109 protein-coding genes, 3 tRNA genes and 1 pseudogene (2 of these 113 running past the window's edge) are annotated in these 115343 nt (G+C 64.9%); 76 read left to right on the forward strand and 37 right to left on the reverse strand.

Annotated elements, in window-relative coordinates:
* The 9 genes from CH275_RS02360 to CH275_RS02400 form a co-directional block, all read left to right on the forward strand.
* On the forward strand, positions 1-96 hold the 3' portion of the coding sequence (locus tag CH275_RS02360; protein ID WP_373453669.1) for an NAD(P)/FAD-dependent oxidoreductase. 1194 nt of this gene lie to the left of the window's left edge; the window shows 96 of its 1290 coding nt (coding positions 1195-1290); the start codon falls outside the window, past its left edge; the stop codon is at positions 94-96.
* Positions 87-866, forward strand: a complete 780-nt coding sequence (locus CH275_RS02365; RefSeq protein ID WP_094674820.1) for a DUF1365 domain-containing protein — start codon at positions 87-89, stop codon at positions 864-866. Before CH275_RS02360 ends, CH275_RS02365 begins: the two co-directional genes overlap by 10 nt.
* Complete coding sequence (locus tag CH275_RS02370) at positions 863-2176, forward strand: SAM-dependent methyltransferase (RefSeq protein WP_256990820.1); 1314 nt, start codon at positions 863-865, stop codon at positions 2174-2176. Before CH275_RS02365 ends, CH275_RS02370 begins: the two co-directional genes overlap by 4 nt.
* A complete protein-coding gene (locus tag CH275_RS02375; protein WP_094674822.1) occupies positions 2173-3498 on the forward strand; it encodes an SAM-dependent methyltransferase in 1326 nt (441 codons plus the stop codon). The genes CH275_RS02370 and CH275_RS02375 overlap by 4 nt, the downstream gene beginning before the upstream one ends.
* Complete coding sequence (locus CH275_RS02380) at positions 3486-4286, forward strand: DUF1295 domain-containing protein (RefSeq protein ID WP_094675312.1); 801 nt, start codon at positions 3486-3488, stop codon at positions 4284-4286. Before CH275_RS02375 ends, CH275_RS02380 begins: the two co-directional genes overlap by 13 nt.
* Before the next feature lie 84 nt (positions 4287-4370).
* Positions 4371-6011: a phosphoglucomutase (alpha-D-glucose-1,6-bisphosphate-dependent) gene (gene pgm / locus CH275_RS02385; protein ID WP_094674824.1), complete on the forward strand. Its 1641-nt coding sequence runs from the start codon at positions 4371-4373 to the stop codon at positions 6009-6011.
* A 65-nt stretch (positions 6012-6076) separates the two neighbouring features.
* Positions 6077-7264, forward strand: a complete 1188-nt coding sequence (locus tag CH275_RS02390) for an MFS transporter (RefSeq protein ID WP_094675314.1) — start codon at positions 6077-6079, stop codon at positions 7262-7264.
* Between the two features lie 25 nt (positions 7265-7289).
* Entirely contained in the window at positions 7290-8036 is a 747-nt protein-coding gene (locus tag CH275_RS02395; protein WP_179275930.1) for a DsbA family protein, read from the forward strand.
* A gap of 125 nt (positions 8037-8161) precedes the next feature.
* A tRNA-Ala gene (locus tag CH275_RS02400) sits at positions 8162-8234 on the forward strand.
* Between the two features lie 139 nt (positions 8235-8373).
* On the opposite strand, the gene CH275_RS02405 is transcribed toward CH275_RS02400, so the two are convergent.
* A complete protein-coding gene (locus tag CH275_RS02405; RefSeq protein ID WP_094675318.1) occupies positions 8374-8718 on the reverse strand; it encodes a histone-like nucleoid-structuring protein Lsr2 in 345 nt (114 codons plus the stop codon).
* A 549-nt stretch (positions 8719-9267) separates the two neighbouring features.
* Here CH275_RS02405 and CH275_RS02410 point away from each other — a divergent pair.
* Together CH275_RS02410 and CH275_RS02415 are read left to right on the forward strand one after the other, a co-directional pair.
* The gene (locus CH275_RS02410; protein WP_256990821.1) at positions 9268-10362 is read left to right on the forward strand and encodes an N-acetylmuramoyl-L-alanine amidase; all 1095 of its coding nucleotides are present in this window, start codon (positions 9268-9270) and stop codon (positions 10360-10362) included.
* 11 nt (positions 10363-10373) lie between these two features.
* Entirely contained in the window at positions 10374-11423 is a 1050-nt protein-coding gene (locus CH275_RS02415) for a CobW family GTP-binding protein (RefSeq protein ID WP_094674827.1), read from the forward strand.
* 5 nt (positions 11424-11428) lie between these two features.
* Here CH275_RS02415 and CH275_RS02420 read toward each other — a convergent pair whose 3' ends face one another.
* From CH275_RS02420 to CH275_RS02430, 3 genes are read right to left on the reverse strand one after another with little or no spacing between them, the layout of a single operon-like run.
* Positions 11429-11842, reverse strand: a complete 414-nt coding sequence (locus tag CH275_RS02420) for a molybdenum cofactor biosynthesis protein MoaE (protein WP_094674829.1) — start codon at positions 11840-11842, stop codon at positions 11429-11431.
* Positions 11835-12785: a bifunctional molybdenum cofactor biosynthesis protein MoaC/MoaB gene (gene moaCB, locus CH275_RS02425; RefSeq protein WP_373453670.1), complete on the reverse strand. Its 951-nt coding sequence runs from the start codon at positions 12783-12785 to the stop codon at positions 11835-11837. Before moaCB ends, CH275_RS02420 begins: the two co-directional genes overlap by 8 nt.
* Before the next feature lie 56 nt (positions 12786-12841).
* The gene (locus CH275_RS02430; RefSeq protein WP_094674833.1) at positions 12842-14032 is read right to left on the reverse strand and encodes a molybdopterin molybdotransferase MoeA; all 1191 of its coding nucleotides are present in this window, start codon (positions 14030-14032) and stop codon (positions 12842-12844) included.
* A 186-nt stretch (positions 14033-14218) separates the two neighbouring features.
* Between CH275_RS02430 and moaA the strand changes: the two genes are divergently transcribed.
* Complete coding sequence (moaA, locus tag CH275_RS02435) at positions 14219-15274, forward strand: GTP 3',8-cyclase MoaA (RefSeq protein WP_094675322.1); 1056 nt, start codon at positions 14219-14221, stop codon at positions 15272-15274.
* Positions 15267-15551: a MoaD/ThiS family protein gene (locus tag CH275_RS02440; RefSeq protein ID WP_094674835.1), complete on the forward strand. Its 285-nt coding sequence runs from the start codon at positions 15267-15269 to the stop codon at positions 15549-15551. Before moaA ends, CH275_RS02440 begins: the two co-directional genes overlap by 8 nt.
* A 28-nt stretch (positions 15552-15579) precedes the next feature.
* Here the strand turns inward: CH275_RS02440 and nadE are convergent, their stop codons facing one another.
* Entirely contained in the window at positions 15580-16425 is an 846-nt protein-coding gene (nadE, locus tag CH275_RS02445; protein WP_094674837.1) for an ammonia-dependent NAD(+) synthetase, read from the reverse strand.
* Between the two features lie 60 nt (positions 16426-16485).
* Between nadE and CH275_RS02450 the strand changes: the two genes are divergently transcribed.
* Entirely contained in the window at positions 16486-17274 is a 789-nt protein-coding gene (locus CH275_RS02450; RefSeq protein ID WP_373453671.1) for a fructosamine kinase family protein, read from the forward strand.
* Positions 17275-17284: 10 nt separating this feature from the next.
* Here CH275_RS02450 and CH275_RS02455 read toward each other — a convergent pair whose 3' ends face one another.
* On the reverse strand, positions 17285-17884 hold the full coding sequence (locus tag CH275_RS02455) for a TetR/AcrR family transcriptional regulator (RefSeq protein ID WP_094674841.1): 600 nt from the start codon (positions 17882-17884) through the stop codon (positions 17285-17287).
* Between the two features lie 103 nt (positions 17885-17987).
* Here CH275_RS02455 and CH275_RS02460 point away from each other — a divergent pair, with 103 nt between their 5' ends.
* The 7 genes from CH275_RS02460 (at position 17988) to nrdF (ending at position 24251) form a co-directional block, all read left to right on the forward strand.
* Positions 17988-18554, forward strand: coding sequence for an NAD(P)H-dependent oxidoreductase (locus tag CH275_RS02460; RefSeq protein WP_094675324.1), 567 nt, complete (start codon positions 17988-17990; stop codon positions 18552-18554).
* A gap of 43 nt (positions 18555-18597) precedes the next feature.
* A complete protein-coding gene (ykgO, locus tag CH275_RS02465; protein ID WP_037189801.1) occupies positions 18598-18720 on the forward strand; it encodes a type B 50S ribosomal protein L36 in 123 nt (40 codons plus the stop codon).
* Between the two features lie 410 nt (positions 18721-19130).
* Entirely contained in the window at positions 19131-19364 is a 234-nt protein-coding gene (locus CH275_RS02470; RefSeq protein ID WP_032403121.1) for a redoxin NrdH, read from the forward strand.
* A gap of 24 nt (positions 19365-19388) precedes the next feature.
* On the forward strand, positions 19389-19850 hold the full coding sequence (gene nrdI / locus CH275_RS02475; protein WP_094674843.1) for a class Ib ribonucleoside-diphosphate reductase assembly flavoprotein NrdI: 462 nt from the start codon (positions 19389-19391) through the stop codon (positions 19848-19850).
* Positions 19851-19885: 35 nt separating this feature from the next.
* Positions 19886-22051: a class 1b ribonucleoside-diphosphate reductase subunit alpha gene (gene nrdE, locus CH275_RS02480; protein ID WP_094674845.1), complete on the forward strand. Its 2166-nt coding sequence runs from the start codon at positions 19886-19888 to the stop codon at positions 22049-22051.
* A 91-nt stretch (positions 22052-22142) separates the two neighbouring features.
* Entirely contained in the window at positions 22143-23237 is a 1095-nt protein-coding gene (locus tag CH275_RS02485; protein ID WP_094674847.1) for a type IV toxin-antitoxin system AbiEi family antitoxin domain-containing protein, read from the forward strand.
* Positions 23238-23285: 48 nt separating this feature from the next.
* Entirely contained in the window at positions 23286-24251 is a 966-nt protein-coding gene (gene nrdF / locus CH275_RS02490; RefSeq protein ID WP_094674849.1) for a class 1b ribonucleoside-diphosphate reductase subunit beta, read from the forward strand.
* 25 nt (positions 24252-24276) lie between these two features.
* Here the strand turns inward: nrdF and CH275_RS02495 are convergent, their stop codons facing one another.
* From CH275_RS02495 to CH275_RS02510, 4 genes are all read right to left on the reverse strand, one after another.
* A complete protein-coding gene (locus CH275_RS02495) occupies positions 24277-24474 on the reverse strand; it encodes a hypothetical protein (protein ID WP_094674851.1) in 198 nt (65 codons plus the stop codon).
* 3 nt (positions 24475-24477) lie between these two features.
* Positions 24478-25395 (reverse strand): SPFH domain-containing protein, encoded by a 918-nt coding sequence (locus tag CH275_RS02500; RefSeq protein WP_179275931.1) that lies wholly within the window; start codon positions 25393-25395, stop codon positions 24478-24480.
* A gap of 95 nt (positions 25396-25490) precedes the next feature.
* A complete protein-coding gene (locus tag CH275_RS02505) occupies positions 25491-25964 on the reverse strand; it encodes an NUDIX hydrolase (RefSeq protein WP_094674853.1) in 474 nt (157 codons plus the stop codon).
* Positions 25965-25968: 4 nt separating this feature from the next.
* Positions 25969-27144 (reverse strand): iron-siderophore ABC transporter substrate-binding protein, encoded by a 1176-nt coding sequence (locus tag CH275_RS02510; protein ID WP_256990822.1) that lies wholly within the window; start codon positions 27142-27144, stop codon positions 25969-25971.
* Positions 27145-27356: 212 nt separating this feature from the next.
* Between CH275_RS02510 and ctaD the strand changes: the two genes are divergently transcribed.
* From ctaD to yczE, 4 genes are all read left to right on the forward strand, one after another.
* The gene (gene ctaD / locus CH275_RS02520) at positions 27357-29147 is read left to right on the forward strand and encodes an aa3-type cytochrome oxidase subunit I (RefSeq protein ID WP_094674857.1); all 1791 of its coding nucleotides are present in this window, start codon (positions 27357-27359) and stop codon (positions 29145-29147) included.
* Positions 29148-29288: 141 nt separating this feature from the next.
* Complete coding sequence (serB, locus tag CH275_RS02525) at positions 29289-30515, forward strand: phosphoserine phosphatase SerB (RefSeq protein WP_094674859.1); 1227 nt, start codon at positions 29289-29291, stop codon at positions 30513-30515.
* Positions 30512-31309, forward strand: coding sequence for a peptidyl-tRNA hydrolase (locus tag CH275_RS02530; RefSeq protein WP_094674861.1), 798 nt, complete (start codon positions 30512-30514; stop codon positions 31307-31309). The genes serB and CH275_RS02530 overlap by 4 nt, the downstream gene beginning before the upstream one ends.
* 60 nt (positions 31310-31369) lie before the next feature.
* On the forward strand, positions 31370-32089 hold the full coding sequence (gene yczE, locus CH275_RS29835) for a membrane protein YczE (protein ID WP_256990823.1): 720 nt from the start codon (positions 31370-31372) through the stop codon (positions 32087-32089).
* Here the strand turns inward: yczE and glgX are convergent.
* Positions 32038-34266, reverse strand: a pseudogene (gene glgX, locus CH275_RS02540) (glycogen debranching protein GlgX); the annotation flags it as partial. The gene yczE and the pseudogene glgX sit on opposite strands and share 52 nt — an antisense overlap.
* On the opposite strand from glgX, the gene CH275_RS02545 reads away from it, so the two are divergent.
* From CH275_RS02545 to CH275_RS02565, 5 genes are all read left to right on the forward strand, one after another.
* A complete protein-coding gene (locus CH275_RS02545) occupies positions 34160-35002 on the forward strand; it encodes an ABC transporter ATP-binding protein (RefSeq protein ID WP_094675332.1) in 843 nt (280 codons plus the stop codon). The pseudogene glgX and the gene CH275_RS02545 overlap by 107 nt on opposite strands.
* A gap of 50 nt (positions 35003-35052) precedes the next feature.
* Entirely contained in the window at positions 35053-35868 is an 816-nt protein-coding gene (locus CH275_RS02550; protein WP_094674864.1) for an NUDIX hydrolase, read from the forward strand.
* 26 nt (positions 35869-35894) lie between these two features.
* A complete protein-coding gene (locus tag CH275_RS02555; RefSeq protein ID WP_094674866.1) occupies positions 35895-36674 on the forward strand; it encodes an enoyl-CoA hydratase/isomerase family protein in 780 nt (259 codons plus the stop codon).
* A gap of 94 nt (positions 36675-36768) precedes the next feature.
* A complete protein-coding gene (locus tag CH275_RS02560) occupies positions 36769-37791 on the forward strand; it encodes a class I SAM-dependent methyltransferase (protein ID WP_094674868.1) in 1023 nt (340 codons plus the stop codon).
* Between the two features lie 40 nt (positions 37792-37831).
* Positions 37832-39004 (forward strand): THUMP-like domain-containing protein, encoded by a 1173-nt coding sequence (locus CH275_RS02565; protein WP_094674870.1) that lies wholly within the window; start codon positions 37832-37834, stop codon positions 39002-39004.
* On the opposite strand, the gene CH275_RS02570 is transcribed toward CH275_RS02565, so the two are convergent.
* The gene (locus tag CH275_RS02570; protein ID WP_094674872.1) at positions 38992-40314 is read right to left on the reverse strand and encodes an outer membrane protein assembly factor BamB family protein; all 1323 of its coding nucleotides are present in this window, start codon (positions 40312-40314) and stop codon (positions 38992-38994) included. The genes CH275_RS02565 and CH275_RS02570 overlap by 13 nt on opposite strands.
* A 148-nt stretch (positions 40315-40462) precedes the next feature.
* On the opposite strand from CH275_RS02570, the gene CH275_RS02575 reads away from it, so the two are divergent.
* On the forward strand, positions 40463-41224 hold the full coding sequence (locus CH275_RS02575; protein ID WP_094674874.1) for an acyltransferase: 762 nt from the start codon (positions 40463-40465) through the stop codon (positions 41222-41224).
* Positions 41225-41231: 7 nt separating this feature from the next.
* On the opposite strand, the gene CH275_RS02580 is transcribed toward CH275_RS02575, so the two are convergent.
* The 3 genes from CH275_RS02580 to CH275_RS02590 are packed head-to-tail and all read right to left on the reverse strand — an operon-like array spanning position 41232 to position 44820.
* Positions 41232-42479 (reverse strand): glycosyltransferase family 4 protein, encoded by a 1248-nt coding sequence (locus CH275_RS02580; RefSeq protein ID WP_094674876.1) that lies wholly within the window; start codon positions 42477-42479, stop codon positions 41232-41234.
* Positions 42476-44008 (reverse strand): 1,4-alpha-glucan branching protein domain-containing protein, encoded by a 1533-nt coding sequence (locus CH275_RS02585; RefSeq protein WP_094675334.1) that lies wholly within the window; start codon positions 44006-44008, stop codon positions 42476-42478. The genes CH275_RS02580 and CH275_RS02585 overlap by 4 nt, the downstream gene beginning before the upstream one ends.
* 23 nt (positions 44009-44031) lie before the next feature.
* Positions 44032-44820, reverse strand: a complete 789-nt coding sequence (locus CH275_RS02590; protein WP_256990824.1) for a class I SAM-dependent methyltransferase — start codon at positions 44818-44820, stop codon at positions 44032-44034.
* Positions 44821-45026: 206 nt separating this feature from the next.
* Between CH275_RS02590 and CH275_RS02595 the strand changes: the two genes are divergently transcribed.
* The 10 genes from CH275_RS02595 to ligA all read left to right on the forward strand — a co-directional run bounded on the left by CH275_RS02595 (position 45027) and on the right by ligA (position 55934).
* Complete coding sequence (locus CH275_RS02595; protein WP_094674880.1) at positions 45027-45827, forward strand: electron transfer flavoprotein subunit beta/FixA family protein; 801 nt, start codon at positions 45027-45029, stop codon at positions 45825-45827.
* A 42-nt stretch (positions 45828-45869) separates the two neighbouring features.
* Positions 45870-46826 (forward strand): electron transfer flavoprotein subunit alpha/FixB family protein, encoded by a 957-nt coding sequence (locus CH275_RS02600; protein ID WP_094674882.1) that lies wholly within the window; start codon positions 45870-45872, stop codon positions 46824-46826.
* 147 nt (positions 46827-46973) lie between these two features.
* Positions 46974-47792: a GNAT family N-acetyltransferase gene (locus CH275_RS02605; RefSeq protein WP_094674884.1), complete on the forward strand. Its 819-nt coding sequence runs from the start codon at positions 46974-46976 to the stop codon at positions 47790-47792.
* Positions 47789-48715, forward strand: coding sequence for a lysophospholipid acyltransferase family protein (locus CH275_RS02610; protein ID WP_256990825.1), 927 nt, complete (start codon positions 47789-47791; stop codon positions 48713-48715). The genes CH275_RS02605 and CH275_RS02610 overlap by 4 nt, the downstream gene beginning before the upstream one ends.
* Before the next feature lie 82 nt (positions 48716-48797).
* Positions 48798-50036: a cysteine desulfurase family protein gene (locus tag CH275_RS02615; protein WP_094674886.1), complete on the forward strand. Its 1239-nt coding sequence runs from the start codon at positions 48798-48800 to the stop codon at positions 50034-50036.
* Positions 50036-51124, forward strand: coding sequence for a tRNA 2-thiouridine(34) synthase MnmA (mnmA, locus tag CH275_RS02620; protein ID WP_094674888.1), 1089 nt, complete (start codon positions 50036-50038; stop codon positions 51122-51124). Before CH275_RS02615 ends, mnmA begins: the two co-directional genes overlap by 1 nt.
* Complete coding sequence (locus CH275_RS02625) at positions 51121-52140, forward strand: methionine synthase (RefSeq protein WP_094674890.1); 1020 nt, start codon at positions 51121-51123, stop codon at positions 52138-52140. The genes mnmA and CH275_RS02625 overlap by 4 nt, the downstream gene beginning before the upstream one ends.
* A gap of 202 nt (positions 52141-52342) precedes the next feature.
* A complete protein-coding gene (locus CH275_RS02630; protein ID WP_218828743.1) occupies positions 52343-53461 on the forward strand; it encodes a GGDEF domain-containing protein in 1119 nt (372 codons plus the stop codon).
* A gap of 66 nt (positions 53462-53527) precedes the next feature.
* The gene (locus CH275_RS02635) at positions 53528-53710 is read left to right on the forward strand and encodes a hypothetical protein (protein ID WP_094675338.1); all 183 of its coding nucleotides are present in this window, start codon (positions 53528-53530) and stop codon (positions 53708-53710) included.
* Positions 53711-53765: 55 nt separating this feature from the next.
* Positions 53766-55934, forward strand: a complete 2169-nt coding sequence (gene ligA, locus CH275_RS02640) for an NAD-dependent DNA ligase LigA (protein ID WP_179275932.1) — start codon at positions 53766-53768, stop codon at positions 55932-55934.
* A 135-nt stretch (positions 55935-56069) separates the two neighbouring features.
* On the opposite strand, the gene CH275_RS02650 is transcribed toward ligA, so the two are convergent.
* The gene (locus tag CH275_RS02650) at positions 56070-56720 is read right to left on the reverse strand and encodes an amino acid-binding protein (protein ID WP_094675342.1); all 651 of its coding nucleotides are present in this window, start codon (positions 56718-56720) and stop codon (positions 56070-56072) included.
* A gap of 307 nt (positions 56721-57027) precedes the next feature.
* Between CH275_RS02650 and gatC the strand changes: the two genes are divergently transcribed.
* Genes gatC through CH275_RS02670 form a run of 3 tightly spaced genes read left to right on the forward strand, consistent with a single transcriptional unit; the run spans position 57028 to position 59885 of the window.
* The gene (gene gatC / locus CH275_RS02660) at positions 57028-57327 is read left to right on the forward strand and encodes an Asp-tRNA(Asn)/Glu-tRNA(Gln) amidotransferase subunit GatC (protein ID WP_094674896.1); all 300 of its coding nucleotides are present in this window, start codon (positions 57028-57030) and stop codon (positions 57325-57327) included.
* A complete protein-coding gene (gene gatA / locus CH275_RS02665) occupies positions 57324-58796 on the forward strand; it encodes an Asp-tRNA(Asn)/Glu-tRNA(Gln) amidotransferase subunit GatA (RefSeq protein ID WP_094674898.1) in 1473 nt (490 codons plus the stop codon). The genes gatC and gatA overlap by 4 nt, the downstream gene beginning before the upstream one ends.
* Before the next feature lie 6 nt (positions 58797-58802).
* Complete coding sequence (locus tag CH275_RS02670) at positions 58803-59885, forward strand: alpha/beta hydrolase (protein ID WP_256990826.1); 1083 nt, start codon at positions 58803-58805, stop codon at positions 59883-59885.
* 15 nt (positions 59886-59900) lie between these two features.
* Here CH275_RS02670 and CH275_RS02675 read toward each other — a convergent pair whose 3' ends face one another.
* Together CH275_RS02675 and CH275_RS02680 are read right to left on the reverse strand one after the other, a co-directional pair.
* Complete coding sequence (locus CH275_RS02675) at positions 59901-61316, reverse strand: alpha/beta-hydrolase family protein (RefSeq protein ID WP_094674900.1); 1416 nt, start codon at positions 61314-61316, stop codon at positions 59901-59903.
* On the reverse strand, positions 61313-61957 hold the full coding sequence (locus CH275_RS02680; RefSeq protein ID WP_094674902.1) for a hypothetical protein: 645 nt from the start codon (positions 61955-61957) through the stop codon (positions 61313-61315). Before CH275_RS02680 ends, CH275_RS02675 begins: the two co-directional genes overlap by 4 nt.
* A gap of 216 nt (positions 61958-62173) precedes the next feature.
* Between CH275_RS02680 and CH275_RS02685 the strand changes: the two genes are divergently transcribed.
* The 3 genes from CH275_RS02685 to CH275_RS02695 all read left to right on the forward strand — a co-directional run bounded on the left by CH275_RS02685 (position 62174) and on the right by CH275_RS02695 (position 65166).
* A complete protein-coding gene (locus tag CH275_RS02685; protein WP_094675346.1) occupies positions 62174-63361 on the forward strand; it encodes a sensor histidine kinase in 1188 nt (395 codons plus the stop codon).
* Positions 63362-63371: 10 nt separating this feature from the next.
* Positions 63372-64034: a response regulator gene (locus CH275_RS02690; protein WP_094674904.1), complete on the forward strand. Its 663-nt coding sequence runs from the start codon at positions 63372-63374 to the stop codon at positions 64032-64034.
* 100 nt (positions 64035-64134) lie between these two features.
* A complete protein-coding gene (locus tag CH275_RS02695; protein ID WP_032397750.1) occupies positions 64135-65166 on the forward strand; it encodes an ATP-dependent 6-phosphofructokinase in 1032 nt (343 codons plus the stop codon).
* Between the two features lie 19 nt (positions 65167-65185).
* Here the strand turns inward: CH275_RS02695 and CH275_RS02700 are convergent, their stop codons facing one another.
* Complete coding sequence (locus tag CH275_RS02700) at positions 65186-65650, reverse strand: acyl-CoA thioesterase (protein WP_179275961.1); 465 nt, start codon at positions 65648-65650, stop codon at positions 65186-65188.
* 128 nt (positions 65651-65778) lie between these two features.
* On the opposite strand from CH275_RS02700, the gene gatB reads away from it, so the two are divergent.
* The gene (gatB, locus tag CH275_RS02705; protein WP_094674908.1) at positions 65779-67290 is read left to right on the forward strand and encodes an Asp-tRNA(Asn)/Glu-tRNA(Gln) amidotransferase subunit GatB; all 1512 of its coding nucleotides are present in this window, start codon (positions 65779-65781) and stop codon (positions 67288-67290) included.
* A 57-nt stretch (positions 67291-67347) separates the two neighbouring features.
* Here the strand turns inward: gatB and CH275_RS02710 are convergent, their stop codons facing one another.
* Positions 67348-68493: a PQQ-dependent sugar dehydrogenase gene (locus tag CH275_RS02710; RefSeq protein WP_094674910.1), complete on the reverse strand. Its 1146-nt coding sequence runs from the start codon at positions 68491-68493 to the stop codon at positions 67348-67350.
* A gap of 93 nt (positions 68494-68586) precedes the next feature.
* Between CH275_RS02710 and CH275_RS02715 the strand changes: the two genes are divergently transcribed.
* Positions 68587-69561, forward strand: a complete 975-nt coding sequence (locus CH275_RS02715; RefSeq protein ID WP_094674912.1) for a DoxX family protein — start codon at positions 68587-68589, stop codon at positions 69559-69561.
* A 121-nt stretch (positions 69562-69682) separates the two neighbouring features.
* Here CH275_RS02715 and ilvD read toward each other — a convergent pair whose 3' ends face one another.
* Positions 69683-71524, reverse strand: a complete 1842-nt coding sequence (gene ilvD / locus CH275_RS02720; protein ID WP_094674914.1) for a dihydroxy-acid dehydratase — start codon at positions 71522-71524, stop codon at positions 69683-69685.
* Between the two features lie 59 nt (positions 71525-71583).
* Entirely contained in the window at positions 71584-72009 is a 426-nt protein-coding gene (locus CH275_RS02725) for a PH domain-containing protein (protein WP_094674916.1), read from the reverse strand.
* 365 nt (positions 72010-72374) lie between these two features.
* Here CH275_RS02725 and CH275_RS02730 point away from each other — a divergent pair, with 365 nt between their 5' ends.
* The 5 genes from CH275_RS02730 (at position 72375) to CH275_RS02750 (ending at position 78740) form a co-directional block, all read left to right on the forward strand.
* Complete coding sequence (locus tag CH275_RS02730) at positions 72375-74333, forward strand: acetolactate synthase large subunit (RefSeq protein ID WP_094674918.1); 1959 nt, start codon at positions 72375-72377, stop codon at positions 74331-74333.
* On the forward strand, positions 74330-74833 hold the full coding sequence (gene ilvN / locus CH275_RS02735; protein ID WP_008717436.1) for an acetolactate synthase small subunit: 504 nt from the start codon (positions 74330-74332) through the stop codon (positions 74831-74833). The genes CH275_RS02730 and ilvN overlap by 4 nt, the downstream gene beginning before the upstream one ends.
* A 62-nt stretch (positions 74834-74895) precedes the next feature.
* Positions 74896-75897, forward strand: coding sequence for a ketol-acid reductoisomerase (gene ilvC / locus CH275_RS02740; RefSeq protein ID WP_170944858.1), 1002 nt, complete (start codon positions 74896-74898; stop codon positions 75895-75897).
* A gap of 185 nt (positions 75898-76082) precedes the next feature.
* Positions 76083-77678 (forward strand): phosphoglycerate dehydrogenase, encoded by a 1596-nt coding sequence (gene serA / locus CH275_RS02745; protein ID WP_094674920.1) that lies wholly within the window; start codon positions 76083-76085, stop codon positions 77676-77678.
* A 51-nt stretch (positions 77679-77729) separates the two neighbouring features.
* Positions 77730-78740 (forward strand): 3-isopropylmalate dehydrogenase, encoded by a 1011-nt coding sequence (locus CH275_RS02750; protein ID WP_094674922.1) that lies wholly within the window; start codon positions 77730-77732, stop codon positions 78738-78740.
* 80 nt (positions 78741-78820) lie between these two features.
* Here CH275_RS02750 and CH275_RS02755 read toward each other — a convergent pair whose 3' ends face one another.
* A complete protein-coding gene (locus CH275_RS02755; protein WP_094674924.1) occupies positions 78821-80044 on the reverse strand; it encodes an MFS transporter in 1224 nt (407 codons plus the stop codon).
* 133 nt (positions 80045-80177) lie between these two features.
* Between CH275_RS02755 and CH275_RS02760 the strand changes: the two genes are divergently transcribed.
* From CH275_RS02760 to CH275_RS02770, 3 genes are read left to right on the forward strand one after another with little or no spacing between them, the layout of a single operon-like run.
* Positions 80178-80951: a fumarylacetoacetate hydrolase family protein gene (locus CH275_RS02760; RefSeq protein ID WP_094674926.1), complete on the forward strand. Its 774-nt coding sequence runs from the start codon at positions 80178-80180 to the stop codon at positions 80949-80951.
* 7 nt (positions 80952-80958) lie between these two features.
* A complete protein-coding gene (gene gltX / locus CH275_RS02765; RefSeq protein WP_094674928.1) occupies positions 80959-82434 on the forward strand; it encodes a glutamate--tRNA ligase in 1476 nt (491 codons plus the stop codon).
* Between the two features lie 46 nt (positions 82435-82480).
* Positions 82481-83491: a YihY/virulence factor BrkB family protein gene (locus tag CH275_RS02770; RefSeq protein ID WP_179275934.1), complete on the forward strand. Its 1011-nt coding sequence runs from the start codon at positions 82481-82483 to the stop codon at positions 83489-83491.
* Here the strand turns inward: CH275_RS02770 and CH275_RS02775 are convergent.
* Complete coding sequence (locus tag CH275_RS02775; protein WP_094674930.1) at positions 83443-85014, reverse strand: bifunctional 3'-5' exonuclease/DNA polymerase; 1572 nt, start codon at positions 85012-85014, stop codon at positions 83443-83445. The genes CH275_RS02770 and CH275_RS02775 overlap by 49 nt on opposite strands.
* A gap of 244 nt (positions 85015-85258) precedes the next feature.
* Here CH275_RS02775 and CH275_RS02780 point away from each other — a divergent pair.
* Positions 85259-85330 (forward strand) — tRNA-Gln (locus CH275_RS02780).
* A gap of 89 nt (positions 85331-85419) precedes the next feature.
* Positions 85420-85492 (forward strand) — tRNA-Glu (locus tag CH275_RS02785).
* A gap of 60 nt (positions 85493-85552) precedes the next feature.
* Here CH275_RS02785 and CH275_RS29345 read toward each other — a convergent pair.
* A complete protein-coding gene (locus tag CH275_RS29345) occupies positions 85553-85720 on the reverse strand; it encodes a DUF5302 domain-containing protein (protein WP_179275935.1) in 168 nt (55 codons plus the stop codon).
* Positions 85721-85836: 116 nt separating this feature from the next.
* Positions 85837-86565 carry an IclR family transcriptional regulator gene (locus CH275_RS02790; protein WP_094674932.1) on the reverse strand — a complete coding sequence of 243 codons (729 nt, stop codon included), beginning with the start codon at positions 86563-86565 and terminating at the stop codon, positions 85837-85839.
* 146 nt (positions 86566-86711) lie between these two features.
* Here CH275_RS02790 and leuC point away from each other — a divergent pair, with 146 nt between their 5' ends.
* The 3 genes from leuC to CH275_RS02805 all read left to right on the forward strand — a co-directional run bounded on the left by leuC (position 86712) and on the right by CH275_RS02805 (position 89638).
* Complete coding sequence (leuC, locus tag CH275_RS02795) at positions 86712-88136, forward strand: 3-isopropylmalate dehydratase large subunit (protein ID WP_094675350.1); 1425 nt, start codon at positions 86712-86714, stop codon at positions 88134-88136.
* Between the two features lie 45 nt (positions 88137-88181).
* Positions 88182-88799 carry a 3-isopropylmalate dehydratase small subunit gene (gene leuD, locus CH275_RS02800; RefSeq protein ID WP_094674934.1) on the forward strand — a complete coding sequence of 206 codons (618 nt, stop codon included), beginning with the start codon at positions 88182-88184 and terminating at the stop codon, positions 88797-88799.
* 149 nt (positions 88800-88948) lie between these two features.
* Positions 88949-89638 (forward strand): HU family DNA-binding protein, encoded by a 690-nt coding sequence (locus tag CH275_RS02805; protein WP_037189723.1) that lies wholly within the window; start codon positions 88949-88951, stop codon positions 89636-89638.
* A gap of 91 nt (positions 89639-89729) precedes the next feature.
* Here CH275_RS02805 and CH275_RS02810 read toward each other — a convergent pair whose 3' ends face one another.
* From CH275_RS02810 to cofC, 3 genes are all read right to left on the reverse strand, one after another.
* Positions 89730-90665, reverse strand: a complete 936-nt coding sequence (locus CH275_RS02810) for an NUDIX hydrolase (RefSeq protein WP_094674936.1) — start codon at positions 90663-90665, stop codon at positions 89730-89732.
* Positions 90665-92785, reverse strand: coding sequence for an RNA degradosome polyphosphate kinase (locus CH275_RS02815; protein WP_256990846.1), 2121 nt, complete (start codon positions 92783-92785; stop codon positions 90665-90667). Before CH275_RS02815 ends, CH275_RS02810 begins: the two co-directional genes overlap by 1 nt.
* A 193-nt stretch (positions 92786-92978) precedes the next feature.
* Positions 92979-93755 (reverse strand): 2-phospho-L-lactate guanylyltransferase, encoded by a 777-nt coding sequence (gene cofC, locus CH275_RS02820; RefSeq protein WP_094675354.1) that lies wholly within the window; start codon positions 93753-93755, stop codon positions 92979-92981.
* A gap of 120 nt (positions 93756-93875) precedes the next feature.
* Here cofC and CH275_RS02825 point away from each other — a divergent pair, with 120 nt between their 5' ends.
* Complete coding sequence (locus CH275_RS02825; RefSeq protein WP_094674938.1) at positions 93876-94874, forward strand: NAD(P)H-dependent glycerol-3-phosphate dehydrogenase; 999 nt, start codon at positions 93876-93878, stop codon at positions 94872-94874.
* A 73-nt stretch (positions 94875-94947) separates the two neighbouring features.
* A complete protein-coding gene (locus tag CH275_RS02830; RefSeq protein ID WP_094674940.1) occupies positions 94948-96054 on the forward strand; it encodes a D-alanine--D-alanine ligase family protein in 1107 nt (368 codons plus the stop codon).
* Positions 96055-96072: 18 nt separating this feature from the next.
* Here the strand turns inward: CH275_RS02830 and CH275_RS02835 are convergent, their stop codons facing one another.
* Positions 96073-96690 carry a DUF3515 domain-containing protein gene (locus tag CH275_RS02835; protein ID WP_094674942.1) on the reverse strand — a complete coding sequence of 206 codons (618 nt, stop codon included), beginning with the start codon at positions 96688-96690 and terminating at the stop codon, positions 96073-96075.
* 3 nt (positions 96691-96693) lie between these two features.
* The gene (locus CH275_RS02840) at positions 96694-96942 is read right to left on the reverse strand and encodes an Lrp/AsnC ligand binding domain-containing protein (protein WP_094674944.1); all 249 of its coding nucleotides are present in this window, start codon (positions 96940-96942) and stop codon (positions 96694-96696) included.
* A 245-nt stretch (positions 96943-97187) separates the two neighbouring features.
* Between CH275_RS02840 and CH275_RS02845 the strand changes: the two genes are divergently transcribed.
* From CH275_RS02845 to CH275_RS02855, 3 genes are read left to right on the forward strand one after another with little or no spacing between them, the layout of a single operon-like run.
* Positions 97188-98123: a thiamine-phosphate kinase gene (locus CH275_RS02845; protein WP_306436933.1), complete on the forward strand. Its 936-nt coding sequence runs from the start codon at positions 97188-97190 to the stop codon at positions 98121-98123.
* Positions 98124-98161: 38 nt separating this feature from the next.
* A complete protein-coding gene (locus CH275_RS02850; protein ID WP_045195621.1) occupies positions 98162-98686 on the forward strand; it encodes a gamma carbonic anhydrase family protein in 525 nt (174 codons plus the stop codon).
* The gene (locus CH275_RS02855) at positions 98683-99375 is read left to right on the forward strand and encodes a uracil-DNA glycosylase (RefSeq protein ID WP_094674948.1); all 693 of its coding nucleotides are present in this window, start codon (positions 98683-98685) and stop codon (positions 99373-99375) included. Before CH275_RS02850 ends, CH275_RS02855 begins: the two co-directional genes overlap by 4 nt.
* A 5-nt stretch (positions 99376-99380) precedes the next feature.
* Here the strand turns inward: CH275_RS02855 and CH275_RS02860 are convergent, their stop codons facing one another.
* From CH275_RS02860 to rpmB, 6 genes are all read right to left on the reverse strand, one after another.
* Positions 99381-100175: an enoyl-CoA hydratase/isomerase family protein gene (locus CH275_RS02860; RefSeq protein WP_179275936.1), complete on the reverse strand. Its 795-nt coding sequence runs from the start codon at positions 100173-100175 to the stop codon at positions 99381-99383.
* A gap of 83 nt (positions 100176-100258) precedes the next feature.
* Complete coding sequence (locus CH275_RS02865) at positions 100259-101605, reverse strand: sensor histidine kinase (RefSeq protein WP_256990827.1); 1347 nt, start codon at positions 101603-101605, stop codon at positions 100259-100261.
* 47 nt (positions 101606-101652) lie between these two features.
* The gene (locus tag CH275_RS02870) at positions 101653-102354 is read right to left on the reverse strand and encodes a response regulator transcription factor (protein WP_094610562.1); all 702 of its coding nucleotides are present in this window, start codon (positions 102352-102354) and stop codon (positions 101653-101655) included.
* A 52-nt stretch (positions 102355-102406) separates the two neighbouring features.
* On the reverse strand, positions 102407-103051 hold the full coding sequence (locus tag CH275_RS02875) for a phosphatase PAP2 family protein (protein WP_094674952.1): 645 nt from the start codon (positions 103049-103051) through the stop codon (positions 102407-102409).
* Positions 103048-103620: a M15 family metallopeptidase gene (locus CH275_RS02880; protein ID WP_094674954.1), complete on the reverse strand. Its 573-nt coding sequence runs from the start codon at positions 103618-103620 to the stop codon at positions 103048-103050. Before CH275_RS02880 ends, CH275_RS02875 begins: the two co-directional genes overlap by 4 nt.
* A 194-nt stretch (positions 103621-103814) precedes the next feature.
* Positions 103815-104006: a 50S ribosomal protein L28 gene (gene rpmB / locus CH275_RS02885; RefSeq protein WP_008717389.1), complete on the reverse strand. Its 192-nt coding sequence runs from the start codon at positions 104004-104006 to the stop codon at positions 103815-103817.
* Positions 104007-104281: 275 nt separating this feature from the next.
* Here rpmB and CH275_RS02890 point away from each other — a divergent pair, with 275 nt between their 5' ends.
* The 9 genes from CH275_RS02890 to rnc form a co-directional block, all read left to right on the forward strand.
* Positions 104282-105961, forward strand: a complete 1680-nt coding sequence (locus tag CH275_RS02890) for a DAK2 domain-containing protein (protein WP_094674956.1) — start codon at positions 104282-104284, stop codon at positions 105959-105961.
* A gap of 12 nt (positions 105962-105973) precedes the next feature.
* Positions 105974-108250 (forward strand): ATP-dependent DNA helicase RecG, encoded by a 2277-nt coding sequence (recG, locus tag CH275_RS02895; protein ID WP_094674958.1) that lies wholly within the window; start codon positions 105974-105976, stop codon positions 108248-108250.
* A gap of 145 nt (positions 108251-108395) precedes the next feature.
* Positions 108396-111812, forward strand: a complete 3417-nt coding sequence (locus CH275_RS02900; protein ID WP_094674960.1) for a pyruvate carboxylase — start codon at positions 108396-108398, stop codon at positions 111810-111812.
* Complete coding sequence (gene rsmD / locus CH275_RS02905) at positions 111809-112363, forward strand: 16S rRNA (guanine(966)-N(2))-methyltransferase RsmD (RefSeq protein ID WP_094674962.1); 555 nt, start codon at positions 111809-111811, stop codon at positions 112361-112363. The genes CH275_RS02900 and rsmD overlap by 4 nt, the downstream gene beginning before the upstream one ends.
* 37 nt (positions 112364-112400) lie before the next feature.
* Positions 112401-112889, forward strand: a complete 489-nt coding sequence (coaD, locus tag CH275_RS02910) for a pantetheine-phosphate adenylyltransferase (protein ID WP_094674964.1) — start codon at positions 112401-112403, stop codon at positions 112887-112889.
* A 119-nt stretch (positions 112890-113008) separates the two neighbouring features.
* Complete coding sequence (locus tag CH275_RS02915) at positions 113009-113800, forward strand: DivIVA domain-containing protein (protein ID WP_094674966.1); 792 nt, start codon at positions 113009-113011, stop codon at positions 113798-113800.
* 91 nt (positions 113801-113891) lie between these two features.
* On the forward strand, positions 113892-114500 hold the full coding sequence (locus CH275_RS02920) for a YceD family protein (RefSeq protein ID WP_179275937.1): 609 nt from the start codon (positions 113892-113894) through the stop codon (positions 114498-114500).
* Complete coding sequence (rpmF, locus tag CH275_RS02925; RefSeq protein WP_032397784.1) at positions 114501-114683, forward strand: 50S ribosomal protein L32; 183 nt, start codon at positions 114501-114503, stop codon at positions 114681-114683.
* A 26-nt stretch (positions 114684-114709) separates the two neighbouring features.
* Positions 114710-115343, forward strand: the 5' portion of a protein-coding gene (rnc, locus tag CH275_RS02930; RefSeq protein ID WP_094674968.1) for a ribonuclease III. 149 nt of this gene lie beyond the right edge of the window; the window shows 634 of its 783 coding nt (coding positions 1-634); it begins with the start codon at positions 114710-114712; its stop codon lies off the right edge, out of view.

A 115343-nucleotide genomic window follows, 5' to 3' on the forward strand; every position in this document is an offset into this window, starting at 1 on the left:
GCGTTCGCCGGGGCGTACCACGGCTGGGGTTTCCACGAGGACGGTGCGTTGTCCGGAGCGCGTGCTGCACAACGGGTGGGGGCCACGTGGCTCTGACGTCCGTTCTGCCGACCACCCGCGCGCACGGAGCGACGCTGTATCTGACTCGCATCCAACACGTGCGACGTGCACCGATTCGAAACACGTTCTCGTACAAGAGTTACAGCTGGTTCGTCGACCTGGACGCACTCCCCGAACTGCCGCGGATACTGCGGCCGCTGGCCTCGTTCGACCCCCGCGATCACCTCGGCGACCCCGACGCCACCATTCGTCAGAACGTCGACGCGTTCCTCGCGGAGAACGATATCGATCTGAACGGCGGACGGATCACCATGCTGGCCAGTGCGCGGGTGTTCGGGCACACGTTCAACCCGCTGAGCGTGTACTGGTGTCACGACCACGACGGAGGCCTCCGTTGCGTGGTGGCGGAGGTGCACAACACCTACGGCGAGCGATACCGGTATCTGCTGCACACCGATGGGCGCGGCGCGGTACGGACATCCAAGAGGTTCTACGTCTCGCCGTTCAACGACGTCGACGGCGAGTACACCATGCAGCTGCCCGAGCCGGACGCCGCACTCCGGCTGTCGATCGTCCTCGAGCGTGCCGGTCAGCCCCCGTTCGTGGCGACCGTCGACGGCCGTCGTCGAGAGGTGACGACGCGGTCGATTCTTCGCACCGCACTCGAGGTTCCGATCGCGCCGCTACGAGTGGTGGTACAGATCCGATGGCAAGGCATTCGGCTCTGGGCGAGAGGTCTGAAGATCGTGCAGAAACCGGCCCCTCCGGGGCCACGAACATCCCAGAAGCAAGGGGCCAACAGATGACTACTGTGTCGAAATCCAATTCTGTGTCGAACCCGTACGGTGGTTCCACCGGCGGCCCGCGCCCGCTGGTCGATCCGCAGGTCTGGCCCCAGATCGCCCATGTCCCCGGTGGTATGAAGGTTGCGGCCGCCGCACCCGTCGCCGACTTTCTCTTTCGTCGTGCGGTTGCGCGGTTGCAGGTTCGGGTCGCGATGCCGGGTGGCGAGCTGATCGGGGCCGGTTCGGCGGATGCACCGTTGATGACCGTCTATCGGCCACACGACTTCGCCGCACGGGTCGGCGACAGCGGACTCATCGGATTCGGTGAGGCGTACATGGCCGGAGACTGGGATGCCGAGGACCTCACTGCCGTGCTCGAGGTCTTCGCCCGGCGAATGGCGTCGCTGATTCCCAAGTCCCTGCAGCGGCTCCGAGGGCTCTATATCCCCAAACCACCACGGAGCGAACGTAATACGACGAAGAACACGCGATCGAACATCTCGCGCCACTACGACCTGTCCAACGACCTCTTCGAGCTCTTTCTCGACGAGACGATGACCTACTCGAGTGCGTTGTTCGCCGGATCGGGAAGCGGCAACGACAGTGAGGAGCTCGCGGACGCTCAGCGCCGCAAGATCGACCGGCTACTCGACCGCGCGAACGTCGGCGAGGGAACCAGGGTGCTCGAGATCGGTACCGGATGGGGCGAACTGGCCATCCGTGCGGCCGCTCGTGGTGCGACGGTGCGGTCGGTCACGTTGTCGACCGAACAGCAGGAACTGGCGCGCAAGCGCTGCGCCGCAGCCGGTTACGGAGATCGGATCCAGATCGATCTGCTCGACTACCGTCTGGTCGACGGGGAGTACGACGCGATCGTGTCGGTCGAGATGATCGAGGCAGTCGGGCATCAGTACTGGGGAACGTACTTCGAGACGATCGACTCACTGCTCGCGCCGGGTGGGCGCGTTGCCCTCCAGGCCATCACGATGCCGCACGACCGCATGCTCGCTACCCGGAACACGTACACGTGGGTGCACAAGTACATCTTTCCCGGCGGATTCCTGCCGTCGGTGCGGGCCATCGAGGAGGTGACCGAGCAGCACACCTCGCTTCGCGTTCGGGAAAGACTGTCCATGGGCGATCACTACGCGCGAACCCTCGCTCTGTGGGACAGGCGTTTCGGTGAATATCGCAGCGAGGCATCCGAGCTCGGGTTCGACGAGGTGTTCGCACGGATGTGGCATTTCTACCTCTGCTACTCGGAGGCCGGATTCCGATCCGGATACCTCGATGTTCAGCAGATCGTGCTCGACCGAAGGGACAACCGATGACCGCCTCGACACTTTCCGCGGACCGGACCGATCGCAATGTCGGTGTCGCACATCGGATTGCCGAGTTGATAGAACCCATGGTGGGTGGTCAGCTGCCCGTTCGGCTGCAGGCATGGGATGGATCCGTTGCAGGAGACGCGTCGGCACCGCGAGTACTGTTACGGAGTCCGAGCGCACTCCGTCGATTGCTCTGGAGCCCAGGTGAACTCGGCGCTGCGCAGGCGTACGTCACCGGGGAGTTGGACGTCGACGGCGACCTTGCTGCGGCTCTCGATCACGTCTGGGGTGTGGTTCGTGAGCGTCGACTCTCCGCGATCCGACCGGGGCCGGCATCGCTGCTGAAGCTGGCGAAACTGGCAAAGGATCTCGGGGTGTTGGGCCGTCCACTGCCGCCGCCCGTGTCGCAGGCCACGGTGAAGGGTCGGCTGCACTCGGTGCTCCGTGACCGCGCCGCGATCAGTCACCACTACGACCTGTCCAACGACTTCTACGAGTTGGTACTCGATTCACACATGGCGTACTCGTCGGCATATTGGACCTCCGATTCGCCGGACTACACCCTCGACGATGCCCAGCGCGACAAACTCGACCTCGTGTGTCGAAAGATCGGGCTCGACAAGCGCGCAGGGCAACGCTTTCTCGACGTCGGCTGCGGTTGGGGGTCGCTGAGCCTGCATGCGGCCCAGGAGTACGGAGCGCAGGTCGTCGGAGTGACCATCTCGCGTGAGCAGAAAGCATTCATCGACAAGCGAATCGCCGATCGTGGACTGCAGGACCGCGTCGAGATCCGAATTCAGGACTATCGAGAGATTCCGGACGGGCCCTTCGACGCGGTGGCGTCGATCGAGATGGGTGAGCATGTGGGGGAGGCCAATTACCCGACCTACACCGCCGCACTGCACGCCAACGTGAAGCCCGGTGGACGCGTGCTGATTCAGCAGATGTCCCGGAGGGAAGGCGACAACCCCGGCGGCGGAGCGTTCATCGAATCGTTCATCGCGCCGGACATGTTCATGCGTCCGGTCGGGCGAACCGTCGCGATGATCGAGGAGGCCGGACTCGAGGTTCGCGACCTCCACGGCCTTCGGGAGCATTACGTGCGAACCGTCGACGTCTGGACCGAGCGTTTCGAGGCGCGCTTCGACGACGTGGTGGCGATGGTCGGGGAAGAGGTCGCGCGCGTGTGGCGGCTGTACCTGATCGGTGGCGGAATGGCTTTCCGGGACAACAGGATGGGCGTCGACCAGATCCTGGCGGTCAGGTCCGAGAATGGACCGTCCGACATGGAACCGGTTCGACCGGTGTGGGTGTGCCCGCGGTGAACTGGTCCGAGTTCCTGACCGTATCGCTGGCGAGCCTCGGCGGTACCGCTGTCCTGATGATCGTCACGGCCCTCATCGGTGCGCGAATCGGACGGCACAATGTCGTGGACGTGACGTGGGGCGGCGGCTTCGTTCTGATCGCGCTGATCTCGGCTGCGACCGGAACAGGTGAACTGTGGCGTCGATTGCTTCTGCTCGTCCTCATCGGCGTCTGGGGACTTCGTCTGGCCCTGCACGTTTTTCAGCGCTCAAGCGGGCACGGCGAGGATCCGCGTTACACCGAATTGCTCTCGAAGGCGACCGGAAACAAGACCTGGTACGCCCTCCGTAAGATCTATCTGACGCAGGCGCTTGCATTGTGGTTCGTGTCCCTCCCGGTGCAGGTGTCCGCAGTCGCACACGAATCGTTTCTGCCGGTCGTCGTACTCGGCGTACTGGTCTGGCTGCTCGGATGGACGTTCGAGGCGGTGGGCGATGCGCAGCTGAAAGCCTTCAAGGCCGACGCGTCGAACAAGGGCAAGATCATGGATCGTGGTCTCTGGTCCTGGACACGGCACCCCAACTACTTCGGGGACTCGGCGGTGTGGTGGGGGTTGTTCCTCGTGTGCGCCTCAGCGTGGCCCGGGGTGTTCACGCTTCTGTCGCCCATCGCGATGACGTATTTCCTGGTGTTCGCCACCGGAGCGAGGTTGCTCGAGCGCAGCATGGAAAAGCGTCCGGGGTATCGCGAATATCAGCATCGGACCAGCTATTTCCTCCCACGGCCGCCGAAAGCACCCAGCAAGTAGCTCGCGAGTGGGGCGGCGGCGTTAGGGTTGTCGAGGAGTTCGATCCATCGATCGAGTTCGGTTCTACCGACGAGGAGGCGCATCGTGGCGCACGAGAGAGCTGGAACCACTGCACTGCCGGAAGATCTGGTGGATCTTTCGCAACTCGTGACCGCGTACTACTCGCGGGTCCCCGATGTGTCCGACCCGAATCAGCAGGTGGTCTTCGGCACGTCCGGACATCGAGGGTCGAGCCTGGATTCGGCATTCAACGAGGCCCACATCGTGGCTACGACGCAGGCGATCGTGGAGTACCGCGCTACGCAAGGCATCACCGGGCCCCTGTTCATCGGCCGGGACACCCACGCGTTGTCGGAGCCGGCCTGGACGACGGCTCTGGAAGTGTTGGCCGCCAACGACGTCGACGTACTGGTCGATTCGGGGGACCGGTACACGCCCACACCCGCCGTCAGTCATGCCATCCTTCGCTTCAACGAATCCGGTCCGGCGGCGAAGGCCGACGGCATCGTGGTGACTCCGTCGCACAATCCCCCCCGGGACGGCGGCTTCAAGTACAACCCTCCGCACGGCGGGCCGGCCGACAGCGATGCCACCTCGGTCATCGCCGCTCGCGCGAACGAGCTTCTGCGCGAGGGTATCTCGGGAATCAAGCGCGTGACTCTGGCGCAGGCGTTCGCGGGGAGCGTCTCCCGCTACGACTTCCTCGGAACCTATGTGGACGACCTCCCGAACGTGCTCGATCTCGATGCGATCCGTGCTGCCGGAGTTCGCATCGGTGCAGATCCGCTCGGCGGCGCGAGTGTCGACTACTGGGACGCGATCGCCGAACGGCACAACCTGGATCTGACCGTCGTCAATCCATTGGTGGACGGCACGTTCCGCTTCATGACGTTGGACACGGACGGCAAGATCAGGATGGATTGTTCGTCGCCGAACGCGATGGCCTCGCTCATTGCTGCTCGCGATCGATTCGACATCTCGACGGGCAACGACGCCGACTCCGACCGGCACGGCGTCGTGACTCCCGACGGTGGCCTGATGAATCCCAATCACTATCTCGCCGTCGCCATCGACTACTTGTTCACTCACCGGCCGGGATGGTCACCGACGGCTGCGGTGGGCAAGACGTTGGTGAGCTCGTCGATGATCGACCGGGTCGTCGCAGACCTCGGCCGTCGTCTGCTCGAGGTCCCGGTCGGTTTCAAGTGGTTCGTTCCGGGCCTACTGGGCGGTGAGCTCGGCTTCGGCGGTGAGGAGAGCGCTGGGGCGTCGTTCCTCCGACACGACGGCCGCGTCTGGACCACCGACAAGGACGGCATCGTTCTCGCGCTGCTGGCGTCGGAGATCACCGCCGTCACCGGATCGACGCCGTCTCAGCGTTACGCCGAGTTCACCGCAAAGTTCGGCGATCCCTCGTACGCTCGCGTCGACGCACCTGCCACGCGCGAGCAGAAGGCCGTTCTCGCCAAGCTCTCGCCCGACCAGATCACCGCCACCGAGTTGGCAGGCGAACCGATCACCGCAACGCTGACCGAGGCTCCGGGCAACGGAGCTGCGCTCGGTGGCTTGAAAGTAGCGACGGAGAGCGCCTGGTTCGCTGCTCGCCCCTCCGGAACCGAGGACGTCTACAAGATCTACGCGGAGTCGTTCCAGGGTGCGGAACATCTCGCCGAGGTCCAAGCCGCAGCACGTGACCTGGTGTCCTCCGCACTCGAGAGCTCGTGACCGACTCGCCCACACCCGATCGGTCGGATTCTTCCGACGCCGAGGACAAGACTCCGGAGCCGGCCCTGCAGCCTGGTGGCAAGCTTCCACCCGAGATCTGGGTACTGGTGTCGGCAGCGTTCGTCATTGCGCTCGGTTTCGGCATCGTTGCGCCTGCCCTTCCTCAGTTCGCCCGTGAATTCGGGGTGGGTGTGGCCGCGGCGTCCGCCGTGATCAGTGCCTTTGCTCTGATGCGATTGCTGTTCGCACCGGTCAGTGGATCTCTGGTCCAGCGGCTCGGTGAACGGCCGGTCTACCTGATCGGGCTTCTGATCGTCGCGGTGTCGACCGGTGCATGTGCGCTCGCACAGACGTATTGGCAGCTGCTGGTCTTCCGTGGGCTCGGCGGAATCGGATCCACGATGTTCTCGGTGTCGGCTCTCGGACTGCTGATCCGAATCAGTCCGCCGACCAGTAGAGGTCGCATCTCGGGGCTGTACGCAACCGCCTTCCTGTTGGGAACCATCGGCGGTCCGCTCGTCGGCGGCGAGCTGGTCGGCTTCGGTCTGCGGGTGCCGTTCGTGATCTACGCCGTGGCGCTCGTGATCGCCGCTGCCGTCGTCTACTTCACCCTCGGCAATTCCGATCTGGTGAAGCCGGAGAAGGGCTCGGCACCGCCGACGATGTCACTGCTCTCCGCACTACGAATTCCGTCCTATCGGGCTGCCTTGGCGTCGAACTTCGCCAACGGCTGGGCAGTGTTCGGCGTTCGGGTGGCGTTGGTTCCGTTGTTCGTCGTCGAGGCGATGCAGCGATCCGAGGTATTCGTCGGGGTCGCTCTGACTGTGTTCGCCGTGGGAAATGCGGTGGTTCTCACCAGTGCGGGCCGACTGTCCGATGTACGCGGACGAAAGCCGTTCATGGTGAGTGGGTTGGCAGTGTGCGGCCTCGGAACCGTCGTCATGGGGTACGTCCACGATCCGGTCCTGTTCCTCGCGGTGTCGTTGATCGCCGGAATCGGATCAGGGCTGATGAGTCCTGCGCAGCAGGCATCGGTGGCCGATGTGATCGGATCGAAGGCGCGCGGAGGGCCCGTGCTGGCTGCATTCCAGATGACCTCCGACGTCGGCGCGGTGATCGGCCCGATCGTGGCGGGGTTGATCGTGCAGCAGGTTTCGTTCGGCCCCGCGTTCGCCGTGACGGGCGCACTGCTTCTGGTGGCGGGCCTGTGGTGGGCACGAGTTCCGGACACCCTCGCGCGAGAGCGCACCTGACGGAGACGTCCGTAGTATTCGCTCTGTGAGCCAGAAGAAGATATCGAGTACGAAACACACGCCCCAGGCCACGTCGAATACCGTGACCTATGTGTTGGGCGGCATCGCATTCGTTGTGGTGGTGATCGTCATCGCGGTCGCGATCATGTGGCAGAGCGGAAGTGACGCTCCACGCAACGACGGCTACGGCACCGTGAAGAATCCCGAGGTCGAATTGTCCTTGCCCGGCGACGGCGTGGTTGCGCTGGCGCGTCCGGGAGCGCAGCGTGTCATCGATGTCTACGAGGATCCGATGTGCCCGTTCTGCGGTGAACTCGAAGTAAAGCACGGGCAGGAGTTGGCACAGAAGATCGACGATGGCGTGGTCGCGGTGAAATACCACCTGGTCAATTTTCTCGATGCACAGTCGGCTTCGGGCGACTATTCGACGCGTGCGGTCGCGGCATCGCATTGTGTGGCCGCAACGGAGAACGCTCGGGTCTACTCCGCATTTCATGCCGGACTGTTCGACCCGGACTTTCGCCCCGAAGAGGGTGGGGACTCCGACCGAACCGATGCCGAACTGGCAGACCTTGCGCGTTCCGACGGAGCGAGCGAACTGGCTGTGGAGTGCATTGTCACTGGCTCGCAACGTGACGCCGCGGTCGCGGACGCGAACACCGGACGGGACGCCCTGGCGGCATCGGGTGCTCGTGGGACGCCGGGGGTGTTGGTGGACGGGCAGGTGGTCGACGCTCTCGGTGACTCGGAGTGGCTGGCGAACATCAACTGACGTCCGGGCACGGTGCGGCCGGTCGTCGGTTCGTCGGAACCGGCCGCACCAGGTGATTTGTTGCTGCTGCGACCGATGGTGTAACTTCGTTCGAGCAACCGCATGAGCGGGAGCACGCAGTACTCGGGGCTATGGCGCAGCTGGTAGCGCACCACACTGGCAGTGTGGGGGTCAGGGGTTCGAGTCCCCTTAGCTCCACCGAAGTAGTTCAGCTCCACCGATGTATACAGCTTCACCGAAGTAGTTCGTATCACCGCAGAAGTTTCCATTCGACAGAAAAAGCGCCGCTCGCGAGCGGCGCTTTTTCTGTTTCTCGGGATCGATCGTCTGTCGACGGTCAGTGAGCCGCGTCGAAGGCTTGCTCGACCTCGGCGGGGATTCTGCCGCGCGCCGAGATATTGTGGCCGTTCGCCTTCGCCCATTCTCTGATGGCTTTGGTTTGATTGGCGTCACGCTTGGCACCTGCTGCGGGGGTGCCCGACTTCTTCGTTCGTTTTCCACCGACCTTGGTGGAGTGGTCGATGTAATAATCGAGCTTGCGGTGAAATTCCTTGGCGTTCTTGTCGCTGAGGTCGATTTCGTAGCTGACTCCGTTGACCGAATAGGTTATGTGTTCGCCACCGGATTCGATCGGTTTTTCGTCGATGTCGTCGACTAGTTGCACATAGACTTTTCTGGCCATGCTGAAGCTCTCCAATGGTGCAGGGGATGATGCGGGGATGTCCAGATCGAACGGAAACGACTATACGGCTGAACAATGTGCATATCCACGCGGGCCGAGGAATTGTTACTGAATTCCCAGAACTGTCGCGAAATCGGATCGTAGTTGACCGAAACGGCACCTTGGGTGCGAGAAAATTGTCCCGGTGGGGACGTTCGTCCTTATGCAAACAAAGACGAACCGACCGGTTCGATGAGGCATATCCATCATCGGGTCGGTTCGTGGTCGAACCGAGCGGGGCAGCGCCGATTCGAGCCCGCCCACCGGCTGTGCGCCGGCAACGAATCGATTACGGAACGCGCTCATTTCACTAACGAAAGACAATCCGAGACGCGAGAACACGGACGTCTGATTCACTTGAGACGCAAGTGTCTGCTGTTACGTCTGGTGCCCCTGTTGTCGGTCACTCGCCTGAAATCAGCGGCATCCCAGGGGCCGAGAGGGGAGTAGCGCCACCAGTTTCACCGGTGCGCCCACGACGATATGAAATTTGCACGAACGACCAGGTCGATGGCAACGGCACTGATGTGCGCCGGGATTCTCGGTGCGGGAGTGCTCGCGTCGGCACCCGCTACCGCCGCCCCGGCCACCACCACGCCGTCCACTCCAACACCGTCCATCGGCACCGAGCTGTCGGGTAAGACTGTGTTTCTCGACCCGGGCCACCAGGGCACCGGACATTCGGAGGATCTGCAGCGCCAGGTCGACGACGGGCGCGGCGGCACGAAAGACTGCCAGACCACCGGAATGACCACCGTCGACGGCGTGCCCGAGCACACCATCAACTGGAAAGTCAGCGAACTCGTTCGGTCCAGCCTCGAGAGCCTGGGCGCAACGGTGAAGACCAGTCGAGCGGACGACACCGGGTGGGGTGGATGCGTCGACGACAGGGCGCGTGCAGCGAGCGAGTCCGGAGCTGACGTCGCGGTGAGTATCCATGCTGACTCCACGAGCACGTCGTCCGATGCCGCCAAGCACGGATTTCATCTGATCGTGCCCACATTGCCGATTCCGGACGCAGCGGCCGACGCAGCCCAGTCCGAAGGTGGGCGTTCGGCTTCGAAGCTGATGCGGGACTCGTACGTTCGGGCCGGCTTCGACCCGGCGAACTACGCGGGCGTGGACGAGGGAATTCAGGAGCGCTCGGACGTGGCGGGTCCGGCACTGACCACAGTGCCCCTCGTATTCGTCGAAATGGGCAACGGATCGAACCCCGACGACGCGGCCCTTCTCGAGAGCTCCGATGGTCAGTTGAAGCACGCGATCGCCATATCGACCGGGATCATCGACTATCTGCTCGGTGCAGAGGCGTCGTCCACGACGGCGACCGGCCCGGCCGCGGCGGATGCCACCGCCCCGACGACGACTGCTGCCGCCCCTGCGGCGAAGGCGACCGACACCGCTGCGCCCAGCGCGTCCTCGACCGTGGGAACGGGGACGGCTGTCGCGGGTCGAAGCGCACTGTCTCGATTGATCGACAGCGTCACTCCGTACATCGAGACGTTCGGCGTGGACGGCCTGAAGGGGCTCGCGACGCCGGACAACGTCGCCGGTGTGTCCAACTTCGCGCAAGGCCTGCTGAAGCAGATTCTGGCTGCCCGGTAGTCTCGGACGCCGTGGCGCGTCGAAGAATTCCGGTGGTGATCGTTGCCGGCTTTCTCGGCGCGGGTAAGACGACCCTGCTCAATCACCTGTTGCGCAACGATGCCGGTGTGCGAATCGGAGTCGTGGTCAACGATTTCGGAGCAATCAACATCGATGCGATGCTCGTGGCGGGGCAGGTCGATTCGATGGTCTCACTCGGCAACGGGTGTATCTGTTGCGCCGTCGACATCAGCGATATGGACGCGATGTTCGACGCCCTCGCGCACCGCCGTTCGGCCATCGACGTGATCGTGGTGGAGGCCAGTGGCTTGGCCGAGCCGCGCAACCTGATTCGAATGGTCCGCGGCAGCGAGAACGAGTTCATCGTCTACGGCGGGCTCGTAGGGGTCGTCGACGCCGTGGAGTTTCCGCACACTCGCGCAGAGCATCCCGAGATCGACCATCATCTGCAGCTGGCCGATCTGGTCGTGTTGAACAAGTGCGACGAGGTTTCGGAGTCCGATCTCTCCGCGGTCGAGTCCACCGTGCACTCCGTGGTGGGCGAGGTTCCGGTGGTCCCGGTCGCCTTCGGGCGGGTCGATCCATTGCTGCTCTTCGACCGTCGCGAGGACTCGTCGGTCCAGTCGGCGGTGGCCGTGCAGTTGTCGTTGGACGATCTGCTTCGGGACGACCACCACGACCACGACCACGACCACGATCACCACCTGCACGCGCGGTACTCGCACACCGAGTTCGTCACCACGGACCCGATCGATCCACGACGGATGATCGAATTCCTGGAGAATCCCTCCGGCAACCTCTACCGCATCAAGGGTTTCGTCTACTTCGCGATCCCTGGCCACAGGCAGAAGTTCATCGTGCACACGGTCGGCCGACACATTCGATTCGATGTCGCTTCGTGGGCTCGAGGTGAGACAGAACAGACGTCGCTGGTGCTGATCGGTACCGAGCTCGACGCATCGATTGTCGAGAGACGACTGCGCGCCTGTGTGCGGACACCGGCCGAGCACGGCGATGCTTCGTCGATGCTCCCGGTGCAGCGCTACCTCGATACCGGGTAGATCTTCTACAGCCCGACCCATTCGGTGCGTCCGCCCTCGAATCCCTGCCGCTTCCAGATCGGGACCTCCGCCTTGATGCGTTCGACCAGTCGGGCGCAGGCTTCGAACGCTTCGGCGCGATGAGCCGAGCCGACCGCTGCCACGAGTGCCAGGTCGCCCACACGCAGGTCGCCCACGCGGTGTACCGCGGCCACAGCCAAGCCGGTGTCTGTGGAAACTTCTGAGCAGCATCGATTCAGGAAGCGCTCGGCGTCGGGGTGGGCTCGATATTCGAGGGTTTCCACGGCGTGGCCTCCATCGTGGTCGCGGACGATTCCGCTGAACAGCACAACCGCTCCGTGTCGCGAATCCTGCACCGCTGCTTCCACTTCGGCGGTACTCAACGGTTCACTCGAAATTCGTGCGACGAGCTCACTCATCGTGGGCGCCTCCTCCGGCGATCTGGGCGAGAACGTGGTCGAGCAACGGATCGAGGACTGCCAGGCCGTCCTTGACGCCGCCCGGTGAACCGGGCAGATTGACGACCAGGGTGCGCCCGATCAAGCCCGACACACCGCGACTGAGCACTGCGTGTGGTGTTGCGGACGTTCCCCGGGTTCTGATTGCATCGGCAATGCCCGGCATGTCGATGTCGATGAGCGCTGCGGTGGCCTCGGGAGTCGCGTCGGTAGGCGAGACACCGGTTCCGCCGGTGCTGATGATCAACGACGGTTCGCCGCGCAGAGCGTCCTGCAGTCCGGCCGCGATGTCGGAATCGGCGTACACCAGCGGACCGCGCGCGGTGAAGCCTCGATCGGTCAACCAGGCTGCGATGGTGGGACCGGTGGTGTCGGGCCGAGTTCCGCGCGCGCCACCGGTGGAGGCCACCAGGACCACTGCGGATCGGGTGGTCTCGAATACCGGTGAAGTCTCTGCGTCGGGCGAGCTCTCTGCGTCGTCTCGCTGCCAATGCCCGTGCTTACCGCCGTCCTTGGTGATCAGCCGGACCCCGTTCATGGTGGCACCGGGATCGACGGCCTTGACCATGTCGTGCAGCGTCAGTCCGGCAACGGCGACGGCAGTCAGCGCTTCCATCTCCACGCCGGTGCGTCCGGTGGTGCGCGCGGTTGCCTCGACCGTGATGGACGAGTCGGTGAATCCGAACGAGATCTTCACCGACGAGAGGGCGAGCTGATGGCACAGCGGAATCAGCTCCGACGTCCGCTTCGCCGCCGAGATGCCCGCGATGCGCGCAGTCGCGAGAACATCGGCCTTGGGCATGTCGTCGGCACGCACGAGCGCGATGACCTCGGCCGTCGTGACGAACTCACCGGCGGCGACGGCCGTGCGCGAGGTCTCCTTCTTGTGGGCCACGTCGACCATGCGAGCGCGGCCCTGATCGTCGAGATGCGACAGGTGCGTATGCGGGGCGTCGGTGGTCACAGCGGCAATACCTCCACGGGGGATCCTGCAGCGAGTTCTGTTGTCTCGGAATCGATGTCGATCAGCACGTCGGCCCATGCCAGTGCCGCGACCAGGTGCGAGCCGGGACCGGCCACGAGCTCGACCATCCCGTCGTCACGCAATCTGCCACGCAGGAGTTGTCTCCTGCCGGGCGGAGACACGATCGGTTCGTGCAATGCAGAGGTCGTCGAGAGCACCGGAGGCAGACCCGCTGCTCGCCGAACGATGTTGCGCGCGAACATGATGTACGAGACGACCGTACTGACGGGATTGCCGGGAAAGCTGAGCACGGGAACACCGTCGAACATGGTGATGCCCTGCGGCCCGCCCGGCTGCATACGAACCGATCCGAAGGTGCCGCCGAGCGGCCGGAGCACGTCCTTGACCACCTCGAAGTCGCCCATCGACACTCCGCCGGAGGTGATGATCAGCTCCGCCGATTTCGCTGCCGCATCGAGAATTTCGCGAAACCTGCTCGGTTCGTCCGAGCTGCGCGAGACCGAAACGACCTCGGCACCGCTGGCGCGTAGGTGTGCGGCGAGGGTGATCCCGTTCGAATCGTAGATCTGGCCGGGCGTCAGAATCGAGCCGGCGTCGACCAGCTCGGCACCTGTCGTCACGACAGCAACGCGAGGGCGCGAGCGTACCTCGACCTCGGCGAAACCTACGGCCGCGAGAACCGAGATGTGCCGGGGCTCGAGTGCTCGACCGGCCTCGACCAGCACCGTTCCGACGCGTACGTCGCTTCCCTGTTCGCGAACGAATTCGCCTGCCGCACGGCCTCGTTCGATCGTGACCGAACCGGCGGACGGTATCGTGGTGTCCTCGACGGGGATGATGGCGTCGGCCCCGTCTGGAATGGGTGCGCCGGTCATGATCTTCGCCGCGCTCCCCGACGCCAGGACTGCCGATGCCGTCGGGCCGGCGGCGATGATCGTCGAGACAGGAAGTGTCACCGGGGTCGTGTCCACGGAACGGGAATCGACCGCGTAGCCGTCCATCTGTGAGTTGCGGAAGAGCGGTAGATCGACCGGCGACCGTACGTCCTCGAACGAGACGCGTCCCAGGGCGTCGGCCAGAGGGATTCGCTGCGCGGCTCTGGTTCCCAGCGTTTCGAGAAGAGTCTCGATCGCGGCGGCGTGCTCCTCGACGGATACGGCGCTCACTGCGCTGGTCCGATGATTCCGCACGAGTGCTCAGCCGTCATGGGTGCCAATCCTAAGCACGCCGACAACGCCGTCGAGTGTGGGCTGCGGCATACTGGGTAGACACGTCCATGACAGGCGTGATCGAGGTCGACGAAGGCGAGGTACGAGGTGACGGTGGACAGTGTCACCTCGCTGGGCATTCCGGTGTTCGGCGGTGCGGCAACCGGCGATCGGTCACTGCAGGCGAATTCGGTAGAGGATCGGCCGGACGTACCGCATCTGATCGACCGCTTCGGCCGCGTCGCGCGGGACCTGCGTATCTCCATCACCGAGAAGTGCTCGCTCCGGTGCACCTACTGCATGCCGGAGGAGGGCCTTCCGGCCATTCCTGCGGCGAACCTGCTCACGCCGGCCGAAATCGCTCGCGTTGTCTCGGTGTCGGTGCGTCTGCTGGGTATCCGCGACGTCCGGTTCACCGGTGGCGAGCCCCTCATGCGCCGCGACCTCGACGAGATCCTGCGACTGTGCTCCGATGCTGCGGCAGGTGTGCCGCTGTCGATGACGACCAATGCAGTCGGCCTGGAGCATCGAGCGGCGGCGCTGGCGGATGCCGGGTTGACCAGGGTCAACGTCTCCTTGGACTCGGTCGACCGCGAAGATTTCGCGCGGTTGACCCGACGTGACCGGTTGCCTTCGGTGCTGGCAGGGATCCGCGCGGCGAAGCGAGCGGGCATCGGTCCGGTGAAGATCAATGCAGTTCTGATGCGCGACACGCTGTCCGGTGCGGTCGATCTGCTGCGCTGGTGTCTCGACGAGGGGGTTGCTCTCCGGTTCATCGAGCAGATGCCGCTCGACGCCGATCACGAGTGGGCTCGCGCCAACATGATCGACGCCCAGACCCTGCTCGACGAGCTGTCCACCGAGTTCGACCTGCGTGAGGTGGGGCGCGCCGATCCGTCGGCACCGGCCGAGGAATGGAGCGTCGACGGAACCGATGCCACCGTCGGCATCATCGCGTCGGTGACACGATCGTTCTGCGGGGATTGCGACCGGACGCGGGTGACCGCGGAAGGAACCATTCGGTCATGCTTGTTCAGCGACGACGAGACCGATCTTCGCGCGGCGCTGCGCGGCGGTGCCACCGACGACGAATTGGCAGCCGTGTGGCGCGGGGCGATGTGGAACAAGTGGGCTGGGCACGGCATCGATGCCGACGGCTTCGTACCTCCCGCCCGCAGCATGGGAGCCATCGGTGGTTGATGCGCAGACCGGCGTCGACGTCGGCCCGTCGACCGAGGTCGAGGTGCGGTACTTCGCTGCCGCCGTCGACGCGTCGGGGTGCGACTCGGAGTACGTCACCATGCCGATCGGAGCCACTCTTGCCGACCTTCGAGAGGTGATTCGTTCGCGGCACGGTGCGCCGATGGACCCCGTTCTTCGGGTGTCGGCCTATCTGGTCGGAGACGATCTCACCCGCGATCTCGACCGTCCGATCGGCAGCCGGGTCGACGTGCTACCGCCGTTCGCCGGCGGCTGATCACCGGACGCGCGTCAGTGGACTCGCGTCAGCGGGCGCTCTTCCACCAGTCGTCGAACGGCGTCACCGGCACCGCACGCTTGTGGCGGGTCGCGAGAAACATCTTCTCCAGCTTCTCGGCAACGTCATCGGCGACCTCCTTGCCCTCGAGGTAGTCGTCGATCTGCTCGTACGTCACCCCGAGTGCCTCCTCGTCCGGCAGGGCCGGGCGATCGTCCTCGAGATCCGCGGTGGGGACCTTTCGCCATGTGCTCTCGGGTGCACCGAGTTCGCGTAGCAATGCTGCTCCCTGACGCTTGCTCAGCCCGGTGAGCGGCGTCAGGTCGACACCACCGTCGCCGAATTTGGTGAAGAAGCCGGTGATGGCCTCGGCGGCGTGGTCGGTGCCGACGACGACGTAGCCGAGTTCTCCGGCGATGGCGTACTGCGCGACCATGCGCTGGCGCGCCTTGATGTTGCCCCGCACGAAATCGCGAACCTCGCCCGTACCCAGTGCTTCTGCTGTGGCGGTCGCGGCGGCGTCGGCAGCCTCCTTGATATTGACGGTCACCGTCCGATCGGGATCGATGAACCGCAGCGAGATCGACGCGTCGTCCTCGTCGGCCTGCACGCCGTACGGGAGTCGAACGGCAACGAACTCGGCCTCGTGGCCATCGGCCCGTAGCTCCGTCGCGGCTTGCTGGGCGAGTTTGCCGGTGAGCGTACTGTCCTGTCCGCCACTGATACCGAGAACGAAGCCCGTGGCCGGGGTCGATGCCAGATAGTCCTTGAGGAAGTCCACCCTTCGGCGAATCTCCGTGACCGGATCGATGGTCGACTGCACTGCCAGCTCGCGCGTGATTCCGGTGCGCAGTTCCGAGTTGATGAGTCCCATCACGTCATCCTAATGACGCGCGCGGATGTGCGGCTCGCGCACGTGCCGTGCGTAGTGTCGGTGTTCGTGAGCGGATCCACCGATACCTTCCTCAAACGAAACCCCCAGGCGCATCCCGACTTCTTCGCGGCCGAGGCGGCCGGCCTCCACTGGCTGGGCGAGGCGGGCGCTCCGGTTGTCCGAGTGCTCGGGCACGGACCGACGCACATCGAGCTCGAACGACTGGTCGCCGCGCGTCCGACGGTGCCCGCGGCGAGAGGATTCGGGCGCGTACTGGCCGACATGCACACGGCGGGAGCTCATGGATTCGGTTCTCCGCCGGTGGGTCCGGACGGCGCTGCTTTCTCGGGGCAGTTGTTCATCGGGGCCAGGCCCATGAGCAGTGCAGTACACCGGACGTGGGGTTCGTTCTATGCGGCCGAACGAGTGTTGCCGTTCCTCCGGATTGCCGTGGACGCAGGCACCGTGACACCAGGGGAGGCCGCGACAGTCGAATCGGCGTGCCGACGCATCGCGAACGGTGACTTCGACGATGCGGAGCCGCCCAGCCGAATTCACGGAGATCTCTGGAACGGGAACGTGTTCTGGACCGACGCGGGCGTGGTGATGATCGACCCGGCCGCCCACGGCGGGCACCGTGAGACCGATCTGGCGATGTTGGCGCTCTTCGGATGCCCCCATGTGGAGGCGGTCGTGGACGAGTACGAGACCGTGCGGCCGCTTCGAGCCGGATGGCGAGAACGCATTCCACTGCATCGACTCCACCCACTCGCCGTCCATGCGGCCGGACACGGTCGCTCGTACGGTAGGGCGTTGCACGCTGCCGCCGTGGCAGTCGAGAGCCTCTGATGCCGGAGAGCTAGCGGGCGCGAGTTGCCCTGCGTACCAGGTCTTCCCAGCCGTCGGCCAGTCGGTCCATCGGTATGCCGAGATCGCGGTACTGGTGCAGCACCAAGGTGGCCTCCAGTGGCGTGAGGAGCCAGTGCGTCAGCAGTGGGAGATCTCCGTCCACCTCGGCGGCCCGGAGCAACGACAGGACGTGAGTGAAGTTGACCATGTGAGCCGGGGCGGAGTAGCGAGCGTCTGCCGACGTTTCCGCAGCGCGTAACACCTCGCCCTGGACGTTGACGAACTCGAGGCGCGCACGGCCGAAGGCGACGAGACGGTCGATGGGGTCTGCCCCTGGGCCGAGCGGCGGGTCGCCGAACATGAACGAGTGCTGCAACTTCTGCTCGGTATGGTCGAGGAGTGCGCGCATCAGCCCGGCTCGATTGCCGAAACGGCGGAACACGGTGCCTTTGCCGACTCCGGCCTTGGTCGCCACTGCGTCCATTGTGATGGCGTCGGCCCCGATGGTCGCCACCAGATCCGTGGCGGCGTCGAGTAGCAGCCGACGGTTGCGTGCTGCGTCGCACCGCTCGGAGTCCTCGCCCGCAATGGGCAGCATCGGGCCGTTCACGCATTCAGCCTACCCTGCCGGGAACATAAGTGGACCATGGTCCGTTTGAATGGTATGAATTGACGTGGCGATCACGTCACCCGAACTTTCGAAGGAAGATCTCATGTCAGACGCTCACGTACTCGTTCTCGTCGGAAGCCTGCGCGCCGAATCGGTGAACAAGCAGATTGCCGAGACTGCTGTCACCGTGGCACCCGCCGGTGCCGAGATCGTGGTCTACGACGGACTCGGAGATGTCCCCTTCTACAACGAGGATATCGACGTCGAGGGTTCCGTTCCCGCCGCCGCGCTCGCGCTGCGGGCTGCAGCCGAGAAGGCGTCGGCCCTGCTGTTGGTCACGCCCGAATACAACGGCACGATTCCTGCCGTGCTGAAGAACGCCATCGACTGGCTCTCGCGGCCCTACGGTGCGGGTGCCTTGGTGGGCAAGCCGGTCGTCGTGATCAGCGCATCGCCCAGTGGTAACGGTGCCAAATGGGCGCACGAGGACACGAGCAAGGCCGTGCGCATCGCAGGCGGAACCGTCCTCGAGGACGTCCAGCTCTCCATCGGCGGCACCATCGACAAGTTCGGTTCGGCCCACCCGCGTGAGAACGCCGAGGTGTCCGGAGAGATCGGTCACGTGGTGGCCGAGTTGGTCAAGGCCTCCAACGAGCTCGTGAACGCCTGACCCTGTAGTGGTATCGAAAATCATTTTCATGTAGCATGTGCTCATGAAGGTGAGAAACTCTCTGAAATCGCTCAAGAACAAGCCCGGCGCGCAGGTGGTTCGGCGTCGCGGCACAGTGTTCGTGATCAACAAGAAGGAACCGCGATTCAAGGCGCGCCAGCGCTGACTCTCGGTGGATCGGCGACGCGGGGCCCTCGGAACGATCCGGGGGCCCCGCGTCGTGCGTTCGGTCGCTTCGTCGTTGGCGCACGTCACCGAGCTCGCGTCCGGCCGTTGTGATGGAGAACATGCCTTCGGTGTGACGTGCGACACGCCGAACGGACTCGTTCTTCGACTGTCGGCAAGGCCGTGACCAGCGAATACCAAGCATGTTGTTCGCAACATCTCGTGTTGTAGGCATATGTCGGACACTAGGTGTAGTGTTTGTCCGACCGAGAGACCACAACTCGAAGGGCCCGCGAAAGCGGGTCCGAGCAGGTCGAAGTCGCCCTGAGCGGGAGATGTTCTCGGTGCCATACGCAGAGCACATCGGTCGCCATCGGTGCACCCGATGGCGACAACGGAAAGAGGGACACCATGAGCATCACCGTTTACACCAAGCCCGCCTGCGTTCAGTGCAATGCCACCTACCGTGCCCTCGACAAAGCGGGTATCGAGTACTCGGTCGTCGACATCTCGCAGGATCCCGAAGCGCGTGACTACGTCATGGCCCTCGGTTACCTGCAGGCTCCGGTCGTCGTTGCCGGTGACGATCACTGGTCCGGCTTTCGCCCGGATCGCATCAAGACCCTCGCTGCGAACGCTGCTTGAACAGAACGAGAAAGTGAGTGAGCGGTGAGTTCGCAACCGCAGTCTTCCCACTCATTGGTGTATTTCTCCAGCGCATCCGAGAACACGCATCGCTTCGTCTCGAAGCTGGACATTCCTGCAACCCGTATTCCGCTTCGTGATCCGGACGGCACGTTTCGGGTCGAGTCCCCGTACGTTCTCATCGTCCCGACGTACGGGGGAGGGGTCACGTACTCCGGCCGCGACACCAACTACGTCCCCAAGCGCGTGATCAAGTTTCTCAACGACGAACACAATCGGTCGTTGATACGAGCAGTCATCGCTGCCGGAAACACCAACTTCGGTGATTCGTTCTGCTTTGCCGGCGACGTCATTTCGCAGAAATGCGCCGTTCCGTATCTGTACCGCTTCGAATTGATGGGCACCCCCGAGGACGTAGTGCGCGTCCGCGAGGGCCTCGATGACTTCTGGGAACGTGAAGTCCGACGCGCCGCCCACACGCACTAGAGCACCACACACCACATACCAGTAGGAGCATCGCCGTGGCACCGACCATCACCGACGCAGCACCCGCGACCGCGACCGTTCGCGGCGACGGAGACATGGATTACCACGCGCTCAACGCGATGCTCAATCTCTACGGTCCCAACGGCGAGATCCAGTTCGAGAAGGACCGCGAGGCTGCGAATCAGTACTTTCTGCAGCACGTCAACCAGAACACCGTGTTCTTCCACGATCTCGACGAGAAGCTGGACTACCTCGTCGAGGAGAACTACTACGAGCCCGAGGTTCTGGACCAGTACTCGCGCGAGTTCGTCAAGTTTCTGATCAACCACGCGTACTCGAAGAAGTTCCGTTTCCCCACGTTCCTCGGTGCGTTCAAGTACTACACCTCGTACACGCTGAAGACGTTCGACGGCAAGCGTTACCTCGAGCGCTTCGAGGACCGGGTGTGCATGGTTGCGCTCACGCTCGCGGCCGGAGACGAAGCCCTGGCCACCGATCTGGTCGACGAAATCATCGCCGGTCGTTTCCAGCCCGCGACGCCCACGTTCCTCAACTCCGGCAAGAAGCAGCGCGGCGAGCCCGTGTCCTGCTTCCTGCTGCGTATCGAAGACAACATGGAGTCGATCGGCCGCTCCATCAACTCCGCCCTGCAGCTGTCGAAGCGCGGCGGCGGAGTTGCGTTGCTGCTGAGCAACATTCGCGAGGCCGGCGCGCCCATCAAGCGCATCGAGAACCAGTCTTCCGGCGTCATCCCGATCATGAAGCTGCTCGAGGACTCGTTCTCGTACGCCAACCAGCTCGGGGCACGCCAGGGCGCGGGCGCGGTGTACCTGCACGCACACCATCCCGACGTCTACAAGTTCCTCGACACCAAGCGTGAGAACGCGGACGAGAAGATTCGCATCAAGACGCTCTCGCTCGGAATCGTCATCCCGGACATCACGTTCGAGTTGGCGAAGAAGAACGAGGACATGTACCTGTTCTCGCCGTACGACGTCGAGCGCATCTACGGCGTGCCGTTCGCCGACATCAACGTGTCGGAGAAGTACTACGAGATGGTCGACGACAAGCGGATCCGCAAGACCAAGATCAAGTCTCGCGAGTTCTTCCAGACTCTTGCCGAGCTGCAGTTCGAGTCCGGCTACCCGTACATCATGTACGAGGACACCGTCAATCGCGCGAACCCGGTGAAGGGCAAGATCACCCACTCGAACCTGTGCTCGGAGATCCTGCAGGTTTCGACGCCGTCCACGTTCAACGACGACCTCTCGTACAGCCATGTCGGCAAGGACATTTCGTGCAACCTGGGTTCGCTGAACATCGCCAAGACGATGGACTCACCCGACTTCGGTAAGACCATCGCCGTGGCGATCCGCGGTCTGACTGCGGTCTCCGATCAGACGCACATCTTCTCGGTTCCGTCGATCGAACAGGGCAACAACGATTCTCACGCCATCGGCCTCGGTCAGATGAATCTGCACGGGTACCTCGCGCGCGAGCGGATTCACTACGGCTCGACCGAGGGAATCGACTTCACGAACATCTACTTCTACACGGTGCTGTTCCACGCCATCCAGGCGTCGAACCAGCTGGCCAAGGCGCGCGGTCAGTACTTCAAGGGTTTCCCCGACTCCAAGTACGCGTCGGGCGAATTCTTCGACAAGTACACCGATCAGGTCTGGGAGCCGGCCACGCCCAAGGTCGCGAAGTTGTTCGCCGACTCCGGCGTATCCATTCCGACCCAGGCGGATTGGACGACGCTGAAGGCGTCGGTGCAGGAGTACGGAATCTACAACCAGAACCTGCAGGCCGTTCCGCCGACGGGCTCCATCTCGTACATCAACAACTCCACCTCGTCGATTCACCCGGTGGCGTCGAAGATCGAGATCCGCAAGGAAGGCAAGATCGGCCGCGTCTACTACCCGGCACCGTACCTCGACAACGACAACCTGGACTTCTACCAGGACGCGTACGAGATCGGGTACGAGAAGATCATCGACACCTACGCTGCCGCAACGCAACACGTCGATCAGGGCCTGTCGTTGACCCTGTTCTTCAAAGACACCGCCACCACTCGCGACATCAACCGCGCGCAGATCTACGCATGGCGCAAGGGCATCAAGACGCTGTACTACATCCGTCTGCGCCAGATGGCACTCGAAGGCACCGAGGTCGAGGGTTGCGTGTCCTGCATGCTCTAGGGCTTCGCCCTCGTGCGCGTTTTGCGTAGCTGGAGCTACGCAAAACGCGCACGAGGAGAAGTGTCGTACCTGCTGGGCATGATGACCGGCCATGGAACATGGTCGGGGGGACGGTCGAGAACTACAGGTTCTGATCGACACGCAGTGGGGGCTGTTCACGCAGTCGCAGGTCACGGAGTTGGGATACAGCCGAAATCGCGTTCGCGCACTGGTGGACAGTGGAGCGTGGATCGCCGTTCTCAGAGGCGTCTACTCGATCTTCACCGGGCCGTTGACGCGGCAGCGGACCCTGATGGCAGCGCTTCTCTACGGAGGTGGACACGCAATGCTGAGCCACCGATCCGCTGCCGAGGAGTGGGCTTTCTGCGAGCCGGACCCCGCCGCGGCAGTCCACGTCACCGTGCCGTACGGCAAGTCCGCGTGCAATCAACGGCCGACCGTACGCTCGGGCCCCACGGTCGGGACGAGACTGGTGGCGGGAATCGGATCGTCGCTGCATCCCGGAGTGGTGGTGCATCGTTCTCGCGCCCACCGGCACATCGGAGTACCGGGGGACATGCCGCGGACGACGTTGGTGGACACCGCACTCGATCTCGCGGTGTCGGAGCCTACGCCCGAGCAGGCTTTTCACAGCTTGGTCTCCTCGGTGACCCAGCGACGAATTCGACTCACCGACGTTCGGGAGCAGATCGCCGTCCGACGGCCGTACCGATATCTCTCGACGCTGACAGAAGCCATCGACCTGCTCGCAACCGGAGTTCAATCGGTCCTCGAACTCGAATACGCGACGAACGTCGAAGCAGCTCACGGGCTTCCGACCACGGAGCGGCAGAGCGCAGTACAGGTCGATGGGCGGACACTGTACGAGGACGTCGTATATCGGGTCGGATCTCGCACGGTGACTGTGCGCCTCGACGGCCGCCGGTTCCATTCGATGCGCGAGGTCGCATTTCGGGATCGGCGACGTGACAACGCGGCAGAACTCGCTGGGCGAGCACGGCTGGTCTTCGGATACGAGGAAGTGAGCAGTGACCCCTGCGGTGTGGCGAGAGACGTCGCTCTGGTGCTCCAGCGGGAGGGCTGGGATGGCGAACCAACGTCGTGCGCGTTGTGCGTAGCTGCAGCTACGCACAACACGCACGACACAGATCTTGTGTTAGCAATTGATGTCCGACACAACAGGTAGTGTTCAAGCAGGCCAACATTCGGCAGATTTCCTCGGTAGATAGGACACATGGTGAAGCTCATCGATCGCGTCTCCGCAATCAACTGGAATCGGGTCCAGGACGACAAGGACTCTGAGGTCTGGGAGCGCCTCACCAGCAACTTCTGGCTGCCCGAGAAGGTGCCGGTATCCAACGACATCCCGTCGTGGGCAACTCTGACCGCCGTCGAGAAGCAGTTGACGATGCGCGTGTTCACCGGGCTGACGCTGCTCGACACCATTCAGGGCACCGTCGGTGCCGTCAGTCTCATTCCCGACGCGATCACTCCCCATGAGGAAGCGGTGTACACCAACATCGCGTTCATGGAGTCCGTGCACGCGAAGAGCTACAGCTCCATCTTCTCCACCCTCAGCTCCACCCGTGACATCGACGATGCATTCCGCTGGTCCGAGGAGAACGCCAACCTCCAGCGCAAAGCCGAGATCGTCCTGAACTTCTACCACGGTGACGATCCGCTCAAGCGCAAGGTCGCGTCGACGCTGCTCGAGTCGTTCCTGTTCTACTCGGGCTTCTACCTGCCGATGTACTGGTCCTCGCGGGCCAAGCTCACCAACACCGCAGACCTGATCCGACTGATCATCCGCGACGAGGCCGTGCACGGCTACTACATCGGCTACAAGTACCAGAAGGGTCTGGAGAAGGTCAGCGAGGCACAGCGCGAGGAGCTCAAGAACTACACGTTCGAGTTGCTGTTCGAGTTGTACGACAACGAGGTCGAGTACACCCAGGACCTCTACGACGAGATCGGCCTGACCGAGGACGTCAAGAAGTTCCTGCGCTACAACGCCAACAAAGCACTGAACAATCTCGGTTACGAGGGGCTGTTCCCCAAGGACGAGACGGACGTCAACCCGGCGATCCTGTCGGCGCTCTCACCCAACGCCGACGAGAACCACGACTTCTTCTCCGGTTCGGGTTCCTCGTACGTCATCGGCAAGGCAGTCAACACCGAAGACGAGGACTGGGACTTCTGACGCCCGTTCGCGCCACGCGGGACGCTCACGAACTCGGTGGGCGTCCCGGCGCGCGAATGTCCTCCGCCTCCTTGGGCATTCGCCCTTTGTCGCTCAGTGCACGGCGTAACAAGAATTCGATCTGCGCGTTGGTGCTGCGCAGTTCGTCGGAGGCCCAGCGGGCGAGAGCGTCGTGCACCGCTGGGTCCAATCGCAGCAGAATCTTCTTACGTTCGACTGCCATGGCTCACTGGTACAGCGATCCGGTGTTGACCACGGGTTGCGTGTCGCGGTCGCTGCACAGCACCACCAGCAGATTCGACACCATCGTGGCCTTGCGCTCCTCGTCGAGTTCGACGACGTGCTTCTCCTCGAGCTTCCCCAAGGCCATCTCCACCATTCCGACGGCACCTTCGACGATCTGCTGACGCGCCGCGATCACCGCTCCCGCCTGCTGGCGCCGCAGCATGGCCTGTGCGATCTCCGGTGCATAGGCCAGACGATTGATTCGAGTTTCGATCACCTCGACACCGGCCGACCGCACCCGCGCGTGCACTTCCTCGGACATGGCGGCCGTGATCTCGTCGGCGTTCTCCCGCAACGACATTCGGCCTTCGGCGTCGTACGGGTAGCTGCCGGCGATGTGTCGTACGGCGGATTCGGTCTGGACGGCGACGAACTCCTCGTAGTCGTCGACCTGAAACGACGCCAAGGCGGTATCGGCAACCTGCCAGACGACGATGGCGGAAATCTCGATCGGATTACCGTCGGCGTCGTTGACCTTCGATTGGCCGGTCTCGTGGTTGCGGATTCGCGTCGAGATGGCCCGGCGATACGTCAACGGATTGGTCCAGCGCAGCCCCGGTGTTCGCAGGGTGCCGCTGTACGAACTGCCGAGCAGTTGAAGGACGCGAGCCTGATTGGGTTGCACCAGCGTCAGTCCCACGAGTGCAGGCAGTGAGAGCACGAACAGGACGACACCGGCGACGATGAGTCCGACGACCGTGAACACGAGTCCGAGCACGAACGCGGCGATACCGCCGAGGAACAGCGCGAGGCCGATGGCGAGCATCGACCAGCCGGGCAGATCCCACCCGGGACGTTCGGCGATGTTGGTGGTGGGCGTGCCCGTCGGCTTCTCGGCGACGGTTGCGGGTGCGGACATGAGAACCTCCCTCTCGATGTTGATACTAAAGTGATATCACATTTCCGGCAGCCTTGGAGATGTTCCGAAGAGATGCCTACTCGACGTAGGCGGGGTCAGCGTCGGAACCAGGCCGACGGTTCGTCGGCAATGGCCTTCTCGATTCGCAATCGTGAAGTGGCCGTGAGGTTTTGCGGGAGTGAGTCGAGTGCGAACCACGCGACGTCGAGATTCTCGTCGTCGGCGGCGTGAGGAGTGCCCCCGACGTACCGAGCGAGGAACGTGATGTCGAGATACTGTGCGACGTCGCCGTTGGGGTACGTGATCGGCTCCGTCACGTCGACGCTCGTCAGACGCACGATCGAGGCGTCGACACCGGTTTCCTCGCCGATCTCGCGCAGGGCGGCCGGGGCCGGTTCTTCGCCGGGTTCGAGAATTCCGGAGACCACGGCCCAGGTGTTGTTGTCCGCTCGCAGGGTCAGCAGCACACGCCGGTCGTCGTCGAGTACGACGGCGCTGACGCCGGACAGCCACAGCGGCGACGTGCCGACGACACTGCGCAGGGCGCGGACGAACTCGGGAATCGGCATCGCGTCAGGACACGTAGGCGTTCAGTGAAGCGGACAGATCGGCCAGTACGGCCCGCGCCGCGACAACTCCACTGCCCGACCAGACCGTGTCGTTCACCGCGAACACTCGCCCGTCGGTGACCGAACCGAGAGCGTGCCACGCGTCGCTGTCCATCACCTCGCGGCCGAACGTCTCGCCGTCGGGACCGGCGAATCGCACGTAGACGATGTCTCCTTCCACCGGAGCGAGGTTGTCCGGCTCTACCGAGAAATCGGCGTCGCGCTGGCTCTGGGGCCGGCCGACACCGACTTCGCTCAGTACTTGGCCGGCAAACGAATCGGGTCCGTCCACCTCGATGGAGTCGGCGTCGAATCGGAGGACCGACGCCTGCGTCTGGGCAGCGTCGATCTCGCGACCCACCCGTTCGGCATCCGCGGAGAACGACGCCAGTGCGTCGAATCCCGACTGCCCTCGACCCAAGGCTGCCGTGGACTGCAGAAAGGTGTCCTTCCAGCCCTGCCCGGTCGTGGTGAACACAGTCGGTGCGATGGCGGTCAGAGAGTCGTAGGCGTCGGGTCCGAGGGAGTCGGCACCCAGGATCAGATCGGGGTCGAGAGCGGAAATTGCATCCATGTCCGGAGCGCCGACCGGACCCACCGACGGAACGGACGCCAAGCCGGTACCCAGGTACAGCGGTTGGTCCCCGTCGCCACGGAAATCGGGGTCGAGCGTCGCCGCTCCGACAACGCGTTCCCAGATTCCGACCGCGCAGCTGGCGTCGAGGCCTGCGGCATCGAGCACGACGATGCGTTGAGGGTCGGCCGGGATGGCACTGATTCCCTCGGCGTGCCCCACGGGGCGGGTGTCGCCTTCGACGCCGGTCCGGTCGAGCGGGGCGAGCGCTGGACACAGTCCCACGGTGTCCCGGTTGTTACCGACGACCCCCGCTCCGGCGATGTTCGTCGTGCTGCGAACGATCGTCGACGCATCGTCCTGCGCCTCGGAGTCGGAACAACCGACCAGCGTCACGGCTGCGGCAAGGCACGCAGCGGCGAGAGTGCCGATCCTGCGCTGTGCACACGAACGGGGGAGTCGTGAGTGGAGTGGCAACGCGGGACTTCCTTCGACGGGTCGGGTGGTCTCACACAGTATCGGAACGACGTCGTCGTGGAACACCCGAACGAAGGCCGTCGAGGCCATGGAATCGACGGTGCTCACAGCGTGGCCCGATACGGCGGAAAGTCCCACAGCGCAGGCAGATCACTCGATCCGGGCAGTGCTCGATCAGCCCAATACGACACACGGTAGGACCGGTTCGGCAAGCGTCGGTCCGACGGTCTACGATTCGAGGAGCGCACGACTAGATGACGTCGCCCTGTAGTTCGGGGTCGGACGCGCAATCAGGAGGATCTGTGACTGCCCTAGCGCCTAGGCCCGCACCCGCGGTGGATGCTGCTCGGCCGTTCCCGCCGAGGATGGGACCGAAGGGTTCGTTTCTGCACAAAGCGGTGACGACGACCGATCCCAAGGTGTTGGGGATCATGTACATCGCGACGTCGTTCGCGTTCTTCCTGGTCGGTGGACTGATGGCGCTGTTGATGCGCGCCGAGTTGGCCGTGCCGGGAATGCAGTTCCTGTCCAACGAGCAGTACAACCAGCTGTTCACCATGCACGGCACCATCATGCTGCTGCTGTACGCAACGCCGATCGTGTTCGGCTTCGCGAACTACATCCTCCCGCTGCAGATCGGCGCTCCCGACGTCGCGTTCCCTCGCTTGAACGCGTTCTCGTACTGGCTCTACCTCTTCGGCGCCTTGATCACCACGGCAGGCTTCATCACTCCCGGTGGTGCGGCCGACTTCGGTTGGACCGCGTACACCCCACTCACCTCGGCTCTGCATTCGCCTGGTGTCGGTGCAGACCTGTGGATCATGGGTCTGGCGATCGCCGGTCTTGGCACCATCCTCGGTGGCGTCAACATGATCACCACGGTCATCTGCCTGCGCGCCCCCGGTATGACGATGTTCCGGATGCCGATCTTCACCTGGAACATTCTGGTGACGTCGATCCTGATCCTGCTTGCCTTCCCGCTGCTGACGGCGGCACTGCTCGGCCTGGCGGCCGACCGTCACCTCGGCGCGCACCTGTTCGATCCGGCGACCGGTGGAGTGCTGCTGTGGCAGCACCTGTTCTGGTTCTTCGGCCACCCCGAGGTGTACATCATCGCGTTGCCGTTCTTCGGAATCGTCTCCGAGGTGTTCCCGGTCTTCTCGCGTAAGCCGATCTTCGGCTACTCGGGTCTGATCTACGCCACGATTGCAATCGCTGCTCTGTCGATCGCAGTGTGGGCGCACCACATGTACGCCACCGGTGCGGTTCTGCTGCCGTTCTTCTCGTTCATGACGTTCCTCATCGCGGTGCCGACGGGTGTGAAGATCTTCAACTGGGTCGGCACGATGTGGCGTGGTCAGGTGACGCTGGAAACGCCGATGTTGTTCTCCATCGGATTCTTGATCACGTTCGTCTTCGGCGGATTGACAGGCGTCCTGCTGGCGTCGCCGCCGATCGACTTCCAGGTCACCGACACCTACTTCGTCGTCGCCCACTTCCACTACGTGGTGTTCGGCACGGTTGTGTTCGCGACGTACGCGGGCATCTACTTCTGGTTCCCGAAGATGACGGGCCGGATGATGGACGAGGCGCTCGGCAAGTGGCACTTCTGGCTGACCTTCCTCGGATTCCACGCCACGTTCCTCGTTCAGCACTGGCTGGGCAACGAAGGCATGCCGCGTCGTTACGCCGACTACCTGCCCTCCGACGGCTTCACGGAACTCAACATCATCTCCACGATCGGCGCGTTCATCCTCGGTGCCTCGACGCTGCCGTTCGTATGGAACGTCTTCAAGTCCTACCGGTACGGCGAGGTCGTCACGGTCGACGATCCGTGGGGCTACGGCAACTCGCTGGAGTGGGCCACGTCCTGCCCGCCGCCGCGACACAACTTCACCGAACTGCCTCGGATTCGCTCCGAGCGTCCGGCGTTCGAGTTGCACTACCCGCACATGGTCGAGCGGATGCGTGCAGAAGCGCACGTCGGGCCCGGTGCGCACGGCGGTAAGACCACCGCCGTCCTCGAACAGGCCCGACGGGCTCCGATCGCCACCAGCGATCACGAAGGATCCGGAGACCCGGACCCCAAGTAGTCCACAGCACAGCGAGAGCCCCTCCCGGCTAACGGGTGGGGCTCTTCGCTTGCGACAATCACGTGGCACGTTCGGGCTCGCCGTCCACTGCGTGTACCACGAAGACCTGTCCGGCCACTGGCCGCGCGAAAGGGAGATCCGGTGAGTACGAGCGAGACCGCAGTGCTGGTGACGGTGACGGGACCCGATAAGCCGGGCGTCACGTCGGTGCTGTTCGCAGCGCTGTCACGGCACAACGTCAGCCTGCTCGACGTCGAGCAGGTGGTCATCCGGGGCCGATTGACACTGGGTGTTCTGCTCTCCTGCCCTCGCGACCCCGAAGCGCTCCAGGAGGAGCTCGAGGACGCCATGGCCACCGTCGGCGTCCACGTCGACGTCGAGATCGGCACTGCACGCAACGGTGGCCAGAGCCTGGCCACCCATGTCGTCGTCATCCTGGGTCGCCCGGTGACCGCTCGGGCCTTCAGCACCATCTCGCGTGAACTCGCTCGTCAGGGTGCCAACATCGATTCCATTCGCGGGATTGCGGACTACCCCGTGACCGGCCTCGAACTGCAGGTGACCGCAACGGACACCTCGTCGGACGCCGACCTACAACTGCGCACCGGGCTCGCGGCCATCGCAGCCGGAATCGGCGTCGACATCGCTGTGCAACGGGGTGGAATTGCGCGGCGCTCCAAGCGACTGATCGTGTTCGACGTCGACTCCACACTCGTCCAGGGCGAGGTCATCGAGATGCTGGCTGCCCGCGCCGGACGCGAGGACGAAGTACGCGCAGTCACCGAAGCTGCCATGCGCGGCGAGATCGACTTCGCGGAGTCGCTCGAGCAGCGAGTCGCGGTGCTTGCCGGCCTCGACGAATCCGTCATCGACGAGGTGGGCGAGAGCCTGGAGTTGACGGCGGGGGCACGGACGACCATCCGTACCCTGCGACGTCTCGGGTTCGCTTGCGGCGTCGTGTCCGGAGGTTTTCGACAGGTCATCGATGGTCTCGCTCACGAACTCGAGCTCGACTACGTCAAGGCGAACACCTTGGAGATCGTCGACGGCAAGCTCACGGGTCGAGTGATCGGCGAGGTGATCGATCGCGCTGCCAAAGCGACCGCGCTCCGCGAATTCGCAGCCCAGTCGGGAGTGCCGATGGAGCAGACTGTCGCCGTTGGTGACGGAGCGAACGACATCGACATGCTGACTGCCGCAGGGCTCGGGGTCGCCTTCAACGCCAAGCCCGCGTTGCGCGAGATCGCCGACACGGCCATCTCACATCCGTACCTGGATGCAGTTCTGTTCATTCTCGGCGTGACCCGCAACGAGATCGAAGCCGCGGACGCAGTCGACGGGGGAGTCCGCCGCGTCCCGATCCCATGACCGGTGATTCCGTGACCGGTGATTCACCGGATGACGTAGCCACCGAGACGGCGGCCGAAGAACTGTCACCGGACAACACGTTCGCGGCTCGCCACGCCGTGCTAGCCCGCGGGTACGGGGGAGCCGAGGACCCAGCCGATCCGGCGGACGTGCTGGCGATGCCGCTGGTTCTGCACATCCCGAAAGCCGAGCCTCCGTTGCGAAGCGAATTGCTCGAGGCGGCCGCGCGAGCGACAGTGGCGCTCTGCCTCGACCCACGGGTGGGAACAGGTGCCCCCTGGCACGATGGATTCGTCGACTGGGCGTCGGCCCGGATTCGCAAGGTGGCCCGACGGGCGCGAGGCACGCAATGGACTGCGGCACAGGATGTTCCGGGCGTCACAGTCGATGTCGGGGGAGCATCGGCACGAGCCTTGGTGCCCGGTCGCGTCGGGGATCTCGATCCGCGGATCAAGCGCCTGCAGATCGGTGGCACCGACGTTCCGTCCGACGAAGCGCCCGCACCACTGGCAGGCCCGGTGCTGTGGGTCGACGCCTCGTTGTCCATGACGGTGGGCAAGGCCGCCGCGCAGGTCGGGCACGCGTCGATGTTGCTTGCCGGAGCGATGAGCGTGCAGGAGTGCCGGGAGTGGGGGTCGAGCGGATATCGTTGTTCGGTTCGCCCGGCCGACCCGGCGCAGTGGGCACGTGCGCTGGACGAGGTGCGCGGCGGACGCGCCGTCGCAGTGCGGGACGCAGGCTTCACCGAAGTGGCGCCCGGTTCGACGACGGTGATCGCGGTTCTCGGAACCTGAGGTCCACTGTCGTATAAGTGGCTATGCAGAACGTATCCAGTCTTCCCGGAGACTGGAAGCATGTTCTCCTCATCGCTTCGTGCAGTCTCCGGTCGTCGTCTTCCTTCTCGGCTGGTTGCCCTCTACGTGGGGCTGTGGCTGTACGGGGCCTCGATGTCGTTGATGATCGCAGGCGGACTCGGTGTCAACCCCTGGGATGTGTTCCACCAGGGCATCGAAAGCCATGTCTCCCTCAGCTTCGGAACCATCACCGCGATCACCGGAGTTGCGGTGCTGCTGATGTGGATTCCACTGCGGCAACGTCCGGGTCTGGGGACCGTGAGCAACGTGGTGGTGATCGCAGTTGCCGTGGATGCGACGTCGGCACTGTTGCCGCATCTCGACGGACTGCTCATTCGGTCGCTGGCCATGGTGTCGGGGATCGTGGTGAACGCGTTCGCCACGGCCCTGTACATCGGTGCCGGAATGGGCCCGGGCCCACGTGACGGTTTGATGACCGGCCTGGTGGCCAGAACCGGGTGGTCGATCCGGCTCACGCGTACCGGCATCGAACTGACCGTGGTGCTCACCGGTTGGTTGCTCGGCGGGACTCTCGGGGTGGGTACGGTGCTCTATGCGCTCGGGGTCGGCCCGCTCGTGCAGCTGTTCATGACTCACCTGCCTGCGCTGCGGAACACCAGCACCGTGGGGCCGGTCACCGAGATCATCGAACCTGCTTCCAGCGCAACGGTGTTCGACGGTACTCCGTCCGCACGGGAGGAATCGAGTACCGGGACGTAACGCGACGACGACCAACTCGGGCAGGCCAGCGCGATCTCTGCCGGTCCTCCCGAGTGCAGGATCAGTAGCGAACTGGCGTCGTCGACCTGGCCGCCGTCGGACGCATAGGAGCGGACGTCCGAACCGTCGACCCAGGCCGCGATCGTGCGTACCGAATCGTCGTTCCACCGGTCGGTGTCGAATTCCGTTCCGGCAGAATCGAACCACACCAGATCGGGTCGGCCGTTCGGAGTGGCACGGCCGGTGAAGAACTCCTGCTGTCGTAGCGTCGGGGCGCTTGCTCGGACGCGAAGCAAGCGAGCGACGAAGCGAATCATGTTCTGATCGGCACCGGCCCAGTCGATGGCCCAGGCGTCTGCGGCCGGAGTATCGAAGGGAACGCAGTACGCGTTGTTGTTGCCGGCCTGGGTATGGCCCAGTTCGTCGCCGGCCAGCAGCATCGGCGTGCCGGTCGAGAGAGTCAGGGTGGCCAACAATGCCCGAACGTGGCGTCCACGAGCATCGAGAACCCCCGAATCCTCGGTCGGTCCCTCGATCCCGTGATTGACCGACGAGTTGTTGTCGGTTCCGTCCCTGTTCTCTTCGCCGTTGGCCTCGTTGTGCTTGTTCTCGTAGGACACCAGATCGCGGGCGGTGAACCCGTCGTGCGCGGTGACGAAATTGATCGACGCCCAGGGCAGACGGCCGCCACCGGCGAACAGGTCCTCCGAACCGGCCAAGCGCGAGGCGAGTTCCCGGACGCCGTGGTGCCCTGCCCAGAAATTTCGTACCGTGTCGCGGTAACGATCGTTCCACTCCGACCACGCCACTCCGAAGTTTCCGACCTGGTAGCCCGCACCGGTGGCGTCCCACGGCTCGGCGATCAGCTTGACCTGTGACAGAAGAGGATCCACCGCTATTGCGGTCAGTAGCGGTGCGCGAGAATCGAATCGCCAACCACCGGGCCTGCCGAGCGTGCTCGCGAGGTCGAACCGGAACCCGTCGACGCCCATCTCGTCGACCCAGTAGCGCAGGCTGTCGCACACCATGCGCACGACCGCGGGCGACGCCGAGTCGAGAGTGTTGCCGCAACCGGTCAGGTCGACGTCCGATCCGCGGCCGTCGAGGAGGTAGTAGCCGGGAGCATCGAGCCCGCGCCAACTGATCGACGGACCGTCGACCGCCGACTCGCACGTGTGGTTGTAGACGACGTCGAGGATCACCTCGATCCCCGCACCGTGCAACGCGTCGACCATGGTCCGGAATTCGTCGACCTCGTCGCCGGGAACCGCAGCGAAGCGCGGATCCGGCGCGAAGTAGGCCCCGGTCGAGTAACCCCAGTGGTTCCGCATTCCGCGGGCACGTACACCGGGCTCGGTGAATGTGGTGTGCACGGGCAGCAACTCGATCGACGTGACCCCGATGCGAGCGAGATGTTCTAGCACCGCGGGTTGGGCGAGTCCCAGGTAGGTGCCGCGAAGATGGGAGGGTACGTCCGGATGACGGGCAGTGAACGACCCCACGTGCAACTCGTAGAGGACGGTTCGGTCCCACGGCACGGACGGGCGCGCCGGCCGACCGGTGCTAGCGAGAGGTGCGCGAACCACGCCGAGGGGCACGTGCCCGAGCGAATCGCGAGAACTCGGTGCTCCGAACGGATCGTCCTCGTACGCCAACAACGCCGACGGATCTCCGAATTCTCCGCTGACCTGACGGGCGGAGGGATCGAGCAGAATCTTCGCACCGTTGAATCGACGCCCCGCGTGCGGATCCCACCGGCCGTGTGCTCGGAAGCCGTATCGGTCACCGGGTCGAACGCCCGGAACGAAGCCGTGTCGAACTCCGAACGTACCGGTGGTCAGTTCTACTCGCCGCTCGCCGCCGTCCGGATCGATCAGGCACACCTCGACGCCCTCGGCCTCGGGCGCGTGGACTGCAAATTGCGTGCCAGTCGACTGCGCGGTGGCACCGAGGGGGAACGGCGATCCGGGTGGATTGGAGCCAGCTTCCCGGTCCTCTGATCGATGGGGACCGGCGGGCAGATCGTGATTTGGCGACACGCGTGCACATCCTGCCGTGAATGCAGGGTCGATGTGCGGGAAGATAGGCGTCGTGTCTGAACCGGATCCCGACCTGCTCGTAGATTTCACCGATGTCGTCGTCCGCCGTGGTGGTGTGACCTTGGTGGGGCCCGTCACCTGGAAGGTGGAACTGGACGAACGGTGGGTCGTCCTCGGGCCGAACGGTGCCGGAAAGACGTCGTTGTTGCGTATCGCGGCGGCCGAGATCCATCCGACATCGGGTGTCGCCCACATTCTCGGCGAGGTCATGGGCAAAGCCGACGTCTCCGAACTCCGACCCCGAATCGGGTTGTCGTCGTCCTCGCTGGCCCACCGCATTCCGGCCGACGAGCTGGTGTCCGACCTGGTGGTCTCCGCCGGGTACTCCGTACTGGGACGCTGGCGCGAGAAGTACGACGCAGTCGACACCGAACGCGCGGTGGAGATGCTGGAGAGTCTCGGTGCCGAGCATCTAGCCACTCGCACCTACGGCACCCTCTCGGAAGGCGAACGCAAGCGGGTCCTCATCGCGCGCGCGTTGATGACCGACCCCGAACTGCTGCTGCTCGACGAGCCTGCGGCGGGTCTCGACCTCGGCGGTCGCGAGGAACTGGTGGCACGTCTGGCCGACATCGCTGCCGACCCGGATTCCCCTGCCACCGTGTTGATCACCCACCACGTGGAGGAAATCCCCCCGGGGTTCAGTCACGCGTTGCTGCTCAAGGAAGGCGGTGTGGTGGCACAGGGGCTGTTGGACGATGTCATCACCGCGGAGAACCTCACCGAGGCGTTCAGCCAGTCGATCGCGCTCGACCGGGTCGACGGCCGCTTCTTCGCCCGCCGCACTCGGGCTGCCGGTGCGCACCGACGCTAGCGCTGGACCACCCCGATCTCGCTGATCTGCTCAGCGGTACGTTGCCATTCATGAGCTCGAACAGTGCTGCCGATCACGTGCCTGTGCGTGATGCCTCGACAGTCATCCTGATCCGTGACGGTCGATCACGTCCCGAGATCGAAGTGTTTCTCCTGGAACGTGTCGGCGGAATGGCGTTCGCGGGCGGCATGACGGTGTTCCCCGGAGGCGGCGTCGATCCCTCCGACGCAGCGGCCGACGTGGGTTGGGCAGGCCCACCGCCTTCGTGGTGGGCCGAACGCCTCGGAACCGACGAGGGCAGAGCGCAGGCCCTGGTCTGTGCCGCGGCGCGCGAGACGTTCGAGGAGTGCGGGGTACTGCTGGCCGGGTCGGCTCCGGATTCCATCGTTGCCGACACTGCCCCGTTCGCTGCGGAGCGAGGTCGACTCGAGCGACGCGAACTCTCGTTCGCCGAATTTCTCACCGCACACGACCTGGTGCTGCGCTCGGACCTGCTTCGGCCGTGGTCGCACTGGATCACGCCGGTGGGCGAAGCGCGACGGTACGACACTCGGTTCTTCGTCGCAGTTCTTCCGGAAGGCCAGAAGGCGGACGGGGAAACCAGCGAAGCAGCATCGGTAAGTTGGCGTTCGACCGGTGCTGCAATGGCGGATTGGCGACAGGGAAACACAATCCTGCTCCCACCGACCTGGAGCCAGTTGGACGCACTGTCTCGGTTCGAGACCGTCGCCGACGTCGTCGACCACGAACGTGACATCACCCCGATCCTGCCGATTCTCACCCGTGAGGACGGCGCGGTCCGGGTGATCTTCGACGGGGACGACGCGTACTACGCCGGAGCGCAACATCCCTGGGCCGATCGCTGAACTGTCGCCGGGTAGCCTTTCGGCCCATGGCTGAGTTCGTGAATCTCGAAGTATCCGACGGTATCGGCACCATCCGCCTGGATCGTCCGCCGATGAATGCGCTCGATCGTCAGATGCAGGAAGAAATTCGCTCGGCGGCTCGGGAAGCGACCGTGAACACCGACGTCAAGGCGGTCGTCGTCTATGGCGGCGAGAAGGTGTTCGCAGCCGGTGCGGACATCAAGGAGATGGTGGCGCTGTCGGCGGCGGAAATGGCGGAGATCGCCGGCGACCTGCAGTCCGCTCTGGGCTCGCTGAGCACCATCCCCAAGCCGGTAGTCGCCGCCGTGACCGGATACGCGCTCGGCGGTGGACTCGAGGTCGCTCTCGGCGCCGATCGTCGAATAGCCGGAGACAACGCCAAGTTCGGTGTCCCCGAAGTGCTCCTCGGTGTCATTCCCGGCGGCGGCGGCACTCAACGACTGGCGCGGCTGATCGGCCCGAGTCGAGCAAAGGACATGGTCTTCACCGGCCGCTTCGTCGGTGCGGAGGAAGCTCTGCGGATCGGTCTGGTGGACGAGGTGGTGGCCCCCGACGAGGTGTACAACGCGGCGCGGGCGTGGGCCATGCAATTCACCAAGGGCGCATCGAGGGCGCTCGCCGCCGCAAAGGCGTCGATCGATCAGGGACTCGACGTCGATCTCACCAACGGCCTTCGAATCGAGGCTCAGCAGTTCGCAGCCCTGTTCGCCACCGACGATCGGACGATCGGGATGAAGTCCTTCGTGGCCGACGGCCCGGGCAAGGCGACCTTCACCGGCCGGTGACGACAGTGCCTGCCGTCGACGGAGTTGTTTCACAGCTACCGGATAGTAGGCTCGCCTGATGACTGCAAGCCCCCACGACGGTGTGAATCGATCGATGTCGAGTGTGACGTCCCTGGCCTCGGGCGAGGCCGACGAGCGTGAGGCCGATCCGGCCCCGAACCCGCATGCCACTGCCGAACAGGTCGAAGCCGCACGGTCGGACACCAAGCTGGCGCAGGTGCTCTATCACGACTGGGAAGCCGAGACCTACGACGACAAGTGGTCGATCTCCTACGACGAGCGCTGCATCGACTACGCCCGTGGCAGATTCGATCAGGCCGTCTCCGGTGACGCCTCGGCGCAATCCGCTCTGCCGTACGGTCGCGCCCTCGAATTGGGCTGCGGAACCGGTTTCTTCCTCCTCAACCTGATGCAGGCGGGCATCGCCGACAAGGGCTCGGTCACCGACCTGTCACCCGGAATGGTGAAAGTCGCGCTGCGCAATGCCGAGCATCTCGGTCTCGACGTGGACGGCCGCGTTGCCGATGCAGAGACCATTCCCTACGACGACAACACCTTCGACCTGGTCGTCGGCCATGCCGTGCTCCACCACATCCCGGACGTCGAACAGTCGCTGCGTGAGGTGCTGCGCGTGCTCAAGCCCGGCGGGCGATTCGTCTTCGCGGGCGAACCCACTACCGTCGGCAACTTCTACGCTCGCTGGCTCGGGCGCATCACCTGGGAAACGACCACTCGCGTGACCAAATTGCCGTTCCTGGCGAGCTGGCGCAAGCCGCAGGAAGAACTCGACGAGTCCTCGCGAGCCGCTGCGCTCGAGGCCGTGGTCGACCTGCATACGTTCGATCCCACCGACCTCGAGAACATCGCTCTGTCGGCCGGTGCCGAGCACGTTCAGGCGAACACCGAGGAGTTCGCTGCCGCTCTGCTCGGGTGGCCGGTGCGGACGTTCGAGGCCGCAGTTCCCGCGGGGAAGCTGGGCTGGAACTGGGCCAAATTCGCTTTCGGTGGCTGGAAGACTCTGAGTTGGGTGGACGAGAACGTGCTGCAGCACGTGGTGCCGCGCGGGCTGTTCTACAACGTGATGATCACCGGCACCAAGCCCGCTTCTCGCGGTTGACCGCGTCGGGCTGCCACAGTCTCTGCGTTCGAGTCCGGTAATGGGCTACGAGTTCACCGGCACCGACCTCGACTTCCTGCGAAGCGAGGTCGGTGCGGAAGCTCTCGCTGCGGTCGATCGGCTCGAGCTCGGTGCTCGAACATCGGTGCGCGACATCACGTCGGTGCGCGCTCGCTTCCCTGACCGTGCGAGCGCGTTGATCGAAACCGTCACGGTCCGCCGTAAGGCACGAGTCAAGTTGCTCGACTCCGATCACTGGCTGGTGACCGACGACGCCGTCCAACAGGCAACTCCGACGCTTGTCGCACGCAGGCGCGCTGCTCGACTGGCCGGGCGTCGAGTGCACGATGTGACGTGCTCCATCGGCAGCGAACTGGCTGTGCTGGTGGAATCGGCCGACGTGGTGGTGGGCAGCGATCTCGACCCGATCCGGCTTCGGATGGCCGCGCACAACGTCCCGAGTGCCACTGTGCTGCGGGCCGACGCACTGACCCCGACGACGCGTGGAACCGTCGTGGTCGCCGATCCCGGTAGGCGAGCGGGTGGTCGGCGACGCCACGATCCGGCGGCGTTGCAACCCCCGCTGCCCGACCTGTTCGACGCCTATCGCGGCCGAGATCTGGTGGTCAAGTGCGCTCCCGGTCTCGATTTCGACGCTGTCGACTGGCCCGGCGAGATCGAGGTCGTCTCGCTCGACGGGGGAGTGCGGGAGGCGTGCCTGTGGCCGGAAGGGTTGAGCGAGAGCGGAGTTCGTCGTCGCGCTGCAGTTCTTCGGTCGGACGGTACCGCCCTGGAATTCACCGACGCCGAATCCGACGACATTCCGGTTCGGCCGCCGGGGAACTACATCATCGACCCCGACGGAGCCGTGGTCAGGGCCGGTCTGGTTCGGCATTACGGTGCCAGATTCGGTCTGTGGCAACTCGATCCGAGGATCGCGTACCTGACCGGTGACGCGGTACCGCCCGGGGTTCGCGGCTTTCGCATCCTGGAGCAGTCGAAGTTCTCGGAGAAAGTGCTTCGGCAACAACTGAATCGGCTGGACTGCGGTTCGGCCGAGATTCTCGTACGTGGGGTGGACGTGGACCCCGCGATACTGCGCCCCAAGCTGAAACTTCGCGGAACCGTACCGCTGTCGGTGGTGATCACCCGTATCGATCGGTCCGCGGTGGCCTTCGTGTGCGCGCCCGGCGCGATCGATCAGTCGGTGTAGGTGAAGATCTCACCCAGATAGCTCGCCGTGACGACCTGTCCGTCCGGGCCGATGGACGTGCCGACCGTGGTACCGACGACGTCGGGAACGGGTTGCGAGTCGACTGTGTCGCCAGTGGTGGCATCGAATGTGAGCAGCGCGAGCCCGTCGCCGTCGCGGATGACGGTGTGGCCACGGCCGTCTGCGGATTGTGCTGCTGTTCCTGCTTGTTCGATGTCGTCGCGCACCCATACCCGCTCGGCGGAATCGCCGTTGTCGCGTAGTCCGATCAGGGTGCCGTCGCCGCCCGCCGGCACGATCGTGCCGTCTGCGGCGATCGACGGGGCGGCCCCGACACCGAGCCCGGTACCCTCGGTCCACCTCGTCCGACCGTCCGCGGTGTCGAATGCGCTCAACCGGCCGTCGACGTCGGCCAGGTACACCGTCGAACCGTCCTCGGAGAGCACCGGCGACGACGCGACTCCTGCAGGCAAGAGGTCCGAGGACCACCGTTCGACGAGCCCGGGTGACCCGTCCCGGGTGTATTGCAGGGAAACGAGTTGCGGTGCAATCGAACCCGGACGCCACAGGGTCAAGTAGATCGTTCCGGTCGCGGTGTCGACCGCAGGAGCCGCCGGTACGGCGCATTCGGATCCACCCGAACTGCATTGAGCGAGTCCGGTGTCGACCGGGCGAAAATCGGAGTTCGGATCGGTGAGGAAGTTCGGCGTCGGTACGAGATCGAGAATCGGTACTCGAAGCTGACCGTTCTGCGAGTCCAGAACGCTGACCTGGCCCATTTGGGTGATCGAGAGCACGCTGCCGTCGCCGAGGAACTGGGCGGATTTGGGTACGCCGTACACCGTTGTGCGCCAGCGCAACTGACCGTGATCGTTGTACGAGTTCATGCCGCCGTCGTCGCCGATGTACACGTTGATCGCCGAATCGACCGTGGGAGTGGCTGTGACGACGGACGGCCCGACGCGATTGCACCAGCGCTTGCGGGCGGACTCGATCTCGAAAGAGAAGAGGTTGCATCCGGATTCGGTGGCGGCGGTGACGAACATCTGACCGGTCGAGCCGATGGAGACCGGAGAGGTCACGGTGCCGCCGGTCGGCCGAGTCCAGTCCAACGTCAGGGGATCGTTCACCGACACCGTGGTCGAGCCGGAGTTGTGGGCATTTCCGTGTGCGGCGGGCCACGAGTCGGGCGAGAGTGGTTCGATGGCCGTCGTATCGGCGCTGCAGCCGCTCAGGATCACCAGCAGGGCCGCCGAAGCGACCGCAGTGACCTTCCTGCCGGTCCTGCCGTTGGCCCTGACGCCCTGCATCGATCACTCCCATGAGTTCTTCCGTGCCCGACGTGGTGCCGGGGCGTCCTGTTCGTCCTGTGCCGACGAGCAACACTCGACAGGCAACCCTAGCCCGCCGACGGGTGCAGGCAGAGAGCGGGCGAACGAGAAACTAGGGTGAACGACCATGACGAGTATGTGGAACGCGCCGCTGCGGACACGCTGGCGCGGTTCGAGACGGCGCGACACCGAGCAGGCGCGGTTTCTCACGCGCGCGTCCCTCGACTGGGTGCTCGCGAACAAGGCGTACACGCCGTGGTACCTGGTGCGGTACTACCGATTGGCGAAGTTCAAGCTGGCGAATCCGCACGTGATCCTGAAGGGCATGGTGTTCCTCGGGAAGAACGTCGAGATCCACTCCACTCCGGAACTCTCACGCCTCGAGATCGGCCGCTGGGTCCACATCGGTGACGGCAATGCCATTCGCTGCCACGAGGGTTCGCTCCGGATCGGCGACAAAGTGGTGTTCGGCAAGGACAACGTCGTCAACACTTACCTCGATATCGAGATCGGCGCGTCGACCCTGGTGGCCGACTGGTGCTACATCTGCGATTTCGATCACCGGATGGACGATGTGAACATGCCGATCAAGGATCAGGGAATCGTCAAGGGGCCGGTGAGAATAGGGCCGGACACATGGATCGCGGCCAAGGTGACGATCCTGCGCGAAACCCGAATCGGGCAGGGCTGCGTGCTCGGTGCCCATGCCGTGGTCAAGGGCGACATCCCGGACTACAGCATTGCCGTCGGAGCCCCGGCCAAGGTTGTCCGCAATCGCAAGGACGCCTGGGAGGCCGGCACCGCCGAACGTGCGAAATACATTGCAGCGCTGGAGGACATAGCGCGCAAGAAGGCCCTCGGTCAGGCCGAGGCGGCGCGGGAGACCTGACCCCGGGTCACGTGCGACCGGGGAGAGCGCGCTCGACGATGTGCGGGCGCGCCAATGGATGCCGAACCTTACGCTTGGCCTCCCGATAGACCTCCGCCGTCGACTCGGCGACGTGCTTCCAGTCGAAATCCACGGTGAGGCGTTCGCGCGCCGCCACGGCCCGCTCCTGCGCGGCGTCGGCGTTGTCGAGAACCTTGCGAACGGCCGCGGCCAGCCCGCCGACGTCGGCAGGGGCGAAGGACAGGCCGGTCACCCCGTCGACGATCGCCTCACCGAGACCACCCGCGGTCGACGCGACCAGCGGGGTTCCTGCCGCCGCGGCCTCGAGGGCGATGATGCCGAACGGTTCGTACCGACTGGGTAGGACGATGGCGTCGGCACCGTGCAGCCACCCGAGCAGTTCGGTGTGGTCCAGATTGCCGAGGAACGACACCGCTCGGGCGACGCGGTGGGTGCGCGCCAGCCCTGCCAACCAGGCGAACTGTGTTCCCTCACCGGCGATGTGCAAGGTGGTGCCCGGATGGCTCCGCCGAATGCGCGGGAGGGCGGCGATGGCGTCCTGGATTCCCTTCTCGTACTCGAGCCGGCCGACGTAGAGCAACCGGGCGGGCTCCGATCGCGGCTCGCGTCGCCGGAAGTTCCAGGCGGAGCCGTCGATTCCGTTTCGGATGACCTTCACCGCCGACTCCGACACCCCGAAGAGTGCGGCGACCTCGTCCCTCATGGACGACGAGCACGTGATGACCGCGTCGGAATCGTTGGCGAGCCACCACTCTATGGAGTGCACCTGACGGTTCACGGGGCCGGAGATCCAGCCGCTGTGCCGTCCGGCCTCGGTGGCGTGGATGGTCGAGACCAGCGGTACGTCGTAGAACTCGGCCAGGGCGATGGCGGGGTGCGCGACCAGCCAATCGTGGGCGTGGACGACGTCGGGCTGCCAGCCCTCGCCGAGCCCCGGCTTACCGAGGGCGACGCCGGCACGGACCATCGCGTGGCCCATCGCGAGGGTCCACGCGAGCATGTCTTCCCCGAACACGAAGTGAGCCGGGTCCTCCGCGACGGCGACGACGAGAACGCCGTCCTCGATGTGATGCGAGGTCGGGTGCGTGGCGGCGTCGGTGCCGGTGGGTCGACGCGACAGTACGACGACTTCGTGCCCGCAACGGACCAGTTCGGTCGCCAGGTGATGAACATGCCGACCGAGTCCGCCGACCACCACGGGTGGGTATTCCCACGACACCATCAGAATTCTCATCGACGCCCCCCTGCAGTTTCCGGCTCGCTGCCACCGCGCGCACCGGGTAGGCGTCGCGCGTCCAACGCAGGGAACAGTCCGTCGGCGCGGTTCCACTGCTGTGCCAAGTCGGTCGCCCGTGTGGTCGAACCGCCTGCGGCCGCAGCAGCGATCTCGCGCAGAGCGTGCGCATGGACGTGCGCTCGTTCCCGCGCATAACCGGCGGCGGAGTCCTTGCTGACCATGAATGCCCAGTCGCTGGCCACTGCCATCAGTGTCTCACGCAGTATCTGATCGTTGACCCGATTGCGAAGTTCGGGGCCGCCGCCCCGGCGCTGCGAACTCCGGGCCGCATCGACGGCGTCGAGCGCAGTCTTTGCCACCTCGGAGTTCAGAGTGACCAGGTCGGCGACGTCGTCTCCTGCCCATACGCGCCAGTCCTTCCCCGATCCCCATGACGAATCCGGTAGCTCGAGCGGTGCACCGACGAACCCCTGCTCTCGTGCGTCGTTCAGTGTGCCGACCGTGACACCGGCGGCCGGGAGTGCGCGCATGAGCTTGTCGAGCCACTGCGGGCCCTCGTGCCACCAGTGTCCGAAGAGCTCGGTGTCGAATGCGGCCACGACCAGGGCATCACGTCCGATTCGCTCGGATTCCGAGATCAGGCGTCGACGGATCACGTCAACGAAGTCTGCGACGTGGCGGTCCACCGTCGCGGCGGCCCGCTCGGGGTCGTAGGGCGCCTTGTCGTGCGAGGCGACCGTGCGGCCGGTGACGCGCGCAGGCTTGAGGCCGGTGTCGTGATCGTAGGTGTGGAAGTCCCGGTATGAACCGTGACCGGGATAGCCCGATTTCGGTGACCAGACGCGGTAGCTGACCGGCAGGTCGCGTCCGAACGCGACGACGTCGGAGTCCCACACCGGCCTGCCGAGGGAGGTATCGCCGCGCATTGCCGGCCCGTCGACCATGAAGTGCGAGACCCCGGCCGCGGCGTATTCGGTTTCCATCCCGGGTGTGAACCCGCACTCGGGTGCCCAGATGCCCCGAGGCGTGGTACCCCAGCGGCTGTGGGCGTCGAGCAGGCCCTCGCGGAGCGAGAACTCACGGAGTCGGGGATCGAGCAGCGGCTGGAACGGGTGTGCCAGCGGGCCGCCGAGCAGTTCGACGGTCCCGGCATCGACGAGTGGTCGAAGTACCGCGGAGCCGCCGTGTCGCCACCGGGTCTCGAATCGATCGAGCGCGGCGGCGGAACCTCGGTGCTCGCGAACGGACAGATCCCGGTCGGTCGCCTCGTGGGCCCGCAGCTGCCAGTTTCCGAGCCAGTGGTGCATCCCGGACAGGCAGTGCGGATCGTCGAGCTGGGCGGCCAGGACCGGGGTGATCCCCAGCGACAGCACGCTGGTGTGGCCATCGTCGGCCAGTCGCTCCAGAGCCGCGGTCAGCGGCAGATAGCAGTCCGCCCAGGACTGGTACAGCCATTCCTCGCCGACGGGCCAGCGCCCGTGATTGGCCAGCCACGGCAGGTGAGAGTGCAGCACGAGGGAGAACATGCCCGGCACGGTGGCACCGGATGTCACCCGATCACCGCGCTCGAGCTCTTGCGAGCGATGGCGACCAGGTCGAGGCTGCCGTCGATGTCGTCGGCGGTGATGTCGAAGTCGTCGACCGAGATGGCCGCGACGTCCTCGGTGAGTGCGGCCGGCCAGGGTTCACCGGCCAGGGCTCGTTCGATCTGGGCGTCGATGAACGAACCGCCGTGCTTGGCATCGAGGGCGGCCAGCGTGCGTCCGTGCCGGACCCCGGTGAGTTCGTCGACCTCGAGCCGAGCGTCCACGAGGAGCTCGGTGAGTTCGGCCGCGTCGAGTTCGCGGGTGTGGAAGGGATTGAGCGGGGTGTCGCGCCCGGGGGAGAACGTGATGCGGTTGGGCGTGCTGATCAACAGAATGCCCCCGGGTGCGAGCACTCGGTGCACTTCGGCGAGGAACGCACCTTGATCCCAGAGGTGCTCGATCACCTGGAAATTGACGACGACGTCGATCGAGGAATCGGCGACGGGAAGACGGTCGAGATTCCCGCGCAACATCGTCACCCTCGGGTAGCGGGCATGCACGTGTGCGGCGGCCGACGCGTCGTAGTCGAGACCGAGAACGTTGGTCGCGACATCGGCAATCATGTTGGCTCCGTAGCCTTCTCCCGATCCTGCCTCGAGTACGGTGCGGTCGCGGCACTGCTCGACGAGAGCCCGGTAGACCACCTCGTGTCGGCGGAACCAGTAGTTCTCCTCGGCGATGCCCGGCACCGTGCGCTCGCCGGTGAGGGGGAGTGGTTCCGGTGTCGGTGCCTGAGCCGATGAATCGTTCACCGACGAAAGGTTAGTGGAGGCGCGGGGGAGGAAAGCCAACGTGGTCTCCGTAACAGTCGGGGTGCAGATGTATGGTCGGACGGACGAGGAAGTAAGTTACCCATGAGTAACTACGGTGAGGTAACCTCGTCCCAGGCCGTAGAACTGTACGAACCGTTAGAACACTCACGATCAGCAGAACATGACCAGGAGGTCGACGCAGACCCATGACGAACATCGTTGTTTTGATCAAGCAGGTTCCAGACACGTGGTCCGAGCGCAAGCTCACCGACGGTGACTACACCCTCGATCGCGAGGCTGCCGACGCCGTCCTCGACGAGATCAACGAGCGGGCCGTCGAAGAAGCACTGCTCATCAAGGAAGCCCAGGGGGGCGAGGTCAAGGTTCTGTCCGCAGGCCCCGACCGCGCCACCGATGCCATCCGCAAGGCCTTGTCGATGGGTGCAGACAGTGCCGTGCACCTCAACGATCCGAGCTTGCACGGCTCCGACGCGATCCAGACCGGATACGCCCTCGCTGCCGCGTTGGGCAACGTCGCATTCGAGAACGAGGAGCCGGCCGACCTCATCATCGCCGGCAACGAGGCCACCGACGGACGTACCGGTGCAGTTCCCGCGATCATCGCCGAGTACTTGCAGATTCCGGCCCTGACGCAGTTGCGCAAGCTCACCGTCGCCGACGGCAAGGTCAGCGGCGAGCGGGAGACCGACGAGGGCATCTTCGGTCTCGAGGCCACGCTTCCCGCCATCGTGAGTGTCACCGAGAAGATCAACGAGCCGCGCTTCCCTTCGTTCAAGGGCATCATGGCCGCCAAGAAGAAGACGGTGCAGACCATCACGTTGGCCGACATCGGTGTCGAGGACGGCATCGTCGGAGTCGACAATGCGGGCACGACCGTCACCTCGTCCACCCCCAAGCCTCCGAAGACTGCAGGCGAGCGGCTCACCGACGAGGGCGACGGCGGCGACAAGATCGCCACCTACCTCGTCGGCCAGAAGATCATCTGATCCCGCCCCACCGAGCAATCGAAGACAAACGAGGAGCAAGTCATGGCAGAAGTACTCGTGCTCGTGGAGCACGTCGAGGGAACACTGAAGAAGGTCAGCTCCGAGCTGATCACCGCCGCTCGCGCACTGGGTGAGCCGTCCGCGGTCGTCACCGGCCCGGTCGGCACGGCCGACAAGGTTGCCGACGCACTCACGGAGGCCGGCGCCGAGAAGATCTACGTCGCCGAGTCCGACGACATCGACGGTTTTCTCGTCACCCCGAAGGTCGACGTACTGTCCGCGCTCGCGGAGTCGGTCTCGCCTGCGGCGATCATCACCGCAGCCACGATCGAGGGCAAGGAAGTGGCGGGAAGGCTCGCCGCACGTCTGGGCTCGGGCTACCACAACGACGTCGTCTCGCTGAACGGTGACGGCAGTGCCGTCTACTCGATCTTCGGCGGCGCGTTCACCGTCGAGGCGAAGGCCAACGGCGACGTACCGGTCATCTCGGTGCGCCCCGGTGCAGTCGAGGCCGAGCCGAAGGCCGGAGCGGGCACGCGCGAAACCGTCGACGTACCGGCACAGGAAGACGGCACCGTCAAGGTCACCTCGCGTGACCCGATCGTGGGCGGCGACCGTCCGGAGCTCACCGAGGCGACTGTCGTCGTCTCCGGCGGACGTGGCGTCGGCAGCGCCGACAAGTTCTCGGTCGTCGAGGATCTCGCCGATTCGCTCGGTGCCGCAGTCGGTGCCTCGCGCGCTGCAGTCGACTCCGGTTACTACCCGGGCCAGTTCCAGGTGGGCCAGACGGGTAAGACCGTCTCCCCGCAGCTGTACGTCGCCCTCGGCATTTCCGGAGCCATCCAGCACCGCGCCGGAATGCAGACCTCGAAGACCATCGTCGCAGTGAACAAAGACGAAGAGGCTCCCATCTTCGAGATCGCCGACTACGGCATCGTCGGTGACCTCTTCAACGTCGCACCGCAGCTGACCGAGGCAGTCAAGAAGCACAAGGGATAGCAAGTATCGCTGTTCTCCGAACAGGCCCTCACCGCATGTGCGGTGAGGGCCTGTTGCGTCGAGCTGCGCAACCTTGTTCACGCAAACTCTTCCGACACGTTTCCCCGACGATGCCCGGTGGTCTTCCCCGGTCGTTAGACACACCTCATGACCACTTCCGTCATGAGCTCGACTGCATCGATCGTCCCGGCCACCGACCGCTACTCGCTGGTGTTGTCCACCGACCCGGAGCACCGACTCGCCGCGCAGCGTCTGCGCTACGAGGTGTTCGCTTCCGAGCCGGGATTTTCCATTCCCACCGACACCGACGGCCTCGACGCCGATCGGTTCGACGAATTCTGTGATCACCTGCTCGTTCGTGACCGATGGACCGACACGTTCGTCGGCTGCTACCGCATGTTGCCGCCACAGGCCGCCGTATCGGCCGGTGGGTACTACACGGCAACCGAGTTCGATATCTCCGCGCTCGATCCCTTCGGCATGAATATCGTCGAAATGGGAAGGGCTGCAGTTCATCCCGATCATCGATCCGGGTCCGTGCTCGGACTGATGTGGGCCGGAATCCTGCACTACCTCGATGTGACCGGATACGAGTGGGTGATGGGCTGCGTGTCGGTGCCCATGCAGTCCGCACCCGGGGAGCCCGTCGGGGCCAACGTTCGCAGTGTTCGAGACCGCCTGTTGGACAAGCACGCCACGCCGCTCGACCGTCGGGTCCGGCCGTACGCTCCGGTCGTCGTCGACGGCGTGGATCTGACCGACATCGCACCCGCGAAGCGAACGTCGATGCCGCCGTTGATGAACGGCTACCTTCGGCTCGGTGCCTCCATCTGCGGTGAGCCGGCGCACGACCCCGAATTCGGTGTCGCCGATTTCGTCGCGCTGCTCGGGCTGCACGAGGCCAACACGCGGTACCTCGATCGGTTGCGTTCGGCCGCAACGACCTTCGAGTCGGGTGTCCGGTGACGCAACCGATCGTGCACACTCATGCATGGATGCCGTCGTCGCCGTGCAGTGACGGTTGTCTGCCGAAGAACCCGCCGACGGTGGGACGGATCGTTCTCATTCTGCGTATCGTGCTGGCACTGACTGCGTTCGGTGTGCTGCCTGTGCTGGTCGTACTCGGCGTGCCCTTTCCGAGGGTTCGCCGTTCGCTGACGCGGATCGGTGCTCGCACACTGCTGTTCGCCATGGGAATCGACTTGACCGTCCTCGACGCCCGCTCCGAACGGGAGCGCTCCCGAACAGCCGCAGGTGCTCTGCACGTCGCCGGTCACATCTCCTGGACCGACGTCGTGGTGCTCACCGCGGTACAGCCGTCGACCTTCGTCGCACGTGCCGATCTGATCGACTGGCCGGTGCTCGGTCGTCTCGCGCGGGCCATGAAGGTACTTCCGATCGATCGAGCTCGACTGCATCAGCTCCCCGCCGTCGTCGATCAGGTGGCCGATCGTGTCCGTGCCGGCGGATCGGTCGTCGTCTTCCCCGAGGCCACCACCTGGTGTGGTCGCGCGTACGGATCGCTTCGGCCTGCGCTGCTTCAGGCTGCGATCGATTCGGAGACCTGGGTACAGCCGATTCGGCTGCGCTACCTCGACCGGACCGGCGAGCAGACCACCGCCACGTGCTTCGTCGGGGACGAAACGATCGGCACATCCATCGGCCGGATCTTCCGCCTGCGAGGACTGCGTGCCGAGGTGGAGTACACGGCCCCGGAGGCACCCGGTGGCGATCGACGTGACCTCGCTCGACGATGCGAGGTGGCAATTCGACGCGACGGAGTGGAGTTTGCGGAACGACCCGGGAAGGACGTCTACGACCCCACCGTGCACGAGGTGATGGCCGAGGCCGAACGCAGCCCGATGCCGCCGACGGTTGCGGCGGCCTGACCGACCGTCGGCCCATGTGAGTGCGGACCCACCTCGCGCAGGTAGGTCCGCACTCACGGCACCGGGTATCGTCTAGCCTGTTATGCCTTCTGTGCGCAGTACGACTGCTTCCGCCCCGCCGCGGCCACCGGTGTACCTCGATCACGCAGCGACGACTCCGATGTTGCCGAGCGCCATCGAGGCGATGACCTCTGTATTCGCCACTGTCGGAAACGCGTCGTCGCTGCACACCTCCGGTCGATCGGCTCGTCGCCGCGTGGAGGAGTCCCGCGAGTCGATCGCCGCCGATCTCGGCGCACGCCCGTCCGAAGTGATCTTCACCTCCGGGGGCACCGAAAGCGACAACCTCGCCGTCAAGGGCATCTTCGCAGCTCGTCGTGACTCCGATGCCGCGCTGACCAGGATCATCGCGAGCTCGGTGGAGCATCACGCGGTGCTCGACGCAGTGGAGTGGCTCGTTGCGCACGACGGTGCGAGTGTCACGTGGCTCCCGGTCGATGCCGACGGTCGAGTGGCACCGGACGTACTACGCGCCGAACTTGCCCTGCACGCGGACGAGACCGCCTTGGTCACGATCATGTGGGCCAACAACGAAATCGGCACCATCATGCCGATCGCCGAGCTGGCCGCCGTCGCCGCCGAGTACGGCGTCCCGATGCACAGCGACGCGATCCAGGCCGTGCCCCATCTGCCCGTGAGTTTCTCGGACAGTGGTCTGTCCGCGCTGAGTGTCGCCGCGCACAAGTTCGGTGGCCCTCAGGGCGTCGGAGCGTTGTTGCTCGGTCGTCAGGTTCCGTGTGTTCCGCTGTTCCACGGTGGTGGACACGAGCGAGACGTGCGATCGGGCACGCCGGACACCGCGGGTGTCGTCGCGATGGCGGCGGCGCTGCGGTCGACCGTCCAGAACGGGTCTCGGCACCGCGCCGAGCTGAGCGCACTGCGCGATCGATTGATCGGCGGAATCCGCGACGCCGTTCCCGACGCCATCCTCAACGGCCCCGAGGGCGACGACCGGCTGGCCGGAAACGTGCACTTCACCTTTCCCGGGTGCGAGGGCGATTCGTTGTTGATGCTGCTCGACGCGGCGGGCATAGAATGTTCGACAGGCTCCGCGTGTACTGCGGGCGTGGCGAGCGCCAGCCATGTTCTGATCGCACTCGGTAGCGATCCCGGCGTCGCCCGTGGATCGCTGCGATTCTCGCTGGGAGCCGGCTCGTCCGACGCGGACGTCACCACTGTGCTTGCGGCTCTGCCGCAGGTCGTCGAACGTGCTCGCGCCGCCGGCCTGGCAGGCGTCGGAGCTCGAGGAGGAAATCGCTGATGCGTGTTCTGGCTGCAATGAGTGGGGGAGTCGACTCGGCAGTGGCCGCGGCCCGTGCCGTGGACGAGGGCCACGACGTCGTCGGGGTGCACTTGGCGCTGTCCACCGCTCCCGGTGCGCTGCGCACCGGTTCGCGGGGCTGCTGCTCCAAAGAGGACGCCGGCGACGCTCGCCGAGCTGCCGATGTGCTCGGAATTCCCTTCTATGTCTGGGATTTCGCCGATCGCTTCAAAGAAGACGTCATCGACGACTTCGTAGCGTCCTATGCAGCGGGCGAGACTCCCAACCCCTGCCTGCGATGCAACGAGAAGATCAAGTTCTCCGCTCTGGCAGACCGAGCCCTCGCACTGGGCTTCGATGCCGTGGCCACCGGCCACTACGCCCAGTTGCACGACGGCGTACTGCGCCGGGCAGTGGACGCGGACAAGGACCAGTCCTACGTGTTGGCCGTGCTGAACCAGGGCCAACTCTCGCGTGCGATGTTCCCGATCGGGGATACTCCGAAGTCCGAGATCCGTGAGGAAGCTGCCGAGCGCGGGCTCGCCGTCGCGGACAAGCCGGACAGCCACGACATCTGCTTCATCCCCTCGGGAGACACTCGTGCCTTCCTCGGCGCACACATCGGCGTCCGCCCGGGCAAGGTCGTCGACTCCGACACCGGAGCCGAACTGGCCGACCACGACGGTGTGCACGGTTTCACCATCGGGCAACGCAAGGGACTCGGTGTCGAGGGGCCCGCCGCAGACGGCCGCCCCCGCTACGTCACCTCGATCGAGCCCGACAGTGGCACCGTGATGGTCGGTTCTGCTCAGAAGCTCGACGTCTGGGCAATCAGCGGAGACCGTGCGGTGTGGACCGAAGGCACCGCACCGACCGGTCCCATCGAGTGCATCGTCCAGGTTCGCGCGCACGGCGGACTGACCGAAGCAGTCGCCGAGGCGGTGGGCGAGGGGATGGAGATCCAACTGCGGTCTCCACTCACCGGTGTCGCGAAGGGTCAGGCAGCGGTGTTGTACCGCAAGGACATTCACGGAGACATCGTCATCGGTAGCTCGACCATCTCGGGCACTCGATCCGAGCGCGAGTGACCCAGAGCAATTTCGCAGGCCTCGCCACCGGTATCGGTTCGTGGCCGGGCACCGACGTCCGTGAGGCTGCCGCGATCGTCCTCGGCGAGTTCGAGGAGCTTCCGCACATCGTCGAGCTTCCGGACCGCGGCCTCGGTGCGGACATGGTCGGGCGCACCGGAGCGATCATGGTCGACGTCGAACTCGACATACGCACCTCCGGATATCGAGTGGTGCCACGTCCGATGCTCGCCGGTCGTCGGGCACGCGATTTTCTCACCGAGGACCTCGACGTACTGGAGGAACTGTGGGAGGTCTCGGGACAACGCGGCAGCGGGCGCACCGTCAAAGTTCAGGCCGCGGGGCCGTTCACGATGGCAGCGCAGGTCGAACTGCGGCATGGGCATCGCGCTCTGACCGATCGCGGGGCCCTGCGCCATTTCACCGAAGCCCTGGGGGAAGGCCTGCGTCTGCACTGCGCTGAACTGACGCGTCGGCTGGGGGTCGACGTCGTGGTTCAGCTCGACGAACCCAGTCTCGCAGCCGTTCTGGCCGGCAGCCTGTCCGGAATCACCGGACTCGACACGGTGCGGGCAGTTCCCGAGCCGGAGGCACTCGAACTGCTCGACTCGCTCATCGAGACGGTCGCCCTCCCGGTTGCTGTGCATTGCTGCGACACCGACGTTCCCTTCGATCTGCTTCGCCGCTCGCGGGCCGTCGCGGTTGCCGTGGACGCGACGGGGCTGCGCCGCACCGACTTCGACGGAATCGGTGAGTTGCTGCAGATGGGAAAGACTCTGATGCTCGGCTTGATTCCGTCGGAAACCCCCGTGCGGCCGCCCCATTGGCGGGAGCTCGCGGAGCCGGGCGTCACCTTGATCGACCGCCTCGGTTTCGATCGTTCGGTGTTGGCGTCACAGGTTTCGGTGACGCCCAGTTGCGGTCTGGCCGGCAGCACTGCGGAGTGGGCCCGTCGCGCAACAGGACTCGCCCGCGACGTGGCCTCGGCCTTCGCCGACTCACCCGATTCGTTGTGAGATCGCACAGTCGCCTCGAGTGAAAAGCCTCGGGCCCCGCACTGCCGGAACCCAGGGCGGTAGGGACGTCGAACAGGTGTGACACTATTCACATGGCCGTCGGGGGTCTATCGAATCGGTGGGAGTTCGGAAAATGGCATCAGGCGGTCGCGACTTCGACGAGGTTGCCTCCCTCCGACGTTCCGGTAGACACCGTCGAGGTGTGTTGGCCAAACTCGCTGCCGCAACCTCCGACTGGTATCGGGCTCCGCACGACTTCGAGTGGATCCTGAACCACAGATCTACCCGCCCGCTGACCGGAATCATTCGTGCCGTATTCGGTACGGCGACGATGATGTACGCGCTGACGTCGATTCTGATGCTCTTCAGCGACCTGGGTCCTCAGGGAACGATTGCGATCGGCTGGGTCGGCCTGGTGCTCGTAGTTCAGGTAGCCGTCGCTGCTCGGTGTGTGTTGGGACCGATCCCGGGGAAGAAGTGGTTCATCGGCTTTCTCGCCTTCGGCGACATCCTCACGACCTCGGTGTTGATTCTGTACGACCCGATCGCCTCGCTCATCGGAACAGTGTTGTTCGCGATCACTGGTGCACTGTGCACGTATTTTCTGAGTCCACGCTTGCTGGTGGCGCACTTGGTGTGGACCGCCACGTTCATCGTCGGTTTCGGCATCCGCACGTTCGTGACGGTGATGAACGACGATGTGGACTACATCGACGGGCCCGCTGTCGCGACCGCCACGGTGGTTCTGCTCCTGGCGACGGTGGGCGTGCCCGTGTTCGCTCAGGTGGCGTGGACGACATTGTCCAACGACGCCAAGCGGTCGGTACTGGACCCGTTGACCGGGGTATACAACCGGCGCGGCATAGACAGCGAACTGCTGGACCTGTGGCAGCACGCCCACCATCGGGATATGTCGATGGCGTTCATGGTCGTCGACATCGACAAGTTCAAGTCCGTGAACGACAGGTTCGGGCACAGTCGCGGAGACGATGTGATCGTCAGGGTCGCCGATCGACTTCGGCGATTGGTCCGTCACCGGGGCGGCGTGCTCGCCCGAACCGGTGGTGAGGAATTCCTCGTCGCCCTGGTCGGCGACGCGCGGGGGATGGTCGATCTCGGATTCGACGTGGTTCGGGTGCTCTGCGACAGTCGAGACGACATCCCCGTCACCGTCAGTGTGGGGATGGCCCTGCTGCGCGAGGACTCGGCTCTGTGGGACGTGGGAACCTCGGTGGTGGGCAGGGCCGCGCGTACGGCGGACGCGGCGATGTACCGGTCCAAGCAGTCCGGCGGCAACAGTCTGGTCATCGACGAGATCTGAGCCGCTCCCGCATCGACAACTCCGTGCACCGATGTGATCGGATCGGAACTCTGCGATGATCGAGCGATGTATCGGCTATCGGATGCCCAGCGACGTGGATTGCCCGCCGGAGTGCTGCTGTCGGTGATGGCCTCGGTGCTCGGCGGCATCTACTCCGATTCGTTCCTCACCGGTTTCGCGCTGACCGCCGGCATCTGTGCGGTCGCGCTGGTGGCCGCAACGCTGTTGCTGGGACTGATGGGTCGCTAGTCGCGCGGTGTCGGCCGATGCGTCGCTGTCGGTGGGGTCGGATAATCTTCGAGACGTGCCTGAGCCGACCGAACCACCCGCAGGAGCCGACGACACCGCAGGGACCGTCGGGACCGAACTCGACGCCGCGTCGTCGGCCGATCGCGAGCGTTGGCAGACGTTGGCCGAGGAAGTGCGCGGTCACCAGTTTCGCTACTACGTGCGCGATGCCCCGATCGTGTCCGACGGCGAATTCGATGCTCTGTTGCGGGAGCTCAACGATCTGGAAGATGCGCACCCGGATCTGCGTACCGCGGACTCACCGACCCAGTTGGTCGGTGGCGGCTTCGCGACGGAATTCACCGCGGTGGACCATCTTGAACGAATGCTCAGCTTGGACAACGTGTTCGATCACGACGAGCTTCGGGCATGGGCCAAACGAGTCGAGGCCGAGGCGGGGCCGGATCTGCACTATCTGTGTGAGGTCAAGATCGACGGCGTCGCGTTGAACCTGGTGTACGAGAACGGCACCCTCGTGCGCGGAGCCACCCGCGGCGACGGCCGGACCGGTGAGGACGTGACGCTCAACGCTCGCACGATCGACGACATCCCGGACACCCTCACGGGTAGTGCCGAGTACCCCGTACCGGAGGTGCTGGAAGTGCGCGGGGAGGTCTTCTTTCGCCTCGAGGATTTTCAAGCCCTCAATGCTTCCCTCGTGGAGGAGGGCAAGCCTCCGTTCGCCAATCCGCGAAACTCCGCGGCTGGGTCGCTGCGACAGAAGAATCCTGCCGTCACCTCCAAGCGACGCCTGGGCATGATCTGCCATGGGTTCGGGCGGATGGTGGGCTTCACCCCCGATTCGCAGTGGCACGCGTACGAGGCCCTCCGAGCCTGGGGTCTGCCGATCTCCACGCACACCACGCGGGTGCAGGGGATCGACGCGGTCGTCGAGAAGGTCGTCTACTGGGACCAGCACCGACACGACGTAGAACACGAAATCGACGGCCTGGTGGTCAAGATCGACGAGATGTCGCTGCATCGGCGGTTGGGAACGACGTCTCGGGCACCGAGGTGGGCCATCGCCTACAAGTACCCTCCCGAGGAAGTCACCACGACTCTGCTCGACATCCGTGTCAGCGTGGGCAGGACGGGCAGAGTGACGCCGTTCGCCTACATGACTCCGGTTCTCGTCGCCGGCTCCACGGTGTCGCTGGCGACCTTGCACAACGGTTCCGAGGTCAAGCGCAAGGGCGTTCTGATCGGTGACACCGTGACCATTCGCAAAGCAGGAGAAGTCATTCCGGAGGTTCTCGGCCCTGTCGTCGACGCCAGGACCGGTGACGAAACCGAGTTCGTCATGCCCACCGAGTGCCCGGAGTGCTCGACGCCCCTGGCCCCGGCCAAGGAAGGTGATGCGGACCTGCGGTGCCCCAACTCGCAGTTCTGCCCGGCGCAACGCCGCGAGCGGGTGTTCTTCGTGGCCGAGCGGCAGCGATTCGACATCGAGGGCCTCGGCTACGAGGCCGCATCCGATTTGTTGAGCGCAGGTGCCATCCAGGACGAGGGCGATCTGTTCTCGCTCACCGAAGAAGACCTGATGAAGACGGCGATCTTCCGCACAAAGTCCGGGTCGCTGTCGGCCACCGGCCGAAAGTTGCTCGACAATCTGGCTGTCGCGAAGAACCAGCCGCTGTGGCGGGTCCTGGTCAGCTTGTCGATCCGGCACGTCGGTCCGTCGGCAGCACGGGCATTGGCCGGAGAGTTCGGCAGTCTCGAGCGCATCGAAGCGGCATCGGTCGACGAGTTGTCGGCGGTCGACGGCGTGGGTGGCACCATCGCAACCGCCGTCTCGGAATGGTTCGAGGTCGACTGGCACCGAGCCATCGTCGACAAATGGCGTACAGCCGGCGTGCGGATGGAGGACGAACGCGATGCGTCGATCGACCGGAATCTCGAGGGACTCTCGATCGTCGTCACCGGGTCTCTGACGTCGTACTCGCGGGACGAAGCCAAGGAAGCGATCCTGCTCCGAGGTGGCAAGGCTGCAGGTTCGGTTTCGAAGAAGACGTCGTTCGTCGTTGTAGGCGAGTCTCCTGGTTCCAAGCACGACAAGGCAGTCGAGCTCGGGGTACCGGTGCTGGACGAGGCGGGATTCACTCGGCTACTGGCCGAGGGGCCCGAGGCGGTGGCTCCGGCAGAGCCGGCACCGGAATCCGTCCCTGGAGTGCAGCCTGCGGAATGACCCGGATGACCAGGAGTGCAGCCTGCGGAATGACCCGGATGACCAGGAGTGCAGCCTGCGGAATGACCCGGATGACCAGGAGTGCAGCCTGCGGAATGACCCGGATGACCGACTCGACCGGCCTCGGGGCACCCGTCAGTTCAGAACGGTAGCGACGATGCCGGCGAGGTAACCGAGGCGAGCAATCTCCGAGGGCCGAAACTCCGGGCCGCCGGGACGGCCCAGCATGAGTACGGTGCCGGTGCTACCCAGCGGAGCAGCGGCGATCTTGGTATCCATGTCGCGCCACACCTGTGGAACCCATTCGGCATCGGCGTCGAGAGCAGCCGGGGCCGTCAGCGGGAACCATGGCAGGTCTGCAGCATGGGTCTCGGGTGCTCCGGGGCTGCCGACCAGGCGGAACGGACCCTGTGCGTTGGTTGCCACCACCGTGCTCCACCCCACTCGCAGAACGCGGGGAGCGCCGTCGACCAGTACCTGCATTCGGTCGTCGGATGCCGCCGCGACGCGATCGATCAATTCCAATTCACGGTGGGTGTCGAGGACGCCGGTATACGGCCGGATGGAGTCGACCCGGACACCGGTGAGGTTCTCGGCGGCCGTGATCAACGTGTCGGGAAGCGAACCCTGTGCGACGTCGACCACCAGGTCGTCGACCGCATATCCGTCGCCGCGTTCGATGACATCGAGCGAGAGGATGTCTGCTCCCACCGAACCGAGTGCGACGGCCAACGATCCGAGGCTGCCCGGCCGGTCCGGCAGTTGAACGCGGAGCAGGTAGGACATGTCACGCTCCCTTTCCATTTCTGGCGTACTTCGGCCACCCCAGCATCGTCGTTCGACACTGACGGGTGGAGAGGGACACGGTGCACCCCGGCGCGAGCAATCCTTGCATCTTCGACCTGTGCGGAACGTCGCGCAACGCGGGCAGTGACAATTCTGACACCCGAAGTGCCCGCGAGGCGTGCGTGAAGCATGCGAAACGTTCCGCACTAGGCTGGACGGCGTTCGCGGACCCGTTCGGTTCGTAGTGCACGAATACGGAGTCGTCTCTGCCGGCTCCACTCCTACTGTGTGAAAGAGGTCTTACGCGGTGCCTGACATCTCCCGCGACGAGGTCGCTCACCTCGCCCGGCTGTCGCGCTTGGCTCTCAGCGACGCCGAACTCGACGAGTTCGCCGGCCAGTTGGACTCGATTCTTCATCACGTCAAAGCCGTGGCGGAGGTGGCGACGGACGATGTTCCGGCGACGGCCAACCCCAGTGACATCGTGAACGTGACCCGTCCCGACGTGATCGTTCCCGGGTTGACGCCCGAGCAGTCGCTGTCCGGCGCACCGAACGCGGAGGAGGGCCGATTCGCGGTGCCTCAGATCCTGGGAGAGAGCGAATGACCGACCTGACGAAGCTCGACGCGTCCGAGCTCGCCACCCGTATCCATTCTCGTGAGGTGAGCGCGGTCGAGGCTACGCAGGCACATCTCGACCGCATCTCCGAGGTCGATGGGGATCTGCATGCATTCCTACACGTGGCAGGCTCGGAGGCACTGGCCGCAGCGAGTGCCGTCGACGCCGAAATGGCTGCAGGACACGCGCCTGCATCGGCTCTTGCCGGCGTGCCGCTGGCACTCAAGGACGTGTTCAGCACCACCGACATGCCGACGACGGCCGGGTCGAAAATTCTCGACGGCTGGATGTCGCCGTACGACGCGACTCTGACCTCGAAGTTGCGAGCCGCGGGAATTCCGGTGCTGGGCAAGACCAACATGGACGAGTTCGCGATGGGTTCGTCCACCGAGAACTCGGCCTACGGACCGACCAAGAACCCCTGGGACACCACCCGAATCCCCGGCGGCTCGGGCGGCGGCAGCGCAGCGGCCCTCGCCTCGTACCAGGCACCGCTGGCCATCGGCACCGACACCGGCGGATCGATCCGTCAGCCGGCGGCACTGACCGGCACCGTGGGCACCAAGCCGACCTACGGCAGCGTCTCGCGCTACGGACTGATCGCGTGCGCGTCCTCGCTCGACCAGGGCGGTCCGTGTGGTCGGACCGTGCTCGATACGGCCCTGCTGCACGAGGTCATCGCCGGATACGACCCGCGGGACTCCACGTCGGTCGACACGGCGGTTCGACCGGTGGTGGCGGCGGCACGGGAGGGCGCTCGCGGTGATCTGTCGGGCGTTCGAGTCGGCGTTGTCAAGGAACTCCACTCGGACAGCTATCAACCCGGTGTGATCTCGTCCTTCGACGCAGCGGTGGCCGCCCTCACCGGGCTCGGTGCAGAGGTCGTCGAGGTGTCGTGCCCCAACTTCGTGCATGCTCTGGCCGCGTACTACCTGATCTTGCCGTCCGAGGTGTCGTCCAACCTGGCTCGGTTCGACGGAATGCGGTATGGACTGCGGGCCGGTGACGACGGCAAGCACAGCGCCGAGCAGGTCATGGCAATGACGCGTGCGCAGGGGTTCGGGCCGGAAGTCAAGCGTCGCATCATGATCGGGACGTACGCCCTCTCGGCCGGCTATTACGACGCCTACTACGGTTCGGCTCTGAAGGTCCGCACATTGATTGCGCGGGACTTCGATGCCGCATACGAGAAAGTCGACGTGCTGGTGTCGCCGACGACCCCGACCACGGCATTCCCGTTGGGGGACAAGGTGGATGATCCGATGGCGATGTATCTGAACGACCTGTGCACTCTGCCGACGAACCTTGCGGGGCATTGCGCCATGTCGGTGCCGTCGGGACTTGCGTCCGAGGACGGTCTGCCTGTGGGGTTGCAGATCATGGCTCCGGCGTTCGCCGACGAGCGGCTCTACCGCGTCGGTGCCGCGTACGAAGCCGCTCGCGGCGATCTGAGGTAGTACGAGGTGTTGCATCGGTGGGCTGCAGACTTGGCTCATCGGCCGTTGCTGTTCGGTGCGGTGCCGACCGTTGCGTTGACGGCGGCGGCACTGCTGTCGGTGGTCCTGGTCGGTGCCGTCGTCGTGCGGGCTCGGCGTGGTCGTCCCCTGGGAGTCGTGTTCGGTTCGGTCAGTGCCCTGGGTCTGCTCGCATCGCTGCTGGTTGCAGCGGCCGTTCTGACCAACCTGACCGTGACTCGGTATCCGACGGTGGCGCTTGCGTTGGGGCATGCGCCGGTCGCCCCGGTCGAGGGGCACGGCAGGCTCGTCGATCTCGAGGTGCCCGGCACGGTGTCGCACTTCACCGCGCGGCCTGCGACGGTCTATGTGCCGGCGTCGTACGACGCCGGTGCCGATGATCTTCCCGTGCTCGTGCTGCTCACCGGGCAACCCGGCCACGTCGTCGACTGGATCGAAGGCGGCCACCTGGCCCAGACGATGGACGCCTTCGCGGCACGCCACGGCGGAGCGGCCCCGATCGTCGTCGTTGCCGACGGCCTCGGCGATACCGAGGCCAACCCCATGTGTATGGATTCCGAACTCGGAAACGCTGCGACGTACTTGTCCGTCGATGTGCCGCAGTGGATTCGGTCGACCTTCCGGGTGTCCTCGGATCCGCGCTCGTGGGCGGTCGGCGGGTACTCCTACGGCGGAACGTGCGCCCTTCAGCTGGCCGTGACCGCACCGTCGGTGTACCCGACCTTTCTCGATATCTCCGGTGAGGACGAGCAACGCCGCGGGACGAAGAGCGAATCGGTTGCCGCGGCCTACGGTTCGGACACCCCGGCGAACGAGGCTCGATTCGAGCAAACCACACCGCTGAACATTCTCTCGCGCAGCAGCTTTCCTGACTCGGCCGGTGCCTTCGTCGTCGGATCCGACGACGAGGAATTCCGGCCACAGACCGAGCGTGCATTCGAGGCTGCAGTGGCATCCGGTGTGGACGCACACTACAGCGAATTGCCCGGTGGCCATTCGATGCAGGTGTGGGCTCCGGCGCTCGAGCAGGAAATGGATTGGCTAGGTGGACGATTGGGGCTGCTCGACTGACGCTCGGACCTGTCGTCACCGACACCGCGGCATACTCGTACCTTGGTCGGTGCCGTACCGATGGCCGTGACCTGCGTCGACATCGAGCGCTGCTGCAAGATCGATCGACGTCTGGACGAAACTCACGAGGGGCAGCCACATCGGCGTGGGCGCATCGTGCCGGGTGGTCACCGGACTCGGAGCCGACCACAGCAATTGTGCGGACCACCGGACGACGGGATCCGAGGAATTTGCCAATACCGTTGCACCCTCGGTGTTCACGGCTCCGGCTGGTGGGCCTGCCCACACGGCACCGCAGATCAACGGATTCGTGTTCCGGTGGGTGAGGTATGCGTCGCTTCCCGCCACCGAACCCAAACTCTGGCCGTACACCACTATCTTCGGTGGTGTCGCTTCGGTTGCCGCTCGTGCCGCAATTGCATCGACCACCGCATCCGCGGAGCGGCGGGCGTCGTCCTCGGCGAACAGGAACGTCGCCCAGCTGGGCTTGTTCGAGTACTGCACCGCCACGGTCGCCACGCTCCCGCCGAATGCGTGTTCGGCACCTGTCACGGCATTCTCGTCGACCCAGCCCGATCCGGTCGGTATTGCAACGACCACGACGTCACGCGCGAAGGCTTCGGCGCGCTCCATGTCCGCTACGGCCATGTTCACCCGCTGTTCGAGTGTCGGTGCCGAGTCGAGACCCACGTAGATGCGCGCGGCGCGGGGGTCGAGGCCGCCGGACACGAACTTTCGGCCTTCCCTGCCCAGCGTGCGCCACGGCACCAGGGAGTTCGGACTTCCCGATCTGGTTTGTGCGACCGGAGCGGTCACCGTCTCGTCCAGCGCGGAGTTCGAGGCCGCGAAAGAACTGGACATGGCCGACCAGAGCGCAGGTACGGCCACGGCATACGAGAGAACGCCGACGATCACGATCAGACCGATCGACCGGGCCACGCCGAGCGCATTGCACAATTTCAGTGCGCCGAGACCGATTCCCCACAGGGCGAGGGCAACGCAGCTCGCTCCGCCGACGACGTCGATGGCATAGCGCCAGTCCACCGTGGGTGAACCCATGGCCAGACGTAACGTGTTCTGCCACATCACATTCGAGTACACAGCGCCGAGTGCGATCATGGTCCCGACGCCCGCTGCCCATGCCTGCGCGCGAAATCGAGAATGCCGGTGTGTTCGGAGTGCCCATCGGGCGGACCACGCAACGGCGAGTGCGATCGCCATCGATACGCCCGTCGATAATGCCTGGGTGACGGCCGGCCTGGGGAGCAGTGCAGGAGCCGAGGACGCCAGCACCGCAACGGTGAGTGCGACGGAGGTGCCTACTCGAGGAAGTCTCAGGCCCGACGACGGCGGGGACTTCGTTACGGTTTGCCGAGCGGCAGGCCGCGCCGTACCGGCCGGAGCGGGGACTCCGGTGATCGACGCCATCATGCGCGTTCACCCGATTCGGGGACCGTTACCGGCCTGCGTCGATACCGGACGATCAGCGTGGACGACAGTGCCATCAGGGCGACGAGCACACCGACCGACGCGATCGGGAGCGCGGGTTCGGCCACCGGCGCGCCGAAGGATTGTCGCCACGAATTGATATCGACGGCCGTCGCGGCCACCGAGGCCGCGGCGTCGCACATCCGACGAGGGCCATCGGAGGTTCTGTCGACGCATGCGGCGTGCATGCGGGATTCGAGTTGCGCATCGATCGATCTGCGCCACCCCGGATCCACGGCCTTACCTGTCGCGGCGGCATACCGAATGAGGTCGTAGCCCAGATCGTGGGCCTTGCAGGCGGAATCGAATTCCGACGGCAGCGGTACGGGTGACGAACAACCGCCCGTGGGATTCTCGGCCATGGCGTCCTGCACCCGCGGGCGGTATCCCATCACGGTCGAAAAGTCGTCCGGGATGGTCAGGGTTGCTACCTCTGCGGACTCCGTGACGAGTGCGTGCACCGCCAGTGCAACCGGCGAAGTCGTGTCGGTGGTCGGGGGTCTCGATGCGGCCCCGGTGGTTGCGGTCACCGCCACGGTCGCTGCAGCGATGCATATCAGGGCGCGAGAGATGTTCCTGCTCATGGGTTTCGACGCTAAGGAGCGACATTCTCACTCGGCATCGCACCGAGGTCTCGTTCGGCGGTGCCTGCAGGGGTCCTTCGGCAGTCGACCCGGTACCCGAAGTCTGCATCGAACTGATACTCAGGTATGACGACCTGCTCGGCCGGTACTCCCTAGGCTCGGTCCGTGCGCAAGAAACGATCAGGAGATTTCGAGCCCGTCGCGGCCAGGCGTCGGCTGCCGACCCGAATCCTCGGTGTCCGTTCGGTCGACGTGTCGATCGTGGCCGTCACTGCGGTGCTCTACTCCATCGCATGGCCGACATTGCCACTCACCCATCATGTTTCGGTTCCACTGCTGCCGCTCGTCGGCGCACTCGCAGCGTTTCCCTTTGCGCTGATCCGTGTCAACCCCGCGCTCGGTTGGGCCGTCTCGGCGTTGTCTGCGCTGGTGGTGCCGGTCGTGTTCGACCGCGTTCCGGGATACGACTATCCATGGCAGGTCGTGCACATCCTCGTCCTGTTGGCGTTGCTGTTCACAGTTGCCCTGCGATCGCCGCCGTCGATTCTGCTGCTGTCCTGGCTGGCCAGCATGTTGGTGTTCTTCGCCTTCATGCCGGGCTCGGACGGAGTCGGCTGGTCGGTCGGTCTCACGGCGGTCGTGGTGTTCGGGCTGTTGATTCGCTGGCTCGTTCTCTCTCGTAGGCAACTCGCGCAGCAGGAGGAGGTCAGTGAACTCGAGCGCACCCGGCGAACGGTGCTCGAGGAGAAGGCGAAGATAGCTCGCGATCTGCACGACGTCGTGGCGCACCACATGTCGATGGTGGTGGTACAGGCGCAGAGCGCGCCGTATCGACTCGACGACGTATCTCTCGCTGCCGCAGAGGAATTCGAGTCGATCGGAGCCACGGCACGCGAAGCACTCAACGAGATCAGGGGAATGCTGGGAGTGCTCCGCAGCGACGGTCAGCAGTGGCAGGATGCGCCGGCACCGAATGCACTCGACCTCGAACGCACCCTTCGGGCGAGTAGCAAAGCGGGAATGGATGTCCGATGGAACATCACCGGACCGGTCGCGTCGGTCTCCGAAACAACGGGTTTGGCGCTCTACCGAATTCTCCAGGAGTCGCTGTCGAATGCGGCGCGCCACGCTCCTGAAGCCGCCGTGACGGTCGACATCACGGTCGGGCCGAGCACCGTCGTGATGACCGTCGTCAATGCGCCGTCGCCGAAGATCGGTGTCACCCATGCCGCTGGATCGGATACCGGCGGGCACGGTATAGCGGGTATGCGTGACCGCGCGCGGGCGGCGCACGGTTGGTTGCATGCCGCCGTTCTGCCGGACGGCGGATTCGAGGTGGCGGTGCACGTGCCGAACGGCATGCCGACCTCGACGGAATCGACGGTCGCGGACGACCTCGCCTAGGCTGACGAGCGTGGCTACCACGGTGTTCATCGCCGACGACCAAGCGATGGTGCGGCAGGGATTCGGCGCATTGCTCGGAGCCCAGCCGGATATCTCGGTCATCGGAGACGCCGACAACGGCAGGACGGCGGTCAGCGAGGTCGCCCGGTTGTTGCCCGACGTGGTGCTGATGGATGTTCGGATGCCGGAGATGAACGGTCTCGATGCGGCGCGCGCGATCCTGTCTGCATCCCTGCCGTCTCCGGTGCGCATCTTGATGCTGACCACGTTCGACATCGACGACTACGTCTACGAGGCGCTTGCTCTCGGTGCGAGTGGCTTCATGCTCAAGGATGCGCCGGCCGAGGAGTTGATCAGAGGTGTGCGCGTCGTCGCCGCGGGTGAGGCTCTGCTGGCACCGTCGGTGACCAGACGGCTCATCGCCGACGTCACCTCCCGACGCGGAGCGCGCCGCCACCCGTCGCCGCGGCTGAGCGATCTGACTCCGCGCGAACGCGAGGTGCTCGAGCTCATCGCCACCGGCATGTCCAATTCCGAGATTGCCGGCACTCTTTTCCTTGCCGAACAGACCGTGAAAACTCATGTCGGCAAGGTCCTCGCCAAGCTCGGACTACGCGATCGCGCCCAGGCCGTCGTGCTGGCCTACGAGACGGGCGTCGTCACGCCGAAGTGAGCTACGGGAGGTACCGCCGCGCGCTGTACCCCACGTCCGATTAGGCTGACGACCGTCGTTGGGTCCACTTCGCGGACCTCGAGCAGAGAGGCGAAAATCGATGCGCATCGGAGTTCTGACCGGAGGCGGCGACTGCCCAGGGCTCAATGCGGTGATTCGTGCAGTCGTACGTACCGCCGACGCGCGGTACGGCTCCACGGTCGTCGGTTTCCAGGACGGCTGGCGTGGGCTTCTCGAGGATCGTCGGGTGCAACTGCGCAACGACGACCGCAACGACCGTTTGCTCACCAAGGGCGGCACGATGCTCGGCACCGCGCGCACCAATCCGGATGTGTTGCGCGCCGGGCTGGATCGGGTCAAGCAGACTCTCGAGGACAACGGCATCGACGTGTTGATCCCGATCGGTGGCGAAGGAACCCTCACTGCGGCGGCATGGTTGTCGGAAGAGGGGGTACCGGTGGTCGGGGTGCCCAAGACGATCGACAACGACATCGATTGCACCGACGTCACATTCGGCTTCGACACCGCACTGACGATCGCCACCGACGCAATCGACCGTTTGCACAGCACTGCAGAATCTCATCAGCGTGTGATGCTCGTCGAGGTGATGGGCCGGCACGCGGGGTGGATTGCGCTGCACGCCGGATTGGCGTCGGGTTCGCACATGACGCTCATCCCGGAGCAGCCGTTCGACGTCGAGGAGGTGTGCACCCTGGTGCGCAAGCGTTTTCAGCGTGGAGATTCGCACTTCATCTGCGTCGTTGCCGAGGGTGCAAAGCCGATGGAAGGTTCGATGAAACTTCTGGACGGTGGCATCGACGAGTTCGGTCACGTTCGATTCACCGGAGTCGCGCACCAGCTCGGTGTCGAGATCGAACGTCGCATCAACAAGGAAGTGCGTACCACGGTGCTCGGGCACGTCCAGCGCGGCGGAACGCCCACCCCGTACGACCGCGTGCTCGCGACGCGATTCGGCGTCAACGCGACCGATGCTGCCCATTCCGGGGACTTCGGCAAGATGGTGTCGTTGCGCGGCACCGAAATCGGCCTGGTGTCCCTGGCCGAAGCGACCAAGCAGCTCAAGCGGGTTCCGCAGACCCGATACGACGACGCCGCCGCGTTCTTCGGCTGAACCCGGCGCGGGTGCGAGGTCAGATTCGACTCGCGGCTTCTTGGATCTCGGCCTCGCGGTCTTCGGTCTCTCGGCGCAATTCGCGTCGTCGCCGAGCGGCCTCGAAGCGCCGAGCACCGACATCGGTGGTCACCGTCAACTGGGGCAGAGTCGTGGGCTTTCCGTCGTCACCGATCGCGACCATGGTGAAGTAGCAACTGTTGGTGTGTCGAAGTTCACCGCATTGAATGTTCTCTGTCTCCACTCGAATCCCGACCTCCATCGAGGTGCGGCCGGTGTAGTTGACCGACGCAGAGAAGGTGACGAGTTCACCGACGTGGATCGGCTCGCGAAAGACCACTCGATCCACCGACAGCGTGACCACGTACGCCCCGGCATAGCGACTTGCGCAGGCGTACGCCACCTGGTCCAGGAACTTCAGAATCGTGCCGCCGTGTACATTGCCGGAAAAGTTGGCCATGTCGGGTGTCATCAGCACGGTCATGGCCAGTGTCTGTCTCTCTGGTGGAGTCACTCGTGCACGGTAGCGAGGACGCGTTGTTACTCGCGCGTTCTAGCGAGAGTGGAGCCTGCGGGAACGGCTGACAGTGGCTAGGACATAAACTTGCGTGCATGACTGCTGCAACCGTCGATTTGATCGATTACGACGATGTGCTCGCCAAGTTCGATCCCGTATTGGGCATGGAAGTCCACGTGGAGTTGGGTACGGCGACCAAGATGTTCTGCGGCTGCCCCACGGAGTTCGGGGCGGAGCCGAACACTCAGGTGTGCCCGGTGTGCCTGAGCCTTCCCGGTGCACTGCCGGTGGTGAACTCTGCTGCAGTGGAGTCGGCTATTCGAATCGGGCTGGCGCTGAACTGCTCGATCACTCCGTGGGGTCGGTTCGCCCGCAAGAACTACTTCTACCCCGATCAGCCCAAGAACTACCAGATTTCGCAGTACGACGAACCCATTGCCACCGAGGGCTATCTCGATGTGCTGCTCGACGACGGCAGCACGTTCCGTGTCGAGATCGAGCGCGCGCACATGGAGGAGGACACCGGCAAGTCGACGCACGTCGGCGGAGCCACCGGCCGAATCGAGGGGGCGTCGCACTCTTTGCTCGATTACAACCGTGCCGGTGTGCCGTTGGTGGAGATCGTGACGAAGACGATCACCGGTACCGGTGCGCGGGCGCCCGAGGTCGCGCGGGCATACGTCACTGCGCTTCGCGATCTGTTGAAGTCGCTGAACGTCTCCGATGTCCGGATGGACCAAGGTTCGTTGCGCTGCGACGCCAACGTTTCCCTGATGGAGAAGTCGGCGACGGAATTCGGCACGCGCACCGAGACGAAGAACGTCAACTCGCTCAAGAGCGTCGAGGTCGCCGTTCGGTACGAGATGCGCCGTCAGGCAGCAGTTCTCGAATCCGGTGGCGAGGTGACGCAGGAGACGCGGCACTTTCAGGAAGCGGACGGCACCACCACCCCCGGCCGCAAGAAGGAAACCGCGGAGGATTACCGGTACTTCCCCGAGCCCGATCTCGCGCCCGTCGCTCCCGACGCGGCCTGGGTCGAAGAGCTTCGTGCGACGCTTCCCGAGCTACCGTGGTTGCGCCGCGGCCGTATCCAGAAGGACTGGGGTGTCTCCGACGAGGAGATGCGTGACCTGGTGAATTCCGGCGCGCTCGAACTCGTCGCGGCCACGGTGGAGGCGGGTGCATCGCCGCAGGCTGCACGGTCCTGGTGGGTGTCGTACCTGTCTCAGCAGGCCAACATCGCCGGAGTCGAGTTGGCCGATCTGTCGATCATCCCGGCCCAGGTGGCGGAAGTGGCCGCGTTGGTTTCCGACGGAAAGTTGAACAACAACGGTGCCCGTCAGGTGGTGGACGGGGTGCTGGCAGGTGAGGGCGAGCCGGCGCAGGTGATGTCTGCGCGAAATCTCGTGTTGGAGAAGGACGACACCAAGTTGCAAGCCGCCGTCGACGAGGCACTTGCTGCCAATCCCGGTGTGGTGGACAAGATCCGTAGCGGCAAGGTTCAGGCTGCCGGTGCCATTGTGGGTGCGGTGATGAAGGCGACGCGTGGTCAAGCCGACGCAGCCCGCGTCAAGGAGTTGGTCCTCGAGGCCTGCGGCCAGTCCTGATCGACCGGATCGACTACGGCCGAGCGTGATACACGCTCGGCCGTAGTCGTTTCTCGATCAGTCGAATCCGCCTCCGCCGCCGCCGGGGAAGGGCACTTTGACGACGCGGTCATCGGTGGGTCCGGGCTCCGCACCGCTCTTGTTCACCGTCCCCACCAGAATCTGACCGTCGGCCGAACTCGTAGCCCCGTTCAACTGCCCGTACCGGTCTTGGATCAGCAGCGTCGGTTCGGCCGACACGGCTCCGGTGTTCGCATCGGTTGTCAGCGCTGCAACAGCTTTCGCTGTCGTGAGCGCTACTGCCACACCGCCGTCGCCCGCTGCGCATCCGGCGACGCCTGGTCGGTCCGGCCACGTCCATACCGGCGAGAACACGGCACCCAGCTTGTCGATCCGCTGCAGGCGGTCCTCGATGGCGGTGCGGTCGGTGACGTAGATGTTCCCGGTCCCGTCGGTGCAGACGTCGCCTGCCGTCCCGATGCCGCTCAGTGCGATCTGCGGACGTGGGGGATTGGCCGTCGGCGACAACGACGTGACCCGTAAAAGCTTCCCCGACAACGAGTTCGGGTCAGCAGCTGCTACCGGGTCGCCGTTGTCGCCGGTGAGCACAAGCAGTTCGTTCGGAGTGTAGAAATCGATCGATCCACGGTTGCCCGTCGCGCCGCGCGGAATTCCGGTCAGGATATCCTTGGGTACGTCGCCCGGAGCGAGCCGAACCACCCTGGTGTCGGAGTCCGTGGTGACGAGGGCGTAGAGCAACCGATCCTCGGCGTACGTCGGAGACAACGCGATATCGAGAAGGCCTCCGTCGCCGGTGCCGTCGACGTCGATGCGGGCGAACTCGACCGGGATCCGGTCGGCCGCGACCTCCATGATGCGACCGGTTCGGCGCTCGGCAACCAGTGTGCTCTGTCCGTCCGGCAGCGCTACGAGGCCGCCCGTGGTGTCGAGACAGGTCGCGATCACTGCCGGATCGGGATCGACGCACGGACCCGACGGCGGCGGCGCGTTCTGATCGGACGTGGGCGGAGCCTCGCTGGGGGTGGTGGGCTGGAGCTCGGCGGCACCGATCTCCGGTGCGGGAGTGAACGGTGACGAGTTCGAGTCGTCGAATCGGGCGCACCCGGCGAGCATGGCAGCGGTCATCGACAGGGCGACGACGGCAGCGGTTGCAGTTCGTGGCGACGCTCCGACCGGCTTCATTCTTCGAACGTTACGGAACGTCGGGGGAGACTCGCCACGCGGCCGTGAGCGTCGACGTCGGTGGGGAGCGCACATCGGCTCTACTGTAAAGAGGTGACCGATACACCGCGCGACCCCAACCGGCCGGATACGTCGTACGAACCGGCCGAGAGCCCGTACGACAATCCCACCGAGCAGATCCCACCCTCGCGCTCTGCGTCCGGTACATCCGCCTCGGACCGAGCCGACACCTCCGGCGCATCGACCACTGCGTTCGGTGCCCAGCGTTCGGATCGATTGCCCCGCACCGACGACGAGCTCGACTTTCCGTACGCGTCGTCTTCCGACGCGCGTTCGGCCGATGCGCAGCCCACGGAGAAGATGCAGACCTATCGACCGTCGGCCTTCGCCGATACGCCGACCGATCGCCCCTCGACCTCCGACAGCACGTCGTCGAGTGCGTACTCCGATCGCTCCACCGAGTACCTCGGTACAGCCGGAGGTGGCGCAACCGCGGCAGCCGTCGCCCCCGAGCCCGAGGTTCGCACCGAAACCGTCGAGGTTCCCGCACGACGCGGCAGCACCGATCTGGGCCTGTTCGTCCTCCGCGTGGCGGTCGGCGCGGTGTTTCTCTTTCACGGCCTGCAGAAGCTTGTCGGACTGTGGAACGGCCCCGGCCTCGACGGATTTCAGAACCTGCTCGAGAGCTCAGGATTCCGGTATTCGGAAATTCTCTCGATTGCGGCCGCGGCAGGCGAAACGCTCGGTGGAGCGCTGCTGATCCTGGGTCTGGCAACACCACTGGCAGGCGCGGCCGTACTGGCAACCATCATCAACGCCTGGTGCTTCAAGCAGGTAGTCGAGCCCGGACTGCAGTTCTCCGGCACCGGTGGAGTCGAATACGAAACAGTGCTCGGCTTCGCTGCGGCCGCAATCATTCTCACCGGGCCGGGACGAATTTCGTTCGACGGCCGTCGAGGATGGGCCACCCGACCACGCATCGGATCGTTCCTCGCGCTCGCCGTCGGCATCGCAGCCGGCGTCTGCATCTGGATCTTCCTCAACGGAGCCAACCCCGTCGTTCGCTGATCCCGAACACAGACACAACTCGGATGACCGGAGCGTCGTAGCCCGCTACGAAGCTCCGGTCATCTGCGTCGACTCACTCACCCGGCTCGTTCGATTCGTTCCGCAGGCTGCACTCACCCGGTCACGGGACGTAGCGAACCGCACCCTTGTCCGCCGACGTCGCCAGTGCTGCATAGGCACGCAGAGCCGTGGTGACCGTGCGCTGACGATCCACCGGCTGCCAGGGACGCTCGGACGCAGTCATTTTCGCCCGCCGCATGTCGAGGGTCTCGTCGTCGACCAGGATCTCGAGGGTGCGGGTGGCGACATCGATGCGGACCTGGTCGCCGTTCTCGACGAGCCCGATCACACCGCCGGCAGCGGCCTCGGGGGAGATGTGTCCGATGGACAGTCCCGAGGTTCCGCCGGAGAAGCGGCCGTCGGTGATCAGCGCGCAGACCTTGCCGAGACCGGCACCCTTGAGGAAGGCCGTCGGATGCAGCATCTCCTGCATGCCGGGGCCGCCCTTGGGTCCCTCGTAACGAACGACCAGCACGTCACCGGGCTGGATCTTCTTCTGCAGGATGGCCGAGACGGCCTCTTCCTGCGATTCGACGACCAGGGCCGGGCCCTGGAATGCGAACAGGTCCTCGTCGATGCCTGCGGTCTTGAGTATTGCGCCGTCGACCGCGATGTTGCCCCGGAGAACCACCAGGCCACCCTCGACCGTGTAGGCATGTTCGAGATCACGGATGCAGCCGCCTGCGGCGTCCGTGTCGAGGGAGGACCAGCGGTTGCTCGTGGAGAACGGCTCGACGGTGCGGACACCGCCCGGGGCGGCGTGGAACAGCTCGATCGCTTCGTCGGACGCCTTGCCGGATCGGATGTCCCAGGTGTCCAGCCATTCGTCGAAGCTCTTCGTGTGCACTGTAGAGACATCGGTTTCGAGCAGGTTCGCGCGCCTCAGTTCTCCGAGAAGAGCCGGAATTCCACCGGCGCGGTGCACGTCTTCCATGTGGTAATCGGAATTGGGGGAGACCTTCGACAGGCACGGGACCTTGCGGCTGATGGCGTCGATGGTGTCGAGATCGAAGTCGACCTCACCTTCCTGGGCGGCAGCGAGGGTGTGCAGCACAGTGTTGGTGGAGCCGCCCATCGCCACATCGAGAGCCATGGCATTGCGGAACGCGGCCGGCGTGGCAATGTTGCGGGGAAGGACGGATTCGTCCTCGTCGCGGTAGTACTTCAGCGCCGCCTCGACGATGGTGGTGCCGGCCCGGGTGAACAGGGCGCGGCGGGCCTCGTGCGTAGCCAGGGTCGAACCGTTTCCGGGCAGGGCCAGTCCGAGCGCCTCGGTGAGACAGTTCATCGAGTTCGCCGTGAACATGCCCGAGCAGGATCCGCACGTGGGACACGCGCTGCGCTCGACCTCGTCGAGGCCTTCCTCGGACACCGCGTCGTTGGCGCTGGCCGAGATCGCGGTGATCAGGTCGGTCGGTGCCTGCGCGACGCCACCGACGACGACGGCCTTGCCCGCTTCCATCGGTCCGCCGGAGACGAAGACCGCCGGGATGTTCAGGCGCATCGCGGCATTGAGCATGCCGGGAGTGATCTTGTCGCAGTTGGAGATGCACACGAGCGCGTCCGCCGTATGGGCGTTGGCCATGTATTCGACCGAGTCGGCGATGATCTCGCGACTGGGTAGCGAGTACAGCATGCCGCCGTGGCCCATGGCGATCCCGTCGTCGACGGCGATCGTGTGGAATTCGCGGGGAACTCCGCCTGCCGCTCTGACCGCGTCCGCGACGATCTCGCCCACGTTCTTCAGATGCACATGGCCGGGTACGAACTGGGTGTACGAGTTCGCGATGGCGACGATGGGTTTTCCGAAATCCGAATCGGTCATTCCGGTCGCGCGCCACAGCGAGCGTGCGCCCGCGGCGTTGCGTCCGACAGTGGTGACCCGTGAGCGTAGCGGCGGCATGTGCGTAGTCCTCGTTCGTTGCAGCGGTTTCTCGCACGGACGAGGCTACTCGCCGTCGGCTACCGGTCGGTCGGTGCCTGCTCGCCCTCGGCGTCGTCGGCTTCCGCTCGGGCCTTGTCGTCTGCGGCAGCGGCAGCGGCGTACGGATCGGTGATGCGTCCGCCGCTGGCCACGGCGAGTTGAGGGAGCCGATCGAATCGCACCAGTGGTAGCGACTTCTCTGTCTTGTCGGTCAGGACCACCCGTGCCCAGCGGCGATCCGGAAAGTGCAGCCCTGTCACCGATTCCCACTCGATGACATCGGAGCCGACGAACCGTCGGGCCGTGATCGCATCGGGGGTGACGACGGTGCGTACGCGAAGCACCCAGATGCATGCGACGACCGGCAGGATCAGCAGCCAGCCCAGAGCCGCGGGCCAGCTGAACGCAGGCAGCGCTGTGCCGAACAGCAGTAGCGCCACGCCGAGCAGTGCAAGGCGCGGCATGCGAATGACCTGCGTGGTCGACGGTTGCCGACCCTCGGCACCGTTCGGTGACCCGGAGACGGTGTGGGATGATGGCCGAGGTGGTTCGGACTGCTGCGGAGACGACACCCATTCATCTTCGCATTGCATCTACGCGATCTCACATAATGGGATTGCGTCGTGACGAGTTTGACTCTTCCCTGTGCGCGCGCCTACCGTCGAGCGCGTGAAGCGGAATTGGATACTCGTAATCGGCCGGCGCGTCAACGCCTGAGCCGGTTGTTCAAACTCGCATCGACGCGCCACCCTCGTACAGCACTCGCTGACGGGGGTTTTTTCTTGCCCAGAGATCGCCCAGCAATTTCACATTCCTGAGGAAGCAATCAGTGAGCGCACCAACCGCACGCCCGGGGCCCACGACTCGTAAGTCGGGGCCGGCCGCAAGCCCGTCGACCAGCAGCCCGTCCGCAGAAGCGGCGACCAACGGATCGCGACGTCACGTCGCGCCCGAGAAGGTCACCGGCGCACAGTCGGTCGTTCGAGCCCTCGAAGAACTCGACGTCGACACCGTATTCGGCATTCCCGGTGGCGCGGTTCTCCCGGTCTACGACCCGCTCTTCGACTCCGTCAAGGTGCGCCACGTGTTGGTGCGTCACGAGCAGGGTGCAGGCCACGCAGCCACCGGCTACGCCCAGGCGACCGGCAAGGTCGGCGTCTGTATGGCGACGTCCGGCCCGGGTGCGACCAACCTCGTCACCCCATTGGCCGATGCGCAGATGGACTCGGTGCCCATTGTGGCGATCACCGGTCAGGTCGCGCGCAGCCTCATCGGTACCGACGGCTTCCAGGAAGCCGATATCTCGGGCATCACGATGCCCATCACCAAGCACAACTTCCTGATCACCGACGGCGCGGACATCCCGCGCATCATGGCCGAGGCGTTCTACATCGCGGCCTCGGGTCGACCCGGTGCCGTGCTCGTCGACATCCCGAAGGACGTGCTGCAGGCACAGACCACGTTCTCGTGGCCACCGGAAATGCGTCTGCCCGGGTACCGCCCGGTCACCAAGCCGCACGGCAAGCAGGTTCGTGAGGCAGCGCGCTACATCGCCGATGCCAAGCAGCCGGTGCTGTACGTCGGTGGTGGCGTCATCAAGGCCAACGCCTCGGCAGAACTTCTCGAGCTCGCCGAACTCACCGGCATTCCGGTCGTCACCACGCTGATGGCGCGCGGGGCGTTCCCCGACACCCATCAGCTGAACCTGGGCATGCCCGGTATGCACGGCACGGTCGCCGCGGTGGCCGCTCTGCAGCGCAGCGATCTGCTGATCACGCTCGGTGCTCGGTTCGACGACCGCGTCACCGGTCAGCTCTCGTCCTTCGCGCCGGATGCCAAGGTGATCCATGCCGACATCGACCCGGCCGAGATCGGTAAGAACCGGTATGCGGACGTGCCGATCGTGGGCGACTGCGGCGAGGTCATCACCGAGCTGATCGAGGCTCTGCGGGCCGATCGCGCGACCGGAACGACTCTCGATCTCGAGCAGTGGTGGGTCTACCTCGACGGCATCCGCAAGACGTACCCGTTGAGCTACGACCGTCCGTCCGACGGTTCCATGTCTCCCGAGTTCGTGATCTCCTCGGTCGGCAAGTTCGCCGGCCCCGACGCGATCTACTGTGCCGGCGTCGGCCAGCACCAGATGTGGGCTGCGCAGTTCATCAACTACGAGAAGCCGCGCACGTGGCTCAACTCGGGCGGACTCGGCACGATGGGCTACGCGGTTCCGGCCGCCATGGGAGCCAAGATGGGCCTCCCCGACGCCGAGGTGTGGGCCATCGACGGTGACGGTTGTTTCCAGATGACCAACCAGGAGCTCGCTACCTGCGCGGTCGAGGGCATCCCGATCAAGGTCGCGCTCATCAACAACGGCAACCTCGGCATGGTTCGGCAGTGGCAGACCCTGTTCTACGAGGAGCGGTACTCCAACACCAACCTCGGTACGCACGGTGCCGTCCGTATCCCCGATTTCGTCAAGCTCGCCGAGGCACTGGGCTGCGTCGGTCTGCGGTGCGAGCGCGAAGAGGACGTCGATGCCGTGATCGCCCAGGCACGCGCGATCAACGATCGTCCGGTCGTCATCGACTTCATCGTCGGTGCCGACGCCCAGGTGTGGCCGATGGTGGCCGCCGGAACAGGCAACGACGAGATCATGGCCGCCCGCGGAATTCGGCCGTTGTTCGACGAGGACGAGACAGTGGGGAGCGAGCCGGGAATCGACGACGCGATGGAACGCGAGCAGGCGCCGCACCCGATGAACAACGACGTGAAAGGCACCGACCTGTGAGCACGAGCCATACCCTCAGCGTTCTCGTCGAGGACAAGCCAGGTGTGCTGGCCCGCGTCGCCGCACTGTTCTCGCGTCGCGGATTCAACATCTCCTCGCTCGCCGTCGGCGGAACCGAGATTCCCGACATCTCACGCATGACCATCGTCGTGACCGTCGACGAGTTCCCGCTCGAGCAGGTGACCAAGCAGCTCAACAAGCTCATCAACGTCATCAAGATCGTCGAGCAGGACGACGATTCCTCGGTGGCCCGCGAGTTGGTACTGATCAAGGTCCGAGCCGACGCCAGCGTCCGCAGTGAGGTCATCGAAACGGTGAACCTGTTCCGCGCCAAGGTGATCGATGTATCGCCCGAGGCAGTCACGGTCGAAGCGACGGGCACCCGCTCGAAGCTCGATGCGTTGCTGAAGATGTTGGACCCCTATGGAATTCGAGAAATAGTTCAGTCGGGAGTCGTTGCCGTCGGACGTGGACCGAAATCGATCACTGCGTCGCGCTAGCGGCCGAAGTGACGAACATGCGTAAAACCCAAGAGGAAAGGTAACAACCAGTGGCAGTCGAGATGTTCTACGACGACGATGCTGATCTGTCGATCATCCAGGGCCGCAAGGTAGCTGTGATCGGCTACGGAAGCCAGGGCCACGCGCACTCGCTGAGCCTGCGCGATTCCGGCGTCGATGTGCGCATCGGCCTGGCGGCAGGCTCGAAGTCCCGCGCCAAGGCGGAGGAGCAGGGCCTGAAGGTCGGCACTCCCGCCGAGGTGTCGGAGTGGGCCGACGTGATCATGGTGCTCGCACCCGATACTGCGCAGGCCAAGATCTTCTCCGAGGAGATCGAGCCCAACCTGAAGGACGGCGACGCGCTGTTCTTCGGCCACGGCCTCAACATCCACTTCGATCTGATCAAGGCTCCGGAGTTCGTCACCGTCGGCATGGTCGCGCCCAAGGGCCCCGGCCACCTCGTGCGTCGTCAGTTCGTCGACGGCAAGGGCGTTCCCGCGCTCATCGCCATCGACCAGGACCCGAAGGGTGAGGGCCAGGCGCTCGCACTGTCGTGGGCCAAGGGCATCGGCGGAACCCGCGCAGGCGTCATCAAGACCACGTTCAAGGAAGAGACCGAGACCGACCTCTTCGGTGAGCAGGCCGTGTTGTGCGGTGGCACCGAGGAGCTCGTCAAGACGGGCTTCGAGGTCATGGTCGAGGCCGGCTACGCCCCCGAAATGGCGTACTTCGAGGTACTGCACGAGCTCAAGCTCATCGTCGACCTCATGTACGAGGGCGGCATCGCTCGCATGAACTACTCGGTGTCCGACACCGCGGAGTTCGGCGGTTACCTCTCGGGACCGCGCGTCATCGACGCCGGCACCAAGGAGCGCATGAAGGCCATTCTGGCCGACATCCAGTCGGGTGAGTTCACTCGTCGCCTGGTCGCCAACGTCGAGAACGGCAACACCGAGCTCGAAGGCCTGCGCAAGGCAAACGCCGAGCACCCCATCGAGGTCACCGGCAAGAAGCTGCGCGACCTGATGAGCTGGGTCGATCGCCCGATCACCGAAACGGCCTGATTCTCATCGAATCACGTTCTCACGCATGCTGATCGAAGGGCACCCCTGCATCCGTAGGGGTGCCCTTCGGTGCGTGAACCAGGTGGCGTCACAGTTCGACGTCTCCGGCCTCTAAACTGTTTCTGCTGCACCAGCTCCGAATTTTCACCGACAACAGTCTCGAACCGACTTAGGGAGTTCTTCACGTGAGCCAGCCAGGCCGTCCTGTCGTTCTGATCGCCGACAAACTTGCGCAGTCCACCGTCGAGGCACTGGGTGACGGCGTCGAGGTCCGTTGGGTCGACGGCCCGGATCGTCCCGCGCTGCTCGCCGCGGTCCCCGAGGCCGACGCGATTCTCGTGCGCTCCGCGACCACGGTCGACGCCGAGGTGCTCGCTGCCGGGACCAATCTCAAGATCGTCGCCCGCGCCGGTGTCGGCCTGGACAACGTCGACGTGCCCGCAGCCACCGAGCGCGGCGTCCTCGTCGTCAACGCACCGACCTCCAACATCCACACCGCTGCCGAGCACGCAGTCACGTTGCTCCTCGCGGCCGCGCGCCAGATTCCCGCTGCCGACGCCACCCTGCGTCAGCACGAGTGGAAGCGCAGCAAGTTCAACGGTGTCGAGATCTTCGGCAAGACAGTCGGTGTCGTGGGCCTCGGCCGCATCGGTCAGTTGTTCGCGCAGCGACTCGCCGCATTCGAGACGCACATCATCGCCTACGACCCCTACGTCTCCGCTGCCCGTGCGGCGCAGCTCGGCATCGAGCTGGTGAGCTTGGACGAGCTGCTCGAGCGCGCCGACATGTTCTCGGTTCACCTGCCGAAGACGCCCGAGACCAAGGGCATCATCGGTAAGGAAGCGCTCGCCAAGACCAAGCCGGGTGTCATCGTCGTCAACGCCGCCCGCGGTGGTCTGGTCGACGAGCAGGCGCTGGCCGACGCCATCACCAGCGGTCATGTCTTCGCCGCCGGTATCGACGTCTACGCCTCCGAGCCGTGCACCGACAGCCCGTTGTTCGAGCTGCCCCAGGTCGTGGTCACCCCGCACCTCGGCGCGTCGACCACCGAGGCCCAGGACCGCGCGGGCACCGATGTGGCCAGGTCCGTGTTGCTCGCTCTCGCAGGTGAATTCGTGCCCGACGCGGTCAATGTCAAGGGCGGAGCCGTCGGCGAAGAGGTCTCGCCGTGGCTCGAGATCGTCCGCAAGCAGGGCGTACTGCTGGGCGCTCTGTCCACCGAGCTCCCCACGTCGCTCTCGGTCGACGTACGCGGCGAGCTCGCCAGCGAGGACGTCCAGATCCTCAAGCTGTCTGCGTTGCGAGGTCTGTTCTCGGCCGTGATCGAGGATTCGGTCACCTTCGTCAACGCGCCGTCGCTCGCCGACGAGCGCGGTGTCACGGCAGAGGTCACGACCGCTCCCGAAAGCGAGAACCACCGCAGCGTCGTCGATGTCCGGGCCGTGTACGGCGACGGGTCGGTTCTCAACGTGGCGGGCACTCTCACCGGCACGACGCAGGTCGAGAAGATCGTCAACATCAACGGTCGCAACTTCGACCTCCGGGCCGAGGGCAAGAACCTCATCGTCAACTACGCGGACCAGCCCGGCAGCCTCGGCCGGATCGGCACGCTGCTCGGCGATGCCGGCATCGACATCCAGGCCGCTGCGCTCAGCCAGGACTCCGAGGGCGACGGCGCAACGATTCTGCTGCGCGTCGACAAGGACGTTCCGGCCGAGCTCAGTGCGAGTATCGCGACCGCGGTGGGTGCCTCCACCATCGAGCTTGTCGATCTGTCCTGATCCTGCTCGTAACCGATCAGACAGAAATCGAACGAACACACGAGGAGTGAGATGAAGCTGGCCGTCATCGCCGGGGACGGAATCGGACCCGAGGTCGTCGCCGAGGCGCTTGCCGTGCTCGACGTGGTCGCGCCCGGTACCGAGAAGACCGAATACGACCTCGGTGCGCGTCGCTACAACGCCACCGGGGAACTGCTGCCGGATTCGGTGCTGGCGGAACTGCGTGAGCACGACGCAATCCTGCTGGGAGCCATCGGTGACCCGTCCGTACCCAGCGGTGTGCTCGAACGCGGACTGCTGCTGCGCGCTCGATTCGCGCTCGATCACCACATCAATCTGCGTCCGGCCAAGCTGTATCCCGGAGTCGTCGGCCCGCTGGCCGGCGACAAGGAGATCGACGTCGTTGTCGTGCGCGAGGGCACCGAGGGGCCCTACACCGGAAACGGTGGGGCGCTTCGGGTCGGTACACCCCACGAGGTGGCCACCGAGGTCAGCGTCAACACGCGCTACGGCGTGGAGCGGGTGGTGCGCAACGGCTTCGAGCGAGCGCTCACTCGGAAGAAGCATCTGACGCTGCTGCACAAGACCAATGTGCTGACCTTCGCAGGCAGCCTGTGGGCTCGTACCGTCGACGAGGTCGCCACGGAGTACCCGGACGTCGAGGTCGCATATCAGCACATCGATGCCGCGATGATTCACCTCGTCACCGATCCCGGTCGGTTCGATGTGATCGTGACCGACAATCTGTTCGGCGACATCGTGACCGACCTCTCGGCCGCAGTGACCGGTGGAATCGGTTTGGCCGCAAGCGGAAACATCGATGCGACCGGTACCAACCCGAGCATGTTCGAGCCGGTTCACGGTAGTGCGCCCGACATCGCGGGACAGCAGAAGGCCGATCCGACCGCTGCCATCCTGTCGGTGTCGCTGCTACTCGATCACCTCGGCGATGCTGCCAATGCTGCACGTGTCGAGGCCGCTGTTGCGGCCGATCTCGCCGAGCGGGGAACCACGACGGGAACGACGAAGGAGATCGGCGCACGAATCGCCGCTCGCCTGTAGCGAACCATCGCGAAATGCCACGGTAGGCCGAGTGCCCACCGTGGCATTTCGCGTTTCTCGGACCTCCCCGCCGTGCTGTATCAGCCGGTGCTGTCGGAATTCTCGTCGGGAGTCTGTGGACGTGGATCGTCGGGGACGATCGGCACGGAGAGTGCGGGGAAGATTGCCGACACCAGGAATGCGATGGGAAAGCTGACCGCCGCAAGTGCCCCGAACACCGGCGGCACGGCCGACGCGAACACGTATTGACTCGTGTTCTGCACCCCGAGGGCGCGTCCGCTCCAATACGGTCCCGATATCTCCGCGACCGCGGTGAATGCCAGGCCGTTGGGGGCAACGGTGGCGATGGACGCGACGACGAGCAGGACGATCGCGACGGGGGAGTCGAACCAGTCGGCCACTCCGAGTCCGAGCATGCTGACGGCGGCAGTCACCGCGACCCACCGGAGGGGCCGCATGCGGCTGCCGACCCGATCGGACAGCGCGCCGACGCTCATCCGGCCGAGTGCGCCGAGAATCTGCGTCACCGTGACGAGGACGCCCGCCGCGGCTGCCGTCCATCCCCGGTCGGTCATCAGCCAGACGAGTGCAAATGTCCAGACCACGTACTGCGGCACCACCAACAGGATCGACGTTGCATGGATGCGCCACAGCTGGCTGCTGCCTCGGTACGGATTGTCGAGCAAACCCTGCTCCGCCGCATCGGCGCGATTGGGACGCGGGGGGTCGACCACTGCGAGGCACAGGAGTGCGGCTGTTGCGCACACGGCAGCGGGCACGAGCAATGCCGCTCCGACGCCGTGGTCCCGGGCGATGGGTGGGATGGTCAGGGCCGCAACGGCCACGCCCAGCGGCACCGACATCTGCCTGATGCCCATCGCCAACCCACGCCGATGCGGCGGGAACCATCCCACCACGACGCGTCCGCTCGCACTGTTCGCGCTGGCGGCCGCCATACCACCGAGCAGTAGAAGGATGGCCAGCACCGGAATCGAGGTGGTGACCACCGCTGCCACACTTGCCGCGGCCGTGAGCCCGAGCCCGATGACCAGGACGAGACGTTCGCCGATGCGGTCGACGAGCACGCCCCACGCGATGAGGGTGAACATGATGCCGACGGTGGGCATCGCGACGACGAATCCCGCAGTCGCCAGGCCGAGCCCCCGGTCGTCGTGCAGAGCGGGAATGAGGAATGCCGCACCGTTGATGAAGACGGCGCCGGCAGTCTGCGCGAGCATTCCGAGCGCGAGCATGAACCATCGTCGTGTCTCGCCGATACCGGACAACTGCTTCGTGGCGTTCATTCCGTCCTCGCGATCTCACTATATGAACATTCAGTCTTGAAATATGGAACCTTTCCGGAACATTACACCGGCGAAGGATCAGCGGATCGGACGGCGTCGACGTGCGGAGAATGGCGGTCGATAGACTTTCGACATGCGTCTCGGTCGAATTGCAAGTCCTGATGGTGTGGCATTCGTGAGTATCGAAGGTGAGGGGGATGCCCGGACGGCGAAGGAAATTGCCGAACATCCCTTCGGCACACCGACATTCACGGGTCGGTCGTGGCCCTTGGCCGACGTGCGACTGCTCGCGCCCATCCTCGCCAGCAAGGTCATCGCCATCGGTAAGAACTATGCCGCTCACGCGGCCGAGATGGGCGGTGAGGCGCCGAAGGATCCCGTGATCTTCATCAAGCCGAACACCTCCATCGTCGGTCCGGGCGCGGCCATCGTGTTGCCACCGTCGTCGAACGAGGTGCACTACGAGGGTGAACTGGCCATCGTCATCGGTCGACCCTGCAAGGACGTTCCCGCGTCGAAGGCGTACGAGGTGGTGCTCGGCTATACCGTCGCCAATGACGTCTCGGCCCGTGATCATCAGAAGGCCGACGGCCAGTGGACCCGCGCGAAGGGGCACGACACGTTCTGCCCACTCGGGCCGTGGATCGAGACCTCGCTCGATCCCTCCGACCTCGAGATCAAGACCGAGGTCGACGGCGTCGTCAAGCAGCAGAGCCGTACTTCGCTTCTGCTGCACGATATTCCGAAGATCATCGAATGGGTGTCCGCGGTGATGACGCTGCTTCCCGGCGACGTCATCCTCACCGGAACCCCCGAGGGAGTCGGACCCATATCCGACGGTGACAGCGTGTCGATCACCGTCGAGGGAATCGGTACCCTGACCAACCCCGTCGCAGCGAAGAAGTAGGGCAACGATGACCACGGCAACAGATGTTCGCGTTCGATTCTGCCCGTCTCCCACCGGTACTCCGCACGTCGGGCTGGTCCGAACCGCGCTGTTCAACTGGGCCTTCGCTCGGCATCACGGCGGAAAATTCGTCTTCCGTATCGAGGACACCGACGCTGCACGCGACTCCGAGGAGTCCTACGCCGCCCTGCTCGACGCACTGCGCTGGCTCGGACTCGAATGGGACGAGGGTCCCGAGGTGGGTGGCCCGTACGAGCCCTACCGCCAGTCGTTGCGTCGCGAACAGCACATGGCCGTCGTTCGGCAGTTGCTCGACGCCGGAGAGGCCTACGAATCGTTCTCCACGCCGGAGGAGGTCGAAGCGCGGCACAAGGCTGCCGGACGCGACCCCAAGCTCGGCTACGACAACTTCGACCGCGATCTGACTACGGAGCAGCGGCAGGGTTTCCTCGACGAGGGGCGCGGAGCCGTCGTTCGGCTGCGCATGCCCGATCACGATCTGGCGTGGAACGACCTCGTACGCGGCGAGACGACGTTCAAGGCGGGTACGGTTCCCGACTTCGCGTTGACCCGCGGCAACGGAGTTCCGTTGTACACGTTGGTCAATCCCGTCGACGACGCCCTGATGAAGATCACCCACGTTCTGCGCGGCGAGGATCTGCTGTCGTCGACGCCCCGTCAGCTGGCCCTCTACGAGGCCTTGATCCGGATAGGAGTGGCCGATCGAACCCCCGAGTTCGGCCATCTGCCCTTCGTCATGGGACAGGGCAACAAGAAGCTGTCCAAGCGCGATCCCGAAGCAGACCTCTTCATCCACCGCGATCGGGGATTCATTCCGGAAGGGCTGCTGAACTACCTTGCTCTTCTCGGATGGGGCATCTCGGACGATCACGACGTCTTCTCGCTCGACGAGATGGTCGCGGCGTTCGAGATCTCTTCGGTCAATTCCAATCCCGCGCGCTTCGACCAGAAGAAGGCCGACGCCATCAATGCCGAGCACATCCGGTTGCTCGAGGCCGACGACTTCGCGGCACGACTACGGGAATACCTCGTTGCTCGAGGACATCTCACCGAGCCGATCGACGAGGCGACATTCGCCGTTGCAGCCGATCTGGTGCAGACCCGCATCGTCGTCCTGTCGGACGCCTGGGGACTGTTGAAGTTCTTGTTCGTCGACGAGGCGGACTTCGAGATCGACCCGGCGGCCGCGGCCAAGAACCTCGGTGCCGATGCCGCACCCGTTCTCGATGCCGCCATCGAGGCACTGACGGCGTTGCAGGCCTGGACCACGGCGGACCTGGAGGCGACTCTGAAGGACGCGTTGATCGAGAAGCTGGAGTTGAAGCCGCGCAAGGCTTTTGCTCCGGTGCGAGTGGGAGTCACCGGGTCGCACATCAGCCCGCCGCTGTACGAGTCGATGGAACTGCTCGGGCGCGAAAAGACGTTGGCGCGTCTGGTCGCCGCACGCGCACAGATCGCGTGACGGCAGACGGCCACCGGCGCAGCCGGGCCGTCTCGGGCCACCTCGAATGAGCGTCGCCGACCGACTGGATCGGCTTCAGCGCAGGCGGCCGGTTCTGGGCTTCCCCATCGCGGTGGTCTACAAGTTCGTCGACGATCAGGGTGGATACCTCGCCGCCCTGATCACGTACTACGCCTTCGTCTCGCTGTTTCCGTTGTTGTTGCTGCTGTCGACGATCCTCGGCATCGTGTTGGCCGGAGACCCCGACCTGCAGCGCCAGATCCTCGATTCGGCGCTCGGCCAGATTCCGGTGATCGGTGACGAGCTCGGACAGCCGGATCGAATCAGCGGCGGCGTGCTGGGGCTGGTGGTCGGTGGACTCGGGTCACTCTACGGCGGGCTCGGCGTGTCGGTGGCGCTGCAGAACGCGACGAACACGGCGTGGACGGTGCCCAAGAACGTGCGCCCCGATCCCATTCGGGCCCGCATCAGAGGATTGGGTCTGCTCAGCACGGTCGGGATCGCGACCTTGACGATCACCGCGCTCAATGTCCTCAGTGCGGCAGGATATTTCGGTCCGGAAGCCGGTCCGATCGTGTTCACCGTTGCCACACTCCTCTACATCGGGGTGTTCGTCGTCGCCTTCCGTTTGGCGACCGCCAGGGCACTGTCCGTCCGAGACGTGCTCCCAGGTGCCGTGACTGCAGGCATCGTCTGGCAGTTGCTGCAGAGCTTCGGCAGCGTGTACGTCAAATACGTGGTGAGCAACGCGACCGTCACCAACGGAGTGTTCGCAGTGGTGCTGGGACTGCTGGCGTTTCTCTACATCACCTCGTTGGCCGTCGTGATGTGTATGGAGATCAACGTCGTTCGCGTCGATCGCCTCTTCCCGCGAGCCCTTCTGGGCCCCTTCACCGATGACGTGGAACTGACCGAAGGTGACAAGCTCACCTACACCGGACAGGCGGAAGCGCAGCGCAGCACCGCATTCGAGGAAATCGATGTGACGTTCGAGGACCCACCGAGTGCTCAGACGGACTCCGACTCCGACTCCGAATCGGAAGTCGAAACGCCGTAGAAGCGGTCGATTCTCGTCTCCATCGGAAACCGCACGGCCGTATCGCCGAACATCAATCGAGTGGCCGACAATGCTGCCGCTGCAACGGCTTCCGACACCCGGTCTGCATCCACCGTCGGGCAGTGCACCACCACCTCGTCGTGCTGAAAGAACACCAGTTCGCTACTGTCGGCTCCGACTTCGTCGGCCAGCCGTCCCCGCAGATCGGCCAACAGACACAACGCCCATTCCGCAGCAGTGGCCTGCACCACGAAGTTACGAGTGAAGCGACCCCGCGCATGCGCGTCACCGCCGGACCACCATTGCGCCGAGGGTGGTGGGCACGCCCGCCCCAGCCACGAATGCACCACCTCGCCTCGTTCACCGGCGCGTGCAGCCGACTCCACGAGGGCGACGGCACCGGGGAACTTGGCTCGCAGTCGAGTCAGCAGACCGCGAGCCTCGCCCGACGTCGCGCCGTACAGCACGCCGAGAACGGCGACCTTGGCCTTGCCGCGATCGCCCTCGAACGACTCCGCGGCCACCGGCGCGTACAGATCTGCAGTGCCTGCAGCGGCCACCATGCGTGGGTCGCCGGACATCGCGGCGAGAATGCGTGGTTCGAGCTGACCGGCGTCCGAGGCCACGAATGTGTGATCGAGGTCCGCAATGACGCTGGCTCGCAATGCTTTCGGAATCTGCAAGCCACCTCCGCCTCGGCTTGCCCATCGCCCGGAGACCACGGCACCCGGAACGTAGACCGGCCTGAATCGATCGCCCTCGACCCAGGTGTCGAGCCATGTCCACCCATTCGTGCTGTGCAATTTCGAGAGATCGCGATGACGTAGCAGCAAGGGCACGACTGGATGATCTATCTCGCGGACGACGTGAGCGCGCGTCGATGTCAGCTCGATCCCGGAACGGGCGAACGCAGCCACCACCTCGACCGGAGACGACGGGTTGACGCGCCGACCGAACATGGACGAGATCTCACGTTCGAGCCGTAGCAGGGCAGGGGGAGGGGAGCCATCGATCGGGCGGGTTCCGAGCATGGACTCGAGATGACGCCGATGCGCCGCTGCCGAGAAGGGCAAGCCGTCGTAGGTCATCTCCGCAGCGGCCAGACCACCGGCGGACTCGGCTGCCGCGAGCAGTTGCAGTGCTCGATCGGCGCCGATGTCCTGGAACTGACGACGGTACTCGGTGAGCACCGCAGCAGGGTCCAAGTGCGGATCGGCGTCGAACAGTCCCGGTCGCAGGTCGGCGGGAGCCGACGGGGCAGTCGCCGAGCCGGCCCGCATCGACAGAATCGCACCGACCAGTGCGAGATCGTGACAGCGGCGTACGCGTACCCCTCGTTGGAGCAACCGTGGGTAGATCCGGCTCGTGTCCTCCCAGATCCATCTGGGCCGTGCGGTCAGCTCGAGCTCCGCAACGGCCGCAGCCGGATCGTCGACGACTGTGGGGTCGCCGAGAACATCGCAGTCGTCGCCGAGACGGGTCAGCACAGCCTGTTCGCCGCGAGAAACGAGCATGACCTTCATCGGAGTGTATGCGGTGTGCGAGAGGTCACGGAGTGCAAGTCTGCTCCTTGCGTGAGCCGATGCGAAGGGCGGGCCCTCGCGCGGCCGGAGACGTGTGCCCGGCACTGTCCTCGGGCTGTCCGGCCGCGGTTTCGAGCGCTCTGAGCAGCCGATTTGGAGAATGGGTAGTCACCTTTGATAGTCTCTATCCCGGCTCGAAACGCAGTGCACACCGACCGTGGTGAGCATTTCGATTCAAGTGCTTTGGGGTATGGTGTAATTGGCAACACAGCGGTTTCTGGTACCGCCATTCTAGGTTCGAGTCCTGGTACCCCAGCGAGCAAGTAGCGGCGATTTTGTCGCCGGTGCCGAGGCAGTTAAGCTGACTCGGCACTTACAAGCTTGAACAATGCAGGTGAAGTTCCTGGCCCCGTCGTCTAGCGGCCTAGGACGCCGCCCTCTCAAGGCGGTAGCGCGGGTTCGAATCCCGTCGGGGCTACAACTGACAACACCCTCTCGATCCTCGGATCGGGAGGGTGTTGTCGTATCGGCCCGCGTTTCAGACGCTCTTGCGACGGAACATCTTCTGGTGGTCGGCCGGGCCGTGAACGTTGTCGACCTTCGGCCCACCGTCCTTGTGCTCGACGGAATTGCGGGACTTGCTGTTCTTCTGTTCCAGGACTTCGCGGAACTTCTTCTTCAGTTCTTCACTGCCGGATTCGGGCATGGGTGACTCCTCGCAGTCGACGACCGGCCGGGTGGGCCGCTCGAAACGAAGGTACCCCACTCTCGTCTCGCGATCAGCCGGTTTTCCGGCCGTCCGAGCGGCGCCGTACGCGTCGATCAGAGTCGCTTGTGCAGAGCGTCCGCCGCCGCCAGAAGATCGGCGGCCCAGCGGGCACCGGGCTTGCGTCCGATTCGATCGATGGGTCCGGACACCGAGATCGCCGCCACCACAGTGTCGTTGCCGTCGCGCACCGGCGCGGCCACACTCGCTACGCCGGGTTCGCGTTCGCCTGCGCTCTGCGCCCATCCGCGACGTCGAACTTCGAGCAGGACGCGCTCGCCGAATTCTGCGTCGGGTAGAACGATTCGTTGAGTCTGCGAGTCCGCCCATGCCAGAAGGACTTTGGCACCAGACCCGGCCGTCATCGGTAGCCGCGCTCCCACGAGCACTGTGTCTCGGAGGCCGGTCGGGGGCTCCATGGACGCAACGCAGACACGCACCGTCCCCTCGCGTCGATAGATCTGAACGCTCTCGCCGGTGATTTCACGTAGACGCGGGAGGACGGAGGCAGCCGCATCGAGCAGCGAGTCCGAGGCGGTTGCTGCGAGCTCTCCGAGCCCAGGACCGGTGTGCCACAGACCGTCGGCATCCCGAACGAGGAGGCGGTGCGTCTCCAGCCCGATCGCGAGTCGGTGGGCGGTGGCGCGGGGCAGGGTGGTTCGAGCGCACAGATCATTGAGATTGCAGGGCTTCTCGGCCACTGCGTGAAGCACCGCCATCGCCTTGTCGAGCACGCCGATACCGCTCGATTTGTCGACGAGGCCGCCCAGGCTATGCTGTCTCATAGAACGATATTAGCCTCCCGGATGCTGAGATTGCACAAGTGCGAGATCTCCAGCGCGCCGAGGGGCATGATGTCGAGACGATGACGCGACGCGAATCAGCGAAGTTCGCCGGCGCGACGACAGGGAAGACGAGGTCCACGACACCGATGTCCGAAACACCGAAGACTTTGGCGGAGAAGGTATGGGACCAGCATGTGGTGGTCCGAGGCGGCGGGGAAGGCGGAGCCCGCGAGCCGGATCTGATCTACATCGACCTTCATCTCGTGCACGAGGTGACCAGTCCACAGGCGTTCGACGGTCTGCGGCTTGCCGGGCGCGGGCTCCGGCGTCCCGATCTGACGATCGCAACCGAGGATCACAACGTCCCGACGGCCGACATCTTCGCCCCGATCGCAGATCTCGTCTCGCGCACACAGGTCGACACACTTCGCCGCAACTGCGAGGAATTCGGCGTTCGGCTGTACCCGATGGGCGATCTCGATCAAGGAATCGTGCACATCATCGGGCCGCAGTTGGGGTTGACGCAGCCCGGCATGACCGTCGTGTGCGGTGACAGCCACACCTCGACGCACGGAGCGTTCGGGTCGATCGCGATGGGTATCGGTACCAGCGAGGTCGAGCACGTGATGGCGACTCAGACGCTGTCGCTGCGTCCGTTCAAGACGATGGCGATCACCGTCGACGGTGAGCTCGCCCCCGGAGTGACGAGCAAGGACCTGATTCTTGCGGTCATTGCCCAGATCGGTACCGGTGGCGGACAGGGGTACGTACTCGAGTACCGCGGTGAGGCGATTCGAAAGCTGTCGATGGAAGCGCGAATGACCATCTGCAACATGTCGATCGAAGCGGGTGCGCGGGCCGGCATGATCGCGCCCGACGACGTCACCTACGAGTATCTGAAGGGGCGACCGCATGCTCCGAAGGGCGCCGACTGGGACGCGGCGGTTGCGGCGTGGAACGAGCTGGCGACCGATCCGGATGCGGTGTTCGACAACGAGGTCCACATCGACGCCGACACGCTGACACCGTTCGTCACGTGGGGAACCAATCCGGGGCAGGGAGCGCCGCTGGGTAGTACGGTGCCCGATCCCGAGGCAATGGTCGACGAGAGCGACCGTGTGGCAGCGCAGAAGGCGTTGCAGTACATGGGTCTCGAAGCCGGCACACCGATCCGAGACATCGCTGTCGATACCGTGTTCGTCGGTTCGTGCACCAACGGGCGGATCGAGGATCTGCGCGCCGTTGCTTCGGTTCTCGAAGGACATCGTGTGGCCGAGGGAGTGCGAATGTTGGTGGTACCCGGCTCCATGCGGGTGCGCGCGCAGGCGGAGGAGGAGGGTCTGGGCGACATCTTCACTGCCGCAGGTGCCGAGTGGCGGCAGGCCGGATGCTCGATGTGCCTCGGTATGAACCCGGACCAACTCGCGGCAGGCGAGCGATCGGCGTCCACGTCGAATCGCAACTTCGAAGGCAGGCAGGGCAAGGGTGGTCGAACCCACCTGGTGTCGCCTCTGGTTGCAGCCGCTACCGCAATCCGCGGAACCCTGTCCTCTCCGGCCGATCTCGCGTAGAACGCGTCCTCGCCCGGATCGATCGAACTCACAGGAGACAATTCGATGGAAGCTTTCACCAAGCACACCGGTATCGGAGTTCCGCTGCGGCGGTCCAACGTCGACACCGATCAGATAATCCCCGCGGTCTACCTCAAGCGGGTGACCCGCACCGGATTCGAGGACGGGTTGTTCGCCGCCTGGCGCTCGGATCCGAACTTCATCTTGAACCTCGAGCCCTACAACCGAGGCTCGGTGCTCGTGGCCGGGCCCGATTTCGGTACGGGATCGTCACGCGAGCATGCCGTCTGGGCACTTTCGGATTTCGGATTCAGGGTTGTGATCGCGTCCCGGTTCGCCGATATCTTCCGGGGAAACTCCGGCAAAGCGGGACTGCTGGCGGCCGAAGTGGATCAGTCGGACGTCGAATTGCTGTGGAAAGCCTTAGAAGAACAGCCCGGTCTGGAAATAATTGTCGACCTCGTCGACAAGACCGTAACGGCTGGAACTTTGGTGGTGCGCTTCGCGATTGACGACTACACCCGGTGGCGTCTGCTGGAAGGTCTGGACGACATCGGATTGACATTACGCCAGGTAGAGGCCATTGCGGAGTACGAAAAGTCAAGGCCTTCATACAAACCCCTGACGCTCCCGGCGCTGATCGAGACCCCCGCAGAAAGCTGACCGGGTGGGGGTCCGACACGCTTTGCGGCCGTGAATCATTCCGCGACACGTCATGAAAATTGGCGTGGCGCATAGACTCTTGACGACTTGGGGTTTACCGTTGTAGTAGTCGGTCCGACGATGGGCCACCATATAGCGGAGGAAATTCCATGAACAAGGCAGAGCTGATCGACGCCCTGACCGAGAAGTTGGGGTCTGACAGGCGGAGCGCCACAGAGGCTGTCGAGAACATCGTCGACACCATCGTGCGTGCTGTACATCGCGGCGAGAGTGTCACGATCACAGGCTTCGGCGTGTTCGAGCAGCGTCGTCGCGCAGCGCGTGTCGCGCGTAACCCCCGCACCGGCGAGACCGTCCGCGTCAAGCCGACCAACGTTCCGGCGTTCCGTCCGGGTGCACAGTTCAAGGCAGTCATCGCCGGCGGACAGAAATTGCCTGCCACCGGTCCCGCCGTCAAGCGCGGTTCGGCTGCGGCTCCGGCCAAGAAGACTGCGGCTGCGAAGAAGACCGCTGCCAAGAAGGCGGCCGTGAAGACGACTGCTCGCAAGGCAACCACTGCGGCTGCGAAGAAGGCCGCTCCCGCGAAGACCACGGCTCGCAAGGCTGCGGCTCCCGCGAAGACCGCCGCCAAGAAGGCAGCTCCCGCGAAGACCACGGCGCGCAAGACAGTTGCGAAGAAGGCTCCGGCCAAGACAACTGCTCGCAAGGCCGCAACGACGGCTGCACCCGCCAAGAAGGCTCCGGCCAAGACTGCCGCCAAGAAGACCGTAGCCAAGAAGGCTCCGGCGAAGAAGGCTCCGGCAAAGAAGGCACCCGCAAAGCGCGCAGCGAAGAAGTAGAGCCTGCAGGCTCACAGCTCGCACGAACTACGACAGGCCCTCGACTCGGATATCGAGTCGAGGGCCTGTTTGTCGTTCGTGTCGCGTCCGACTAGCTGTCAGCGACGAGGGTGGGCAAGGGGCTGGCGATATGGTCGGCCGCAACGAGCCGGCCGTCGTGACGTGAGAGAACCCACACGCTGCCTTTGCGATTTCTGTTGGCGGGCAGGGTGATTCCGTCTTTTTCGGCCCACCAACGCATCAGGTCGGGGATCACCTTTCCCTGGCTGCAGACAACGGGCGTGCCGGGCAGTTCGGCGATGTCGCGAGCGCGATGACGGCCCTTGCGTGGGTCGTCGGCGTACCCCTCCTCGGACAGCAGATGCTCCGGGAGGATGTCCACTCCCAACGATTCTGCGAACGGTGCGACCGTCTGGACACAGCGGGCACGGTCGGCCGCATACACCGTGTCGGCCCCGAATGCCCGGAGCAGCGAGACCAGGGACTCGGCCTGCCGTCGTCCGGTCTTGTCGAGTGGACGCTCGACGTCGTTGCCCTTGAACCGTGACCGTGAGCCCGCACTGCCGTGCCGAACCAACAGCACGGTCGAGGTATCGGCAGGCTTGGCCACGAACCGCCGAAGAATCTTGTGGTCCATGGGATACGAGAGTTCGCGGCCGATGTCCTCCGGTGCGATCCACCGCAGTTCGTCCACTTCGACATTGGGGACGAACTGCCCTCCGGTGACTTCCGCCGCCCAGTACAGGACCTTCTTGACCCGACGGTGACCCGGGATCGGATACGTGACGTAGGACAACGACCGTCCGAGCCGAGAATCGAATCCGGTCTCCTCCTTGACTTCTCGGACCGCGGCGTCGACTGCCGTTTCGCCGGGATCGAGCTTTCCCTTGGGGAACGACCAGTCGTCGTACTTGGGTCGGTGCACCAAGGCGATCTCGACTGCCGAATCGCTCCGCGGCGAACGTCGCCACAGGATCGAGCCGGCCGCAAAGATGTTGGCACGGGGGGAGCCGTCGGATGTGCCCATCAGGACGCCTGATTCCTCCGGCTGCGCATCAATTCCACCTGATGCTCGCGGACCTTCTCGCCCTGTGCCGGTGAGGCGACCCAACCGCCGTCCGGTCCCAGTTCCCAGCAGCGTGTGGTGGGGTCGAGGGCGGAATCGAAGATGTCACCGAGCTGGTTCGCCAGTCGCGGATCCTTGACCTGAGCCATCACTTCGACTCGGCGGTCGAGATTTCGGTGCATCATGTCGGCGCTACCGATCCAGAATTCGTCGGCACCCTGGAAGTGCAGAACCCGCGAGTGTTCGAGGAATCTGCCGAGGATGGAACGAACTTCGATGTTCTCCGACAGACCGGGAACCCCCGGCTTGAGTGCGCAGATTCCGCGAACCACGACCTTGACCGGAACGCCCGCGATCGAGGCTCGGTAGAGCGCGTCGATGACCTGCTCGTCGACCAATGCGTTGGCCTTGAGGCGAATTCCAGCCGCACGGCCCTCCTTGAGGTGTTCGACCTCCGCTTCGATGCGTTCGACGATTCCGCGGCGAACCCCGTACGGTGCCACGAGTAGGTTGCGGTACTTCGACTTTCGTGAGTATCCCGTGAGCGAGTTGAACAGATCGGTGAGGTCGGCTCCGATTTCGGGAGACGACGTGAGCAAACCCACGTCCTCGTAGATTCGCGCTGTCTTGGGGTTGTAGTTTCCGGTGCCGATGTGGCAGTACCGGCGAATGACCGACCCCTCTCGGCGCACCACGAGGCAGGTCTTGCAGTGCGTCTTGAGGCCGACGAGGCCGTACACCACGTGCACGCCCGCCTTTTCCAGCTTCCGTGCCCACTCGATGTTGGCCTGTTCGTCGAAACGCGCCTTGATCTCGACCAGTGCAACGACCTGTTTGCCTGCACCGGCAGCATCGACGAGCGCATTGACGATCGGTGAATCGCCCGAGGTGCGGTACAGCGTCTGCTTGATGGCGAGTACCTGCGGGTCGGCTGCGGCTTGTTCGATGAAGCGCTGAACACTGGTGGAGAACGAATCGTAGGGATGGTGCACCAGGACATCACCGTCGCGGAGAGTCGAGAAGACGCTCTTGGGGGTCTCTCTCTCACCGAATGCCGGGTGGGTGGCCGGGACGAAGGGCGCGTCCTTGAGGTTCGGACGGTCGACGCTGTAGACCTGCCACAGGCACGACAGGTCGAGCAGTCCGGGGACCTGGATGACGTCGCCGGGATCGACATCGAGTTCGCGCAACAACAATTCGAGCATGTGCTCGGTCATGTCGTCGGCGATCTCGAGGCGGACCGGCGAACCGAAGCGCCTGCGGGCGAGCTCTCGCTCCAGTGCCTGAAGGAGATCCTCGTCGCGGTCTTCCTCGACCTCGAAATCGGCGTTGCGAGTGATACGGAACGCGTGAGACTCGACGACCTCCATTCCGGGAAAGAGTACGTCGAGGTGTGCGGAGATCAACTCCTCCATGGACAGGAAGGCGTCGATACGGTGATTGCCGTCGCCGCGCTTGACGCGCACGAAACGGTCGACGTTGTCGGGGACCTTGACGCGGGCGAAGTGCTCGCCCGTTGTGGAGTAATCCTTCACTGTGACAGCAAGATTGAGGCTCAGTCCGCTGATGTAGGGGAAGGGGTGCGCTGGGTCGACGGCGAGGGGCGTCAGTACCGGAAAGACCTGTTCGGTGAAGTACTCCGACAGGCGTGCACGTTCGTCGCTGTCCAGATCGGACCACCGGATGATGGCGATGCCCTCGGCGGTGAGCTCCGGCAGAATCGAATCCAGTAGCACTCGGGCATGTTTGAGTGCGAGTTCCTGGGTGCGTTGACCGATCACCGCAAGCTGCTCGCGTGGGGTCATGCCGTCGGCGGATCGAACCGAAAGTCCGGTTTCGTCACGGCGTTTGAGGCCTGCCACCCGAACCATGTAGAACTCGTCGAGATTGGACGCGTAGATCGCGAGAAACTTCGCTCGTTCGAGCAGCGGTAGCGAGGAGTCCTCAGCGAGGGCGAGGACGCGTGAGTTGAAATCGAGCCAGCTCAATTCCCGGTTCAGATAGCGATTTTCGGGAAGCACTGTGGCACTGTCCACCGACTCCGGTGTGGCAGCGGGCAACGCGGACGGGATACTCGGCATCGTGGCAGCGAGCGGAGCGCTCCACACCGGCTCGGAATCGGCACCCTCTCCTGCCTCGTTCGACGGATCTTCGTTCCCTGGCTGCACGTCGTCTTTGCTCACCGGACGATCATCCCCCATGCCGGGCGTCGGTGAAACTCCGATGGCCGAACTCGGGCGCGTGTTCACTAGACTGCCGCGGCGGTCCGCACCGTCACGCAGTCGTCGCAGATGCCTCGTCACTCCAGCCGAGCGAGCGGAGGACTGCCGCCGTCGCCGGTCCGACTCCCAGACGGTGTGCTCTGCGGACGTCGTCTGCAGTGTCCACGTCCAGTCGAAGACCCGGCCATGTGCCGTCGAGTTCCCGTGCGCCCGACTCGGTGTGGCGGCGTGCGGAGTCTCGACCGAACAAAGGTGTCAGCTCGTCGTGCGAGCCCTTGAGGATCAGGGCAGCGGTCCCCGTGCCGTGATGGTCGACCACGAGTGATCTGCCTCCCCGGCGAGCAGCGGTGTACGCCTGAGCGAGTTCTACCGAACGCATCGCCGGCAGGTCTGCTTGCAAGGCGATGATGTCGACACGGTTCCCGGCGACGGTCTCGCCCCCGAGGACGTCCGCGCCGACGTGACCGTGACGCAGTGCGTGAGCCGCGGCGGCGAACGCGTGATTAAGGCGTTCGTCCGGTTGCAGGGCAGGATCGCGGACCGGTTCGTCGAACACCCGTGCACCGAGTCTGCGTGCGGTCTCTGCGACGAGAGGGTCCGGGGTGACCACCGTGACCGACGCGACCACCGACACCGCGTCTGCGGCCGCCACGGTGTCGCTCAGCATCGCGAGCACCAGTCGTGTCCGGTCGGCCGCCGAGAACTCCGCCGCGAGGCGGGACTTCGCCCCGGTGAGATCCTTCACCGCGATGAGAACCTCGACGACGCGGCGAGCAGGGTCGAACGACGCGCCCGCCCGGTCGCCGTCGTCGTCTCGTGATGCACCCATGGTGCTCGATCCTGCCAGCGCCATGGATCTGTGCCGACTCCGACCGCCCGAGCAGGTCTGCGCGTTAGGGTGATGCGCGCGTGGAACAGGGCATCGGCGAGTAGGTGAGGGGTTGGCGGCATGAGCAGAGCAGCGGTACTGGGGTCGGGTTCGTGGGGGACCGCATTCGCCAAGGTGTTGGCCGATGCCGGAACGGACGTCACCATGTGGGCCCGCCGCGAGGAGCTCGCTGCATCCATCACCGACGACCACGAGAACAAGGACTACCTTGCGGGAATCGAGCTGCCGTCGTCGATCCGCGCAACCAGCGACCCTGCCCGTGCACTCGACGGAGCCGACATCGTGGTGCTGGCCGTGCCGTCGCAGAGTCTGCGGGCCAATCTGGGGGCGTGGACCGACTCGATCCCGCCGCAGGCGACGCTGCTCTCCCTGGCGAAGGGAATCGAGACCGGAACGCTGATGCGGATGAGTCAGGTGATCTCTCAGGTCACCGGTGCGGATCCCAGCCGGGTCGCGTGCCTGTCCGGGCCCAATCTTGCGCGCCCGATCGCGGAGGGGCAGCCCGCCGCGACCGTCATCGCGTGCTCCGACTCCCAGCGTGCCCTCGAGATTCAGAAGTCCTGCGCCACCGGATATTTCAGGCCCTACACCAACAGTGATGTCATCGGTGCCGAGATCGGTGGTGCCTGCAAGAACGTCATCGCCCTCGCCTGCGGGATGGCTGCCGGCGTGGGATACGGCGAGAACACCCTCGCGTCGATCATGACCAGGGGTCTGGCCGAGATCATCCGTCTCGGAGTAGCACTCGGTGCCAAGCCGTCGACGCTGTCGGGCCTTGCCGGCGTGGGAGACCTGGTGGCCACCTGCTCGTCACCCCTCTCGCGCAATCGCACGTTCGGCGAACGACTCGGTTCTGGCGGATCCCTCGAGAGTGCGCAGGAAGCAGCGCACGGGCAGGTTGCCGAGGGCGTCAAGTCCTGTACCTCGGTCCGTGCGCTCGCCGAGAGCTACGACGTCGAGATGCCGCTGACCGACGCCGTGCATCGGGTGTGTCACGGCGGCATGTCCGTTCCGGATGCGGTCGGGCACCTGCTGGGACGTCGTATCAAGCCCGAGTGAGGCAGTGACGGCGGTCTCGAGACGAACAGGGCGAATCCGCATTCGATGAGCCGCGGCGGTACGGTTTCTCATCGTGAGTACTCCCCGCATCAAAGTTGCCGTCGTGTTCGGTGGCCGCAGCAGCGAGCACGCCGTGTCCTGTGTATCGGCAGGTAGCGTGCTCCAGAACCTCGATCCGGCCAAGTACGAGGTGGTTCCCGTGGGAATCACCTCGGACGGTGCATGGGTACTCGGCTCCTCCGACGTCGATGCGCTGACGATTCACGACCGGGTACTGCCGACCGTGGACAAGACCGGAGCAGCGCTTGCCCTCAGTACGGACCCGGGTCACGCCGGCGCCCTGCTCGCCCTCGGGGAGGGGGAAGGCGGGACAGTGCTTGCATCCGTCGACGTCGTGTTCCCGGTTCTGCACGGACCGTACGGCGAGGACGGCACCCTGCAGGGTCTGCTCGAGTTGGCCGGCGTTCCGTACGTCGGGCCGGGCGTGCTGGCCAGCGCTGCGGGGATGGACAAGGAATTCACCAAGAAGCTGCTCGGTGCCGAGGGATTGCCGATCGGTCGCCAGGTCGTACTCCGGCGCGCGGTCGACGACCTGACCGCTGCCGAGCGTGAGCGAATCGGCCTGCCCGCATTCGTCAAACCGGCCCGAGGTGGATCGTCCATCGGAATCTCGCGCATCACCGCGTGGGACCAACTCCCCACCGCGATCGCCGTCGCACGCGAACACGACCCCAAGGTGATCGTCGAAGGCATGATCCATGGCCGCGAGGTCGAGTGCGGGGTCCTCGAATTTCCCGACGGCACCGTGCGTGCGAGCGCCGTCGCCGAGATCCGAATTCCCGACGCAGACATCGACGATCATGCTTTCTACGACTTCGACACCAAGTACCTCGACGATGTCAGTGAGTTCGACATCCCGGCCGCCCTCGACGACGCCACGAGCCACCGCATTCGTGAACTCGCCGTCGCCGCCTTCCGTGCGTTGGACTGCCAGGGCCTGGCGCGGGTCGATTTCTTCGTCACCGAGAACGGTCCGGTCATCAACGAGATCAACACGATGCCCGGGTTCACCTCGATCTCGATGTACCCCAAGATGTGGGCGGAATCCGGCGTCGACTACCCGACACTCATCGCCACCCTGATCGACACCGCCCTCGCCCGCGGTACCGGTCTGCGTTAGAACTGTTGCGGCCCAGCGCTACTGCAACGGAGCCGGGTCGAGAGGTTGCTGGGGCAGTGCGTCCGACACGGCCGAGGACGCGTCCTGCAACGGGGTAGGGCCCGAGTCGCCCGGAATCGTCAGGGCAACGTATACGCCGCGATCGACGACGAACCATGTGCTGGCGTCGATCCCGTCGTCTTCCCCGGACACCTCGAACCACTGAACGCCGTCGATCACCTGCAGCGGTGCAGCCACATCGAACCCGATCGGCCGGGGCAGGCCGCAGCGCAACACGACCGGCTCGGCGTTCTCCTCGGCCGAGACCCACGCGCTGACTCCGACCGGGGCCGGGTCGGCCAACTCGGCTCTCGTGTAGTCGCCGAGGTTCTCGGGCAAGGCGTCGAGCAATGACGTGCACTGCGCGCTCGCGGCATCGGGGGAGTCGACCGGGCCCAGAGCGACCGGATCGTGGACGGGTGAGCGGTTGACTGCGATGGCGGCGACCAGAACTCCGACAACCAGCGCGACCGGTAACGCGATCGCGGTGGCGATGACTGCAGGATGGCGCTGCTCGCGAGTGCCCTCGATCTCGGAGGTGCCGTCGGCTGTGCTGTCTTCGGTGCCGGCGTCGTTGCCGGTGTCGGGTGAATTCACGAGTTATCCGACGGACGTCGTCGACTGCGGGGCCACAGGGCAGGTGAGGGTGCGAGTGATCGCATCGACCTTCTGGATGCGGGAGACGATCTCGGCGATCTCGGCGTCGGAGGCACCGTCGGTGCGCGCGATCACGTCGTACGGCCCGACGACTGCCTCCGCCGACACGACACCGTCGACGGCCTCGATCTGCTGGGCGACGGTCGTCGCACGGCCGACCTCGGTCTGAACGAGAACGAATGCTTGCACCATCGGTGGTCCCTTTCCCCTGCCGGACTTCTCGACTGTAGGTTGAGTCGACTACGTTCTCTTCGCACGTAACCTGCTGCATCGGTACTGTCCCGACCGCCGCTAAAAGGTACCGCAGCCGCGGCGCGCGCTCCGCGTGAGACCGTCGCGCACGCACCGCGTTCTCAGGGAGGAACATCATCGACGACACCGTCATCGACTCGGCCACCGGCGGCGAGCGCACCGTCGCGCAGGTCGGCGAATTCGAAGTGATCGCCCGCGCGATCGCAGACCGTGTGCAGCCGCCGTCGACCATCGTCGGGCCTGGCGACGATGCAGCCGTTGTCTCCGCGTCCGATGGCCGGATTGCGGCGTCCACCGATATGTTGGTGCACGGCAGGCACTTTCGTCTCGACTGGTCGAGTCCGATTCAGATCGGCCGCAAGGCGATCGCGCAGAACGGCGCGGACATCGCCGCAATGGGCGCGCAGTGCTCGGGGTTTCTCGTCTCCCTCGGATGCCCGGCCGATACGCCGGTGAGCGTCACCGATGGTCTGAACGAGGGCATGTGGCTCGAGGCCGTCGCCGCGGGATCGGCCATCGTCGGTGGCGATGTCGTGCAATCGAAGGAGCTGGTGATCTCGATCACTGCGCTGGGTGACCTGCAGGGCAGGGCCCCCGTTCTTCGATCGGGCGCGAGGGTCGGCGATCTGATCGCTTTCGCCGGCCGGCTCGGTTGGTCGGCCGCTGGGCTGGCGTTGCTGCTCGCGGATGCACGTCGAACCGGCCACGAGGGGGTGCTCGACGCACACCGCGTTCCCGTCCCGCCGTATCGCTCCGGGATCGAGGCAGCCGAGGCGGGTGCGACCTCGCTCACCGACGTCTCCGACGGGCTGTTGTCCGATCTCGGCCACATCGCCGAAGCATCGGGGGTGGGCATGGCCGTCGATCCCGACCTGTTGGACGTCCCCGCCGAACTGCACTCGGCAGCACAGGAACTGGGCGTCGACCCCGTGAATTGGATCCTCACGGGCGGTGAGGATCACGCTCTCGTCGGCACGTTCCCCGATCGCAGTGCCGTTCCGAGTGGCTGGTCGGTCATCGGCCGCGTCGAGCACGTCGTCGACGAGCGAGGGCGGCGGGTGACGGTCGGCGGACGCGTCCATTCGGGCAGATCGGGATGGACCAGTTTCGAGGGCGAGTGAACGCAGTCGGGTCCGAAGGAGTCGGCTAAGTTGCAGAGATGGCTATCTACGCACTCGGTGATCGCGAACCCGACATCCATCCCGACGCCTACGTCCATCCCGACGCGGTCGTCATCGGAGCGGTGACTCTGGCGGCCGGATCGTCGGTGTGGCCCACTGCCGTTCTGCGGGCCGACTACGGCACGATCTCGATCGGCGAGGGCACCAACGTGCAGGACGGGACCGTGGTGCACTGCACTCCGATCGACGCAACGGTCATCGGATCCGGATGCGTACTGGGCCACAACGCGCACGTCGAGGGTGCGACCATCGGGGACAACTGCCTCATCGCGTCGGGTTCGGTGGTGCTGAACGGCTCGAAGATAGGTGCGGGTTCGATCGTCGGGGCAGGCGCGGTGGTGCCGTTCAAGTTCGTCGTTCCCGAACGTTCCATGGCGCTCGGTGTTCCCGCGAAGATCCGGGAGGGGTACCAGGTCCCCGAGGGGCATGTGGACATCAACGTACAGATGTACTCGGCCAATGCCGCGTACTACCGTGACGCGCTGCGCCGGATCGACCGATGACGCCCCGGCCGCTCGCCGAGAGCGTCGAAGCGGGTTGGGCCGAGGCTCTTGCTCCGGTCGAGTCGAACGTCGCTGCGATGGGAGATTTCCTACGCGCAGAGCTCGCCGCAGGCCGGCACTACCTACCCGCAGGCGAGAACGTGCTGCGCGCGTTCGGCTACCCCTTCGAGCGGGTCCGCGTGCTCATCGTCGGTCAGGATCCGTATCCGACGCCGGGACATGCAGTGGGGCTGAGCTTCTCGGTTGCACCGGACGTGCGGCCCGTACCGCGGAGTCTGAACAACATATTCAAGGAGTATTCCGACGATCTCGGACTTCCCACGCCGAGTAACGGCGATCTCACACCCTGGGCGAAACAGGGGGTGATGCTGCTGAACAGGGTGCTCACCGTCGAGCCGGGTCAGGCGGCGTCGCACCGGAAGAAGGGGTGGGAAGCGGTGACGGAGCAGGCAATTCGCGCTCTCGTTGCCCGTGCGGAGACTCCCGACGCGCCCGGCCTGGTCGCCGTTCTGTGGGGACGCGACGCGTCGACTCTGAAGCCGATGCTCGGATCGGTGCCCTTCATCGAATCCGCTCATCCGTCACCGCTGTCCGCCTCACGCGGTTTCTTCGGATCCAAGCCCTTCAGTCGCGTCAACGAACTGTTGGTCGAGGGCGGAGACGAACCGATCGACTGGACGTTGCCGTGACCGGTTCAGGCGAAGTCGGGACGACGCTTCTCGACGAACGCGTCGACGCCTTCACGTCCGGCCGGCGAGGATGCGGCCGCCGAAATCGACGCGGCTTCGGCATCCAAATGCTCTGTCAGAGTTGCGGATTCGGACGCCTGTAGCAGCGATTTGATTCCCTTGTACGCTGATGTCGGCCCGTTGGCGAGGGTTCGAGCCAGACGCTCGGCCTCGCTGTCCACGATGTCGTCGCCCACCAGTCGGCTGAGAATCCCGAGACGAACTGCCTCCTCGCCGTTGATGATCGAGTCGTTCAGCAGGATGTCCATCGCGCGGCCCGAACCGACGATGCGGGGCAGCGTCCACGACATTCCTCCGTCCGGAGTGAATCCGATCGAGGGGTACGCGGGGCGCAGCTTGGTGGACGGTCCGCCGATGGCGATATCGGTGAGACACACCAGGCTCATACCTGCACCGGCGGCCCAGCCGTGTACACCGGCGACGATCGGGACGCTGACTGCTGCGAGTTCACGAACGAAAGCATGGAACGTGTCTGCGACAGAACCGACGAAGGCACCGCGATCGGCCGCACCGGCGAAATCGCGTACATTGCCGCCGGCGCAGAAATTGGGTCCCCGTCCGATGAGCAGGACGCTTCCGATTGCGGTCGTACCGGCGTTGACGGAGCGGAGGGCCGAGGTGCCGTCGGCGATGCCTTCGAGGTCGAGCGAGGCACCGCCTGCCTCGGTGGCGACGACGATGCGCAGTACACCGTCCTCGATGCCGACCTTGCTGGAAATGTCTGCGTCCGAATAAGTCACGTTCGGGACTCTAACCGACTCTTGTGTTCCGCCGTGGGGCCGGCGTGCTCGGGCACGGATGCGCGAGTCCACTGCCAGGACCGCTACCGGGGTCGAAGACGGGGCAGCTGGACGCGGAATACCGTGCTCGAATCCACCCGGTCGACGGTGATGGTGCCGCCGTGCAGGCGCACGTTCTCGGCGGCGAGGGACAGTCCGAGACCGCTGCCCTCGCTGCGTCCACGAGCGGTGTCCACCTTGTAGAACCGTCGGAAGATCGCGTGGCTGTCCTCCGGTGATATCCCGGGCCCGTGGTCGACCACTGTCACGTCCACCCACTCGGGACGAGCGTGCATCTCCACGCGTACCGGGGGCTCGCCGTGACGCAGGGCATTTCCCACGAGGTTGGCGACCACCACGTCGATGCGTCGTGGATCCACGGTGGCGTCGATAGTGTCCGGCCCACGCAGTTCGACGCTCTCTGCCCATCCGCGGCGGGTCAGCGAGTGTCGGACGAGTTCGACGAGGTCGACGTCGTCGAGAACGAGGCGCGCCTGTTGTGCGTCGTGACGAGACATCTCGATGAGATCCTCGACGAGCCGAGTGAGCTTGCCGATCTCACCGCTGACTATCCGGGCGGCTGCTCCCGCATCGGGCGAGAGTTGGGGGATTTCCTCTCGGAGTATCTCGCCGACCGGAACGAGCGCTGCCAGCGGAGTTCTCAGCTCGTGGGAGACGTCGGCGACGAACCTGCGCGCCTGCTCTTCCGACTCCTCCAACCCGCGAATGACCGTCTCGTTTCTGGCGATCATGGTGTTGAAGGTCGTCGTCAGCTCCGCGAGTTCGGTCACGCCCTCCTCGGAGAGTCGGACACTCAGATCACCGTCGGCGGCGCGGGCAGCGGCCCGATCGAGGCGTCGCAGCGGACGCACCAGGGTCGACGCGATCCACAATCCGAGCAGACCACTGACCATTACTCCGCCCGCCAGGGTGAGGGCCACGGCGCGCAGAAGATCGTCGAACTTGTCCTGTACGCCCTCGAGCGGCCGAATGGCGACGGCCGTGACGAGGGTTTCGTCGCCGTCCTGGTCGTTCGACTCGAAGACACGGACCGACATGGCCAGCAGGATCCGTTCGGAGTCGAGTCGGACGAAACGGATGATTCCGCGACCGTCCACCCCGGCCAGAAAGTCGGGGGAGAGCGTGGCCGGGTCGACGGATCCCCGTTGCACTTCGTCGTCGCCGACGAGCAACGTCGCGTCGGACGGAAAGAGTTGTCTCAGTTCGGATGCCGTCGTTCGGGTCACCTGGGCCCCGTCGACATCCCGTAGCTCGTCGCGGAACTGCGCCGTCGCCACGTCCTGCGCGTTGGAGTAGATCCACGATCGCGCCATGAACGACACCACACCGGCAGTGGCACCGGCGATGATCACGACGATGGTGATGAACACGAGGACGAGTCGAGTACGTAGGCCGTCGACTCGCAGCCGAGACGGCATCAACGAGCCGGGCCGGGATCGAATCGATATCCGAACCCGCGCACCGTTTCGATGGCTGCCGGTGCAGCAGGGTCGTCCTCGATTTTTCCGCGCAGTCTCTGGATCGCGGCATCGACGATCCGGGAGTCACCGAGGTAGTCCTGATCCCATGCTGCAGACAACAATTGGCCTCGGCTGAGCACGTGACCCACGTTCTCGGTCAGGGCGAGCAGGAGCCGAAGCTCGGTCGGTGTCAGCGTCAGCAGAGTTCCGCCCTTCCTCACCTGTAGCGACGAACGGTCGACGGTCACATCGCCGTACTGCTCGACGATTGCCGTTGCCGTCGCCGCGGCGGGTGTCGTCTCGGTCGATCGTCTGACCACAGCCTTGATACGAGCGTCCAGGACTCGTGGGCTTGCGGGTTTGACCACGTAGTCGTCCGCACCGGCTTCCAGACCCGCGACGGTGTCGATGTCATCGGAGCGGGCCGTGAGGATGATGATCGGGATCGAACTCTGCGCTCGAATCCGTCGACAGATCTCGTAACCGTCGGCTCCGGGGAGACCGAGGTCGAGCAGGACGATCTCGGCGGCGGTGAGCGCATTGTCGAGATCACCGTTGCCGTCGGGGCGATGGTCGACGCAGTGACCGAGTCGATTCAGCCCCAACGTCATTGCTTCGGCCACAGCTGGATCGTCCTCCACGAAGAGAATGTTCACCATGTCGAAGACCTTGTGTAGTAGGGGCAATCGCGATCGGCCAAGGGTACAGGGCTCACACCTGCGCGAGACGTTCGTTGTCGGGGTCGGCCAGCGTCGAATGTCGGGGGTCGGAGATCCTGATCGGAAATGCGGAGACCGCCAGGGCATAGCATCCGACGAGCAGCAGCGCGCCGAGCGCGTCACTGGGGCGGTGCCATTTCAGGACGACGACCGACACGGCAGTTCCGAGGACGAGCAGTGCTCCGTTGATCGCGACGACGATCCGCCAGGGGCGAGCGGTTGCGAGGTAGACCGTACAGACGACAGCCGTGACGCAGGTGAGGGTGCCGCTGGGAAAGGAATTGTGCTGGACGAGGCCGTCCAGGTTCGGTCGATCGAGCGAGTACTTGAGAATCCAGGCCGTCGCAATCGGTCCGAGTGTCATGATTCCCACTCGCAGTGTCAGGGCAATCCTGTTGTTGCTGAACATGATCAGAAATGCGACGAGAACCGCTCCTGCGGCCGAGACCGGTGCGACGAGGTCGACGAATTCGGCGCAGACGTCCACGAGGTCTCCGGACAGTGTTTCGGCGCTCACCATCAGTTCCTGATCCACCGTTTGTCCTACGGTCGTCAACACGCCCAGGTAGTAGACGACGACTCCCAGGTTCAGCAATGCCAGCGCGGCGACCAGACGCCTCGGTTCGACCCGTGTCATCGTCGGCCCTCCGCTCGCTCGTCGGACGGGTCGTCGAGTGCGACCGGGCATGTGTCGCCGGGAGTGGTCGCCATCTCGAAGTGCCACATTTCGTTGGCATAGGTCTGGCACAGGCCGTAGTCGTTGCCGTGTCGGCTCATCCAGTCGGCGGCATCCGTCGGTCCGACATCCACCGCCCGTCCGGTGACATGCTTGGAGTTGTTCGGAGTTTGCACCCATCGTCTGGCTTCGTCGGTGCTGCCGTAGCGGCGTACTGCCTCGTCGAACAAGCGTTGCTGGTACGCCGCGGAGCGCCATCCGGAGGTGACGTACACATCCACTCCGGACGATGTCGCATCGGCAGCAGCGGAGCGCAGCGCTTTCAGCAGAACGGGGTCGAGACGGGCCAGTGCGGGAAGATCGGTGTTGTCGAGGCCTATCCGGTCGTCTATCTCACCGCCGGCCGGCCCCGAGTCGGGCTGACTGGCCAGGTAGTTCGCGGCCGTCGGGGTGTCGGGCTCTGTATTCGAGCATGCCGTGAGCGTCAGCATTGCGAGCGCCGGGACGAAGAGTCTGCGTGTGGTCGCCATGCGTTCGAGACTGCTCGGCCGGTGTCACCGGCCGGTGCCCGTGATTCGCCATCTTCGTCACGGTTCCGATCGGCTGTGTAACAGAACAGAACGGGAGCACGAACGACTGTGCCCCGCCTCCGAGTATCCGGGGGCGGGGCACAGTGCTCGCACGCAGTCGAGGCCGTGGAGGAAAACGAAGAGCGAGGCTCGAATCAGCCCCGGACCACCTTGCCTGCCTTCAAGCAGGAGGTGCACACGTTCATGCGCTTGGAGTTACCAGGCGCAACCTGAGCGTGAACGGTCTGGATATTCGGGTTCCAACGACGGTTGGTCCGTCGGTGCGAGTGCGAGACCGACTTACCGAAGCCGGGCCCCTTGGCGCATACGTCGCAGACGGCAGCCATAGTCGCGAACTCCTTGATAGATGTTGATCGATACATGTGGTCGAAGACATCGAAACGAACTACGTGCAGATGCAAGGATTGCAATGCGTGAAGATCGCCTCGAGGCAACCCTGCAAGAATAGCGGCGCCGCACGCAATCACCAAACTGCCACCGCAGACAGTGCTGTGGGCTCACTGACGGCGCGCCCGAGGATCCTGCCCGACTAAGCTTCGGGCACTGTCCGCGACCGGAGTACGGACAAGGGTATCGATAGACGCGGGGGAGGCTGCTCGACGTGGTCGACGTTCTCGATTCGATCGATGCCGCGGCACTGCGACGGTGGGCCTACCGATGCGTCGATTCGCTCACAGCCCGGTGCGACGAGATAAATGCGCTCAATGTTTTCCCGATTCCGGACTCGGACACCGGTACCAATCTGATGTTCACCTTCCGTGCCGCGGTGGAGTCGATGCGTAGTGCCGGATCCGCTGCCGACACCCGCGCGGTCGGGCGGGCACTGGCAGTGGGTGCGGTAGCCGGTGCGCGGGGCAACTCGGGGGTGATCGTTTCGCAACTTCTGCGCGCGGTCGCGGAGGCCGCAGCCGACGGCCCGTTGGACACAGTGTCGATCCAGGCGATGCTGCGGCGCGCGAACGTCCTGGTCTCCGATGCGGTCAGCGTTCCGGTCGAGGGCACGATGCTCACTGTTCTCTCCGCCGCCGATCGCGATGCGTCGGCCCACGACGCCAATGTCGGTCTCGCGACGCTGGTCGTCGACATCGCCGAGGCAACCGCTCGCGCCCTCGACAGCACGACGGATCAACTCTCCGAACTCCGGGAGGCCGGTGTCGTGGACGCCGGTGCGCTCGGTCTCTCGGTCGTCTTCGACGCTCTGGTCGAGGTGGTGACCGGTCGTACCCCGCCGCGCAGGCGATACCGTCGTCCGCTCGACCACGAACGGTCGCTCGTCGGCGAGACTTCGAGGGCAGCGAGTGACTGTGACGGAGTCGTCGAGGCGGTGCCGGGGTCCTCGCATGGACGCCCACTCGGGTACGAGGTGGTCTACGTCGTCCATGGAATCGACGACTCTCGGGCAACCGCACTCCGTGCAGCTCTGACCGATCTCGGAGATTCGGTGGTTGTCGCGGGCGACGGATCGGGGGCCTGGTCGGCACACGTACACACCACCGATCCGGGTGGTGCTGTCGATTGTGGCATTGCCGCCGGAGATGTTCGCGGCGTGCGTATCTCGTGCTTCGGCATGGTCGAGTTCGCCGCCACGACCGGTGCCGACGCGCCCGGCGGAGCCGCGTTGTCGGTGGGTCGCGATATTTTGGCTCTGGTGGCCGGTGACGGTGCAGCGGGTCTCTACGTTCAGGAAGGCGCGACGGTGGTGCGGTGCGACGAGGCGATCGACTCCTCGGTGCTGCATCGCGCGATCGTCGGAACGAAGCACCGCGAGGTGTTGGTGCTACCGAACGGCGCGTTGTCGGCCCAAGAACTGGTTGCCGTCGGTGCCGCCGCCCGAGCGGACGGCAAGGATGTGGTGATGCTGCCCTGCTCGGCCATGGTGCAAGGGCTTGCTGCCCTCGCTGTGCACGACGCCGCCAGGGCCGCGGTGGACGACGCCTTCACGATGTCCGAGGCGGCTGCAGGCACGAGGTGGGGTTCACTGCGCATCGCGCAGGAGCGATCGCTCACGTGGGTCGGCATGTGCGAGCCGGGCGACAGCATCGGTCTGGCCGGTCAGGAGGTCGTCATCGTTGCCGCTCGTCCGCTCGATGCGGGGTGCCGATTGGTCGACCAGCTCTTGGCCACAGGCGGGGAGCTGGTGACGGTACTCGTCGGGGCCCAGGCGTCGGAGGACTTCGGTGCCCAGCTCGCCGAGTACGTGACGGGCGCGCATCCCGGGGTCGACGTGGTGGTCTACTCGGGTGGGCAGCCGGGCGATCTCGTGCAATTCGGAGTGGAATAGGGAATGTCGGATATGGCAACGCTGGTGGATCGGCTCGATCACGTTCTCGGAGCCGCGGTGGCGACCCCGCTGGCGGAGACCTTCGGTATTCATACCGTCGAAGACCTGCTGCGGCACTACCCACACCGCTACATGACGCACGGTTCCGAGCTCGGCGAGAAGGAGCCGATCGAGGGCGATCACATCACCATCGTCGCGACGGTCGAGTCGGCGACGATGCGCTCGATGAAGAATCGCAACGGTCAGTTCCTCGCCGTGACCCTCGCCGCCGATGGACAGCGCATCGAAGCCACCTTCTTCAGTCCACACAAGCTCAAGCACGTCGTTGTTCCCGGACGACGGGGGATGTTCTCCGGCAAGGTGAAGTATTTCGGCAAGCGGTGGAATCTCACACACCCCAGTTATGTGATTCTGGGCGGCGACGACAACGACGGTGCCGTCGTACCCGCGGGACGCATCGTCGGTGCAGGCAGTCTGGCGGGTCTGGCGCGCGGTGCGGTCGACGCCTCCGGCGCTGTCGACATGTCGGTGTTCGATCGTGCATTCGTACCCATCTATCCGGCCACCAAGGATGTCGAGAGCTGGACATTCATGCGCTGTGTGAGGCAGGTCCTCGACCAGCTCGACGATGTGACCGATCCGCTTCCCGATTCGGTGCGCAGAGAGCGCGGTCTCGTCGACATCGACACCGCGCTGAGGTCGGTTCACTTTCCGGACACCGTGCAGGACAAGGACTCTGCCCGTGAGCGCCTCAAGTTCGACGAGGCTCTTGCCGTTCAGCTCGTTCTCGCCGATCGTCGACGCGATGCGTCCACCCGGGTTGCCGCGCGATGCCCACCCATCACCGACGGCATCGCCGCGGAGTTCGATCGCCGGCTGCCGTTCGAGTTGACCGCCGGGCAGCACGAGGTCGCGGCCGAGATCGCCAATGATCTGTCCGCGCCACATCCGATGTCGCGGTTGTTGCAGGGCGAAGTCGGCTCGGGAAAGACCATCGTCGCGCTGCGCGCCATGTTGCAGGTCATCGATGCCGGTCATCAGTGTGCGCTGCTGGCACCCACGGAGGTGCTGGCCTCGCAGCACGCACGATCGATCCGGTCGATGCTCGGCAGTCTGGCGGCCGGGGGAGAACTGGGATCCCACGAGCTGGCGACGAAGGTCGCTCTGTTGACCGGTTCGATGTCGACTGCGGCGAAGCGGTCCGCGCTACTCGATGCAGTGACCGGCGACGCGGGAATCGTCATCGGTACCCATGCCCTGATCGAGGACCGGGTGGAGTTCCTCGATCTCGCAATGGTCGTCGTGGACGAACAACACAGGTTCGGCGTCGAGCAACGAGATGCCCTGCGGGCGAAGGCTCGCGGCAACACCAGTCCGCACCTGCTCGTGATGACGGCTACCCCCATCCCGCGCACCATCGCGATGTCCACCCTCGGCGATCTCGAAACGTCGGTTCTGACCGAACTGCCACGCGGACGTTCACCCATCATCAGCAACGTGGTACCCGCCCGGGCCAAACCGGCCTGGGTGGATCGGGCGTGGCAGCGCATTCGCGAGGAGGTGTCGGCCGGGCGTCAGGCATACGTGGTCTGCTCACGTATCGGTGACGACGAGGACGCGGAGACCGGTAAGAAGGGGAAAGGGGCGAAGAAAAGCACTGCCTCGGAGGACGGTCCGGAGACGACAGCGGCCCTGGACCTGTACGAAACCCTTTCCGCCGGACCGATGCACGATCTGCGAGTCGGACTGCTGCACGGGCGGTTGTCGGGGGACGACAAGGACATCACGATGTCGGAGTTCAACTCCGGCGAGATCGACGTCCTCGTCTGTACGACCGTGGTCGAAGTGGGAGTGGACGTGCCCAATGCCACGGTCATGGTGATCGTGGACGCCGATCGATTCGGCGTCAGCCAACTCCACCAATTGCGTGGTCGGATCGGCCGAGGCGGGCACCAGGGTCTGTGCATCATGATCAGCTACCTCAGTCCGATGGGCGGAGCGTTCGCCCGCCTCGAAGCGGTGGCCGCGACCAACGACGGCTTCGAGCTGGCCAAGCTGGACCTCGCCACTCGGCGCGAGGGCGATGTTCTCGGTGCCGCGCAGTCGGGCACGGTCAGCGGTCTGCGGCTGCTCTCGTTCATCGACGACGAGGACATCATCGCCGACGCTCAGGATTGTGCCCGGTCGCTGTTCGCCCAGGACCCGTCGTTGGCGAACAATCCCGGCATCGCGTCGATGATGCGCTCGGCCTGGCGATCGGATCGTGTCGACTATCTGCAGAAGTCCTGACCGGGCAGGAGTGGAGCCTGCGGGAACGACGAGCGAAGGCCGCAGGCACTGACTGCACCGTTTCAGTCGTCGAATTCGAGCAATTCGTCCCGAATGGTGAGATCAGTACGCCTCGGAGGCCTGCGCTGCCGGGTAAGTTGAGCCAATGTTCTCCAAAGTTTTGGTTGCCAACCGCGGTGAGATCGCCATTCGTGCCTTCCGCGCCTCCTACGAACTCGGTGCCTCCACCGTTGCGGTGTTCCCGTTCGAGGATCGGAACTCGGTACACCGGACCAAGGCCGACGAGGCCTATCAGATCGGGGAGAAGGGGCATCCCGTTCGGGCCTATCTCTCGGTCGACGAGATCGTCGCTGCTGCCAAGCGCAGCGGTGCCGACGCGGTGTACCCCGGGTACGGATTCCTTTCCGAGAACCCGGATCTGGCCGCAGCGTGTGCCGAGGCGGGCATCACCTTCGTCGGTCCGTCCGCGGATGTGTTGGAGCTGACCGGCAACAAGGCGCGAGCGATCGCGGCGGCGAAGGCGGCGGGTCTGCCGGTTCTGGCGTCGTCGGAACCGTCGTCCGATGTGGACGCGCTCGTAGCCGAGTCGGAGTCGATGACGTTCCCGCTGTTCGTCAAGGCCGTCGCCGGTGGCGGCGGTCGAGGTATGCGCCGAGTGGCCGAGCCCGAGCAGCTGCGCGAATCGATCGAAGCTGCTGCGCGCGAAGCGGAATCGGCCTTCGGTGATCCGACCGTGTTCCTCGAGCAAGCCGTGATCGATCCCCGGCACATCGAGGTTCAGATCCTCGCCGACGGCGAGGGCAACGTGGTGCACCTGTTCGAGCGTGACTGCAGCGTGCAGCGTCGGCATCAGAAGGTCATCGAGCTCGCTCCGGCACCGAACCTGCCCGAAGGATTGCGGGAGAAGATCTGCGCCGACGCAGTCGCATTCGCGAAGCAGATCGGCTACTCGTGTGCCGGTACCGTCGAGTTCCTGCTCGACACCCGCGGAAACCACGTCTTCATCGAGATGAATCCGCGAATTCAGGTGGAGCACACCGTCACCGAAGAGGTGACCGATGTGGACCTGGTGCAGTCCCAGCTGCGTATCGCCTCGGGGGAGACGCTCGCGGATCTGGGTCTGCAGCAGGAGAACATCGTGCTTCGGGGTGCCGCACTGCAGTGCCGCATCACCACCGAGGATCCTGCCAACGGGTTTCGGCCGGACGTCGGACGCATCACTGCGTATCGCACCCCTGGCGGTGCGGGAGTTCGCCTCGACGGCGGTACCACGTTGGGCGCCGAGGTCGGCGCGTACTTCGATTCCATGCTCGTCAAGCTCACCTGTCGCGGCCGCGACTTCGACACCGCGGTGGCACGCGCTCGACGGGCGTTGGCGGAGTTCAGAATTCGCGGTGTCGCGACGAACATCCCGTTCCTGCAAGCTGTTCTGGTCGATCCCGACTTCACGGCGGGTCGCGTCACCACCTCCTTCATCGAAGAGCGCCCGGAACTGCTCACCTCGCGCTCCTCGGGCGATCGCGGTACGAAGATCTTGGCTTACCTGGCCGACGTGACGGTCAACAAGCCGCACGGCGAGCGTCCTTCCTCGGTGTACCCACACGACAAACTGCCCGCGGTCGATTTCTCCGCTCCGATTCCCGACGGTTCGCGTCAGCGACTGCTCGCACTCGGGCCCGAGGGTTTCGCCCGGGATCTGCGAAACCAGAAGGCACTCGGCGTCACCGACACCACCTTCCGTGACGCGCACCAGTCGTTGTTGGCTACCAGGGTGCGCACGAGCGGACTGCTCGGCGTCGCGCCGTACGTGGCGCGCACGACGCCGCAGCTGCTCTCCATCGAGGCGTGGGGCGGTGCCACCTACGATGTGGCGTTGCGATTCCTGCACGAGGATCCGTGGGAGAGGCTGGCGAGCCTGCGAGAGGCCGTGCCCAACATCGCAATTCAGATGCTGCTGCGTGGCAGGAACACCGTGGGCTACACCCCGTATCCGGAGAAGGTGACGCGCAGCTTCGTCGCCGAGGCCACCGACACCGGTATCGACATCTTTCGCATCTTCGACGCTCTCAACAATGTCGACCAGATGCGGCCCGCCATCGATGCGGTGCGCGAAACCGGGACTGCGCTCGCCGAAGTGGCGCTGAGTTACACGGGGGATCTGTCGAACCCGAACGAGACGCTCTACACCCTCGACTACTACCTGACGTTGGCCGAACAGATCGTCGATGCAGGTGCGCACGTACTCGCCATCAAGGACATGGCGGGCCTGCTCCGTGCTCCCGCAGCCAAGACACTGGTGACGGCGCTGCGCTCGAATTTCGATCTGCCCGTGCACGTGCATACTCACGACACTCCCGGCGGCCAGTTGGCAACCTACCTGGCAGCATGGGAGGCCGGTGCCGACGCCGTGGACGGTGCCAGCGCGGCGATGGCAGGCACCACCAGTCAGCCTGCGTTGTCGGCGATCGTCGCGGCGGCGGCGCACACGGACCGCGACACCGGTCTGGATTTGCAGGCCGTCTGCGACCTCGAGCCGTACTGGGAAGCAGTACGAAAGGTGTACGCGCCGTTCGAGTCCGGACTACCGGCACCGACAGGTCGGGTGTACACCCACGAAATTCCGGGCGGTCAGCTGTCCAACCTTCGGCAGCAGGCGATTTCGCTGGGACTCGGTGATCAGTTCGAGACCGTCGAGGCCAATTACGCTGCGGCAGACCGCATGCTCGGCCGGCTGACCAAGGTGACGCCGAGCTCGAAGGTCGTCGGCGACCTGGCTTTGGCGCTGGTCGGTGCCGGCGCATCCGCAGAGGAATTCGCCGAGAATCCCGGTCGCTACGACATTCCCGATTCGGTGATCGGGTTTCTCCGCGGTGACCTCGGCACGCCGGCAGGTGGGTGGCCCGAACCGCTGCGGACCAAGGCGCTGGAGGGCCGCGGCCAAGGCAAGCCGGTGACACCGCTGACCGACGAGGACGAGAAGAATCTCGACGGTACCTCCGCGCAGCGTCGCCAGACCCTCAACCGACTGCTCTTCCCCGGTCCCACAGCCGAACTCGCTGCACATCGCGAGAAGTACGGCGACACGACGCGGCTTTCTGCCAATCAGTTCTTCTACGGCCTTCGACAGGGTGACGAGCATCGTGTGGCCCTGGAGAAGGGCGTCGAACTTCTCATCGGTCTCGAAGCCATCTCCGACCCGGACGAGCGTGGCATGCGCACGGTCATGTGCATTCTCAACGGTCAGCTGCGGCCGGTCTCGGTGCGCGATCGATCCATCTCGAGCGAGGCACCCACGGTCGAGAAGGCGGATCGGTCGAACTCCGGTCACATCCCCGCCCCGTTCGCCGGCGTCGTGACGCTGTCCGTCGAAGAGGGACAGAAGATCTCGGCCGGCGACACCATCGCCACCATCGAGGCGATGAAAATGGAGGCCGCGATCACCGCTCCTCGCGGTGGTTCGGTCACCCGGTTGGCGATCTCGGGTGTGCAGCAGGTCGAGGGGGGCGACCTACTCGTCGTCATCGGTGGGGGGTCGACGGGCGAAGAGGCCGGGAGCGAATGACGCGGATCGTGGCGGGCGTGGCCGGTGGTCGACGATTGTCGGTCCCCGGCCAGGGCACCCGACCCACCTCCGAGCGGGTGCGGGAGGCGCTGTTCAGTTCGCTCGAGAGTCGAATGGAACTGGGCGGTGCCGCGGTGTTGGACCTGTTTGCGGGATCGGGTGCGCTCGGACTGGAGGCGCTCTCGCGTGGTGCGTCGTCGGCGGTGTTGGTCGAGTCGGACGCGCGTGCGGCGGCGGTGGTGCGCAAGAACATCGACTCGGTGGGTTTGCCCGGTGCGTCGGTCAGGTGCGCTCCGGTGGCCTCGGTACTGGCGGGGGCGGCGGATACGGCATACGACCTCGTGCTCGCCGATCCGCCGTACGCCGTCACCGACAGCGCGGTGGCAGGTCTGCTGGACAGACTGGTCACCGGGGGATGGCTCGCGCCCGACGCTGTGGTCGTGCTCGAGCGATCCTCGCGTTCGCCGGAAACCGAATGGCCGACCGGGCTGGTTCCGGAGAAGTCGAAGAAGTACGGCGAGAGTCGAATCGAGATCGCGGCACGATCGTAGCGATCGAACCTCGGGATCGGCTGATAAGTTCGCGGGCATGACTGGCGCACTGTGTCCTGGATCCTTCGACCCGGTGACCAATGGTCATCTCGACATCTTCGAGCGGGCCGCGGCCGCGTTCGACGAGGTGGTGGTGACGGTGATGGTGAACAAGAGCAAGAAGGGCATGTTCAGCATCGACGAGCGGATCGAGATGCTCGAGGTCGCAACGGAGCATCTACCCAACGTCAGAATCGGCTCGTGGTACGGCCTACTGGTGGATTACGCCCGGCAAGAGGGCTTTTCGGCGATCGTCAAGGGTCTGCGCAGTGCCAACGATTTCGACTACGAGTTGCAGATGGCGCAGATGAACAGAACGTTGACCGGTGTGGACACGCTGTTTCTCCCGGCGAATCCTGCGCACAGCTTTCTGTCGAGTTCGTTGATCAAAGAGGTCGCGACCTTCGGGGGAGACGTGACCGGGATGCTGCCGCCGTTCGTCCAGGAGCGGCTGATGGCTCGTATCGCCGAGCGGGCAGCAGACTAGTTCGAGGAGCGACACACCGGGCCGGTATAGCGCAGACGTACGCGTCGGCGGGCAGACTGAGCAGCGCAGCACTGCGAGTGAAGACCGCGCAGTGGCAGATTCGACGATTGGGGTAACCGGTGTACCGCGTATTCGAGGCGCTCGACGAGCTCGTCGCCATTGTCGAGGAGGCGCGCGGCGTTCCCATGACTGCCGGGTGCGTCGTCCCACGCGGCGATGTCCTGGAACTGCTCGACGACGTCCGAGACGCCATTCCTGGTGAGCTCGACGATGCGCAGGACGTATTGGACCACCGCGACAAGCTCGTGGGCGATGCCAGGGCCACCGCGGACAAGACGGTGAGTACCGCCAACGCAGAAGCGCAGGACACCGTCGAGAACGCCAGGGATTCCGCCGATCGGATTCTCGCCGACGCCAAGGCTCAGGCGGACCGGATGGTGGCCGAGGCGTCGGCGCATGCCGAGCAGCTCGTGGCCGATGCCGAGGCAGAAGCCGAGCGAGCAGTGCTCGAAGGACAGCGTGAGTACGAGTCCCTGACCGTTCGCGCGCGAACCGAGGCCGATCGAATGATCGAGTCCGGAACTGCGTCGTACGAGCGGTCGGTAGCCGACGGCACCGCCGAACAGAATCGCCTCGTCTCGCAGACCGAGGTGGTGCAGGCCGCGCACGCAGAGTCGGCCCGGGTGATCGACAGTGCCCATGCCGAATCCGATCGGATGCGCAGCGAGTGCGACGTGTACGTCGACACCAAACTTGCAGAGTTCGAAGAGTTCCTCAGTGGAACCATTCGTTCGGTGGGACGTGGACGCCAGCAACTCCGAACCGGTTCCGGTGTTCCGGAATACGGCAGCGAGCCGTACGGCGAACCCACCTACGGCAATCAGGATCAGGGGCGTCGCAGCCGGCACTGAGCGGCCACGATTTGCCCTCGTATGCACACATGCGTATCGTTGTGGGGTTGCTTACCGACGGTAGGCATTTCGACAGTAAGGAAGATCAGCCGTGCCCCCGCCCAAGAGAACGACCCGTCCTGAATTGGACAACGGATTCGTTCTGGACATCCTCAACCTCGGTCGCCGACCCGGGTCGACGAAGACCATCGAGCGGACGGTTTCGGCTCCTTCCCGAATCGGCCTCGATGCGATCGCCATCGAAGCCGGCGTCCCGGTCTCGCTCGATCTGCAGTTGCAGGCGGTCTCGGAGGGCGTACTCGTCACCGGTTCCGTTCGAGCTGCCACGGCCGGGGAGTGCACACGCTGCCTCGATCCGGTCGGCGGCAACGTCGAAGTCTACCTGACCGAACTGTTCGCTTACCCGAACAGCATCACCGAGGAGACCACCGATGCGGACGAGATTCACCGCATCGTCGACGACCTGATAGATCTCGAACCCGTCATTGTCGACGCAGTCGGACTGGAGCTTCCACTCCACCCTGTCTGCAGTGACGAGTGCGAGGGATTGTGCCCAGAATGCGGCGTTCGCCTGGCGATTGCTGAATCCGGGCACAGTCACGATACAATTGATCCTCGCTGGGCTGGTCTTGCAGCCAAATTTGGCGTGGATCCAGAACCGAGCACAGAACTTGTGAACAACGAAGCCGAGGAGAAGTAAGTGGCTGTCCCGAAGCGCAAAATGTCGCGTTCCAACACGAGGTCGCGTCGTGCACAGTGGAAAACCACTGCGCCCACCCTCGTGACGTGCCCCAACCGCGGTTGCGGCGAGAAGACCTTGCCCCACATCGCGTGCCCCTCGTGCGGCACCTACAAGGGCCGCCAGGTCGTCGCAGCGGTCTGATTTCCGCTTACGTGACCAACGAAGTAGTGGACCGGCACAACAGCGGTTCGCAGAAGAACAGCTCCACTGCCGACAGCGGCGGGGACGACCGAGAGTCGCTCCTCGCCGCTATCGGTGTTTCCGTGTCGGAGCCGCTGTTGACGTTGGCCTTGACGCACCGGTCGTTCGCGTACGAGCACGGCGGTCTACCGACCAACGAGCGCCTCGAATTTCTCGGCGATTCGGTACTCGGATTGGCAGTCACCGAGCATCTCTACGCGGTGCACCCCACCAAGTCCGAAGGTCAGCTGGCCAAGATCAGGGCGAGTGTGGTCAACATGCACGCGCTGGCCGAGGTCGCCCGTGGCCTCGGTGACGGCGGTTTGGGTCGTCATTTGCTGCTCGGCAAGGGTGAGGAGCAGACCGGCGGACGCGACAAGCCGAGCATCCTCGCCGACGGCATGGAGTCGATGCTCGGGGCAATTCACCTACAGCACGGCATCGACGTCGCCCGCACCGTGGTTCTGACGCTCTTCGCCGGCCTCCTCGATCGCGCCCCCAAGCTCGGGGCAGGTCTGGATTGGAAGACGAGTCTGCAGGAATTGACCGCAGACCGTGCACTCGGCGTTCCCGCGTACGAGATATCGTCCACCGGACCGGACCACGACAAGGAATTCACCG

The sequence above is a fragment of the Rhodococcus sp. 06-235-1A genome, from assembly GCF_002258785.1.
Classification (GTDB): Bacteria; Actinomycetota; Actinomycetes; order Mycobacteriales; family Mycobacteriaceae; genus Rhodococcoides.

What these genes read in the sequence shown, in the direction of transcription:
- CH275_RS02370 (WP_256990820.1), top strand. Translation starts at nt 863, where the DNA reads ATGACTACTGTGTCGAAATCCAATTCTGTGTCGAACCCGTACGGTGGT.
- CH275_RS02375 (WP_094674822.1), top strand. Translation starts at nt 2,173, where the DNA reads ATGACCGCCTCGACACTTTCCGCGGACCGGACCGATCGCAATGTCGGT.
- CH275_RS02405 (WP_094675318.1), bottom strand. Translation starts at nt 8,718, where the DNA reads ATGGCCAGAAAAGTCTATGTGCAACTAGTCGACGACATCGACGAAAAA.
- CH275_RS02410 (WP_256990821.1), top strand. Translation starts at nt 9,268, where the DNA reads ATGGCAACGGCACTGATGTGCGCCGGGATTCTCGGTGCGGGAGTGCTC.
- CH275_RS02420 (WP_094674829.1), bottom strand. Translation starts at nt 11,842, where the DNA reads ATGAGTGAGCTCGTCGCACGAATTTCGAGTGAACCGTTGAGTACCGCC.
- moaCB (WP_373453670.1), bottom strand. Translation starts at nt 12,785, where the DNA reads ATGGTCGACGTGGCCCACAAGAAGGAGACCTCGCGCACGGCCGTCGCC.
- nadE (WP_094674837.1), bottom strand. Translation starts at nt 16,425, where the DNA reads ATGGGACTCATCAACTCGGAACTGCGCACCGGAATCACGCGCGAGCTG.
- CH275_RS02460 (WP_094675324.1), top strand. Translation starts at nt 17,988, where the DNA reads ATGTCAGACGCTCACGTACTCGTTCTCGTCGGAAGCCTGCGCGCCGAA.
- ykgO (WP_037189801.1), top strand. Translation starts at nt 18,598, where the DNA reads ATGAAGGTGAGAAACTCTCTGAAATCGCTCAAGAACAAGCCCGGCGCG.
- CH275_RS02470 (WP_032403121.1), top strand. Translation starts at nt 19,131, where the DNA reads ATGAGCATCACCGTTTACACCAAGCCCGCCTGCGTTCAGTGCAATGCC.
- CH275_RS02485 (WP_094674847.1), top strand. Translation starts at nt 22,143, where the DNA reads ATGGAACATGGTCGGGGGGACGGTCGAGAACTACAGGTTCTGATCGAC.
- nrdF (WP_094674849.1), top strand. Translation starts at nt 23,286, where the DNA reads ATGGTGAAGCTCATCGATCGCGTCTCCGCAATCAACTGGAATCGGGTC.
- CH275_RS02495 (WP_094674851.1), bottom strand. Translation starts at nt 24,474, where the DNA reads ATGGCAGTCGAACGTAAGAAGATTCTGCTGCGATTGGACCCAGCGGTG.
- CH275_RS02500 (WP_179275931.1), bottom strand. Translation starts at nt 25,395, where the DNA reads ATGTCCGCACCCGCAACCGTCGCCGAGAAGCCGACGGGCACGCCCACC.
- CH275_RS02505 (WP_094674853.1), bottom strand. Translation starts at nt 25,964, where the DNA reads ATGCCGATTCCCGAGTTCGTCCGCGCCCTGCGCAGTGTCGTCGGCACG.
- CH275_RS02510 (WP_256990822.1), bottom strand. Translation starts at nt 27,144, where the DNA reads ATGGCCTCGACGGCCTTCGTTCGGGTGTTCCACGACGACGTCGTTCCG.
- CH275_RS02530 (WP_094674861.1), top strand. Translation starts at nt 30,512, where the DNA reads ATGACCGGTGATTCCGTGACCGGTGATTCACCGGATGACGTAGCCACC.
- yczE (WP_256990823.1), top strand. Translation starts at nt 31,370, where the DNA reads ATGTTCTCCTCATCGCTTCGTGCAGTCTCCGGTCGTCGTCTTCCTTCT.
- CH275_RS02545 (WP_094675332.1), top strand. Translation starts at nt 34,160, where the DNA reads ATGTGCGGGAAGATAGGCGTCGTGTCTGAACCGGATCCCGACCTGCTC.
- CH275_RS02550 (WP_094674864.1), top strand. Translation starts at nt 35,053, where the DNA reads ATGAGCTCGAACAGTGCTGCCGATCACGTGCCTGTGCGTGATGCCTCG.
- CH275_RS02555 (WP_094674866.1), top strand. Translation starts at nt 35,895, where the DNA reads ATGGCTGAGTTCGTGAATCTCGAAGTATCCGACGGTATCGGCACCATC.
- CH275_RS02560 (WP_094674868.1), top strand. Translation starts at nt 36,769, where the DNA reads ATGTCGAGTGTGACGTCCCTGGCCTCGGGCGAGGCCGACGAGCGTGAG.
- CH275_RS02565 (WP_094674870.1), top strand. Translation starts at nt 37,832, where the DNA reads ATGGGCTACGAGTTCACCGGCACCGACCTCGACTTCCTGCGAAGCGAG.
- CH275_RS02570 (WP_094674872.1), bottom strand. Translation starts at nt 40,314, where the DNA reads ATGCAGGGCGTCAGGGCCAACGGCAGGACCGGCAGGAAGGTCACTGCG.
- CH275_RS02575 (WP_094674874.1), top strand. Translation starts at nt 40,463, where the DNA reads ATGACGAGTATGTGGAACGCGCCGCTGCGGACACGCTGGCGCGGTTCG.
- CH275_RS02580 (WP_094674876.1), bottom strand. Translation starts at nt 42,479, where the DNA reads ATGAGAATTCTGATGGTGTCGTGGGAATACCCACCCGTGGTGGTCGGC.
- CH275_RS02585 (WP_094675334.1), bottom strand. Translation starts at nt 44,008, where the DNA reads ATGTTCTCCCTCGTGCTGCACTCTCACCTGCCGTGGCTGGCCAATCAC.
- CH275_RS02595 (WP_094674880.1), top strand. Translation starts at nt 45,027, where the DNA reads ATGACGAACATCGTTGTTTTGATCAAGCAGGTTCCAGACACGTGGTCC.
- CH275_RS02600 (WP_094674882.1), top strand. Translation starts at nt 45,870, where the DNA reads ATGGCAGAAGTACTCGTGCTCGTGGAGCACGTCGAGGGAACACTGAAG.
- CH275_RS02605 (WP_094674884.1), top strand. Translation starts at nt 46,974, where the DNA reads ATGACCACTTCCGTCATGAGCTCGACTGCATCGATCGTCCCGGCCACC.
- CH275_RS02615 (WP_094674886.1), top strand. Translation starts at nt 48,798, where the DNA reads ATGCCTTCTGTGCGCAGTACGACTGCTTCCGCCCCGCCGCGGCCACCG.
- mnmA (WP_094674888.1), top strand. Translation starts at nt 50,036, where the DNA reads ATGCGTGTTCTGGCTGCAATGAGTGGGGGAGTCGACTCGGCAGTGGCC.
- CH275_RS02635 (WP_094675338.1), top strand. Translation starts at nt 53,528, where the DNA reads ATGTATCGGCTATCGGATGCCCAGCGACGTGGATTGCCCGCCGGAGTG.
- CH275_RS02650 (WP_094675342.1), bottom strand. Translation starts at nt 56,720, where the DNA reads ATGTCCTACCTGCTCCGCGTTCAACTGCCGGACCGGCCGGGCAGCCTC.
- gatA (WP_094674898.1), top strand. Translation starts at nt 57,324, where the DNA reads ATGACCGACCTGACGAAGCTCGACGCGTCCGAGCTCGCCACCCGTATC.
- CH275_RS02675 (WP_094674900.1), bottom strand. Translation starts at nt 61,316, where the DNA reads ATGATGGCGTCGATCACCGGAGTCCCCGCTCCGGCCGGTACGGCGCGG.
- CH275_RS02680 (WP_094674902.1), bottom strand. Translation starts at nt 61,957, where the DNA reads ATGAGCAGGAACATCTCTCGCGCCCTGATATGCATCGCTGCAGCGACC.
- CH275_RS02695 (WP_032397750.1), top strand. Translation starts at nt 64,135, where the DNA reads ATGCGCATCGGAGTTCTGACCGGAGGCGGCGACTGCCCAGGGCTCAAT.
- CH275_RS02700 (WP_179275961.1), bottom strand. Translation starts at nt 65,650, where the DNA reads ATGACCGTGCTGATGACACCCGACATGGCCAACTTTTCCGGCAATGTA.
- gatB (WP_094674908.1), top strand. Translation starts at nt 65,779, where the DNA reads ATGACTGCTGCAACCGTCGATTTGATCGATTACGACGATGTGCTCGCC.
- CH275_RS02710 (WP_094674910.1), bottom strand. Translation starts at nt 68,493, where the DNA reads ATGAAGCCGGTCGGAGCGTCGCCACGAACTGCAACCGCTGCCGTCGTC.
- ilvD (WP_094674914.1), bottom strand. Translation starts at nt 71,524, where the DNA reads ATGCCGCCGCTACGCTCACGGGTCACCACTGTCGGACGCAACGCCGCG.
- CH275_RS02725 (WP_094674916.1), bottom strand. Translation starts at nt 72,009, where the DNA reads ATGCCGCGCCTTGCACTGCTCGGCGTGGCGCTACTGCTGTTCGGCACA.
- ilvC (WP_170944858.1), top strand. Translation starts at nt 74,896, where the DNA reads ATGTTCTACGACGACGATGCTGATCTGTCGATCATCCAGGGCCGCAAG.
- CH275_RS02750 (WP_094674922.1), top strand. Translation starts at nt 77,730, where the DNA reads ATGAAGCTGGCCGTCATCGCCGGGGACGGAATCGGACCCGAGGTCGTC.
- CH275_RS02755 (WP_094674924.1), bottom strand. Translation starts at nt 80,044, where the DNA reads ATGAACGCCACGAAGCAGTTGTCCGGTATCGGCGAGACACGACGATGG.
- CH275_RS02760 (WP_094674926.1), top strand. Translation starts at nt 80,178, where the DNA reads ATGCGTCTCGGTCGAATTGCAAGTCCTGATGGTGTGGCATTCGTGAGT.
- gltX (WP_094674928.1), top strand. Translation starts at nt 80,959, where the DNA reads ATGACCACGGCAACAGATGTTCGCGTTCGATTCTGCCCGTCTCCCACC.
- CH275_RS02770 (WP_179275934.1), top strand. Translation starts at nt 82,481, where the DNA reads ATGAGCGTCGCCGACCGACTGGATCGGCTTCAGCGCAGGCGGCCGGTT.
- CH275_RS02775 (WP_094674930.1), bottom strand. Translation starts at nt 85,014, where the DNA reads ATGAAGGTCATGCTCGTTTCTCGCGGCGAACAGGCTGTGCTGACCCGT.
- CH275_RS29345 (WP_179275935.1), bottom strand. Translation starts at nt 85,720, where the DNA reads ATGCCCGAATCCGGCAGTGAAGAACTGAAGAAGAAGTTCCGCGAAGTC.
- CH275_RS02790 (WP_094674932.1), bottom strand. Translation starts at nt 86,565, where the DNA reads ATGAGACAGCATAGCCTGGGCGGCCTCGTCGACAAATCGAGCGGTATC.
- leuC (WP_094675350.1), top strand. Translation starts at nt 86,712, where the DNA reads ATGTCCGAAACACCGAAGACTTTGGCGGAGAAGGTATGGGACCAGCAT.
- leuD (WP_094674934.1), top strand. Translation starts at nt 88,182, where the DNA reads ATGGAAGCTTTCACCAAGCACACCGGTATCGGAGTTCCGCTGCGGCGG.
- CH275_RS02805 (WP_037189723.1), top strand. Translation starts at nt 88,949, where the DNA reads ATGAACAAGGCAGAGCTGATCGACGCCCTGACCGAGAAGTTGGGGTCT.
- CH275_RS02810 (WP_094674936.1), bottom strand. Translation starts at nt 90,665, where the DNA reads ATGGGCACATCCGACGGCTCCCCCCGTGCCAACATCTTTGCGGCCGGC.
- CH275_RS02815 (WP_256990846.1), bottom strand. Translation starts at nt 92,785, where the DNA reads ATGCCGAGTATCCCGTCCGCGTTGCCCGCTGCCACACCGGAGTCGGTG.
- cofC (WP_094675354.1), bottom strand. Translation starts at nt 93,755, where the DNA reads ATGGGTGCATCACGAGACGACGACGGCGACCGGGCGGGCGCGTCGTTC.
- CH275_RS02825 (WP_094674938.1), top strand. Translation starts at nt 93,876, where the DNA reads ATGAGCAGAGCAGCGGTACTGGGGTCGGGTTCGTGGGGGACCGCATTC.
- CH275_RS02840 (WP_094674944.1), bottom strand. Translation starts at nt 96,942, where the DNA reads ATGGTGCAAGCATTCGTTCTCGTTCAGACCGAGGTCGGCCGTGCGACG.
- CH275_RS02850 (WP_045195621.1), top strand. Translation starts at nt 98,162, where the DNA reads ATGGCTATCTACGCACTCGGTGATCGCGAACCCGACATCCATCCCGAC.
- CH275_RS02855 (WP_094674948.1), top strand. Translation starts at nt 98,683, where the DNA reads ATGACGCCCCGGCCGCTCGCCGAGAGCGTCGAAGCGGGTTGGGCCGAG.
- CH275_RS02870 (WP_094610562.1), bottom strand. Translation starts at nt 102,354, where the DNA reads ATGGTGAACATTCTCTTCGTGGAGGACGATCCAGCTGTGGCCGAAGCA.
- CH275_RS02875 (WP_094674952.1), bottom strand. Translation starts at nt 103,051, where the DNA reads ATGACACGGGTCGAACCGAGGCGTCTGGTCGCCGCGCTGGCATTGCTG.
- CH275_RS02880 (WP_094674954.1), bottom strand. Translation starts at nt 103,620, where the DNA reads ATGGCGACCACACGCAGACTCTTCGTCCCGGCGCTCGCAATGCTGACG.
- rpmB (WP_008717389.1), bottom strand. Translation starts at nt 104,006, where the DNA reads ATGGCTGCCGTCTGCGACGTATGCGCCAAGGGGCCCGGCTTCGGTAAG.
- recG (WP_094674958.1), top strand. Translation starts at nt 105,974, where the DNA reads ATGGCAACGCTGGTGGATCGGCTCGATCACGTTCTCGGAGCCGCGGTG.
- CH275_RS02900 (WP_094674960.1), top strand. Translation starts at nt 108,396, where the DNA reads ATGTTCTCCAAAGTTTTGGTTGCCAACCGCGGTGAGATCGCCATTCGT.
- rsmD (WP_094674962.1), top strand. Translation starts at nt 111,809, where the DNA reads ATGACGCGGATCGTGGCGGGCGTGGCCGGTGGTCGACGATTGTCGGTC.
- coaD (WP_094674964.1), top strand. Translation starts at nt 112,401, where the DNA reads ATGACTGGCGCACTGTGTCCTGGATCCTTCGACCCGGTGACCAATGGT.